At 38.6% G+C, this 115,343-nt stretch carries 110 protein-coding genes and 2 pseudogenes (1 of these 112 cut by a window edge); 45 read left to right on the top strand and 67 right to left on the bottom strand.

The genetic code is table 11. The annotated features are described in order from the left end of the window. Positions 1-167: 167 nt before the first annotated feature. From ACZ5QH_RS03840 to rluB, 3 genes and pseudogenes are all read left to right on the top strand, one after another. Positions 168-959, top strand: a complete 792-nt coding sequence (locus tag ACZ5QH_RS03840) for a segregation and condensation protein A (protein WP_004819259.1) — start codon at positions 168-170, stop codon at positions 957-959. Next, positions 956-1,546, top strand: a complete 591-nt coding sequence (gene scpB / locus ACZ5QH_RS03835; RefSeq protein ID WP_004722881.1) for an SMC-Scp complex subunit ScpB — start codon at positions 956-958, stop codon at positions 1,544-1,546. The genes ACZ5QH_RS03840 and scpB overlap by 4 nt, the downstream gene beginning before the upstream one ends. Positions 1,547-1,587: 41 nt before the next feature. Further along, positions 1,588-2,475, top strand: a pseudogene (gene rluB, locus ACZ5QH_RS03830) (23S rRNA pseudouridine(2605) synthase RluB); the annotation flags it as partial. Between the two features lie 1,155 nt (positions 2,476-3,630). Here rluB and ACZ5QH_RS03825 read toward each other — a convergent pair. The 6 genes from ACZ5QH_RS03825 to ACZ5QH_RS03800 form a co-directional block, all read right to left on the bottom strand. Next, positions 3,631-5,367 (bottom strand): ABC transporter ATP-binding protein, encoded by a 1,737-nt coding sequence (locus ACZ5QH_RS03825; protein WP_303576790.1) that lies wholly within the window; start codon positions 5,365-5,367, stop codon positions 3,631-3,633. Between the two features lie 11 nt (positions 5,368-5,378). After that, entirely contained in the window at positions 5,379-6,518 is a 1,140-nt protein-coding gene (locus ACZ5QH_RS03820) for an ABC transporter permease (protein WP_056515294.1), read from the bottom strand. Positions 6,519-6,526: 8 nt separating this feature from the next. Continuing rightward, a complete protein-coding gene (locus ACZ5QH_RS03815; RefSeq protein WP_303576789.1) occupies positions 6,527-7,465 on the bottom strand; it encodes an ABC transporter permease in 939 nt (312 codons plus the stop codon). A 14-nt stretch (positions 7,466-7,479) separates the two neighbouring features. Further along, positions 7,480-9,489, bottom strand: coding sequence for a M3 family metallopeptidase (locus tag ACZ5QH_RS03810; RefSeq protein WP_303576788.1), 2,010 nt, complete (start codon positions 9,487-9,489; stop codon positions 7,480-7,482). A 67-nt stretch (positions 9,490-9,556) separates the two neighbouring features. Continuing rightward, positions 9,557-11,365: an ABC transporter substrate-binding protein gene (locus ACZ5QH_RS03805; protein ID WP_419761921.1), complete on the bottom strand. Its 1,809-nt coding sequence runs from the start codon at positions 11,363-11,365 to the stop codon at positions 9,557-9,559. 19 nt (positions 11,366-11,384) lie between these two features. Then, a complete protein-coding gene (locus ACZ5QH_RS03800; RefSeq protein WP_419761922.1) occupies positions 11,385-13,175 on the bottom strand; it encodes an ABC transporter substrate-binding protein in 1,791 nt (596 codons plus the stop codon). A 723-nt stretch (positions 13,176-13,898) separates the two neighbouring features. Between ACZ5QH_RS03800 and ACZ5QH_RS03795 the strand changes: the two genes are divergently transcribed. The 5 genes from ACZ5QH_RS03795 (at position 13,899) to ACZ5QH_RS03775 (ending at position 19,190) form a co-directional block, all read left to right on the top strand. Next, on the top strand, positions 13,899-16,574 hold the full coding sequence (locus tag ACZ5QH_RS03795; protein WP_303576786.1) for a TonB-dependent receptor: 2,676 nt from the start codon (positions 13,899-13,901) through the stop codon (positions 16,572-16,574). Between the two features lie 151 nt (positions 16,575-16,725). After that, positions 16,726-17,421, top strand: coding sequence for a TonB family protein (locus tag ACZ5QH_RS03790; RefSeq protein ID WP_303576785.1), 696 nt, complete (start codon positions 16,726-16,728; stop codon positions 17,419-17,421). A gap of 26 nt (positions 17,422-17,447) precedes the next feature. Then, the gene (locus ACZ5QH_RS03785) at positions 17,448-18,314 is read left to right on the top strand and encodes a MotA/TolQ/ExbB proton channel family protein (RefSeq protein ID WP_303576784.1); all 867 of its coding nucleotides are present in this window, start codon (positions 17,448-17,450) and stop codon (positions 18,312-18,314) included. Positions 18,315-18,328: 14 nt separating this feature from the next. After that, positions 18,329-18,754, top strand: a complete 426-nt coding sequence (locus ACZ5QH_RS03780) for an ExbD/TolR family protein (protein WP_034610077.1) — start codon at positions 18,329-18,331, stop codon at positions 18,752-18,754. 19 nt (positions 18,755-18,773) lie between these two features. After that, a complete protein-coding gene (locus tag ACZ5QH_RS03775; RefSeq protein ID WP_034610075.1) occupies positions 18,774-19,190 on the top strand; it encodes an ExbD/TolR family protein in 417 nt (138 codons plus the stop codon). Positions 19,191-19,377: 187 nt separating this feature from the next. On the opposite strand, the gene ACZ5QH_RS03770 is transcribed toward ACZ5QH_RS03775, so the two are convergent. Next, entirely contained in the window at positions 19,378-20,880 is a 1,503-nt protein-coding gene (locus ACZ5QH_RS03770; RefSeq protein WP_464016770.1) for a CoA-acylating methylmalonate-semialdehyde dehydrogenase, read from the bottom strand. A gap of 195 nt (positions 20,881-21,075) precedes the next feature. Continuing rightward, complete coding sequence (locus ACZ5QH_RS03765; protein WP_034610073.1) at positions 21,076-22,416, bottom strand: MFS transporter; 1,341 nt, start codon at positions 22,414-22,416, stop codon at positions 21,076-21,078. 474 nt (positions 22,417-22,890) lie between these two features. Here ACZ5QH_RS03765 and ACZ5QH_RS03760 point away from each other — a divergent pair, with 474 nt between their 5' ends. Then, positions 22,891-23,442, top strand: coding sequence for a LuxR C-terminal-related transcriptional regulator (locus ACZ5QH_RS03760; protein WP_004722910.1), 552 nt, complete (start codon positions 22,891-22,893; stop codon positions 23,440-23,442). 59 nt (positions 23,443-23,501) lie between these two features. On the opposite strand, the gene ACZ5QH_RS03755 is transcribed toward ACZ5QH_RS03760, so the two are convergent. The 4 genes from ACZ5QH_RS03755 to ACZ5QH_RS03740 all read right to left on the bottom strand — a co-directional run bounded on the left by ACZ5QH_RS03755 (position 23,502) and on the right by ACZ5QH_RS03740 (position 25,524). Next, the gene (locus ACZ5QH_RS03755; protein ID WP_034610071.1) at positions 23,502-23,846 is read right to left on the bottom strand and encodes a zinc ribbon domain-containing protein YjdM; all 345 of its coding nucleotides are present in this window, start codon (positions 23,844-23,846) and stop codon (positions 23,502-23,504) included. Between the two features lie 112 nt (positions 23,847-23,958). After that, positions 23,959-24,312, bottom strand: coding sequence for a DUF488 domain-containing protein (locus tag ACZ5QH_RS03750; protein ID WP_151956818.1), 354 nt, complete (start codon positions 24,310-24,312; stop codon positions 23,959-23,961). A 248-nt stretch (positions 24,313-24,560) separates the two neighbouring features. Next, a complete protein-coding gene (locus ACZ5QH_RS03745; RefSeq protein ID WP_004722915.1) occupies positions 24,561-25,007 on the bottom strand; it encodes an SRPBCC family protein in 447 nt (148 codons plus the stop codon). A gap of 148 nt (positions 25,008-25,155) precedes the next feature. Then, complete coding sequence (locus tag ACZ5QH_RS03740; protein WP_004722917.1) at positions 25,156-25,524, bottom strand: ribonuclease E inhibitor RraB; 369 nt, start codon at positions 25,522-25,524, stop codon at positions 25,156-25,158. Between the two features lie 211 nt (positions 25,525-25,735). Here ACZ5QH_RS03740 and ACZ5QH_RS03735 point away from each other — a divergent pair, with 211 nt between their 5' ends. Together ACZ5QH_RS03735 and ACZ5QH_RS03730 are read left to right on the top strand one after the other, a co-directional pair. Then, positions 25,736-26,494 (top strand): ribosomal protein L7/L12, encoded by a 759-nt coding sequence (locus tag ACZ5QH_RS03735; RefSeq protein ID WP_464016769.1) that lies wholly within the window; start codon positions 25,736-25,738, stop codon positions 26,492-26,494. A gap of 141 nt (positions 26,495-26,635) precedes the next feature. Continuing rightward, complete coding sequence (locus tag ACZ5QH_RS03730) at positions 26,636-27,217, top strand: hypothetical protein (protein WP_303576781.1); 582 nt, start codon at positions 26,636-26,638, stop codon at positions 27,215-27,217. Between the two features lie 16 nt (positions 27,218-27,233). Here ACZ5QH_RS03730 and ACZ5QH_RS03725 read toward each other — a convergent pair whose 3' ends face one another. Next, positions 27,234-28,244: a metallophosphoesterase gene (locus tag ACZ5QH_RS03725; protein WP_096733266.1), complete on the bottom strand. Its 1,011-nt coding sequence runs from the start codon at positions 28,242-28,244 to the stop codon at positions 27,234-27,236. Between the two features lie 162 nt (positions 28,245-28,406). Between ACZ5QH_RS03725 and ACZ5QH_RS03720 the strand changes: the two genes are divergently transcribed. Then, complete coding sequence (locus ACZ5QH_RS03720; RefSeq protein ID WP_096733264.1) at positions 28,407-30,035, top strand: phospholipase D family protein; 1,629 nt, start codon at positions 28,407-28,409, stop codon at positions 30,033-30,035. 141 nt (positions 30,036-30,176) lie between these two features. Here the strand turns inward: ACZ5QH_RS03720 and ACZ5QH_RS03715 are convergent, their stop codons facing one another. Continuing rightward, positions 30,177-30,989 (bottom strand): lysophospholipid acyltransferase family protein, encoded by an 813-nt coding sequence (locus ACZ5QH_RS03715; RefSeq protein ID WP_303576780.1) that lies wholly within the window; start codon positions 30,987-30,989, stop codon positions 30,177-30,179. Positions 30,990-31,338: 349 nt separating this feature from the next. Here ACZ5QH_RS03715 and hflX point away from each other — a divergent pair, with 349 nt between their 5' ends. From hflX to ACZ5QH_RS03690, 5 genes are all read left to right on the top strand, one after another. Next, positions 31,339-32,670, top strand: coding sequence for a ribosome rescue GTPase HflX (gene hflX / locus ACZ5QH_RS03710; RefSeq protein ID WP_303576779.1), 1,332 nt, complete (start codon positions 31,339-31,341; stop codon positions 32,668-32,670). A 43-nt stretch (positions 32,671-32,713) separates the two neighbouring features. After that, positions 32,714-33,085, top strand: a complete 372-nt coding sequence (locus ACZ5QH_RS03705) for a hypothetical protein (RefSeq protein ID WP_034610058.1) — start codon at positions 32,714-32,716, stop codon at positions 33,083-33,085. Positions 33,086-33,094: 9 nt separating this feature from the next. After that, positions 33,095-33,763 carry an LrgB family protein gene (locus ACZ5QH_RS03700; RefSeq protein WP_004722933.1) on the top strand — a complete coding sequence of 223 codons (669 nt, stop codon included), beginning with the start codon at positions 33,095-33,097 and terminating at the stop codon, positions 33,761-33,763. Positions 33,764-33,857: 94 nt separating this feature from the next. After that, on the top strand, positions 33,858-34,301 hold the full coding sequence (locus ACZ5QH_RS03695; RefSeq protein ID WP_004819221.1) for a DUF2147 domain-containing protein: 444 nt from the start codon (positions 33,858-33,860) through the stop codon (positions 34,299-34,301). Positions 34,302-34,371: 70 nt separating this feature from the next. Further along, positions 34,372-34,818, top strand: coding sequence for a DUF2147 domain-containing protein (locus ACZ5QH_RS03690; protein WP_004819219.1), 447 nt, complete (start codon positions 34,372-34,374; stop codon positions 34,816-34,818). A 130-nt stretch (positions 34,819-34,948) separates the two neighbouring features. Here the strand turns inward: ACZ5QH_RS03690 and ACZ5QH_RS03685 are convergent, their stop codons facing one another. The 5 genes from ACZ5QH_RS03685 to ACZ5QH_RS03665 form a co-directional block, all read right to left on the bottom strand. Continuing rightward, the gene (locus ACZ5QH_RS03685; RefSeq protein ID WP_303576778.1) at positions 34,949-35,797 is read right to left on the bottom strand and encodes a symmetrical bis(5'-nucleosyl)-tetraphosphatase; all 849 of its coding nucleotides are present in this window, start codon (positions 35,795-35,797) and stop codon (positions 34,949-34,951) included. Then, the gene (gene rsmA, locus ACZ5QH_RS03680; protein WP_004722938.1) at positions 35,798-36,610 is read right to left on the bottom strand and encodes a 16S rRNA (adenine(1518)-N(6)/adenine(1519)-N(6))-dimethyltransferase RsmA; all 813 of its coding nucleotides are present in this window, start codon (positions 36,608-36,610) and stop codon (positions 35,798-35,800) included. Positions 36,611-36,637: 27 nt separating this feature from the next. Beyond that, positions 36,638-37,492 carry a hypothetical protein gene (locus ACZ5QH_RS03675; RefSeq protein ID WP_004819215.1) on the bottom strand — a complete coding sequence of 285 codons (855 nt, stop codon included), beginning with the start codon at positions 37,490-37,492 and terminating at the stop codon, positions 36,638-36,640. 49 nt (positions 37,493-37,541) lie between these two features. After that, the gene (gene pdxA / locus ACZ5QH_RS03670) at positions 37,542-38,513 is read right to left on the bottom strand and encodes a 4-hydroxythreonine-4-phosphate dehydrogenase PdxA (protein WP_004819213.1); all 972 of its coding nucleotides are present in this window, start codon (positions 38,511-38,513) and stop codon (positions 37,542-37,544) included. 424 nt (positions 38,514-38,937) lie between these two features. Then, complete coding sequence (locus tag ACZ5QH_RS03665) at positions 38,938-39,507, bottom strand: hypothetical protein (protein WP_303576777.1); 570 nt, start codon at positions 39,505-39,507, stop codon at positions 38,938-38,940. A 251-nt stretch (positions 39,508-39,758) separates the two neighbouring features. Here ACZ5QH_RS03665 and rplM point away from each other — a divergent pair, with 251 nt between their 5' ends. Continuing rightward, entirely contained in the window at positions 39,759-40,187 is a 429-nt protein-coding gene (gene rplM / locus ACZ5QH_RS03660; RefSeq protein ID WP_004722943.1) for a 50S ribosomal protein L13, read from the top strand. A 12-nt stretch (positions 40,188-40,199) separates the two neighbouring features. After that, entirely contained in the window at positions 40,200-40,586 is a 387-nt protein-coding gene (rpsI, locus tag ACZ5QH_RS03655; RefSeq protein ID WP_004647927.1) for a 30S ribosomal protein S9, read from the top strand. Positions 40,587-40,763: 177 nt separating this feature from the next. On the opposite strand, the pseudogene ACZ5QH_RS03650 reads toward rpsI, so the two are convergent. Then, positions 40,764-41,072: pseudogene (locus tag ACZ5QH_RS03650) on the bottom strand (hypothetical protein); the annotation flags it as partial. 170 nt (positions 41,073-41,242) lie between these two features. On the opposite strand from ACZ5QH_RS03650, the gene ACZ5QH_RS03645 reads away from it, so the two are divergent. The 5 genes from ACZ5QH_RS03645 to ACZ5QH_RS03625 all read left to right on the top strand — a co-directional run bounded on the left by ACZ5QH_RS03645 (position 41,243) and on the right by ACZ5QH_RS03625 (position 45,016). Continuing rightward, complete coding sequence (locus ACZ5QH_RS03645) at positions 41,243-41,896, top strand: glutathione S-transferase N-terminal domain-containing protein (RefSeq protein WP_004722947.1); 654 nt, start codon at positions 41,243-41,245, stop codon at positions 41,894-41,896. Between the two features lie 26 nt (positions 41,897-41,922). Further along, positions 41,923-42,363 (top strand): ClpXP protease specificity-enhancing factor, encoded by a 441-nt coding sequence (locus ACZ5QH_RS03640; protein ID WP_239046407.1) that lies wholly within the window; start codon positions 41,923-41,925, stop codon positions 42,361-42,363. A gap of 15 nt (positions 42,364-42,378) precedes the next feature. Continuing rightward, a complete protein-coding gene (locus tag ACZ5QH_RS03635; RefSeq protein ID WP_303576776.1) occupies positions 42,379-43,038 on the top strand; it encodes a hypothetical protein in 660 nt (219 codons plus the stop codon). Positions 43,039-43,496: 458 nt separating this feature from the next. Continuing rightward, positions 43,497-44,468 (top strand): hypothetical protein, encoded by a 972-nt coding sequence (locus ACZ5QH_RS03630; protein ID WP_303576775.1) that lies wholly within the window; start codon positions 43,497-43,499, stop codon positions 44,466-44,468. Positions 44,469-44,482: 14 nt separating this feature from the next. Beyond that, complete coding sequence (locus tag ACZ5QH_RS03625; protein WP_004722957.1) at positions 44,483-45,016, top strand: GTP-binding protein; 534 nt, start codon at positions 44,483-44,485, stop codon at positions 45,014-45,016. 352 nt (positions 45,017-45,368) lie between these two features. On the opposite strand, the gene ACZ5QH_RS03620 is transcribed toward ACZ5QH_RS03625, so the two are convergent. The 9 genes from ACZ5QH_RS03620 to acnD all read right to left on the bottom strand — a co-directional run bounded on the left by ACZ5QH_RS03620 (position 45,369) and on the right by acnD (position 53,545). Continuing rightward, a complete protein-coding gene (locus ACZ5QH_RS03620) occupies positions 45,369-45,494 on the bottom strand; it encodes a nucleotidyl cyclase domain-containing protein (RefSeq protein WP_004819203.1) in 126 nt (41 codons plus the stop codon). Between the two features lie 743 nt (positions 45,495-46,237). Next, entirely contained in the window at positions 46,238-46,954 is a 717-nt protein-coding gene (locus ACZ5QH_RS03615; protein WP_004819201.1) for a DUF1003 domain-containing protein, read from the bottom strand. A 602-nt stretch (positions 46,955-47,556) separates the two neighbouring features. Continuing rightward, positions 47,557-48,024, bottom strand: coding sequence for a hypothetical protein (locus ACZ5QH_RS03610; protein WP_034610031.1), 468 nt, complete (start codon positions 48,022-48,024; stop codon positions 47,557-47,559). Positions 48,025-48,272: 248 nt separating this feature from the next. Continuing rightward, entirely contained in the window at positions 48,273-48,722 is a 450-nt protein-coding gene (locus ACZ5QH_RS03605; protein ID WP_004819197.1) for a hypothetical protein, read from the bottom strand. Positions 48,723-49,111: 389 nt separating this feature from the next. Further along, complete coding sequence (locus tag ACZ5QH_RS03600; protein WP_081407350.1) at positions 49,112-49,315, bottom strand: hypothetical protein; 204 nt, start codon at positions 49,313-49,315, stop codon at positions 49,112-49,114. 291 nt (positions 49,316-49,606) lie between these two features. Beyond that, complete coding sequence (locus tag ACZ5QH_RS03595; RefSeq protein ID WP_303576774.1) at positions 49,607-50,182, bottom strand: DUF4126 domain-containing protein; 576 nt, start codon at positions 50,180-50,182, stop codon at positions 49,607-49,609. Positions 50,183-50,308: 126 nt separating this feature from the next. Continuing rightward, positions 50,309-50,443 carry a zinc ribbon-containing protein gene (locus ACZ5QH_RS03590; RefSeq protein WP_004722968.1) on the bottom strand — a complete coding sequence of 45 codons (135 nt, stop codon included), beginning with the start codon at positions 50,441-50,443 and terminating at the stop codon, positions 50,309-50,311. Positions 50,444-50,613: 170 nt separating this feature from the next. Then, positions 50,614-50,778, bottom strand: coding sequence for a hypothetical protein (locus ACZ5QH_RS03585; protein WP_303576773.1), 165 nt, complete (start codon positions 50,776-50,778; stop codon positions 50,614-50,616). Between the two features lie 160 nt (positions 50,779-50,938). Beyond that, the gene (gene acnD / locus ACZ5QH_RS03580) at positions 50,939-53,545 is read right to left on the bottom strand and encodes a Fe/S-dependent 2-methylisocitrate dehydratase AcnD (RefSeq protein WP_151956806.1); all 2,607 of its coding nucleotides are present in this window, start codon (positions 53,543-53,545) and stop codon (positions 50,939-50,941) included. A 238-nt stretch (positions 53,546-53,783) separates the two neighbouring features. On the opposite strand from acnD, the gene ygfZ reads away from it, so the two are divergent. Further along, positions 53,784-54,506 (top strand): CAF17-like 4Fe-4S cluster assembly/insertion protein YgfZ, encoded by a 723-nt coding sequence (gene ygfZ, locus ACZ5QH_RS03575; protein WP_303576772.1) that lies wholly within the window; start codon positions 53,784-53,786, stop codon positions 54,504-54,506. Between the two features lie 250 nt (positions 54,507-54,756). Here ygfZ and ACZ5QH_RS03570 read toward each other — a convergent pair whose 3' ends face one another. Then, the gene (locus tag ACZ5QH_RS03570; protein ID WP_303576771.1) at positions 54,757-55,941 is read right to left on the bottom strand and encodes a PQQ-dependent sugar dehydrogenase; all 1,185 of its coding nucleotides are present in this window, start codon (positions 55,939-55,941) and stop codon (positions 54,757-54,759) included. Positions 55,942-56,303: 362 nt separating this feature from the next. Further along, complete coding sequence (locus ACZ5QH_RS03565; protein WP_004722984.1) at positions 56,304-56,549, bottom strand: hypothetical protein; 246 nt, start codon at positions 56,547-56,549, stop codon at positions 56,304-56,306. A 175-nt stretch (positions 56,550-56,724) separates the two neighbouring features. On the opposite strand from ACZ5QH_RS03565, the gene ACZ5QH_RS03560 reads away from it, so the two are divergent. From ACZ5QH_RS03560 to ACZ5QH_RS03540, 5 genes are all read left to right on the top strand, one after another. Next, on the top strand, positions 56,725-56,982 hold the full coding sequence (locus ACZ5QH_RS03560) for a hypothetical protein (protein ID WP_303576770.1): 258 nt from the start codon (positions 56,725-56,727) through the stop codon (positions 56,980-56,982). Further along, positions 56,979-57,299: a low molecular weight protein tyrosine phosphatase family protein gene (locus tag ACZ5QH_RS03555; protein WP_004819178.1), complete on the top strand. Its 321-nt coding sequence runs from the start codon at positions 56,979-56,981 to the stop codon at positions 57,297-57,299. Before ACZ5QH_RS03560 ends, ACZ5QH_RS03555 begins: the two co-directional genes overlap by 4 nt. Before the next feature lie 110 nt (positions 57,300-57,409). Then, entirely contained in the window at positions 57,410-59,149 is a 1,740-nt protein-coding gene (locus tag ACZ5QH_RS03550) for a DKNYY domain-containing protein (protein ID WP_303576769.1), read from the top strand. A gap of 102 nt (positions 59,150-59,251) precedes the next feature. After that, on the top strand, positions 59,252-59,959 hold the full coding sequence (locus ACZ5QH_RS03545; RefSeq protein WP_004722988.1) for a DsbC family protein: 708 nt from the start codon (positions 59,252-59,254) through the stop codon (positions 59,957-59,959). Positions 59,960-60,181: 222 nt separating this feature from the next. Next, positions 60,182-60,994 carry a tetratricopeptide repeat protein gene (locus tag ACZ5QH_RS03540; RefSeq protein ID WP_303576768.1) on the top strand — a complete coding sequence of 271 codons (813 nt, stop codon included), beginning with the start codon at positions 60,182-60,184 and terminating at the stop codon, positions 60,992-60,994. Between the two features lie 37 nt (positions 60,995-61,031). Here the strand turns inward: ACZ5QH_RS03540 and ACZ5QH_RS03535 are convergent, their stop codons facing one another. The 4 genes from ACZ5QH_RS03535 to ACZ5QH_RS03520 form a co-directional block, all read right to left on the bottom strand. Then, positions 61,032-61,955 carry an AEC family transporter gene (locus ACZ5QH_RS03535; RefSeq protein WP_303576767.1) on the bottom strand — a complete coding sequence of 308 codons (924 nt, stop codon included), beginning with the start codon at positions 61,953-61,955 and terminating at the stop codon, positions 61,032-61,034. A gap of 110 nt (positions 61,956-62,065) precedes the next feature. Beyond that, on the bottom strand, positions 62,066-63,193 hold the full coding sequence (locus ACZ5QH_RS03530; protein ID WP_303576766.1) for an NADH:flavin oxidoreductase/NADH oxidase: 1,128 nt from the start codon (positions 63,191-63,193) through the stop codon (positions 62,066-62,068). Positions 63,194-63,212: 19 nt separating this feature from the next. After that, the gene (locus ACZ5QH_RS03525) at positions 63,213-65,351 is read right to left on the bottom strand and encodes a TonB-dependent receptor (RefSeq protein ID WP_303576765.1); all 2,139 of its coding nucleotides are present in this window, start codon (positions 65,349-65,351) and stop codon (positions 63,213-63,215) included. A gap of 20 nt (positions 65,352-65,371) precedes the next feature. After that, positions 65,372-66,670: a carbohydrate porin gene (locus tag ACZ5QH_RS03520; RefSeq protein WP_303576764.1), complete on the bottom strand. Its 1,299-nt coding sequence runs from the start codon at positions 66,668-66,670 to the stop codon at positions 65,372-65,374. Positions 66,671-67,059: 389 nt separating this feature from the next. Here ACZ5QH_RS03520 and mutM point away from each other — a divergent pair, with 389 nt between their 5' ends. Both mutM and ACZ5QH_RS03510 read left to right on the top strand, forming a co-directional pair. Continuing rightward, positions 67,060-67,911: a bifunctional DNA-formamidopyrimidine glycosylase/DNA-(apurinic or apyrimidinic site) lyase gene (gene mutM, locus ACZ5QH_RS03515; RefSeq protein WP_004722995.1), complete on the top strand. Its 852-nt coding sequence runs from the start codon at positions 67,060-67,062 to the stop codon at positions 67,909-67,911. Beyond that, positions 67,908-68,192, top strand: coding sequence for a peptidylprolyl isomerase (locus ACZ5QH_RS03510; protein ID WP_004819160.1), 285 nt, complete (start codon positions 67,908-67,910; stop codon positions 68,190-68,192). The genes mutM and ACZ5QH_RS03510 overlap by 4 nt, the downstream gene beginning before the upstream one ends. 256 nt (positions 68,193-68,448) lie before the next feature. Here the strand turns inward: ACZ5QH_RS03510 and ACZ5QH_RS03505 are convergent, their stop codons facing one another. The 3 genes from ACZ5QH_RS03505 to typA form a co-directional block, all read right to left on the bottom strand. Continuing rightward, entirely contained in the window at positions 68,449-69,087 is a 639-nt protein-coding gene (locus ACZ5QH_RS03505) for a hypothetical protein (protein ID WP_303576763.1), read from the bottom strand. Positions 69,088-69,228: 141 nt separating this feature from the next. Next, the gene (gene mscL / locus ACZ5QH_RS03500; protein ID WP_303576762.1) at positions 69,229-69,660 is read right to left on the bottom strand and encodes a large conductance mechanosensitive channel protein MscL; all 432 of its coding nucleotides are present in this window, start codon (positions 69,658-69,660) and stop codon (positions 69,229-69,231) included. A 192-nt stretch (positions 69,661-69,852) separates the two neighbouring features. After that, the gene (gene typA / locus ACZ5QH_RS03495; protein WP_004723004.1) at positions 69,853-71,688 is read right to left on the bottom strand and encodes a translational GTPase TypA; all 1,836 of its coding nucleotides are present in this window, start codon (positions 71,686-71,688) and stop codon (positions 69,853-69,855) included. Positions 71,689-71,862: 174 nt separating this feature from the next. Here typA and ACZ5QH_RS03490 point away from each other — a divergent pair, with 174 nt between their 5' ends. The 4 genes from ACZ5QH_RS03490 (at position 71,863) to ACZ5QH_RS03475 (ending at position 77,405) form a co-directional block, all read left to right on the top strand. Beyond that, positions 71,863-73,236, top strand: coding sequence for a uracil-xanthine permease family protein (locus ACZ5QH_RS03490; protein ID WP_004819155.1), 1,374 nt, complete (start codon positions 71,863-71,865; stop codon positions 73,234-73,236). A 69-nt stretch (positions 73,237-73,305) separates the two neighbouring features. Continuing rightward, on the top strand, positions 73,306-74,337 hold the full coding sequence (locus ACZ5QH_RS03485) for a class I SAM-dependent methyltransferase (protein ID WP_004819153.1): 1,032 nt from the start codon (positions 73,306-73,308) through the stop codon (positions 74,335-74,337). 2 nt (positions 74,338-74,339) lie between these two features. After that, on the top strand, positions 74,340-75,803 hold the full coding sequence (locus ACZ5QH_RS03480; RefSeq protein ID WP_004723010.1) for an amino acid permease: 1,464 nt from the start codon (positions 74,340-74,342) through the stop codon (positions 75,801-75,803). Between the two features lie 396 nt (positions 75,804-76,199). Further along, positions 76,200-77,405, top strand: coding sequence for an RtcB family protein (locus ACZ5QH_RS03475; RefSeq protein WP_303576761.1), 1,206 nt, complete (start codon positions 76,200-76,202; stop codon positions 77,403-77,405). Between the two features lie 75 nt (positions 77,406-77,480). Here the strand turns inward: ACZ5QH_RS03475 and ACZ5QH_RS03470 are convergent, their stop codons facing one another. The 3 genes from ACZ5QH_RS03470 to omp38 form a co-directional block, all read right to left on the bottom strand. Further along, positions 77,481-78,011: a cysteine peptidase family C39 domain-containing protein gene (locus ACZ5QH_RS03470; protein ID WP_239046423.1), complete on the bottom strand. Its 531-nt coding sequence runs from the start codon at positions 78,009-78,011 to the stop codon at positions 77,481-77,483. A gap of 75 nt (positions 78,012-78,086) precedes the next feature. Then, positions 78,087-78,542: an OmpA family protein gene (locus tag ACZ5QH_RS03465; RefSeq protein ID WP_166783166.1), complete on the bottom strand. Its 456-nt coding sequence runs from the start codon at positions 78,540-78,542 to the stop codon at positions 78,087-78,089. Between the two features lie 117 nt (positions 78,543-78,659). Continuing rightward, positions 78,660-79,691 (bottom strand): outer membrane protein Omp38, encoded by a 1,032-nt coding sequence (gene omp38 / locus ACZ5QH_RS03460; RefSeq protein ID WP_034609990.1) that lies wholly within the window; start codon positions 79,689-79,691, stop codon positions 78,660-78,662. A 484-nt stretch (positions 79,692-80,175) separates the two neighbouring features. Here omp38 and ACZ5QH_RS03455 point away from each other — a divergent pair, with 484 nt between their 5' ends. Both ACZ5QH_RS03455 and ACZ5QH_RS03450 read left to right on the top strand, forming a co-directional pair. Further along, the gene (locus tag ACZ5QH_RS03455; protein WP_244015088.1) at positions 80,176-80,598 is read left to right on the top strand and encodes a GspH/FimT family protein; all 423 of its coding nucleotides are present in this window, start codon (positions 80,176-80,178) and stop codon (positions 80,596-80,598) included. 117 nt (positions 80,599-80,715) lie between these two features. Continuing rightward, the gene (locus tag ACZ5QH_RS03450; protein WP_303576760.1) at positions 80,716-81,891 is read left to right on the top strand and encodes a thiolase family protein; all 1,176 of its coding nucleotides are present in this window, start codon (positions 80,716-80,718) and stop codon (positions 81,889-81,891) included. Between the two features lie 100 nt (positions 81,892-81,991). Here ACZ5QH_RS03450 and ACZ5QH_RS03445 read toward each other — a convergent pair whose 3' ends face one another. Continuing rightward, positions 81,992-84,709 (bottom strand): DUF2339 domain-containing protein, encoded by a 2,718-nt coding sequence (locus ACZ5QH_RS03445; RefSeq protein WP_303576759.1) that lies wholly within the window; start codon positions 84,707-84,709, stop codon positions 81,992-81,994. A 162-nt stretch (positions 84,710-84,871) separates the two neighbouring features. On the opposite strand from ACZ5QH_RS03445, the gene polA reads away from it, so the two are divergent. Further along, entirely contained in the window at positions 84,872-87,634 is a 2,763-nt protein-coding gene (polA, locus tag ACZ5QH_RS03440; RefSeq protein ID WP_303576758.1) for a DNA polymerase I, read from the top strand. A 139-nt stretch (positions 87,635-87,773) separates the two neighbouring features. On the opposite strand, the gene ACZ5QH_RS03435 is transcribed toward polA, so the two are convergent. From ACZ5QH_RS03435 to ppx, 5 genes are all read right to left on the bottom strand, one after another. Then, positions 87,774-88,343, bottom strand: a complete 570-nt coding sequence (locus ACZ5QH_RS03435) for a YggT family protein (RefSeq protein WP_004723028.1) — start codon at positions 88,341-88,343, stop codon at positions 87,774-87,776. A 26-nt stretch (positions 88,344-88,369) separates the two neighbouring features. Next, positions 88,370-89,200, bottom strand: a complete 831-nt coding sequence (gene proC / locus ACZ5QH_RS03430; protein WP_096733202.1) for a pyrroline-5-carboxylate reductase — start codon at positions 89,198-89,200, stop codon at positions 88,370-88,372. A 15-nt stretch (positions 89,201-89,215) separates the two neighbouring features. Next, complete coding sequence (gene tilS, locus ACZ5QH_RS03425; protein WP_303576757.1) at positions 89,216-90,577, bottom strand: tRNA lysidine(34) synthetase TilS; 1,362 nt, start codon at positions 90,575-90,577, stop codon at positions 89,216-89,218. Next, positions 90,514-91,338, bottom strand: coding sequence for an acetyl-CoA carboxylase carboxyltransferase subunit alpha (locus ACZ5QH_RS03420; protein WP_004819131.1), 825 nt, complete (start codon positions 91,336-91,338; stop codon positions 90,514-90,516). Before ACZ5QH_RS03420 ends, tilS begins: the two co-directional genes overlap by 64 nt. Positions 91,339-91,440: 102 nt before the next feature. Then, positions 91,441-92,961 (bottom strand): exopolyphosphatase, encoded by a 1,521-nt coding sequence (gene ppx / locus ACZ5QH_RS03415; protein ID WP_096733198.1) that lies wholly within the window; start codon positions 92,959-92,961, stop codon positions 91,441-91,443. Positions 92,962-93,253: 292 nt separating this feature from the next. On the opposite strand from ppx, the gene trxA reads away from it, so the two are divergent. The 3 genes from trxA (at position 93,254) to ACZ5QH_RS03400 (ending at position 95,834) form a co-directional block, all read left to right on the top strand. Continuing rightward, positions 93,254-93,580, top strand: coding sequence for a thioredoxin (trxA, locus tag ACZ5QH_RS03410; protein ID WP_004723035.1), 327 nt, complete (start codon positions 93,254-93,256; stop codon positions 93,578-93,580). Between the two features lie 344 nt (positions 93,581-93,924). Beyond that, a complete protein-coding gene (gene rho / locus ACZ5QH_RS03405) occupies positions 93,925-95,193 on the top strand; it encodes a transcription termination factor Rho (RefSeq protein ID WP_004723038.1) in 1,269 nt (422 codons plus the stop codon). A 380-nt stretch (positions 95,194-95,573) separates the two neighbouring features. Then, the gene (locus ACZ5QH_RS03400) at positions 95,574-95,834 is read left to right on the top strand and encodes a hypothetical protein (RefSeq protein ID WP_034609976.1); all 261 of its coding nucleotides are present in this window, start codon (positions 95,574-95,576) and stop codon (positions 95,832-95,834) included. Between the two features lie 554 nt (positions 95,835-96,388). On the opposite strand, the gene ACZ5QH_RS03395 is transcribed toward ACZ5QH_RS03400, so the two are convergent. The 3 genes from ACZ5QH_RS03395 to pheS form a co-directional block, all read right to left on the bottom strand. Next, complete coding sequence (locus tag ACZ5QH_RS03395; RefSeq protein WP_004723042.1) at positions 96,389-96,685, bottom strand: integration host factor subunit alpha; 297 nt, start codon at positions 96,683-96,685, stop codon at positions 96,389-96,391. Further along, positions 96,682-99,063, bottom strand: coding sequence for a phenylalanine--tRNA ligase subunit beta (gene pheT / locus ACZ5QH_RS03390; RefSeq protein ID WP_303576756.1), 2,382 nt, complete (start codon positions 99,061-99,063; stop codon positions 96,682-96,684). The genes ACZ5QH_RS03395 and pheT overlap by 4 nt, the downstream gene beginning before the upstream one ends. Positions 99,064-99,193: 130 nt before the next feature. Then, positions 99,194-100,174, bottom strand: a complete 981-nt coding sequence (gene pheS, locus ACZ5QH_RS03385) for a phenylalanine--tRNA ligase subunit alpha (protein ID WP_004723046.1) — start codon at positions 100,172-100,174, stop codon at positions 99,194-99,196. Positions 100,175-100,391: 217 nt separating this feature from the next. On the opposite strand from pheS, the gene ACZ5QH_RS03380 reads away from it, so the two are divergent. Continuing rightward, positions 100,392-101,420 carry a hypothetical protein gene (locus ACZ5QH_RS03380; RefSeq protein WP_303576755.1) on the top strand — a complete coding sequence of 343 codons (1,029 nt, stop codon included), beginning with the start codon at positions 100,392-100,394 and terminating at the stop codon, positions 101,418-101,420. Positions 101,421-101,464: 44 nt separating this feature from the next. Here ACZ5QH_RS03380 and ACZ5QH_RS03375 read toward each other — a convergent pair whose 3' ends face one another. The 7 genes from ACZ5QH_RS03375 to rpmI all read right to left on the bottom strand — a co-directional run bounded on the left by ACZ5QH_RS03375 (position 101,465) and on the right by rpmI (position 104,950). After that, positions 101,465-102,013, bottom strand: a complete 549-nt coding sequence (locus ACZ5QH_RS03375) for an NADAR family protein (protein WP_303576754.1) — start codon at positions 102,011-102,013, stop codon at positions 101,465-101,467. Continuing rightward, positions 102,010-102,510 carry a GNAT family N-acetyltransferase gene (locus ACZ5QH_RS03370; protein ID WP_303576753.1) on the bottom strand — a complete coding sequence of 167 codons (501 nt, stop codon included), beginning with the start codon at positions 102,508-102,510 and terminating at the stop codon, positions 102,010-102,012. Before ACZ5QH_RS03370 ends, ACZ5QH_RS03375 begins: the two co-directional genes overlap by 4 nt. Positions 102,511-102,818: 308 nt before the next feature. Continuing rightward, entirely contained in the window at positions 102,819-103,349 is a 531-nt protein-coding gene (locus tag ACZ5QH_RS03365) for a P-loop NTPase family protein (protein WP_303576752.1), read from the bottom strand. 98 nt (positions 103,350-103,447) lie between these two features. Then, the gene (locus tag ACZ5QH_RS03360; protein ID WP_004723056.1) at positions 103,448-103,645 is read right to left on the bottom strand and encodes a hypothetical protein; all 198 of its coding nucleotides are present in this window, start codon (positions 103,643-103,645) and stop codon (positions 103,448-103,450) included. 135 nt (positions 103,646-103,780) lie between these two features. Further along, complete coding sequence (locus ACZ5QH_RS03355) at positions 103,781-104,158, bottom strand: hypothetical protein (protein ID WP_303576751.1); 378 nt, start codon at positions 104,156-104,158, stop codon at positions 103,781-103,783. Positions 104,159-104,384: 226 nt separating this feature from the next. After that, the gene (rplT, locus tag ACZ5QH_RS03350) at positions 104,385-104,744 is read right to left on the bottom strand and encodes a 50S ribosomal protein L20 (RefSeq protein WP_004723060.1); all 360 of its coding nucleotides are present in this window, start codon (positions 104,742-104,744) and stop codon (positions 104,385-104,387) included. Positions 104,745-104,755: 11 nt separating this feature from the next. Continuing rightward, complete coding sequence (rpmI, locus tag ACZ5QH_RS03345) at positions 104,756-104,950, bottom strand: 50S ribosomal protein L35 (protein ID WP_002054552.1); 195 nt, start codon at positions 104,948-104,950, stop codon at positions 104,756-104,758. Positions 104,951-105,174: 224 nt separating this feature from the next. Here rpmI and ACZ5QH_RS03340 point away from each other — a divergent pair, with 224 nt between their 5' ends. Then, positions 105,175-106,425, top strand: coding sequence for an MFS transporter (locus ACZ5QH_RS03340; protein ID WP_004819112.1), 1,251 nt, complete (start codon positions 105,175-105,177; stop codon positions 106,423-106,425). Positions 106,426-106,562: 137 nt separating this feature from the next. Further along, the gene (locus ACZ5QH_RS03335) at positions 106,563-107,318 is read left to right on the top strand and encodes a TonB family protein (protein ID WP_303576750.1); all 756 of its coding nucleotides are present in this window, start codon (positions 106,563-106,565) and stop codon (positions 107,316-107,318) included. A 98-nt stretch (positions 107,319-107,416) separates the two neighbouring features. On the opposite strand, the gene ACZ5QH_RS03330 is transcribed toward ACZ5QH_RS03335, so the two are convergent. The 10 genes from ACZ5QH_RS03330 to ACZ5QH_RS03285 all read right to left on the bottom strand — a co-directional run. Then, positions 107,417-107,842 carry a YqaA family protein gene (locus tag ACZ5QH_RS03330; RefSeq protein WP_303576749.1) on the bottom strand — a complete coding sequence of 142 codons (426 nt, stop codon included), beginning with the start codon at positions 107,840-107,842 and terminating at the stop codon, positions 107,417-107,419. A 4-nt stretch (positions 107,843-107,846) separates the two neighbouring features. After that, positions 107,847-108,269 carry a hypothetical protein gene (locus ACZ5QH_RS03325; RefSeq protein WP_303576748.1) on the bottom strand — a complete coding sequence of 141 codons (423 nt, stop codon included), beginning with the start codon at positions 108,267-108,269 and terminating at the stop codon, positions 107,847-107,849. Positions 108,270-108,304: 35 nt separating this feature from the next. After that, positions 108,305-108,592: a hypothetical protein gene (locus ACZ5QH_RS03320; protein WP_004723070.1), complete on the bottom strand. Its 288-nt coding sequence runs from the start codon at positions 108,590-108,592 to the stop codon at positions 108,305-108,307. 89 nt (positions 108,593-108,681) lie between these two features. Further along, positions 108,682-109,299 (bottom strand): glutathione S-transferase N-terminal domain-containing protein, encoded by a 618-nt coding sequence (locus ACZ5QH_RS03315; RefSeq protein WP_004819104.1) that lies wholly within the window; start codon positions 109,297-109,299, stop codon positions 108,682-108,684. A 180-nt stretch (positions 109,300-109,479) separates the two neighbouring features. Next, positions 109,480-109,812 (bottom strand): DUF7709 family protein, encoded by a 333-nt coding sequence (locus ACZ5QH_RS03310; protein ID WP_303576747.1) that lies wholly within the window; start codon positions 109,810-109,812, stop codon positions 109,480-109,482. Between the two features lie 88 nt (positions 109,813-109,900). After that, on the bottom strand, positions 109,901-110,452 hold the full coding sequence (infC, locus tag ACZ5QH_RS03305) for a translation initiation factor IF-3 (protein WP_081401514.1): 552 nt from the start codon (positions 110,450-110,452) through the stop codon (positions 109,901-109,903). 5 nt (positions 110,453-110,457) lie between these two features. After that, positions 110,458-112,380 carry a threonine--tRNA ligase gene (gene thrS / locus ACZ5QH_RS03300; protein ID WP_004723075.1) on the bottom strand — a complete coding sequence of 641 codons (1,923 nt, stop codon included), beginning with the start codon at positions 112,378-112,380 and terminating at the stop codon, positions 110,458-110,460. Positions 112,381-112,599: 219 nt separating this feature from the next. Beyond that, positions 112,600-113,760 (bottom strand): alanine racemase, encoded by a 1,161-nt coding sequence (locus ACZ5QH_RS03295; protein ID WP_303576746.1) that lies wholly within the window; start codon positions 113,758-113,760, stop codon positions 112,600-112,602. A 52-nt stretch (positions 113,761-113,812) separates the two neighbouring features. Continuing rightward, positions 113,813-115,126 carry a D-arabinono-1,4-lactone oxidase gene (locus tag ACZ5QH_RS03290; RefSeq protein ID WP_303576745.1) on the bottom strand — a complete coding sequence of 438 codons (1,314 nt, stop codon included), beginning with the start codon at positions 115,124-115,126 and terminating at the stop codon, positions 113,813-113,815. Between the two features lie 12 nt (positions 115,127-115,138). Next, positions 115,139-115,343, bottom strand: the 3' portion of a protein-coding gene (locus ACZ5QH_RS03285; RefSeq protein ID WP_303576744.1) for a neutral/alkaline non-lysosomal ceramidase N-terminal domain-containing protein. The gene runs 1,550 nt beyond the window's last position; the window shows 205 of its 1,755 coding nt (coding positions 1,551-1,755); the start codon falls outside the window, past its right edge — the gene reads right to left on this strand; it ends in the stop codon at positions 115,139-115,141.

The raw sequence follows: 115,343 nt of genomic DNA, 5'->3' as shown, positions 1-115,343 counted from the left end.
GGTTTTTTTATGGTTTTTATAATTAAACAATGTATTCCTCTTAACTTTTCCATTAAAATAAGCCAAATATCTTTTTGTAATTCGTCACCACCCTCTCCTATTGTACCTATTGAGTGGTAACACGAATAAAACATGCCTTTGAAAATTCGCGTGGCTAATAAACTGTAATGACTCAAGCAACTCAGCATCCTATGGAATCCATTTCCAACATCCGTGTATTGGATGAATGGCAAGAAGAAATTCCAGAGGATTTATATATTCCTCCTGCTGCATTCGAAATTCTGCTTGAACATTTCGAAGGACCACTCGACTTTTTAATTTATCTGATTCAAAAAAATGGTTTCGATCTTTTACAGTTAGATATTGCCCCGATTGCAACACAATACTTGTCTTATATGGACGGTATGAAATCGTTAAATATCGAGTTAACCGCTGACTATATGGTAATGGCAGCATTATTGGCAGATTTAAAATCTCGCTTGTTATTGCCAAAACCAAAAACCATTCATATTGAAAAAGATCCAAAACAGGAATTAATCGATCGCTTAGAGACCTATTTACGGATTAAAAAAGCAGCTGAACGTTTAGGCCAGATGCCTGTTTTAGACCGAGATACTTTTGCGACCCATGTTGCGATTGGTCATATTCCAAAAGTGTATGAAGGTTATGACGTTGAGATGTTAAAAGATGCGTTGTATTGCATTTTTAACCGCCCTGAACCCATAACCCATAAGATTGAACAAGAACCTGTATTACTTGAAGAACGCATTGCTTATATCGAATATATGATTGAATCTGGAGAAGTTCTCAGTTTCCAAGAATTACTCAAGCCAAACCAAGGTCGAATGGGCATGGTGGTTACATTTATGGCAATCTTGGAGCTGACCCGTCAGCAAAAAGTCCAAATTATTTCTTCTGGTGTTGAGGCCCCGCTTGCAATTCAAGGAGCAACGGCATGACCATTGATCAAAATAATGCCTTTAATGTTGATGAATTACATCACGAAGTTCTGATGCAACTTGAAGCGATTATTTTTGCAAGTGATGCCCCTGTATCGCTTGCTCGCTTAAAAGAAGCATTTCAAAATCAGTATTCTAAACAACAGTTGCAACAGTATTTACAGCAACTGTCTGTGTTACAACATGGTCGTTCAATCGAACTTGTCGAAACAGCTCAAGGTTATCGTTTTCAAGTGCGGGCAAAATACCGCAACGTGATTGCGCAAGTTTGGCCAGATCGACCAACTCGATTATCGCCGTCACTGTTAGAAACAGTTGCAGTGATCGCTTATCATCAGCCAGTAACCCGTGCTGATATTGAGCAAATACGAGGGGTTACAAATAATAGTCAAATACTCAGGACTTTGTTTGATTGGAATTGGATTAAAGAATCTGGTTACCGAGAACTCCCAGGTAGACCCGCGTTGTTAGTGACAACGCCACAATTTTTAAATGCTTTTGGTCTAGTGTCTTTAGATCAATTGCCTCCCCTACAGGATGCCAAGGAAGCTTTTATGATTTTGGATGCGCAAGCTGCCAAGTCTTAAATAGGTGCACTGTTGATGATTATTTCTAAGGTTATGCTGTCATGAGTGAAAAATTGCAAAAGGTACTCGCACGAGTGGGTTTGGGCTCTCGCCGTTATATGGAAGAGGTCATTGCCGCTGGTCGTGTAAGTGTCAATGGGCAGGTTGCTCAAGTGGGCGAACGTATTGAACCAGGTGATGAGCTTCGCATCGATGGTCGTAAAGTTCAGTTCCAAATTGAAGACGAAATTCGTCGTCGTGTATTGATTTACTACAAACCTGAAGGTGAAATCTGTTCTCGTAATGATCCAGAATCTCGCCCGACTGTGTTTGATCACTTACCCCCGATTTCCAATGACCGTTGGGTAATGGTGGGTCGTCTAGATATCAACTCAACAGGTTTATTACTTTTTACAAATGATGGTGAACTTGCCAATCGTTTAATGCATCCCTCAAATGAAATCGAACGTGAATATGCAGTTCGAGTCATGGGTGAAGTAACGCCTCAACTCAAAAACAACATGACAAATGGCGTTGTTTTAGATGATGGTCCAGCAAAATTTGAATCTTTCTCTGAAATTGGTGGTGAAGGGATCAATCGCTGGTACCAAGTCGTTGTAAAAGAAGGTCGTAACCGTGAGGTTCGCCGTATTTTTGAATCACAAGGTCTAAAAGTAAGTCGCTTGCTCCGTACTCGTTACGGTACTGTGATTTTGCCTCGTGAACTTCGTACAGGTCGTTGGATGGAACTTGATAAAACTGATATCGATAATTTAACCAAAGCTGTTGAACTGAAACCACGTCAAGGCACAGGTTTATTTGGTATGGCAAAACGTCGTACTGAACGTATGCAAGACAAACCTATGGCTGCGCGTCGCGGTGGGTTCCTGCGTCAACAACGTCGTGATAGCGAAGGTGAAGAAGCTCACAACCATCAAAATGATCGTCGTGATGCTCAGCCAAGTGCAAACCAATATGGTCAAAACCGCACTGAAAATCGTACTGACAATCGCAATGAACGCTCTGAAAACCGCTTTAATAAAGCACGTTCTGGCGGCAACAGCTACAACAATGAGCGTGCTGACAACCGTGGTAATAGTTTTAATAGCAACCGTTCTGAAAACCGTTATGGCAATCAACAAAACCGTAACCGTTCAGAAGGCCGCTATAATCCAAACGAGCGTCTAGATCGTTCAGATCGCCAAGAACGTAGTGAACAACCTGAAAAGAAAAAACCGTTTGTTGTGACAAAAGGTTTTAAAAAGTTCTAAGTTTTAAATAGACTTAAAGAGCAAAAGCCACTATTTTTAAATAGTGGCTTTTTTTCGTTTAAACTATGCGCTACATCATGTATTAAGGTTTAAATATATTCCTGTAGGCTATGCCTCAGCTTATGTTGTAAACAAAACAGTGCAAAACCCTTTAAGCAATATGATCTTAATATGGTAATAACAATATGAATAAAAAATACCTGATCCTCATTCCCTTATTTCTTATCTGGTTTATTGCGTCTATATCGATAGCATATCAAGGGCTGTTTTATTCAGAGTATCTGATCAATTTTCTTAGAAAGAAACCACAGGATTATAGTTACCCACTTTTTCAGGTTGTTATTTTATGCTCAATCTATGGCCTATGGATGTGGAGCTATGCCTATTTACTTTGCTCAGAAACAGCCATTCGCAGACCATTTCTTAGCTATACAGTCTGTTCAATCTTACCGATTGTTATTCCAGTCTATGGCGTAATAATACTGATTTACTCACCACCCGATATAATCACTTTTATTCTAATCAGTTGTGCAACCAGCCTATTTCATTTTTTATTACTGCCTATTCTTATACCTATCTATCGTAAGTATATTTATCCCAAACAAAACGCATCAGTTTAATCGTTTTATATATCAATAAAATACTCCTTGCGCTACTACAACAGTAGCTCTCCCACTTTGAAAAAAGGGAGAGCTAGCTGAGACTAAATTAATTAACTTTAGTAAACCCCCTCCTTTTTCAAAGGTGAGAAGTATCAACTTCGCAAAGAGCAAGATTTGAAATCCTTAACGGACTGACAGCAACTGAATCCAGCAGCTCTCACATAGCAAAAATCTAAATCACCTGTCTGGTTCCTTGTGGAATTGAACTCAGTAAGCGTTTGGTATAGTCATGTTGTGGTGATTGATATAACTCATCCGAATTGGCGATTTCAACAATATCACCATGGTTCATCACCATAATTTGATCCGAAATATATTTCACCACAGACAAATCATGTGAGATAAAAATATAACTTAAGCCAAATTCATCTTGCAGATCTTGAAGCAAGTTTAAGACTTGTGCTTGAACCGATACATCAAGTGCCGAGACTGATTCATCACAGATTAAAATTTCAGGTTTTAAAGTTAAACAGCGTGCGATTGCAATACGTTGGCGTTGCCCCCCAGAAAACTCATGTGGATAACGATCAAAGGCTTGTTCAGGTAAGCTCACTCTTTCCAGTAATTCCAAAGCCATCTTTTTACATTCAGTATCATTTGCACCAATTTTATGAACTTGCATCGGCTCCATCAAAATTTGCCCCACGGTAAAACGTGGATTAAGTGAGGCATAAGGATTCTGAAAGATAATCTGAATCTTACGTTGATACTGGGCAAACTCTTTTTCAGACATTGCCAAAATATCTTTACCTTGAAATAAAGCTTGACCGCCAGAAGCTTGTTGCAAACGCATCAACAATAAGCCAATGGTGGTTTTACCTGAGCCAGACTCCCCAACGAGCCCCAAAGTTTTACCTTTCGCCAGTTGGAAAGATGCCCCTTTGACTGCCTGAAATTCATCTTTGCCAAACAATCCTTTACGGCTAAAAAATGATTTTTTTAAATCACGTACCTCTAAAATAATTTCTTCACCGCCAACAAGGCCGCGCTTACGCTCCGCAAAATCCACCTTAGGCAAACTCACTGCCTCAGTCACAGGTGCGTCTTGAGCTTGCATAAAATCACTAATGACCGGTAAGCGATATGGACGATACGAAAGTTGCGGACGGCATAATAATAACGCTTTGGTATAGGCATCTTGTGGCTGTTCTAAAACAGCTTTTGCTAAACCTTGTTCACGAATTTCACCATGACGCATCACAATCACTTCATCGGCAATTTCACTCACCAATGCCAAGTCATGGGTAATAAACAACATCGACATTTGACGGCGCTTACGTAAAGTCTCCAACAAATCTAATATTTGTTTTTGGATGGTGACATCTAATGCAGTAGTCGGTTCATCGGCAATCAGTAATTTCGGTTCACAGGCGATTGCCATGGCAATCATGACCCGTTGCTGTTGACCACCAGACAGTTGACTGGGGTAAGCATCAATCTTGCTTTCAGGGGATGGAATCCCAACTTCAGTGAGCAATTCTAAAGTACGTTGTCGTGCTTGTTTACGCCCCATATTTAAATGAATACGCATAATTTCAGCAATTTGATCACCCACTGTAAACACAGGATTAAGTGATGACATCGGTTCCTGAAAAATCATAGCAATGTCTTTACCACACATTGCACGCATTTGTTTACTGCTTAAACTGAGTAAGTCTTTGCCTTCAAAAATAATTTTACTGTTTTCAGCAATACGAGATTGACCTTTGGGTAATAAACCCATGGTTGCCAATGAAGTTACTGATTTGCCACTGCCAGATTCCCCAACCAAGGCCACGGTGGTATTGGCAGGAATCTGAAATGAAATACCTTTTACGGTTTCAATAAATTGCTTATTTTCACCCTTAAAACTCACACTCAGATTTTCAACACTGAGTAGCACAGGAGGTGTCGCTTGTTGTTCTGACATCTTTAAGCTCCTTATTTTAGTTTAGGGTCTAATGCATCACGCAATGCATCTGTAAACATTGAAAATGCGGTCACAAGTACGGCCATGGCTACTGAGGCTGCCACCAATTGCCACCATTTACCTAAAATCAGCTCACTTTGCGCTTCATTCAACATACTGCCCCATGACACCACCCCCACAGGTACACCAAAGCCCAAGAAGCTTAAAATCACTTCAGACTTAATAAATGCAACCACCAAGATCGACATCTGAACCAAAGCAATATGACTTACATTAGGAAAAATATGCACAAACATCCGTCGGGTATTACTGACACCAATTGCTTTGGCTGCCAGTACATACTCGCGTGAATTATGTTTCATATATTCAGCACGAATTAAACGAAATACCCCAGTCCAACCTGTTAATCCAAGAATTAAAACAATGGAAAGAATGCCTTTTTGTTGCAATACAGCGGCAATCGCCAATACCAACAATAGATAAGGTATCGAGGTAAAAATGTTATAAAACCAGTTTAGAACATCATCGACCCAACCACCAAAGTAACCAGCAATTGCCCCTAAGAATGTGCCGATTACCACGGCCAGCAATGCCGAGATTAAGCCCACAATAATTGAGGTTTCTGCGCCTTTAATGGTTTTGAGTACGACATCCTGTCCCCATTTATCTGCACCGAAAGGCAAGGTTTGTTTGAGTTCACTTTGCTGATCAAGTAAGTGCCCACCCAATTGCTGATCAATGGCTTTCATATCTTCTGCAAGCGGATCTTGAATACCGTAGTAGTCAATCGCGCCACCTGAAGCTTGTTCTGTTGCAATTTCAGTATTTAACTCCTTGATCACATCTTTTAAAGGATCAACAGGATTTTCAGGTAAGGCCTCTACAGTTGCGGCTTTCTTTGCAGAATCTTGCGTGTTTTGATCTGCCCCGATAAATGTAGGTGGTGCATAACTCACGGCTACTTCTTTATTCCAATTTGATGCAATCACACCCGTCATGGAGAGTACCAATATGATGAAATAACACAGCAACACCAATAGCGACAGCATAGCGATACGATCTGCTTTTAAACGTCGCATCGCCAATCGCCATAAACCGGGAGAAGTCTGTTGTTCTTGGGCGTCTACTTTTTTCGATAAAATTCCGAGCATCATCCCACCTACTTCAACTGTACGCGTGGATCAACCACTTTATAAATCAAATCGGCGATCAGGTTAAAAATCATGGTCGCAGCGGCAACATAGACCGTGATAGCTTTAATCACTGGAAAGTCGCTTCGTTCTACTGCAATAATGACTTCTCGCCCAATCCCCGGAATACCAAAAAATCGCTCAATTAAAAATGCCCCAATCAACAACGCTGGCAGGCTCGACATCACGTCAGTAATAATCGGAATAGATGCATTACGCAGTACATGTACACCTAAGATACGTCCCTCACCGACCCCTTTTGCCCGTGCAGTACGGACATAGTCCTGATTGACTTCATCCAAGACAAAGCTACGGTATAGACGTAAAGTCGGTGCAATACTCACCACCAACATGATTAAGATTGGCAATAGTGCGTATTGCAATAGATTTTCACTGAGACTATCGCTCCAACCTTGTACCGGAAACCATCCCTGCTTATAGGCAAGACCGTACTGAAATACGATGATATACACCAAAATACTGATCGACATCCCAATGGTACATAACAACATCACCATACGATCCGTCAACGAACCACGTACCGATGCAACAGCCAAAGCCAGAATTATTGAAATTACAGTTTGTAAAATTGTCAGAGGAATAATGATGGTCAGTGATGGACCTAAACGAGTCAGGATAATGTTTGAAACTGATTCCCCCGTACTCCAGCTATTGCCATAATCAAAAGTCAGGATTTGCTTAATAAAAATCCACAATTGAACGTAATATGGTTGATCTACCCCAAGTTGCTGACGAATATTTTCAATCTGTTCAGGGTTTGCCATTTTTCCAGCAAGGATATAAGCAGGATCTCCGCCAACCCAGTTAAATAGAAAGAAAATCAGCAACACGACTCCCAACATGGTCGGAATCATTTGCCATATACGGCGCGTGATATATGCCAGCATAGTTCTAATTCCTTTTAATCACGTTGACCGGTAATTTCTTGAAAGAATGCCTTGTTATCCGGTTCTCTGCCCAAGAAATCAACCACCAGCTGCTCTGCTTTCTTTTGGCCACCTTGTGACAAAATCGCTTTACGATAACGTGCTCCAACCTCTGGATTATTTAAGTTATCGCCAAAAGCAGAAAGCATGTCTAAGGCCATCACTTCAGACCACATATAGCCATAATAGCCGACTTGATATCCACCCATAATATGACCAAATTGCCCTGGGAATTCTGTGGTTGGTACATACCCTAAGGCGGTTTGGTTTTCGAGTTTTTTCCATACGTCTAAAGGCTGAGTTTTTAAAGCATCTGCGGTATGCAGTGCCATATCGTATTGTGCGTATAAGGTTTGACGAGAATAGAACAAGCCACGACCATAGTTTTTAACGGCTTTTAATTTACCAATCAATTCATCATCGACACGTGGACAGGCTGGTTTGCAATAATCGGCTAAGGTCGACAGCGTTTCTTTACGGCGTGCCCATTCTTCATACATTTGTGACGGTGCTTCAACAAAATCTCGCTCGACAGAGGTACCAGATTGCGAGGCATAACGGGTGTTTGACAAAATTCCATGTAAGGCATGTCCAAACTCATGCACAAAAGTTTCCAGTTCATCACTGTTTAAACCTTTACGGTTAAAGTTGGTGACTAAGGCTGAGATCGGTTTACGCTGGGTCAGGGTACTGCCACCCTTAACCCCCCACACCGCTGCATGACCATACTTTCCTTCACGTGGAAATTTATCGATATATAAACCACCTAAAAGCTGACCTGTTTTCCGATCTGTGACATCGTAATATTCAACTTCATCTTGCCAGACATCAACCTTGGCAGGCTTAAATTCAATCCCGTATAGATTTGATGAAATTGCAAACAACCAATCTTGTGATGCTTGAGTCGGGAAATATTCACGCATTTTTTCTTGGTCAATTTTGTACTTTTCTTGACGTAATTTTTCGCTCCAATAGCCCTCACTCCAACGGTTAATTTCCGCTTTTTCCACTGGGATATTTAAGGTCTTGGCTTTAAATTCTCGCAGTGTTTGCACTTCTTTTTTCTCTAATGGCGCAACCGTACTATGTACCTCATTGAGGAATTTATTGACCGTTTCAGGATTCTTGGCCATACGATTTTTCAATGCCCAATCGGCATAACTGGCTTTACCAAATAATTGTGCAAGTTCATGCCGTAAATCAATCGCTTGTTTAAGCAACACTAAATTCTTTTCAGTACCACGGCGGGTATAAGCAATTTGATAACGTTTACGCGCATCATCATTGTCTGCCAATTCCATAAAAGGACGGTATTCTGGGTAGTCAAAACCCAACAGGTAATTGCCTTTTTCATTTTTCTTTAGATTGGCAATATAGCTTTCTGGTAAGCCTTTTAATTCGGCTGGGGTAAATTCTAATTTTTCAGGATTGTCTCGAATGTTGCGGGCATATTCTTGTTGAATCTTGGTCAATTCATCTAAAATCACTTTTAAACGTGCTTGTTTTTCTGCGGGCAGTTGTACCCCTGTATCTTCAAAACCATCTAAAATATCTTGGCGATATTTACGGTCAATCTCATCACTGGCTTTGGTTTTTTTAATTTGCTGATAAAGCTTTCCATCTTGATACACTTCAGTTTGAAACTGACTGATTTTAACTTCACAATCTTCTGCGGCTTTACGTAAATCTGCGCTTGGGTCAACATTACTGGCTAAATTAATTGGCCCATAAAAATCTTCAAACTCTGCAAAAATTTGATCCCACTTTGCCAATACTGCTCCAGCAGGTGCATTATTTTTGAGTTTAACTTTGGCAAATTCAGCCAACTTGGTTTTAACGTCTGCAATTTTTGCATCACATTGGGCAGGGATATCTTTGGCCTGAAACTTGGGTAAAGTACTGCGTTCGGTTTCTGCAAAGGCCCATTGCCCCATACCCATGGACAACATACAGAGTGTGGTTAATTTAAATCGCTTCATTTTCATTTTCTCCAATCTTTCATTTATTCATTTTCAAATTTCAATCTGTTTATTTTTAAGCTTTTGATAGAGATTATTTTTTCATATCAAAATACATCCATTCCGATGGAATAATCGGATGCTTTTTAAAGCCGATGACACGCGGTTGCGCCAAAGCATTGCGATAACGCGTCGATGCCATTTGTACCGGCATATACACTTCTAATATTCGCGCCATCTTATGATATAAAGCATCACGCTCAGGACCCGGTTTCAATTTTTGGGTTTGTTCATATAAGCGATCATATTCAGGAATTTTCATACATGCACTATTGGTTGCATGGATATTCTTTCCATAAAACAGCTGCATAAAGTTATCTGCATCGGGATAATCTGCAATCCAAGCTGATCCCTTAAACATGGTTTTACATTGTTTTTCAGCTTTTAAACCTTCCGCAAAAGGCAAGGATTTGGTGGTCATTTTGACCTTGATATTGTCTAAAGTCTTTTTCCAAAATTCAGCACTTTGCTGACTACGTGTACTATTTCCATAAACAGTTAATTCGATCAGCAAGGGTTTGCCATTCGGCAAGGTACGCCAGCCATCGGCAGCAACCTTATAGTGATAACGATCTAACAGTAAATTGGCCGCTTTGACGGAATAAGGAATACTGGTTTTATAATTTGGATCATGCCCAATCACCCCATAAGGAATGGGGTATTGTAAGCGCTGTGCATCACCCTTCATCAAAATCTTAATTTGATTATCGGGTGAAAAGGCCATGGCCATGGCACGTCGTAAAGCAATTTTTTCTTTACTTAAGCCACCAACAACAGGGTTTTGCATATTCCAGTAATAATAATCAATTGAAGGATCGGCAATACGGGAAAGTTGAATACCTTTTTTGGCAAGTTCGGGTTTAAGCTGACCGTCTTGGATGGCTTGAACACTGAGATCACCATCTAACACAAATAAATCAGTTTCATCTTTACTAAATGATAACCAGCGTGATTGTGATTCTTCCATCACTTGAATATCGACCATACCGATTTGCGGCATTTTTTTGCCTTTCATCGCATCGACAATTTTTTGATCTTCTGGCGTGGATGCTTTGAAATCCCAAACATAACCACGATAATCTGGATTGGCTTTCAGGATAATCCGTGAGCCAGGTGTCCATTTTGCCAAGACATAGGGACCTGTTCCGACAGGATGGGCCATGGCAAAACCAGACCGATCTCGATAGTGTTCAATCACTTCTCGTGCAACTGCGCCAGCTGGTTGATGTGCCAACAGCATTGGGAAGTTTTGATCAACTTGTTTCAGTTTAATCACCAAGGTATAACGATCTGTGGCCTGAAGCCCTGCAACAGGTAGATCGTAATTAAACTTGCCTGTTTTTTTAGCTTGCTCGAGCACTTTGTCCATGCCTAGAATTTTGTCATCAAACAACCAACTATTGGGCGAATGCAAACTTGGGTCTAACAACCGTTTATAAGAATAAACATAGTCTTGCGCGGTTAATTCACGGGCTTTGCCTTTAAATACAGGATCTTTGGCAAAATAAATTCCTTTTTGAATTTTAAAAGTATAGGTTAAACCATCAGCACTGACTTCAGGCAAGCTCACCGCGGTACGGGGTACTAATTTGGCCGGTGTTGCTAAATAATCGTAGGTATATAAGCCTTCAAATATTGAATTATGCACATGTGCAGAATAAAGATCTTGGGTGCCTGCTGGATCAAAACCCGTTTCTGCAACGGGGAAAACATAACGTAAAACTTTATTTGGATCCGCTGGGCTTTTGGCAAATACACTCATCGTGCCTGTCATGAGCATGCCGCCCAAGAATGCACTGACCCCAATCTGCTTTAACTTTTGCTTTAAATCATCCTTCATCATTTTATTCAACTTCATCTGGTTATTTTTTAACTGGCTGAACATCAAGGTATTGCCAAACGGTATTGATCATTGGATGTGCTTTATAGCCTTGAACTTGTGGTTGCAACAGCCAATTGCGAATACGGGTACTATGAATAATCCAAGGGTTATCTGCCTCTATCTGCCGACTGATTTTTTCATAAAATGGCGTTCGTTGTTGTGGCGGTAAAGTTAACGCTTGCTGATACAGTGCATCATAAGCTTTGGATTGATAGCAACTTAAATTTCCTTTGCCTGAGTTTGGACCATAAAGCAACTGAGCAAAATTTTCTCCTTCAGGAAAATCAGCAATCCATGCCCCACCCCAAATCATGTGTTTACACTGCATGGCTTCTTTTAAATTATCGGCAAAATTACTGACCTTAAATTCAACACGCACCCCAATAGCATCTAAGTTTTTCTTCCATAACTCAGAATGAATGACTGAGCTTGAGCTATTTTCAGTATTATATTTCAGGGTAAATGGCTGCCCGTTGGGTAAAGTTCGATAACCATCTTTACCTTTCTTATAACCAAATCGATCCAGTAATTTATTGGCCAATAACGGGTTATAGGCAACACTACTTCGATATTGAGCATTGTGCCCTTGCACCCCATCTGGTACCAACATTTCAGCTCTAACCGCTTGACCTTTATAAAGTTGCTTAATCGCTTCTTGTTGGTTATATGCCAAGGTAATGGCACGGCGTAGCGCTATTTTATCTAGACTATACCCCCCCACAATCGGATCTTTCATATTGAACATGGTATAGGTGATTTCAGGGTCTTTATTGGGAAAATGCTGAATGCCCTGCTGTTTAAGTTCTGGTTTTAATTGTGTGCCGTTTAAAGCCTGTGGAACCGCATTTGAAGTTAATTTGTCAAAATCCAATTGACCTGACTTAAATGCCAACCACCTTGACTGTTCTTCCTCAATAATACTCACGACAACCTTACCGACTTGGGGCATTTTTTTACCCGACATCTCTTTGACAAGTTGGTTATCCCATGCCGTACCTGTCGATTTATAATTCCAAATAAAGCCACGATAGTCAGGGTTTGCCACCAGCTCAATTTTACTGCGTGGTACGTATTTACTCAGTTGATAAGCGCCTGTACCTACAGGATGCTGCCCGATACGATCACCATAAAACTCAACAACTTCACGCGCTGTTCCGCTAAAAGTGACATAGGCCAAAATATAAGGAAAATTATAATCTGCACGGGTTAAGGTAAATTGTAGGGTGTATTTGTCTAAAGCTTTAAGCCCTGAAATGGGCGCATCATAATTAAACTTGCCTGTCTTTTTCGCATTGACAACCACTTGCTCTAAGCCTTGGATTTTGCCATCAATAAAAGAATAGGTAGGCGAATGGTTTTTCGGATCACTCACACGTTGAATCGAATAAATATAATCTTGGGCAGTCAGCTCACGTCGTTTGCCTTTGAACGCCGGATCATCGGTAAAATAAATACCGGGTTGTATTTTAAAAGTATAGACCTTGCCCTCTTGTTCTATTTTTGGCAATGCTTGTGCCGTATTGGGCACCAATACCACGGGACGAGCCAGATAATCATATTTGAGTAAGGGTTCAAATATCGCCTCTGCAATATTTCCACTGTAGAAATTATAGGTTTTCACCATATCAAAACCATCATCTGGTGCTTCAAAAGCCAAATTCAGGATTTTATTCGGTTGTGCCGGCGTTTTCGCAATCGCCATTTCCCCACAACCCATTGCACCGACCAACAATGCAAATTGTAAAAGCTTGGATTCCAAATTCACACCTATGTATTTTTATTCATCAAATTATTTAAACAGAATACTGGCAGCACCATCATCCTGTCGATTGCTGCTTTGGTGCCGAACCAGAACGTTAAATTAACAATAGTGAAAAATTGAACGATATAACAGTATTAAATACAAAGCGAATATCATGCCATTACGCTTACCCCTTCTAAATTTTGTTTATTTTTACCGTAATAAAATCACATTTATTCAATGATTATCTGTGACTGACATCCTATCGTCATCTTCAGCACCAATCTAAATATTAAATTCAGATATCATTTATCAGAACTACTCATAATGCACAATTTAAGTACACACACGTTCCAAAATTGATCACTTATTATATCAAACACTATAAATATTCATTTAATCTTTTGATTTAAAATAATTAATAGCAAAAATAAAGCCATAATTAATAGTTATACCACTCATTAAATATAGTTAAACACTTTAATTAACAACCAAATATAAAGAAAAACTAAAGTCTTTTGAGTATTTTTTAATCACACCTTCATATTGTATTAACATTAATCAGAGCGACTTCCAAACTTATTTTTCTACTATCAAGTCACGGATGAATAAGGAGATTAAACACTAGTCACGTAAATTCTTATCATTTTTTTGTATATTTTTAAAACATATAATTAGATAGTTGGCACTTGAATTGCTAGAAAGCAATGCAGCAATATCGCTAAGTACAAAAAAAAATGGATGTCTGAAAATATGAAAGTAAACAAAAATGTTTGCACTTTGGGATCGCCAACGATGGGGAAAACGTTACTAAAATTAAGTACGCTTAGTCTAAGTATGATGTGCCTATCGCTAGCGCATGCAGCAGAAACTGAAGAAACAACACAGCCAATAAAAGTAGCCAAAGTCACCGTTACAGGGTCTTCAATTAAAGGGGTTGCAGCTCAAAGTGCTTCCCCCATTACGATTATTAAAGGTGAAGATCTAGCCAAACAAGGGGTAACCACTGTCGAAGAAGCACTGACCAAAGTCAGTTCCAACCAAGCTGGTTTTTCTACCTCTCAAAATGTGGGTGCAAGTAATACCGAGGGTTCATCAGCCAATTTACGTGGATTAGGCACAGATAAAACTTTGGTCTTATTGAATGGTCGTCGTCTGGCTTATAGCCCGTTTAGTACATCAACCACCAACCTTAATATTATTCCAATGGCAATGGTTGAACGTATCGAAGTTCTCCGTGACGGTGCATCTGCGGTTTATGGCGCCGATGCAATTGGTGGTGTGGTCAATTTTATAACCAAAAAATCTTTTGAAGGTCTCAACATCAGTGTGGGGGCAACTCAGCCCGAAGCCAGTGGTGGTGATAAACAAGATATTTCCATCTTTGGGGGCTATGGCAATCTGGATGAACAAGGCTTTAATGTTTATGGTGTAGTCGATTATCGTAGAACCAACAATATCATGGCAAAAGACCGCAAGATCAGTCGCCGTGGTGGTGTAATTCCTGAACTCGGTTTAGATGCCAGCTCAGCAAATGCCTTCCCAGCAAATATTTTTGATCCCAAAAACAATATTTTGGCAAATCCATACGGCAATACAAATTGTAATAACACACCAAATGTCGCTGCCGATGGTGGGTTATGTTATCTCAATACCCAAGCACTGATTGGGATTACCCCAGAAGTTGAAACAATTTCAGCACTTGGCCGCGGAACCTTTAAACTTTCAGATAAATTTAATCTGATTGGAGAATATATCTTCTCACGTAACGAAGTTACCACTTCGATTGCGCCTGATGTATATAGCCGTTCAGTCACTTTACCCTCGACAAGTCAATACTATCCTGGCAAAGGCATTGTTCCTGCAGTGACTGGACTCAGCGATGGAGATTTACAACTCTATCTGCGTTCACAAGGTGGTAACCGTTCAGGCAAAACAACCAATGACTCACATCGTGCATTTGCAGGAATTGAGGGTGAAGCTTATGGTTGGGATATCAATGCAGGTTTAACCTATGCAAAAAGTGAAGCAACCGATAGCTTTAATGCGGGTTACCTCAATCAAAGTAAAGTTCAAGCTGCTTTAAATGACGGTTCACTCAATCCATTTGGCCCTTCCGCTGATGCTAATATTTGGAAATCTTTTGAAGTCAATGGGGATACCAATAAAGCCAGCTTAGACTCAACCTCTTTTGATGTCACTGTATCTCGACCAATCTATACACTACCCGCGGGTGATGTTGGATTTGCCTTAGGTGGTAGTTTTACCAAACAAAATTGGGATCAAAAAATTAATGCTGAGATCGTCAGACAAGTGCCTGGTAGTGGTATAGATCCAGATAAACCTGTGAGTAAGGGTGATCGAGATATCTCTGCGGTATTCACTGAATTACATATCCCGATTTTAGCCAATTTAGAAGCGCAGCTTGCAGCACGTTATGATGACTATAGTGATTTTGGCGATACCTTCAATCCAAAAGTTGCTTTACGTTGGGAACCGTTAAAGCAATTAATGTTCCGTACCTCATACAGCACAGGTTTCCGTGCACCTAGCTTATATGACATCAACTCACCTCAAAGCCAGACCTTTACAGGTTCAAAATACAATGACCCTGTGCTCTGCCCCGGTGGTGCTGCAACTTCACCTCAATACCAAACTGAATGTAATGTTCAATTTAAACGTATGCAAGGTGGAAATCCCGACTTAAAAGCTGAAGAGTCAACGTCTTATACTGCTGGACTTGTGTTTGAGCCAATCAAAAATCTGGTATTTACAGCAGATTATTACAACATCAAAGTAGACAATCTGATTGATACGATTACCGATTCAATTATTTTTGCTGACCCAAGTAAATATTCAAGCTTATTTGTCCGAGATGCAGATGGACGAATCAAATATGTGAGTACCACTTTGATCAATATGGGTGGGATTAAAACTCAAGGGGTTGATTTAAGTTTGAACTATCTTACGCCTGTGACTAAAACAGGGCGTTTTGGTTTTGGTATTGATGGGACCTATGTCATTAAATATGACAAACAAGAAGAGAAAGGCGGTGAATGGATCAGTCGTGCAGGTAGCTATTATAACCAACAAGTCTATTCCCGCTGGAAACATGTTGCCAATGTCAATTGGAGTTACGACAACTGGAAAATGATCTTTGAACAACAGTTTAGCCGTGGTTATAAAGACTCAAATTCTATTGGTGAAGCCAAATATGATAACCATCGAGTTAGCGACTACATCCTGTATAACCTTGCGGGCACTTATAGTGGATTCAAGAACTTAGAACTCACTGGTGGGATCAAAAATATCTTTGACCAAGATCCGCCTGCGTCCAACGTGACTGATAACTTCCAATACGGTTATGACTCTAGTTATGCAGACCCAACTGGTCGCGCATATTACGTCAGAGCAACTTATAAATTCTAATTGGGCATTTCGCAAACATTGTCTAGGCCTAATCAAGTCATGGTGTTTGCGAAATTGATTCATTCACTTAGCCAAACAAAAGAATTGAACAGAATTTTTTTATCGTCTCTCTTTTACTATTTATTGTTTGTCTCTCATTTCAGGAGTAGCAATGGGCAAGAATTTTTCAGAATTAGAAAATAATTCTTCCAAACGCCTGATCGGGATTGGAGCAGTCATCTTACTGCATCTAATCATTCTCTATGGCTTGATTACGGGCTTATCCAAGACAGTTGAAAAACCAGCGGATGAACCTGTTGAATTACTGATTATTCAGGACAAAAAACCTGAACCAGAAAAACCAAAACCCATTGAAAAGCCACCAGAACTGCCAAAGTTGGTGGAGAAAGTGTTGAAAACACCAGAGCCAAAGCCGACTGAAAAACCAATGGAAAAACCGACAGCAACACCAAAGCAGACGGCTAAACCTACACCAACGCCAAAAACCTCAGAAAGTCCTGAGCCGACACCGACGCCAAAGCCAGAAACGACAGCAAAAACTGAACCGGCAAAACCCAAACCAGCAGGTGAAACTCGCGGTGTATCGAGTGGAGAAGCGGGTTGTAAAGAACCCGGGTACACGCGTGAAGCCTTACAAAATGAAGAGCAAGGTGAAGTTCTTATTTCGGTATTTGTGGGTAGTGATGGAAAAGTTAAAGAGGCCAAAGTTAAAAAATCGAGTGGGAGTAAAAGCTTAGATAAAGCGGCTGCGAAAGCTTATAGCTTATGTACGTTTAAACCTGCGTTAAAGAATGGTGAACCTCAAGATTCTTGGTACGACATACCTTATGAATTTGTATTGCAGTAATCAATTAAATAAAAATTTGGAGATAAATGATGAATAAAACGCTGAAATCTGTACGACTATTTGCTTCTGTTGGGATTTTGACTGCAAGCACCCTACTGCCTGTATCTAGTGTATTTGCAGAAGAAACCACTGCAACGCCTGCGACTGTAACGGCAACCAATACAACAACCAGTGAAACACATACACCACCACCTAAACCAGCAACAACACAAGCTGTTCACAACCCTTACGGTTTAGAAGCACTATGGCGCGAAGGTGATATTGTTGCTAAATCAACCTTATTTATCTTGGTCCTGATGTCGATTGGAACGTGGTACATCATGGTGACCAAGTTTATTCAGCAGGCAAAAATTAAGCGTCAAGGTAAAGAAGTTGAAGCCAAATTTTGGGATGCTGCATCAATTGACGGCGCTGCGGGAACACTAGGCGAAGCAAGTGCCTACCGATTTATTGCTGAAAAAGGCATAAACTCAACCAAAAAACATGGCGGAAACCTACTTGAGCGTATCGACTTTAACACTTGGGTCACAATGTCGATTCAACGTGCAATTGATAAAATTCAAAGTCATTTAAGTGGTGGTTTAGCATTTCTTGCAACCGTCGGTTCTACCGCACCATTCGTTGGTTTGTTCGGTACAGTTTGGGGAATCTATCATGCACTTACTGCAATTGGCATTTCCGGTCAGGCCTCTATTGATAAAGTTGCTGGACCAGTCGGTGAAGCACTGATCATGACCGCAATCGGTCTTGCTGTAGCCGTGCCTGCGGTACTTGGTTATAACTGGCTCACCCGCCGTAATAAAGCAGTATTGGATAATGTACGTACTTTTGGTTCTGACTTACATACTGTTCTACTCAGTGGCGAGATCAAAAACAGTAGTGATGCGAAATAAATGAGGTATCTATTATGAGCATGACAGTCAATTCAGGCAGTGACGAAGATGATGTAATTTCTGCGATTAACACCACACCTTTGGTGGATATTATGCTAGTTCTGCTGATTATATTTTTGATCACTGTCCCCGTTGCCATTCACACGGTTCCAGTCAAGTTGCCTGAGGAAAAAAATACACCGTATGTCACCAAGCCGATTAATGTACAAATCGCGGTCAATAAAGCGGGGGATATTTTTTGGAACGAAAAGTATATCGCAGATAAAAATACACTGATCAATCGTTTACAGGCTGAGGCAGCAAAACGCCCACAGCCAGAGGTACATATTCGTGGTGATCAAGTGACAAAATTTGAAGCGATTGATGAAGTCATTAGTGCTACTAAGCAAGCAGGTATCGGCAAAATCGCGTTTGTCACGACACCTGTTGCCGCACCATAATCGAAAAAAGGAACAGTTTATGGGTATGAATGTAGGTGCCAATAAAGACGATGATGATGTAATGTTAGATGTCAATATGACACCACTTATTGATGTGATGTTGGTGTTGTTGATTATGTTTATTATCACCATTCCAATTCCAAATAATGCGATCAATATTGACTTGCCCAATGGCGCACCACCACCGACCGATGAGAAGCCACCTGAGCCAGTCACCTTACGTATTGACCCTCAAGGTAAAATCTTTTGGAATGATCAAGCTGTTGAAAATAAACAAGCGCTAGAAGTTTTATTTGCGGGTGTTGCACAGAAATCAGATCAAGATCCGATTAAAGTGCAACCCGATAAACTGACTGAATATAAGGATGTGGCAATGGTGATGGCAGCCGCACAACGATTAAATGTTAAAAAAATCGGAATTGCAGCAAGCCAATAATATTTAAGGGATGAACAAAGCTGCACAGTGCAATCGACTTGCAGCTTTGAGGCCTTGATCTATGCAATGTTTCTAAATTGTTTATTCATAGCGCAACATTATAAAGAACACAACACTCAATATATCTGACTTTCACTCACAGCTAAAAAAGCCAGCATCTGCTGGCTAATCATCGATATGGAATCAATTAGGTGATTTTAAATGCCAAAGAAATGGCTTGATCTTGTTGTTCAGGATCAGGCCATTTTTGTGAAACAGATTTTAACTTGGTATAGAAACGAGCGGCATCTGGACCATATAAATGCGACTCACCAAATTTTGAACGTCGCAAACCACCAAAGTTAAAATAACTCACTGGGAGTGGTACTGGCACATTAACACCAATCATGCCCGACTCAACCTCCATAAAGAAGCGGTGTGCTGACTTTCCATCACGGGTAAAAATCACCGAACCATTGCCATATTCATGGCTATTGGTCACAGCAATTGCCTCATCTAAACTATTGACGCGTAAAATTCCTCGCGCTGGACCAAAAACTTCTTGTTGATAAAAATCCATATCCATAGAGAGATAATCAAATAAAGTCGGACCAATATAATAGCCGTTGGCATACTCTGGATGTTTAAAATCACGACCATCCACCACCAACTCAGCACCATCTGCGATACATTGATCAATTGCCTTTAAAACAGATTGTTGCGATTGCGCGCTAACCACCGCACCAAAATCTGCAGTCGGATCATTGTATGCGCCAACTTTCAGTGCTTTGATTTTTTCTACGATACGTTGGCGTAAGTGATCTGCCGTTTCAGCACCTACGGGAATCAGCAGTGATACCGCCATACAACGCTGACTGGCTGAACCAAACCCTGCTGAAACAAAGGCATTTGCAGCCGCTTCAAGATCGGCATCAGGCATCACCACCATGTGATTTTTCCCGCCAGTAAATGCTGCAACACGTTTGTTATGTGAGGTGCCTTTTTGGTAAACATATTCACCAATCTGTGTAGAACCCACAAAGCTCACAGCCGCGATTTCAGGATGTTCAAGTAATGCATCGACTGCTGTTTTATCCCCCTGTACAACATTAAATACATCGTCTGGGAGACCCGCTTCTTTCCATAACTCTGCAAAAAATAATGCAGCCGAAGGCACTTTTTCAGACGGTTTCCAAACTATTGAATTCCCCACAGAAACAGCCATGGCCATCATGACAGCAGGAATCATGATGGGAAAATTAAACGGGGTAATACAACCTACCACACCCACAGGAACCCGTACAGAAAACACATCGATGTCGCCTGCAACATTACGTGCATATTCACCCTTAGTAATCTGTGGGGCATTACAAGCAAATTCAATTCCTTCAATCGCACGTCCAATTTCACCGATTGCATCGGCAATGGTTTTGCCATGTTCACGACCAATGATTTCTGCCAATTCAGCCGTTTTGGCAATCATTAATTCACGTAATTTAAATAGAACTTGCAAGCGTGTAGCATGTGAAGCTTTTGCCCATTTTTTTGCATTTGCTGATGTGGCGGCTTTCACCGCAGTATCAATCACTGTTGCATCACCATAAGCACAACGCGCAATTTCTTCACCCGTAGAGGGATTAAATACTGGGCCTGAATGTTGAGTTTCTGTGATATGACGGCCTGAAATATAATGTCCGATCAAAGTATTCATCCTGATTTTTCCTTCACGCTGATACTGAAACTAAATTTAAAATGCTACTGAAGTCGGTCTTTCCATGACCGTTTTGGCGAGAAAGCCCCATATTCCCAAGACTGATAAAGGAAATATTCATATTCATTCCTGAAAATTAAGCGTGGTAAATTGAATGATTGATTGCAATGCTGTGCTTTGAATCACTGCTTTGCATTAAACAGACAATTTGCTTTTCACTGATTTACGTTGTCTCGCGGGGCTAAGATCATCACGCTTCATAAAGAAGCTACAGAAGATTGCGAAAATCGCCATGCTCATGATGTAGGTAATAATCAAATGCGGGCTACCATTACCAATACTCAGTAGTTTGGTGGCGATCAATGGTGCGAGTCCACCGCCTAATACACCTGCGAATTGAACTGAAATCGAGATACCACTGTAGCGAATTTCGGCAGGAAACTGTCGAGCAAATAACTGAGACTGTGGCGCATACATGATCGGAAACACCACGCCGATTGCTAAAACAATTGCAGTCCATACCAAGACTGGGTCCTTGGTATCCAACATGCTAAAGAACGGATAGCAATACAATGCAAGGACCACTAGACCAAACATAAACATATTACGCTGCCCAACTTTGTCGGATAGATGTCCACACAATGGCGTCATCACCATGATTAAGCCTGCACCACAAATCGTTGCAAACAAAATGTCTTGGCGAGGAATACCCAACTTGGTTGTGGTGTAGGCTAAGGCAAAAGTAGAAGCAATATAGAACCATGCATTTTCAGCAGCACGGGCAAAGATAATCGTGAGTAATTCGCGCGGATGATTTTTAAAGACCTGCATTGCTGGAACTTTAACTTCTTGTGCTTGTTGTTTTACTTTTTCAAAATCTGGTGACTCAGGCACTTTGACACGGATATACCAACCCACACCTAATAATAAAATGCTGGCAAGGAAAGGCAGACGCCAGCCCCAACTAAATAGACTTGCTTCGGGTAAAAGTGAAACCAAACCCAATGCAATCGAGGCCAACATTAAACCACCACCAGCACTTGCTTGCGGCAAACTTCCCCAAAAGCCTTTACCGCCTTCAGGAGCATGCTCCACAGCCATCAACACGGCACCACCCCACTCGCCGCCCATTGCCATACCTTGAACAAAACGCAAAATTACCAGAAAAAATGTCGCCCAATATCCAATACTTTCATAGGTTGGCAATAGACCAATTAAAACGGTAGGAATCCCCATCATAATCAATGTGGTTAGCAGCATGGTTTTTCGACCAATTTTGTCCCCAAAATGACCAAAGATAATGCCTCCCAACGGACGTCCAATAAAGCCAACGGCGTATGTGGCAAATGCAGCCAAGACACCTGTTAATGGATCAAGATTGGGGAAAAACAGTTTATTGAAAATTAATGCTGCGGCTGCACCGTAAATAAAAAAGTCGTACCACTCGATTGTCGTTCCAACCATGCTGGAAATACCCGCCAGACGGTGTGAAGACTTTTTCGGTTGTTGAGGACCTGATCCTTGTATATGCTCCATCGCTACCTCGCCCAATTCTTAGTATTGTCATCCATTCATCACCTTAGAGATAATCCATCCTGATTATATTTATTAAGGTGATCTAATTCTTTTTACATAAACAACTTAAAATAAGAAGCCAAGATTAATATTGATTTATCCTGATAAAAAATTCTAAATAACCTGAGTGCTTCTCATCATCAATGTGAATCAATTGCTTTTTTCAGTCAACACCCTTAATTACTTAAGTAGTTTTTAAAATTTAACAAATAAATTAAATACAATCACTTATACAAAAACCTACCAATATAGACTAAAGTTAAATATAAAAAATGTGATCCATTACAAACTATTCAAAATACTAAATTTATATGTATAACAACACAAAAATAATCTATTTAGTTTTCATCATATTATAAAAAATCAACGATCGAATACTTGTTATTTCTCGCTATCACGTTATATTCATTATTATACTAAGTAAGGATGCTTATTATGAACTATAATAAAATCGCATTTGATTTTAGCCCTGCACCGATTGTTGTATTAAGTTATCGACACATGATGGAAATGAATGCTGCATTTGCCAATCTATTTGGCTATGAGCGTGGTGAATTAATTGAGCAATCCATAGTCAAAATTTTTCCTAGCCTTGAGGATTATGAAAAGGTCGGGAATGATGCATTGCAAAGCTTATTGTTAAAAAAAAGCCATTACTATTCTGATCAGCGCTTTATGCAGCATAAAAATGGCGAAATCTTTTGGACACATACCCATGGGCAAACCTTAACACCTGAAGATCCCTTTAAATTGATGGTCTGGCATTTTGAACGTAAAGATCAGGTGCTGTCTTCTAAGCAAAAATTGACCAAACGTGAATCAGAAATTACCCAATTGATTGTCAATGGATTTACCTGTAAAGAAATTGCACGAAAATTAGAGCTGTCGCATCGGACCATAGAAGTGCATAAAGCAAATTTAATGAAAAAGTTGGGCGTTCGCTCCAAAGCAGAACTGACCTCAAAAATTATTATTCGAGAAAAATGATATAGACAAAAAAATGATCACAGTTGAATTGCTGTGATCATTGATGAACCTCAAAAAAATTAAGCTTTTTTCACAAATTCTGACTTTAACTTCATGGGACCAATACCATCAATTTTACAATCAATATCATGCCCATCATTACTGTCTACCAGTAAACGAATACTTTTGACTTTGGTTCCTACCTTAACCACTGCAGAAGAACCTTTAATTTTTAAGTCTTTAATCACTGTCACTGAATCGCCATCTGCCAAGATATTGCCAACAGCATCTTTAATCGTCACGCTGTCATCTGCTGTTACTTGCTCGCCATCTTTCCATTCATAACTACATTCTGGGCAAATCAATAAATCGCTATCTTGATAGGTATATTCTGAATTACATTTTGGACAATGTGGCAAAGACATAATAAGCTCAACTTCGGTTCAAATCACAATCATAGCATTTTAAGATTTTTCATCAACTTAAAAACCATAGTAAATATAAGGAATAATTTAAAATCAACCGTGATCATTAAAACTAGGCTTTATGATTTAACACATCCAGCAAAACACTGACATGATTTCGCCCTTGATTTTTGGCCGCCGTTAATAAGGTTATAGGACCTTGTGCTATAAGTTTCCGCAGTTCTTCTAACGGTACTGTAACCTGTGATAATTCAACGCGATAACGTTGTTGAAACTCATCCCAACGGTTTTCGCTATCCTCGTGATACCATTTTCTGAGTTCATTTGACGGGGTAATTTCTTTCGGCCATAAGTCAATTTTGGCATCGTCTTTTTTAATACCACGTGGCCACAAGCGATCAACCAAAATTCGTTGACCATCTGTTTCTGAAACCGCATCATAAATTCGTTTGCTATAAATCGTCATTGTTATTCCGAACTGAAGTTATTCTAAAATTATTCCAAATGATGAGAAATATGGTTGTATAAAGTGATAACGGGGGAATAAAAACACCTTGTCCCCCATCACAGCTTAGCCTGAAAACAAAGGCGAGGCTTGGTGCTTACTCAGGCAATTAATGATTGAATTGTATTGCCCGTTTAATGGATGATAGATGAATGATATAAATACCAAAGCAGATCTATAGCGATAGTTTATAGGTCACTTACGCGAGTTTATTGATCTGGAATTGTTGGATTGACCAAGAGACCAAGTAATTGCAAAGACTCTTGCCATCCCAAATAACAAGCCTCGACAGGAATCACTTTCGGGATACCTGATTGGGTAATATTGACTTCCGTTCCGACAAGCACACCTTTTATTTCAATGATTACTTCAATTTCACCAGCGAGTTCAGGATTATCAAATCGATCAAAATATCGTATGCGTTGGTTGGGAATCAGCTCTGCATAAGTTCCACCAAATGAATGGATTGTACCTGTAGAGAAATTGGTAAATGACATTCGATAAGAACCACCAACCGTTGCATCCATTTGATGAAGTTTTGCTGTAAAACCATGTGGAGGCATCCACTTTACAATTGCATCTGGGTCTAAGAAAGCTTTATAGACTCGCTCTGGTGGTGCACTAAAAACGCGATGTAACTTTACCGTATTACTCATACTCATTTCCTTGACTATTATTGTTGTTGAAAATCAAGTTTAGCGCTGTACAAAGCTTTCATTTGTATGGTTTGAGTAGTCTGAAACTTAAAAAAAAGCATATCAACAAGGATATGCTTTTAAAACAATATGCGTCATCTAAAGACCATTATTCTTCATCGTCTTCATCATCAAATATATAGGTTGTACATCCCCAACCATCATATTCACCTTCAAACTGCTCAGCAATTTTACTAAACCATTGCTCTAAATCAACAACATCTTCGTAGTCTGGAATCAGATGAACATAAACTGTAATCACCCATTCATTGGGTTGCACTTCTTCATCCAAATACAGTGAAATTTTTTGCTCTTCGTGTAAAAGATAGATTGCACATTTTTCAGCGAGTTCTTGTGTTTTAAAATACACAGAAAACTCGATTTCATGTACCTCTTCTAAATCATCACCATCTTCGTGCATTTGCCAAAGTAGATTACCGTTATCATCTTCTGGGAATTTTTCAAAATCACGAGTCATGGCCAAGCCCTCTTTTAAGGTTATAAATATTATGACTTTTACAATAGCAAAGTTTTATGACAGTTTTAAAATATTGCCTATTCGCACACAAATTACTACTTTTATTTGGCATCAATTTGTAATAAAAATTGAATTAATTCTATGATTAATAAAAACTCATATCTATTGTTGATCTATATTCATTGATGATTAAACCAATAATGAAAGGTGCATGATGCCAAACTTTAACCCACAACAACGACAAAAAATTCTGTTACTGATTCAACAAGGTCGTAAAGTTGAAGCAGTTAAATGGGTCAAAGACCATTCAGATTTAGGCTTGAAAGAAGCCAAGGATTATGTAGAAAATCTGACAGAAAACGCATACAACTTCGCATTTGCAGATACAGCTCAAAGTGATAGTTCCCGTGATATACACTTGCAAATTCCTCAACAAGACATTCTTGCCCTGATCCAACAAAATCGTAAAATTGAAGCGATTAAACTGGTCATGGAAAATTCAAACCTTGGGCTAAAAGATGCTAAAGACTTTGTAGAACAGCTCACTGAAAATCCCAATTTAGCAATCAATCAGTTTCAGTTCGATGATGATTTTTATGACAGTCAGCATCCTCGCTATAAAGCAATTCAGTCGAATTTTGAAACTGGTGAAATCTATGTGTTAGATCAAGATCATCAAAAAGTGTTGATTGATGAACATCATCCTGACTGGGATGAAATTATGCGTCATTTTTCGCAAGGTGAAACATATGATTCGGCTGCTGCCTACATTGCTGCAATGAAAGCCAAAGCACCTGATAGCGCTGTCAATTCGACACATAATGTTCAGTCAATTCCCCGCCCATCCAGCGTGACAACGCAACCTGTCGGTATTGAAGATCAAACCAAGAAAAAAGGCTTACCTATTGTTATGCTTGTTGTGATTGCGATTGTTGCTGTGATTGCCTATCAATTTTTTATCAAGCAATAAGATGCAACACCGCGATAAAATTTAACATGGCAATAAGATTGAATATGCAATGCAAGATGACGAATAAAGTTTAAAACAGTCAAAAGAAAGCCATTCAACTAAACGCTATTGTTCTCATCATTTAAATTATTCGAGGTGCATATGTACCAATTGAATCAAACACAATTACAAGCATTGCTTGATCTGCTTGAACACCATCAAACAGAACAAGCAGAACAATTCCTTATTGCACAACTTCAACTAGATCCAACCGCAGCAAAAAATTTAGTCCGCATCCTATACGAATCATCAGATGCGCTTCAGGCTTTTAAAGCAAACCCTCAAATTTTATCGGGCGAAATGCCGAATATAAAAAATGAAAGCAAATCTTTTGCATTCAACTTTTCATCAAGTACGGTGAAAATGACCAATCAGGATGGTAAGACCATTGAAATCAATGATCAACATCCCGACTGGCAAGAGATCAAAAAACAATTCCAAATCGATTTGACTCAACCAGATGCTTTATCCAAATTTGCCGAAAACTTTATGCAAGGAGAGACGCAAAATACCTCATCACAAGCAAAGTCTTCATCTTATGATTCAACAAGCCCTACTCACGCTTCGGTTCAAACCTCAGGGGTGGAAGACTTGAGTCATCAGAATAAGTCCAGCAGCATGCTGTTATTGATTGGGTTTCTTGTTTTGATTGGGATTGCAGCCTTTTACTATTTTAAAACATGATTGATCAGTATGAAATTTAACTCAGCTCAATAATATCAATGGTTGGTGGTACTCTAAACCGAAAAGGCACACCCACCATACCAGTACCGACACTGACAAATACATCGGCATTTTCATGCTGATACAAGCCTCGTTTATGACCGAGAATAGAAACTTTTTTCATTACATAACTGGTCAACCACGGCAATTCAACTTGCCCACCATGAGTATGTCCAGACAGCATCAACGGACGTGTAGGCAACTGTGGCACCATATCTACCGTATCGGGGTTATGTGACAAAATTAACCACGGTTTGTCTTGAGGTAAATCGGGCATATAACGCATATCCGCCTTGCCTGCCCATAAGTCCCCGACACCGATTAAGCGAAAATCATCAAATTCAACAATTTTACCTTCAATATCCATCACGTTATTGGCCTCTAAGGCACTGGCCAATAAGGCTTGAATCGGTGGTCCTGGATACTGCTCATCATGATTACCATTTACTGAATAAACTGGAGCTTCGATCTGTTTTAAAATCGCCAGTTCTTCAACCAATTTATTTTCAGGTTCATAGGTCCAATCCCCTGCAACCACGACAAAATCGGGTTGAGCCAAATTAATTTTTTTGACAATTGTTTTAAGCTGACGCTCATGTCCAGAAAACAGACCAATGTGTAAATCTGCAAGCAACGCAACTTTAATCGGTTGAGTAAAGCTTTTCTCCTGCCCCAACGAATATTGTATATGCTGAACATGAACCCGATGTGGTTCAATAAAGCGTGCATAAATCAACAACGCACTGAGTAAGAAAATAAAAATACTTTCATGTAATGAGAATTTTCCGATATATCCTGCATAAATGCTAAAAAATAACAACGGAATTAATAAATAAGACAGGTAGAATGCCAGTAAATGGACGAAAGACTTAAAAGGATGGATCGTTTCAGTTCTAGATTGACTTAACCAGGCTTGGCTTACTCCCCATACCGCAAGCACAATGAAGCAGAGATAAAAAATTGATGTAACAGTTAGGGTTGGAAACATATTCAATCTCGCAAGTCGCGTGTACTTGTCATCTCTTTATTTATCTTTTGAAAAGGCTACATTGGCATTTCATAAATGGATTGCATTTCGGCAAACATCGACGAATTGTCAATATATCCTCAGGCAATTATACTCTAGCTCTGAGAAATCTTAGAAAATATTATGCAAAGAACGATCAATCGTAATACCCAATTACAGCAAAAAGCTCACAATCACCATGCTTCAAAATTTTGGGTGATGATCGGTTCTTGCCTATTACTCAGCCTTTCTGCCTGTTCAACTCTGCCTCGACAAGAAAATATTAAACCCGAATATGCCTACGATATAGAAACCAAAGACACCCCTTTGGCACAAATTATTTCTCCATTAAAAGCGCAAAACCCAGAGTTAACCGGTTATCACGTGCTTTATGATCCGCTAGAAGCGATCGCAGCACGCATCAATTTGATTGAAAAAGCACAAAAAACGTTAGATTTGCAATATTACATTTGGGACAATGACAAAATTGGCTCATTGGCTTTATACAAAATTATTGAAGCCGCAGATCGCGGTGTTAAAGTTCGTTTACTGATTGATGATAATAATGCTAAACAAATGGAAGGGGTTTATCTCGCCTTAGATCAACACCCAAACATTGAAGTAAAACTATTTAACCCTTACCGTTTTAGAAGTATTCGCCCCATAGACATGGTGCTGGATTTAAAACGTATCAATCGTCGCATGCATAACAAGACCTTTACTGCTGACAATCAAATTTCATTAATTGGCGGACGTAATATGAGTAATCAATATTATAACGTCAGTGACAATTACCAATTTTCAGATGTAGATGTGATGTTGGTGGGGCAAGCGGTAGATGATATTACCCACTCCTTTGATGAATACTGGAATCATAGCTACGCTTATCCGGTGAGAAATATTGTCAATCACAGTACCTACACCTTACGTTATGACAGTCTAAAAGAACAATTGACCCACCACTACCAAGAAATTACCGTTCAAAATTATTTAAATTTAAGTAATCGCACCCATGCTTTTGATCAATGGCTCAATCATAATATTCAACTGGATTGGGTCAAAGCAGAAGTGGTCAAAGATGCTCCCGATAAAATTCAGGCCAAGGCCAAAAAAGAACAACATCTTAACTTTCAAATGGTGAAACGCTTAGATATCCCGACTCAAAATGTCGACCTGATTTCTGCTTATTTTGTTCCGCAAAAAAAAGGCGCAAAGAAACTGGTTGAGTTGGCAGATGAGGGCGTTAAAGTACGTGTCCTGACCAACTCATTTAAAGCCAATGATGTCGCGTTGGTACATGCATTTTATGCAAAATATCGAGATAATTTATTAAAAAATGGTGTCGAGCTTTATGAGTTTCTGCCTGCCGTTTCTGAAGAGAATCTCTATGCCAATTCAGAAGAAATCTCAAAGAAAGCCAAAGTTAGCTTAAAAGGCTTAAGCCGTTCTAGCTTGCATGCCAAACTGATGGCTGTAGATAATAAACAAGTATTTATTGGCTCATTTAATTTCGATCCACGTTCAGCCAACTTAAATACTGAGATTGGGGTCATTATCAATAGTCCACCGTTGGCGATTGCCGTACATAAAACTATGGACGATAATTTAAAAAAATATGCTTATAAGCTGGTTTTAGATTCACAGAATAAAATCAACTGGCTCAAAGAAACGCCTCAAGGCATTGTCACTTTAAGAAAAGAGCCAAAAATGAAGTGGTGGCAAAAAGCAGGAATTAAGGTGATTTCTTGGTTGCCGATTGAGGGCTTTATGTAAGCTGATCATTTTGCCTTAAATGATCATCATCTCATGTGGTAAATGATGCACGCTTAAAAGATCATATTCATTTACCACAGAGACATAGCTAGGTTCGCTTCTACTTAAAACAATCTAAAAGCTTTTAATCCTTAGCAAAGCTTAACCCTGCAAGACTTCTTTCTGTAGATCCTCCAAACCTTTTTGCATCATCAATTGAACTTGTTGCGTCAGACTTTCAACCGTATGCCCTTCTGTTGCAATCGCAGGAAAGGTTTTGAGATGCGCCACAACCTTTGGCATTTCCAGCACAGCTTGGACATGTTCGACAAATGTGGTTTCGCCAATAAAAGGCACTACGGTATCTAATTGCCCATGTTGATTTACATAGCAAATCACACATACTTGTACGGGTTTCTTGGCTTCGATTGCCGCACCTAAGATCCGACCATGTACTTTTTTGACTTTTGAACCATCAGTGGTGGTTGCTTCAGGGAAAAACAACACTGGAATATCTTTAGTTAAGAACTCAGCGATTTGCTCTCGAATACGTACCGAATCCCCTGAACCACGTTTAATAAATAAAGTTCCACCACCTTTAGCCAAATTGCCAAAAACTGGCCATTTTTCAATTTCAGCCTTCGCTAAAAAGAATACCCGTGCCCCTGAACCTAAAACAGCAATATCCAACCATGAAATATGATTACTCACCCACAATGCTGGTTCACGCGGAATATCGCCATGTACACGCACGTCGACATTAAATACTTCACTTAAACGGCGACAAAAATACTGAACATAACGGGTATTTTTAGGATTATTCGGATCTTTATAGAGTTGATGGCGGTAAACCAGATAAAAGCCTTCTGCAACAGCAGATGTTCCTGATACCAGTTTTTTACTGTACAAAAAGACTTTAGATAAAGCACTTAATTTCGATGATTTTGACTTTTTGATTGCTTGTTGTTGAGTCATAGATATTCACTAAACAAAATGTATGTCATATTAAACTGACACTATTGTATACATATCTAAATCAACTTGCATTCATCATTAAAGACAACAACATTGATTTACTGTGCGAAATGAATAGCCAAATCAGCTCAACGCTAAATTGTGGCAAAAATTACGCGCCATCAAGCAGCTATGGATTTTTACTAAATTTTAACTCCCCCGTTAACATAACAGGAAAATCCAAATTAAGATTTCACAATAAATTCATATATTTATAATTTTATTGCAATACTTTGCATACAGCTTAGGATTTAACACAGAATATCCTTTAGAATGATTTTTCTAATCTAATGTCTGAGTTTTACAATCTGTGGAATACTTTGATCAAAATCAAGGTGGTGAAAAAACCATTTTAGTCAGTGTGAATGTTCAAATCTTAGAAGATCTTGATGCAGAAGAATTTCGATTACTGGCTAAATCTGCGGGCGCGGATATATTAGAGCATTTAAGCGTACAACGGATTAAACCCGATCCTAAATTCTTTATTGGTTCAGGTAAAGCAGAAGAAATTGCTGCACAAGTTGAGGCAGATGAAGTGGAGTTGGTTATTTTCGACCAAGCACTGTCACCCGCTCAGGAACGTAATTTAGAACGTATTTTAAAATGTCGTGTGATTGACCGTACGGGTTTGATTCTGGATATTTTTGCGCAGCGTGCCCGTACCCATGAAGGTAAGCTGCAAGTTGAATTGGCTCAGTTAGATCATCTTTCTTCACGTTTAGTCCGCAGCCGTAGCAATTTGGACAGTCAAAAAGGCGGTATTGGTCTACGTGGACCTGGTGAAACCTTACTTGAAACAGATCGACGTCTATTACGCATCCGTATGGAACAGCTCAAAGATCGTCTAGAAAAAGTCCGAAAAACACGTATTCAAGGCCGTGCTGCGCGCCAAAAAGCCAATATTCCAACTGTATCTTTGGTCGGTTATACCAACGCAGGCAAATCAACACTTTTTAATATTTTGGCAAATAGTGATGTTTATGCAGCTGATCAATTATTTGCCACACTCGATCCAACCTTACGCCGTTTAGATTGGGATGGTATTGGCACGCTTGTTCTTGCAGACACTGTTGGTTTTGTGCGCAATCTCGCTCATTCTTTAGTCGAATCCTTTAAGGCAACTTTGGAAGAAACTTTAGAAGCCACTTTACTGCTACATATCATCGATTCGAGTAGTCCAGATGTTATGGAACAGATTGATGCCGTAGAAACGGTGTTAAATGAAATTGGCGCAGATGTTCCAATATTAAGAGTTTATAACAAGATCGATCAAAGCGGAGAAGAAGCCAAAATCGTTTATGCCAAACCGCACCAACCTGAACGTGTTTATGTTTCAGCCCATACACAACAAGGTTTAGACTTGTTACGTAAAGCGGTCCATGAATGTTTGATGGGGCAAATTCAACGTTTTGAACTGCAATTAAAACCCGCTTATGGCAAGTTAAAAAATCAACTTTACGATCTTAATGTCATCGAATCTGAGCATTATGATGATCAAGGCAACTTACAATTGGTGGTTGCCATGGCACCACAAAAACTGGAACAGCTCATCAATCAGGCACATTTACCCCTCGTTGAAATCCTTGGCAATAAGGCAGAGCAATTTAAAAGGCCGTTAGAAGAGTTTGAAATAAAGCGCTAAATCGGTTAAAACGTGAAAGATCAATTTTTATAAATAAACACACATGGATCAGTTAAAAGGTATCGATTGGCAAGCATGGATCTTCACAATAGGACTTATCATCTTCTTTCGTGAAGCTTCTGTGTTGGTGATGTCACAATTTAATCATCCTGAATTGGGCAATTTAACAGGTCTACTCAGCTTACTGTTTGTGTTGGTTTTATGGCGTAGATTCAAAAAAATCCCTGCCCGTCTGGTCGATACCAATAATAAATTAATGAGAGAAAGTGGCTTTGCTTTCCTACCGATATGTGCGGGTTCATTAATCATGCTGGTCAGTATGGGAAAAGAGATCCCCTTATTTCTGGTTGTGATGTTTGTCAGCACACTAATTCCACTCTGGATTTATGCAAAAATGGCGAAGAAGTGGCTATAGGAGGCTGATATGTTAAGTGTACTCACTGGGTTTTTAATCACTCTAATTGCCTATTTGGCAGCGAAACCAATTAATAAACGCTTTCCTCAAATTCCGCTTCTGGTCATTGGCATGTTTTTTGTGATTGGAATTTTAATGATTTTTAAAATTCCTTATGAAAAATACAATACCGATATGAATGGTCTATTTAGCCACCTACTCGGTTATGTCACTGTGGCATTGGCTATTCCATTAGCCGCAATGCGTTATGATGATTTACCACTGAAATCTGTTGTCGGGATCTTGGTGTTTGCCAGTATCAGCGCTGTTGCATTACCCATGAGTTTGGCTTATTTACTGCATATGTCAGAACCGACCATCATGGCCTTTGCCACACGTGCTGTGACTACGCCAATTGCAATCAATATTGCAACTTTATTGCACTCACCAGTCACATTGGTGATTTTGATCGTCATTTTATCAGGCGTGATTGGGGCCGCATTTTCATCGATTATTTTACGCAATATTAATGATGAACGCGCGTCTGGCTTGGCTTTAGGACTGGCTGCACATGCCATCGGAACGGCCCAAGCTTGGCAACGTGGCGCGGTTGCAGGTCGTTATGCAGCCTTTGGAATGGCAGTAAATGCGGTGTTCACAGCTATCTGGTTGCCAACATTTATACTTTTTATAAAATAAATGTGATTTAGTTTACTTTTCACATGATTGCCTAGAGTAATTATTCAGCTTAAGATGAACTATTCTTTCCCCCATTTTGATAAGGAATCAATAAATGAGGTTTAATAAGTTCATCTTAGGGACATTATTTTCTGTTTTAAGCTGTAGCAGTATGGCAAAAGATATCACTGGTACTTGGAAAAATATCGATGATAAAACTGGCTCATCTAAAGCTGTGCTTGAAATACGCAAAGAAGCCAATGGCACATATACCGGTAAAATCATCAAAATTACCCCACGTCCTGGTTATACTCCAAAAGAAACCTGTATAGACTGTCCAGCACCTTATACCAATAAGCCCATTTTAGGTATGGATGTTCTTAAAAATCTCAAACAAACCAGTGAAGAAGATTATGTTGGTGGAAAAATTATTGACCCACTTACAGGTAAAATTTATTCCATGAAAGCCAAACTCAACTCAAACGGTAATCGCTTAATGTTAAGAGGTTATGTGGGAGTGTCTGCACTTGGTCGTAGTCAAACTTGGATTCGTGAATAAGGTCTTATTCACTGATCACAACATTTAAACTTATCACAACATTTAAACTTAAAAGAAAATAGGTATGCTTATGAAAAAAGGAATTTTCAGTTGTATGCTACTGGGAATGATCAGTTGGACACATGCAGCTGACATCACTGGCACATGGCGCACTGTTGATGATAAAACAGGTTATGTTCGTGCACATATTCAAATCGAGAAACTAAAAGATGATACTTATGTCGGCAAAATCATTAAAGATTTTCCTGCACCCGGCGAAGCTGCTTTAACACAATGTCGCAATTGCCCCGCACCCTTTACCAATAAACCCATTATTGGCTTAACCATCTTACAAAAGTTAAAAGCTGATCCAAACAACCCAAACAGCTATATTGGTGGTGAAGTTCTGGATCCTCGCGGAGGAAAAATTTATCATGGCAAAGCCCGCTTAAATGCAAGTGGAAACCGCCTGACCTTACGTGGCTATCTTGGTATTTCACTGATTGGTCGAAGTCAGACATGGATTCGACAAGAATAATTTACTTTTTAATTGATAGATAAATTCGCCATTTAAAAGATTAAAATCATTGAAAATGGCGCATTGACACTATGCTTGAATCTCGTGACATTACCCAAAATAAAAGCCACATGTTGTGGCTTTATTCATATCAAAAAACAGGATTATCGACACTAAAAAGTTTTTGATCTTCTAGTCGATAAGCCAGCAGTTGATGCCCCCAAACACAGCCACCATCGACATTTTGGATTTGCGCATTGATGCGCTCACCTTGCAACGCTGCCCAATGTCCAAAAACGATCTGATGAGTTTTTGCTGTCTGTGATTCAAACTTAAACCATGGCTGAAAACCTGCTGGCATCGGCTCATCTAAAGCATCTTTAAAACTAAACTCTAAACGACCTTGTGCATCAGTCAGGCGCATACGGGTTAAATAATTGGTAATACAGCGTAAGCGAGCATGACCTTGTAAATCATCTGCCCATAAATCTGGCTCAGTGCCATACATCTCTTTTAGAAATGAATCCAGCACAGCAAAGTCATCATGCGCTAAGACTGCTTCTACTTCTTTGGCCAACGCGGCAGTCTTTTCCGCATCCCAAATATTCGGGATACCCGCATGGGTCAAAATCGTCTTTTCATTGGGAAATAAACACAAAGGCTGTTTACGCAACCAATCAACCAATTCATCACTTTCTAAAGCATGAATAACATCATCAATCTGGTCTTTTTCTTTGAGTTTTTTGATCCCACGTGCAACCGCCAGTAGATTTAAATCATGATTGCCAAGGACTGTCGCAGCATTGCCTTGTTCGCATAATTTTTTGATAAAGCGTAATGCACCCACTGAATTTTCACCACGCGCGATTAAATCGCCCGCAAACCAAATAAAATCTTGATCAGCATCGAACTGGATTTCTTTGAGTAGTGCTTTCAGTGCTTCAAAACACCCTTGTACATCACCAATCACATAATTATATCTGACTTTTTCCAGCGCCATTTAAGCCACCATTTGGTCAGATAATGCAACAAACTGAGCCAATGTTAAGGTTTCTGGGCGTGCCATTGGATCTACACCAGCATTTTCAAAACCATCTTCAACCAACATACCTTTTAAGCTATTACGTAATGTTTTTCGGCGTTGGGTAAACACATGCGATACCAAACGAGCCAAGGCTTTTTCACTTTTAGCAACAATTGGTTTAGTCGCATAAGGTTCTAAACGGAATACCGCAGATGTTACTTTTGGTGGTGGATTGAATGATCCCGGTGGTACTTCAAACAAAAAAGTAGGTTTACAAAAGTATTGAATCATCACCGACAAACGCCCATATTCTTTGGTGTTTGGAGATGCGGTAATACGATCAACCACTTCTTTTTGCAGCATAAAATGCATGTCTTTGACTTTGTCACCAAATTCCAAGAGATGGAAAAGCAAAGGCGTTGAAATATTATAAGGTAGGTTTCCGACCACACGTAAAGGACGACCTTCCTGAAATAATTCAGTAAAATCATATTTTAACGCATCAGTTTCAATGATGGTGAGGCGTTCAGGATGTGGTACTCGACCTGGCAAGCCTGCTGCCAAGTCACGATCCAGTTCTAGCACAGTCAAAGCGTCACATTCACCATTTAAAGGTGAAGTTAAAGCGGCTAAACCCGGTCCAATTTCAACAATATTTTCCCCTGATCGTGGGGCAACAGAACGAACAATTTTGGCAATCACACGTTGGTCATGTAAGAAGTTTTGTCCAAAACGCTTACGCGTATGATGCCCTTCATCTTTAGGGTTTAGGGCATTAATTTGATACATAAAATTCTCCACATTGATTGATGACCACTATTGCGTATTCGACTCTAACTTGCTTAGGCTATTAAAGATTTCATCAGATTTAGTTAAATTTTCCCTTGTTGCTTGATATATAGCAACTAAGGTATCTCGTTTTTTAAGCAGGTCGAGTGCCTCATGATGATCTAAGATCTTCGCATAATCTTCTTGAATTGATTGTAAGCTCTGACGCATCTCTGCATCTTTAACACGTTCAATACCTAATTCGGCATTACCTTTAAGCTGTGCTTGAAGATAAGTATCAAATGTATCAAGGTCAGACCAAAAATCTTCGATATTATAGACAACGTTTTCATCACCTTCAGATATTTTCTTCATTGAACGTGCAAAACGATCAGCAATAGAAGCTTGATTTTTCGAGATGATGACTTGAGCTGAGGGATAATTTGCTCGAATCATTTGATCCGTTAACAGATTGTATTCAGCTTGAATATCAAGAATAGTGTCTTGAATGATGATATTGAGGTCTTGTATGGCAATTATACTACTTTTATGCTTTACCAAAAGATCAATATTAGCATTGATTGCTTCTCCGTCTTTAAGCATTTTATCCATGCCACTATGATTCGCATATTTTTTATGCACCATTGCCAATGCTTGATTAAATTTTTCTTGGCTGTTCTTTAAATTATCTACAGTGAGTGAACCAGCATATTGCACAACATCTTGTGACTGTCTTGGAATTTGCAGTGACAAAACCCGTAAATCACATACACTGTGATCCATTGCAAGGTTCGAGCAAGCAGATAGCATAGAGGCGATCAATACAGCCGCTATGCTATTTTTTATGCAACGCTTCATGGATTGTGGTTTTATATGGTTGTTCTTATGCTTAATGATTGACATTACTCATTTTCCATTTGTTTGAAATTTAAATAATTATTATTCAATAAAGTTAATTCGAGCGAGCGAGATCAAGCGCTAAATCGACAGCGACATGCAAACTTGAACTTTTTGCAAGGCCTGTACCGGCAAGGGAGAGCGCAGTGCCATGATCTACTGAAGTACGAATAAAAGGTAAACCCAAAGTAATATTAATGGCTTCGCCAAATCCCTGCGATTTTAACACAGGTAAACCCTGATCGTGATACATCGCCAAAACAGCATCAGTACCTTTTAAATGATCCACAGTAAATAAAGTATCAGCAGGCATACTTAAACTCATGTCTATACCTTGCGCTCGATAACTTTCAAGCACTGGATTGATCGTATCAATTTCTTCATGACCTAAGTAGCCACCCTCTCCAGCATGCGGGTTTAAGCCACACACCAAAATACGCGGATGATTAATTTTAAATTTTGTTTTTAAATCATGAATAAGAATATCAATCACCTGATGGAGACGCTGTTTGGTAATGGCATCTGCAACGTCACGCAGCGGTAAATGCGTGGTCACTAAAGCGACTCTTAAGGTTTTTGTTGCAAGCATCATGACCACACGTTCCACACCAGCAAACTCTTGGTAATATTCCGTATGACCGCTGAAGTGGATCCCTGCGTCATTGATAATTGACTTTTGTACTGGCGCTGTAGCAACACCAACACTGAGTCCTTGCATGGCATAGTATGCAGTTCGGCGTAATTGTTCGATCACATATGCAGAGTTTTGCGAGTTTAACGTCCCTAAAACAACATCCACGGCTAAAGGAACATGTTCCACATAGAGCTGACCTTGAGCCAAACACTCCCTCTGCCCTTGATACTCAATAAGCTGAACGCTTTTGTTTAAAATTTTGGCACGATCCCTCAACATATTGATATCAGCCAATACAACAACTGGACGATCATCAATACGATCTGCCAAATCTAAACAAATATCTGGGCCAATGCCAGCAGGCTCACCACTGGTTATATATAAAGGAAGCATCTAGAACTCTTTTAACAGACCTTGCATAGATAGTATACATCGGTTCTAAATTATCATTTCCAATTCAAGTTCATTTTTATATCGAATATAACGGAAACATGTAAAAAATAAACCAAAAACAATTTCTCAAGAAAACTATGCGACTCAATTATAAACATTTTTTGTATTTCAGTTTTAGAAAGCTGAAATTTATAATGAAAAATATATATAAAAATACATTACTTATGCTGTAAATCAGCAATAAAATTAGCACGATTACAACTTAAGCTTAAAGTCTAAAAGAAATATCCTTTCCAAGACTATACCGCCCTACATATTTTCATCATTCTCATCTAAGTCAAAAGTTATCTATTCGATGACGATTCTTTTAGCAATTCATTCTATAAAAATTAACGGATTGAATATCACATCTTAAATAGAATGCTTAAAGCTGACTTTTAGTCGCTGGACGAGTTTCTGGTTGAGCTTGCTCTTGATCAATCTCAGAGAAATCAAACATCGATTCAACCTCTTTCCCACACTTGGCTGGGTCAATATGTTGATCAAAGATTATTCTGACTCGATGGTCAGGTTCAACTTTTCCATAGACTGTATATTCGCTACTTCGGCTTTTATCGTCATCATCCTTCCATTGCACAACCGCATCGACTTCTTCACCAATCGGGATGTGTTGCGTTTGAATAAGCAGTCCAACCGCTTGGCAAGGATATGCGGATTGAATTTCCTCACTAAAATCGACCGTCATCCATTTGGCATCCAGGATCGTCTCCAGTTCTTCTCGCTGTTGTTTTCTTGCTGCTTTTTCTTCCTTGGTTTTTCCTGCTTGTTTTATTTTTTCATTTTCCCATGCTTTTTCATTTTCTAGTATGTTCTTTGGATTCATTTGATTGAACTGGACTTGCTGATCCAGCAAATCCGCTTGAGCAAAACAGAGGTTTAAGTTGCCTACGCCGAATAGCAGTAGAACGAATTTTATTGAATTTATTATTTTCATTTTTGCCTGACTTATTTTCTTTATATCACTTTAATTATTCATGAATCCCGTCACAATTCCAATATAAATCAGAAAACCTTACAACATTTTATCCAAACTAAGCTTTGCTTTTGGGTCCGTTTATCCATATAATGATGCGCTTGAAATTCAATATTTCAATTGCGACTCTAACTCTTTTCAGATAGAATTCGCACTCCTTTTTGTTTGGACAGATTCCATAGTCCAAACCAACTATAATAGGTAGTGGTTTAATGAAAACTCTCAGCGCTAAGCCAGCTGAAGTTCAACACGACTGGTATGTTGTTGATGCTTCTGGCAAAACTTTAGGTCGCCTTGCGACTGAAATCGCTCGTCGTTTACGCGGTAAACACAAAACTTCTTATACGCCTCACGTTGACACTGGTGACTACATCGTTGTGATCAATGCTGAACAAGTACAAGTGACTGGTAAAAAATCACTTGATAAGAAATACTATCGCCACACTGGTTTCCCTGGTGGTATTCGTGAAACTAATTTCGAAAAATTAGTTGCTCACAAACCAGAAGAAATCTTCGAACGTGCTGTAAAAGGCATGTTGCCAAAAGGTCCTCTTGGTTACGCGATGATCAAGAAAATGAAAGTGTACGCTGGTACTGAGCATCCTCATACTGCTCAACAGCCACAAGTTTTGGACATCTAAGGGATACAGCACATGGCTACTAACTATGGTACAGGTCGCCGTAAGACCGCAACTGCACGTGTTTTCCTATCAGCTGGTACTGGTAAACTCGTAATCAACAACCGCACTCTTGAACAGTATTTCGGTCGTGAAACTGCTCGTATGGTTGTTCGTCAACCACTTGAGCTTTTAGAAGTTACTGAAAAATTTGACCTTTACATCACTGTTGCTGGTGGTGGTATTGGTGGTCAAGCAGGCGCTATCCGTCACGGTATTACTCGTGCATTGATCGCTTCTGACGAGACTTTAAAACCTGCTCTTCGTCAAGCTGGTTTCGTTACTCGTGATGCTCGTGAAGTTGAACGTAAGAAACTTGGTTTACGTAAAGCTCGTAAACGTCCTCAATTCTCTAAACGTTAATTCGTTTACCGAATCGGACAAAAAACCTCGGCATTTGCCGAGGTTTTTTTATGGGGTAACTATTCGAAGTTATTTTGTTTTATCTCGTTTAGAACAGTCCATGACAGCGTCAGAAATCCCATCGGCAGCTTTTGATTCTGTAATCGTACAGCCATTTTCCTGATAAGTTCGAGTTTCCTTAGAAAACTTATGATCTTTCGGAATCGGTGCATTACACGGCTTATTGGTCTTTACATTGACCATTTTCACGGGTCCATCGTTATAGATCGTCACCTTACAACCCTTTACAACGTATTCTTGCTCGATCCCTCCATACATTTCATCTTCAGAAGCGTCAGATGCAACATCACAAGCCTCATCTGCGCGACATAAGGCCCCTGCTCCAGCCACTTCCGCACCAGCAGCTTCGATTGCTTCAGCGGCAGCCTCTTGTACTTGCGCATCTACAGATTGCTTCTTTGCATATGTATTTGAAATGCCCATCATCAATAGCAATGCCAACGCCAATTTACTGTGCTTATTTATTAAATTCATAGGTTTATCCTTGTTTTCTATCTATTTGATAGCAATACCCACCATAAGCTTATTAAAGTTAAGATGATTTTATTGTCTATTTTTAGTATTCTACTCTATTCACTTCACTTAGTTTTTGGAATATGCCTGTCGAAAATGCACCTCAACAAGGGATTACGTTGTATAGCCACGAGGATGACTTTCGTTCACATTGGATTAGATTTCTTCTTGCAGAAAAACAAATTAAACACACCTTAATCATTGTCGAAGAAGATGACGAAGATTTAGCCAGTTTAAATCCATATAATCAACTGCCTATGCTGATTGAAAATGATTTAAAGCTGTTTAATACCAGTATTATTTCTGAATACTTAGATGACCGTTATCGACAAAACAAACTCTATGCGGATGCCCCAGCACCACGCGCAGAACAAAGACAGTATATTTGGCGCTTTGAACAAGATTGGCTGAAACTTGCAGATATTATGCTACGCCACCCAGATACACTTAATGAAGCTGCAAAAAAGAATGCACAAAAACAATTAAAAGATACTTTGGTATCCCTTACCCCACTTTTTCAACATTATCCTTATTTTATGTCTGAAAACTTTACAATTTTAGATTGCATGTTAGCGCCAATTTTCATACGGTTAAAACATATGGGAATTGAATTACCGAAACAGCAATCTCGTCCAATTTTATTATATTGCCAACGGATTTTTAGCCGCCCAGCTTTTTTAAAGTCGATGACTTTTAAAGAGAAAAACAGATATAGTGAATTTCTGGCAAAATTCTAGATCGCAAATCAATAGAGTACTTTTTAATGTCTGAACAAGAATTGAACTTAACCCCAACTCGACCATACCTTGCACGCGCAATATATGAATGGATTTGCGACAACAATTTAACGCCATACTTACTTGTTGACGCAACCAAACCCTATACCGATGTACCACAACAATTTGTACAAGATGGGCAAATTGTATTGAACATCGCACCACATTCTGTGCATATGTTAAATATGACCAATGAGGCAATTACCTTCTCTGCTCGTTTTAGTGGTGCATCTAAAGATATCTATGTACCTATAAATGCGGTATTAGGCTTGTATGCACGCGAAAATGGACAAGGATTATTCTTTGATCCAGATGAATATGCCAATGTGCAAATAGATGAAGATGTTTTAGAATCAAATACTAGTGAAGAAGTAGAAACTAAAACTGAGACACCAAAGAAAAAACCAAGTTTAAGAATTTTAGAATAGAACAAGGAGAACTGAATGGCTTTTGATCTCGTACAATACTTTGCTGAGCAGATAAAGATTCAAAAGCCTCAGCTATTATCTCAATTAGAGCCTGCTCAACGTATAGCACATATTGAAGAACTCAATGCTTTAACGTTGGGTAAACTCATTACGCTATGGCGTAAAGATGATGATGCGTTGTATCAAGAAATTCTTTCGCAAGATCAGTTATACAGCCAAGAAATTTCTCGACATCTCACCACCTCTACTCAGAATAAATCCAGTTTAGATAAATCTATACTTGAACCAGCAACAACGGAAATTCTTGAACTACAGCTTGCTGAATTAAAGCAACTTGAAACAGCGGGAAGTTTAGGTAAGCGAGGTCTTCGAGAATTGGTGATTGGGCAAATTGAGCACCTATCAGGTCAGGCGAAAGATTGGGTTTGGTCAACAAACGAACTAACTGAACTGATTGGCTTTCAACCTGTACCCGAAGAAGAGATATCATTAGATGAAACGATGAAGGAGTTTAATCAAATGGTCAATGTTCAAAAAGCAGATCTTCATACAGATCATCAAGACGTCGTAGTAACCGAAACGGCAAACCCAACTTGGGCTAAAATTGCAGAACCTGTGGTGGCACTTGTGGTTTTGTATATTCTTTTTGAAGCAGCAACGAAGCTTTTTGCTTAATTTAGTTTGATAATTAAAATTTATAAAAAGCGATCAAAATGATCGCTTTTTTTTCATGTAAAAAATACTTAAGTAATTTTAATCATTTCACGTGATTAAAATCACAGTAATAATATTATAAATGATAAAATATGCACAATCATAATAAATATTCAAATCACTATTAAGTTAAGCTTTTATTGATAAAAATAACTAAGCAATTTATTTAACTTTGAGATAGATTTTTTATAATAACTAATGTTAATTTAAAGCTATGAAACTCTCTAAACTTTAAGAAAAATTAACAGTTTACACAGGAGGATAATAATGTAAGAAATATACTGATTAAATGCCAAGCAATTAAACATTAAAAAAATGATTTTACTGGAAAAAGAACAAATCTAGCGTTAACTTAAACTAACTACGACCGTTAAAAAACAGTTTACACTTTAATTTTTTAATATTAGATAAGTGATATTATGAACAATCAATGTATCAATATCGCAATTTCAGGCTTAGGTTTAACCACCTCTGACGATCTTAAAATAAGACTTAGAAAAATTTTACCAACCAATATTGGTATAAATTGGACAAGTGTTTCAGATCAAAATATAAATTGTATTTTGATCAATGAGCAGTTTTTTGAAAATAATAATATCCAGAATATTATCCAAAATAAAAATATTCCTTATTTAAAAATTTCAAAACATAGTGAGCATAAAGAAAGTGCAGAAGACAATTTACTCTGCATCCCGATTTATGACGAATTCACATTGAAAAACTGGGTCAATATCAAATTACTGCATAAGACCGAAACAGAACAGTTGGAACTTAGCCAAGTTCCCGATGATGAAGCTGAGGATCAGCTTGAAATCAAAGAAATTGATTTTTTTGCAGCGCTTTTCTATCACGACAGTCGCAAAGTCATTTTAAATGATCATCTCGGCACGATTGCGATTATCGACCATCATGCGCATTTGGCATGGCTAGAAGCCACCCGTGAAGAATACCAAACAGATCGCTCGATACACTACACTGCGGCAGTCACTGCGGACTTTATAAAAGTTTCTCGTAAACGACAATTCAACTTAGAAAATTGGTTATTTAACCTAATTTGGAAAAATCCCAATTTAATCACCGTACCTGCGGCTGATAAATATTATCGTCTCAAATTTTGGGTTCAACCCAATGAGTTGGATAAGAAATTACTGTTACAACTAAGTGCATGCTTTATTTCTGGAGCTGAGATCCAACATGTCTCAGACAAACTCAACATTCCAGTCGCAACCGTGCAGCACTTTGTTGCTGCGAATCTAGCCATCCATAATGCTGAACTGATTTCAGCAAAAGAAAGTCTATTTGATAAAACACCAAGTAATACTGAGCAAACGGAAGAAAAAGGGATTTTAAAAAGCTTTTTTAACAAATTAAAAAGTCGATTTAAATTTTAAGGGATAAATACACGATGATTATTCAGAAATATAAAATTGTTTTTGCAGGTTCAATGGGGGCAGGTAAAACTGAAGCAATTAAATCATTATCAGAAGTACCTGTATTAGCAACAGAAGCATTTAACACCGATGATCGTAGCCATAAAAAACTAAACACAACCGTGGGAATCGATTATGGCGAAGTAACGCTAGATGATGGCAGTAAAGTTGGGCTGTATGGCACACCAGGACAAGGTCGCTTTGACTTTATGTGGGGTGTGATATGCAAAGGCGCGATTGGTACGATTCTGTTGATTGATCATAGCTTAGCAACCCCCTTAGATGAACTCGAATATTACCTCAATATTTTTAAACAATATGGTGAAAACATTGTGATTGGAGTCACCCATATTGATGATGATATGAATAAGCCAACGCACCAATACCGTCAATGGTTGATGGAACGTAATTTAAATTTACCTGTGTTTTTTATTGATGCACGCAAGAAAGCCGATGTGTTATTGCTCTTAGAAACCTTGATCACCACATTAGAAGTAAAATATTTATAGACTATTGATATGTATTCGCTTACTGGAAGCGTATTCGGATACTCAAAAGTCACTATATTTAAACCAGTTAATTATTCATATAAGTGATATCTATCAAGTCATTGATCAGAAATTAAGCTTATGTTTTGTATGAACTTTTAGGAAATTTTGGTTAACAATTGATTTTTTTATATAATTTATTTAATTAATTAAAAATATTAATTAATTAAAATTATATTCTTGTGTATGCGTTTTTTGACAGGTTAACTATATTTAAAGCCGTTATTTAAGCAATGGGGAAATAAAACCGAATCCACTTGATAGCATAAAGGAATAAAATCTTTAGCCTTATTACTGCTTGTAAGGCTACTGTTTATAAGATTGCATGAATTGTTGTTTGTGACTTACCTTGTGCTTTAGACTGATACATCAATAAATCTGCCTGATGTGTTGCATCATCGACATTGTCAGGTAATTCATTGTAAATACGGATTCCCATATTAAAATCGATACCGAATTTTTGCTTTAAGCCACTAAATAAGAAACTATTTCTAAGTCGTTTTGCGTAGCCCTCAGCTTGAATTGCAGAACCTAAAACAACAACACTTCAAAAATCCAATTAAATCGATGTTTTAATTAATTTTAATAATCGAATTCAGACGTCATTGAGTCACTTATAGTTAAAATATTCAATAAAGTAAAGTTTTGAATATGATGATTTTTAGCTTCTTATAGGTAATTTGTTAATTGCTTTGTCGGTAAGTTAATCAGATCAAATAAATGGAATTGTACAGTATAGTTTTTATGGAATTTTTCAGGATGAGCGGGAAAACAACTCTGGTTTACTTCAACTATTAAAACTTTGTAAGTTTTAATCCTATTGCCTATAAACTTTTGATTTATAGCGTCCTAAGCCGAATCGAGACCTTGTGGGTAAGTACTACACTCACGTTGTACGTAACTGGTAGCAATCTACTCTTTTCGATCCCTTACATCCTTGAGATAAATATTAACGAAATCGGCTCGGGATTATTTTCCTAAGATTAAGATTTTCTCGTGAAATTTAGAATTATTTCCCGCAATCAAACACAATCTCAGGATTTTTTATCTTTTATATTTCTAAAATGAGTTTTTATTGCAAACTAATTTAAAAAATCGAGAATATATTTCTGTTCTTATCAACAAAGATGCAACCCCCAAAGAGCCGTAACGCTCAAAAGCTTTTTCTGTATTTTTAATCTTTCACTCGTCTTTTTTTATTTCTCTTTTATTCATTTCCGATAATAAATCCAATTGAATTTCCTGAATTTTTGCCAGTTTATCCCACTGATGAATGAGTAAATGATCTATTTTTTCATGCAAATGACGGATTTCTAATTCAGCTTTCAAATTGACTTGATAATCATTTTGGGAGCGTAAGCGATCTTTGGCTTCTTGACGGTTTTGGCTCATCATAATAATTGGTGCTTGTACTGCAGCAAGACAAGATAAAATAAGATTTAATAGAATAAAAGGATAAGGATCAGCAGGTTGTTTTACGATCACAACTGTGTTTAATAAAATCCAAACAACTAAAAAAAGCATAAAACAAATTAAAAACGTCCAACTTCCGCCAAAAGTCGCAATTTTATCTGCGAGCCTTTCCCCAATGGTCCATTTTTTTTCGAGTTGTGTTTCAGTATTTTTTGTTATTAATTCATGCTGTTGCATACTATTAAGCACTTCATACTCTAGGTTTGACACCTCCCCCTGCTCCGATTGAAGCAAAGATTGTACATACTGCATACGATATTTGGTTAAATCTGCTTTACAAATATAATCCTGCGCAGACCAATTGGGAAAATCTCGTGCAATTTCTTCAGTAATAACCTTACGTATAGCCCCGAGCGGAACAACATTCGCATGTGAAAAAGTTTGATTACATATCAAGCAAATATGATTTTCATTTTTATCATTCATTGCACTACTCTTTATCATTGTTTGGTTTCAATATCTGTCATTATTTGAATAAAGTATAGAACTTATTTTAATGTGATGCTGTGATGAAATCATTTTGCTTTGATGTATTTTTCTGATGTTTTGAATACTTTTGAATAGGCTTAATTGATGAGTCTTATTTGAGATTTTCACATTATTTTTATCGAATTTTTCAGGATGAGTGGGAAAACAATTCTGGTTTACTTCAACTATTAAAACTTGGTAAGTTTTAATCCTATTGCCTACAAACTTATGGTTTATAGCGTCCTAAGCCGAATCGAGACCTTGTGGGTAAGTACTGCACTCACGTTGTACGCAACTGGCAGCAATCTACTCTTTTCGATCCCTTACATCCTTGAGATAAATATTAGCCAAATCGACTCGGGATTATTTTCCTAAGATAGATTAATTTTTTTATTTTTTAGGAAAATTTTCCTTTAAAAGTTACTTAATAAAGAAAATTTTTCAACAAAGCTTATTCAATGATTTTTTATTGCATAAATTCTAAAAAAAATGCAAATTTAATTTATAAATTTGCATTTTAGTCATTCTATTTAAATGATCACACGCTTTAATCTACTAACTTAAGACGCATCTTTTAGCGAGGTTGTTTTACTATCACGCAAAATATCTTCCAAGCCTTGGGTATCCTGATTTAAAAATGCGGTTAAACTCGCTTTTACCTGTTCAAGCGTACTGTGTTTGATTGCAAATACTTCTTTATTTTTCCGTGTCATCAAGCCAAATAATTCACGTTGTTGAAAAATCAATTTGATATTGCTTTCTATCTTAAATTCAAAATCCTCACTTTTTGCATAAGCATTTAATGTAATTTTTAAAAATGCTTCTGACACTGAGTTCAACACTGTAAAAATAGTGTTTCGACCATCCAATTGTAATTGCAAAACGCGTTGACGGCGCCAACTGATACTTTCAAATTTCGCCAATATCTCAGCAACGTCTAAATCGCTCTCTTGCTCCATCTCACGCTCATCGGTGTGATTAGGATACTGAATTTGAATTTCAAACTTGTTCATTATTTTATAACGCATACCCTTAAAATCTATTTGTAGTGTAACAACACTCTTTAAAATTAATAGCGACCCCAATCAAAAAATTATAAATTAATCCTTGATTTTAAATTAAAAATTGTAAAATTTATCACTATATTTAATTTTTATATGCACTAGGTGTATTTTATCTTTTGGTCAAACAATCAAACCCGTTTATTCTTTTTTTACAGATCAATAAGGAAGCTCAAGCTTCCTTACTTTTTATAAAAGATGTCGATCTCTAGTCATTATGCCAAACGATGCTCTTGCAGCATTTTTTTATGCATCAATTGTCGATATTGTTCTGTCATCTCTTCGATTTGCCCATTTAGGAATAAGCTGAGCTGATCTGAAACTTGCGCTTGGTTTAAGTTTTTATACACCACATCATATTTCTTTTTGCGCGTTAAAAATCCCAAAAATTCTTTACTTTCAACAACCAGTTGGATATTGCTATCGATCTGAAAAACAGGGTCTGCTTTACTCGAGTGTGTATTTAACTGGATATGTAAATAAAGTTCTGTCTCCGTGTCCTGTACAGCAAAGGAAATATCAGAATTTTCAACTTGTCCCTGTGTCAGGAATAAACGGCGCCAATTGATCGCATAAAATTTTGCACGAATTTGCTCAATGTCCTCTGCCTCAAATGATACGATATCTTGTGCAGGCAAATTGATCTCGACCTCGAACTTTCTCATTGTTCTCACCTATCCATGTGATGTTTATATTATGAGCTATTAATAGCATTTATATCTTTGTTTTAAAACAAATATTTATGTTAAATCATTAAAATTTATTACTTTTTATCAAACACTCATCACAAAAATCAGATTATTTATTGATGAAGTTTTTATTAATTTTTCTATTTTTATATCAACCAGTAAAAAGTATCAGCATCTTTCAATTCTCAAGTTATTTAAAAAAATGAGTCAGCATAAGCTTTCGTCGTGACTTCAAACAATTGACGTTTAAAATATACATTTCAATTGAATAGATATACGTTCTATCCCTTTTAATGTTATGCAGTTCCACCACATAAAGATGGAACAGCAGGTAAAATTGGTGCTGGTTAAAGGCTATCAGCTGCTTAACAACAGCAAACACATCCCTTAATTTTTTCACGAGGCCAATTCATCTTTGCTCGTTTAATTGCCAACTCACTTGTCGCAAAAAAACCCAGTAGATTTTGATTTTCCGCCTTAGGTAAATGCTCACAAGCTTTGCTTGCATTGTGTACTTCATATACACCATTGGCTTGCGCATTTACATTGATAATAAATTTGTCCATCATAAAAGTTTCCCCCAATACTCTTAAAAAGACCTTGAGATTAAATCCATAAAAACGATGTTTTTATTAATCCCATAATAAAAGTATGCCTTTATGGTGCAAAAATCAATCTCTCTTTTATTGATTTATTGTTGGGGAAATTTGTCTTTGTATTCGATTTAAAGTGAATCAACTTCCTATGTCAAAAACCAGAAAACACTTAATCCAATTTAATGACTCAACCCAATTGAATTGAGTCATAATCCTCTTTGAATCTTGATAAACAGTTGCTTCAAAAGTGCTTTAACACACTAACTACAATGGATGAACAACGCTTTCTTGTTTTTTCTTTCTTAACCAGCGAACCGCTACCACCATCAAGATAATGCCAACAATCACCACCAATACAGGAACGATAAGTGATAATACCGATACCACGATTGCCCCAATCCACTCACCTGTAGACACCAAAGGATTGGCTATTCCGCCTGTCGTTGCAGTAGATACACCACGAACCGCAACCGTTCCCATTTGTACAGCTGTTGCTGTACCACCACCAACGATAATCGCAGCCGCCCAGCTTGCAAACTGTGACATTTCACCTGTACTGACCGCCATGGTGGTCAATGTTCCAGCTACCATGGCTGCTGGCGTGGCAATAGTATCTAAAGCATTGTCGACCCAAGGAATATAGTACGCACCAATTTCACAAATGGTTGCGACAGCTAAGCCAATACATACCGATGGTATCGCTAACCACTCAAAACCTTTCATTGGCTCAAACCAGCCCATCAGTGATGCAACACTCATCACCAATAACGGTACAAATACACGAAAACCGCAGGCGGCACTTAAACCAATGCCAATACATAGACTCAGGATTGTTTCCATAATGATTTATCTGCCTTTTTCTCGTTATCTTTTCAACTATTATTAAATTAACAAAAAGCCCTATCACTGGATAGGGCTTTTGCTTAAAACAGGGAGTATCTGTTTTATCTGTGCGGCTTAGCAATCTTATTTTTTAAATTGATTGCCAAGGCATTTGGTACACTGGGGTAAACGATCTGTACCAATTTCTAAGTAAGTGCGATGTCCGCATTGGACACAAAAATAGAAGCCTGTTCCGGGTTTTTCGCCAGCAGTAACCATTTTTGTTCTCCATAGGTTTTAGAAATGGTGAATAAAGTATAGCCATATTTTGATGTATGTCTACTGTCTATTTCTAAAAATGATGGTGTCATTTTTGCAAGAAATGATTTCAAGAAAGAAATTTATGGTTTTTGAGAGCTACTGCTTAATCATTAAATAGCGCAAACCATTTAAAGCTCTTCTTTTTCTTGAGGTGGTTCATCTGTTCTTTCTTCCTCATAAAAATCATCAGGCATCTGTGACAATACATTTAAAAGGCGCTCAGCTGTGATTGATTCATCAGAATTTACCGTATCACTTTGAGTTTTTCGTAACAAAGATATTTTATTCCCCAAATAAAAACCCCACTTAACAGTAGGGCTTTTTACAACACTATCAATTACTTTTTTCTTTAATCTCCCCCTCTTACAAGGTAATTCTTCTCACATTTAAAAAGAGAAGAACTCCCTCCTTTTTCAAAGGAGGGTTGGGGAGGATTTAAAGAATAAAATTCAATTAAGCCACTTGCCCTTCCAAGAAATCCTGTGCAAAACGTTGTAATACCCCACCCGCTTCATACACATGCACTTCTTCTTCAGTATCCAAACGACAAGTTACAGGAACTTCAATCACTTCACTCTTACCATCAACCGTGGCACGCTCAATCACCAAAGTTAAGTCTGTACGTGGTGCAATATTACCAATCACACTATACAGCTCAGTACCATCAAGCTTTAAGGTTTTACGGTCGGTGCCCGCTTTAAACTCAAGTGGTAACACGCCCATACCAACAAGGTTAGTACGGTGGATACGTTCAAAGCCTTCAGCCACAATCGCTTCAACCCCTGCAAGACGAACACCTTTCGCAGCCCAGTCACGGCTAGAGCCTTGACCATAATCCTTACCAGCAATGATGATCAATGGTTGCTTACGATTCATATAAATCTCAATCGCTTCCCACATACGCATCACTTCGCCTTCTGGCTCAACACGCGCTTTAGAACCTTGTTTGATGGTGCCGTCTGAACGAACCACCATTTCATTAAACAGTTTTGGGTTGGCAAAAGTTGCACGTTGCGCAGTTAAATGGTCACCACGATGCGTTGCATACGAGTTAAAGTCTTCTTCAGGAACACCCATTTTATGCAGATATTCACCTGCTGCCGAATCCATCATAATTGCATTCGATGGTGACAAATGATCCGTGGTAATGTTGTCAGGTAAGATCGCAAGTGGACGCATATTTGACAATGTACGTGGTGCAGCCAAAGCCCCTTCCCAATACGGTGGACGGCGGATATAAGTACTTTGCGGACGCCAATCATATAACGGGCTTTCTGATTTTTCTGTCACACCCAAATCAAACATCGGGATATACACTTTACGGAACTGTTCAGGTTTTACAGATTGTTTAACCAACGCATCAATTTCAGCATCCGATGGCCAAACATCTTTTAGGTAAATTGGATTACCGTCTTTGTCATTGCCCAATGAATCCGTTTCAATATCAAAACGAATTGTGCCTGCAATTGCATAAGCCACCACTAAAGGCGGTGAAGCCAAGAATGCTTGTTTTGCATAAGGATGGATACGACCATCAAAGTTACGGTTACCTGAAAGTACCGCAGTGGCATACAAATCACGGTCAATAATTTCTTGCTGAATCTTTGGATCTAAAGCACCAGACATACCGTTACACGTCGTACATGCATAAGCCACGATACCAAAACCAAGCTTTTCTAAATCTTCGAGTACGCCAGCTTCTTCAAGGTAAAGTGCAGCAGCTTTAGAACCTGGTGCAAATGATGATTTCACCCAAGGTTTACGTACTAAGCCCAATTCATTTGCTTTACGTGCCAACAAACCCGCAGCAACGGTATTACGAGGGTTTGAGGTATTGGTACAAGAGGTAATCGCGGCAATAATGATTGCACCATCAGGCATTAAACCATCAGTACGGTTTTCAACTACGCCTGCAATACCTTTCTCTTTTAAATCTGCTGTTGATACACGTGCATGTGGGTTTGATGGACCGGCAATATTACGTGTTACCGTTGAAAGATCGAAACGAAGTACCCGAGGATATTCTGCTTGTTGCATATCCGATGCCCAAAGACCAATTTCTTTGGCATAACTTTCCACCAATTTGATTTGGTCTGATTCACGACCAGTCAAGGTTAAATAATCAATGGTGTTCTGGTCGATATAGAACATTGCCGCAGTTGCGCCATATTCTGGAGTCATATTGGAAATCGTTGCACGATCTCCTACAGACATACTGTCCGCACCTTCACCAAAAAATTCTAAATATGCACCCACTACACGTTCTTTACGCAAGAATTCTGTAAGTGCTAAAACGATATCTGTTGCCGTGATACCAGCTTTACGCTGTCCCACCAATTCCACACCGATTATGTCTGGAAGACGCATCCAAGATGCACGACCCAGCATGACATTTTCAGCTTCCAAACCACCAACACCAATAGAAATTACACCCAACGCATCTGTATGTGGTGTATGTGAATCTGTACCGACACAAGTATCTGGAAATGCGATACCTTCACGGTTTTGAATCACTGGAGACATTTTCTCCAAGTTAATTTGGTGCATGATGCCGTTGCCTGCTGGGATCACATCGACATTTTCAAATGCTGTTTTGGTCCATTCAATAAAGTGAAAACGATCTTCATTACGACGGTCTTCTACAGCACGGTTTTTTTCAAATGCATCTGGGTCAAAGCCACCGTATTCCACTGCTAGAGAGTGGTCAACGATCAACTGCGTTGGTACAACAGGATTAACTTTAGCGGGGTCACCGCCTTGGTCTGCAATCGCATCACGCAAACCTGCAAGGTCGACTAATGCTGTCTGCCCAAGGATGTCGTGACATACCACACGTGCTGGATACCAAGGGAAATCATGGTCTTGTTTACGGTTAATCAGTTCTTTTAAAGACTGTTCGAGAATGGCAGGATCACAACGACGTACCAGCTGTTCAGCCAATACTTTTGAAGTGTATGGAAGTTTTGCATATGCGCCTTGCTGGATATCTTCTACGGCTTGACGCACATCGAAGTATTCGAGCTGGGTACCTTGCAGTGGTTTACGATAGTTGTTATTCATTAGTTTTGTGCCTCTTGCATCATTTTGTACTGCGTGTCTAATGATTGGCATAGTACACTGTCGAAAACCCATTTCCCAAATCGTTTATATTTCATAAGCTTAGATATAAAAACAGGGGTTTTGGAAATATTTAGTAACAACTTCATTAAAATATTTGCACTAAAACTGCTTTTTTTTGAAAAATAGCGGAAAATAAGATTAATTCTTTAGTATTAGATTTAAGATAAGCGAGCAATTCATGAGCGATCTAGCTTTCTCCTCATTTACCTTGATTGGTGTTGATGCAATCAAATTTCTACAAGGTCAAGTGACTGTAAACGTTGAAGCTTTGGCTGAAAATATCACCCAATACACTGCGATTTGTGATCTTAAAGGTCGTATTCATTTTGGCTTATGGCTTAAAAAAATTAATCCTGAACATTTAGAGATTGTTACGACTCAAGATCAAGCCGAAGAATTTGCCAAACATATTAAAAAATACGGCGCTTTTTCTAAAATGAAGCTTGAAGAAACTGGACGAGTTTTTCCAACATTGAATGGCTCAACGACTGATTTTTCTTCTACAGAAACCGATATTTCAGTATGGGAAATTGCTGCAATTCAAACTGGTCAGGCTTATATAAATCAAGCAATTGAACATGTATTTCAACCACAAGAATTACGCTTACACCAACGTGAAGGAATCAATTATGACAAAGGCTGTTACCTTGGTCAGGAAGTGATTGCACGCCTCTGGTTTAAGGCAAAACCAAAAGCATGGTTACATGTCATTCAAGGTACAGGTCCTGCCCCTGCTCAAGCTGAACAATTGAATAAAGGTGTTCAAGTAGTAAACAGTGCAGCATTTGAAAATGGTTATATTGCGCTTGTAGTTGCCCGTCCTGATGCCTTAGAAGAGTTAGATGTGACTGTTTTAGCATTACCTGAAAGCTTAAGTGGTGATGTGGCGAGACCGCAGTAATTTCTCAAAATTTTCTACAATAATAAACCTACAACCTTGTAGGTTTATTTAGAGAATTAAACGATTAAGTCAATCACAATAATTTCAATAATAATAACTATTTAGATTCACTTCCATAGATAAATACTTTACTAATCTAGTACTGCTTCCAAAAATTTATCGACAATTTATATTTTTACTTTCACCTGAATTGTGTATTCTTAGCCATGCTTTTTTTACTAACTCCTAAATTTTTAGAAAAGTTCAAAATTTAGGAAGATGCTTTTTGCCTCACATAATAAATCACACCACTCTTATCATCAGAAAAATAAAATGAATTTTCATCTACTCGATAAATATCACAAGGCCGACCATAGACATTTTTGCCCACTAAAAAACCATCCATAAACGTCTGTAGTTTTTGCCCTTTACGCATAATCACAATTTTATAGCCATGACCAATTGTGGCATCGGTAGAACCATGTAAAGCAACTAAAAAAGAATTTTTGATGGTGTCATCTGTATTGGGATGATCAAAATAGTCAAAACCAAGTGCAGATGAATGCGCAGGGAAATAGGCATAAGGAGGCAATACATTTTTGCAACCTAACGGACGTTTAAATTTTGGATCTGCCAAAATTTTACCATTCGACGAATAACATGAAGCCCAACCATAATCCGCATCACGTTTGAGTGCATAAAAAGTTTCATCAGGCTTATTTTTACCCAAATGATCCACACCTTGATTGGTGGCAAATAAAAAATTACCAACCCATTTCAAACCGACTGCGTTGCGTAAACCTGTAGCAAAAATCTTTTGTTGCGAACCATCGGGATTCATTTCTAATACTGTTGCCCGAACTTTTTCTTTCTCGGTACAAGCATTGCAACTTGAGCCGACAGAAACGTAAATTTTCCCGTTCCCACCCACAGCAATTGTTCGCGTTAGATGCCAACCACCATATTTATAACTTAAACCGTAGTCAGGAAAAGTCACTAAAACTTCGGCTTTATCGGTTGGTTTAATTTCACCTTTGGTAAATTTTCGTCGGGTCAGTTGATTAGTTTCCGCTAAATACAACCAATCTTGTCCTGAAGAGTCTGTATAAAATTGAACTGAATTAGGATTCTTCAACCCCGTCATATAAGGAATAATTTTGCCGAATTTTCCCGTTTCAGGGTTCCATTCATCCAAAATATAAACGATGCCTTTTTTATTATCAGTCAAATCGTGCATATCTGTTACAAACATTCTGCCATCGGGAGCTTTACTAAAAAAACGAACTCGCTTTAAGCCCTCAGCCGCTGGAATAATTTCGTAATTTGCTGGAAGATTTAAAGAAAAGCGCTTCCCATTTTTTAAGTTTACCTGATGAGGCACAAGATTTGGCTGTTGGGCTAAAATCCCCATTGAACAAACTAAACTTATGAATAAGATTGACAGTACTTTCATCATAGATACGTCTCGATTAATCTTAGCAAAAACAGCCTTCTTTTTTATATTATATAACTTGAAGCACGAGTATATAGTCAAATAATTTTGCTAGAAAAATACAAAGACCATCCAGATACAAGCCATTATCTTATATTGTTTTTAGCCAAGCGCCGAAAGTATTGTTGTAGTGGATTAATGCATTCACTCTCGTTTTATGGCACACAGCGCATCAAAAAACAGAACTAAGAAAATAAACAATGACAACATCAAAAGTTATTACTTTAGAAAGCCCTAACCACCATTAATACATCGATAGAGGGCTCATCCAAGCGCTTAAAGCATTTTATAGCCCAATTGAACAGTTCACTAATTTTTAATAGATATCAAAACCCATGAAATAATTTATTCATGTCTTTACACAAATAATCTTTAAAGTGAAATGCCCGTGCATGTTTTGCATCAAACTTGGCCGTTTGACCATCTTTTTCAAAAATATAAACACGGTCATCCTTACTGACAAGAAACTCACCACCCAGTTTGATCAACAAGGCATCTATCTTATCTTCATCTGCAATACTGTCATCTTGGCTGACTTTGTCATAATTACGTCTAATGCCTTTAATAAACATCGTCTACTCACACGTTCTATTTAGCCAGAATTATACCCTTTTCATTGCCTTTAAAATGGCCCTAAATAAACATTATCAAAATGATTCGGCTTGTTTACCCCGATAAATACTTATAAAATAGCCCAATCATGTGTTATCGCGGCTGCTGAACCCGATCAACTCATGAGTTTTATCTATGGACATTACACAACAATATTTTGAAAATGAAATAAACCGCAATCGCGCTTGGAGACGTAAGGTAAATTATTTACACCGTGGTCGAGATTGCAGACATACTTCAGGCCTTTGGAAACCAGAAAAAGACTGGAAATTACTTTGGAACAGATCGTTAAAAAGATCTCGCTCGAAACAATTAAGAATTGAATATCCACGTATTTCTTCTGCCAAAAGACGAAAACAAGCACAATATGATTTTTGGAAGACTGCTGATTGAACAGCCTTTTTATTTGTAGTCGTAACCAATGGCGTAGCCCGACTGCCGAGCGTGTCTTTGCAGTGGGTTATGGCATTTCCACACGTTCCGCTGGCACAAGTAAACACGCCAAACATCGTATTTCTGCCAAAGATATTGCATGGGCAGATATGATTTTTGTCATGGAGCAAAAACATAAACAAAATATCAAAGAGAAATTCCCCAACCAGTTACAACATAAAAAAGTCATGGTATTGGATATTCCAGACGATTATCACTATATGGATGAAGAGTTAATCGAAATTTTAACAGAGGCTATGCAACCCTATTTGCCTTAAATGATAAAGACCTTACCATCAATCAGCATGACCAATTCATCACTAAAATGATGACAAAACAACCTTAAATTGCCATAACTCAACCCGATCAATATTTAACAATAAAATAAATGATGCAGAATCCACTAAAAGTATTTTCTATCCTTAAAACCTTTACGCTTATCTTGGTGATATGCGCGCTTCTATTCAGTTTTAGTTTTATATTTAGATTTTCTGACTCAAATTCAGATGAGATTCCTTTTACTGCGACTACAGAAAAACTTGGGATATTTCAAAAATATAACAACCAAATCTATGCCGCTGTACCCAGCAATGGTGATTATTTGATCCCAGAAGCAGATGTTCAAAGTTTTTATTTACCCAATGATGATTACCAATACCGACAACTAGGTGCAGATAAACTGCATGTCTATTGTGGCAATATCATTCTAAAAGGTGTGCAACCTCAACAGGTGAAAACTATTGGGGATGGTTATTTTACTGCTGGAAAAGACACTTGGTATTGCTCCCCCTCCACCGAACGAAATAAGGATTTAAGTGCGCTTCGAGAAGTGTGGCAAATCATGCAACAAAATTTTGCCCTAGGCTCAAAACCACAAAGCTATCTCTACCCCTATTTTAAACTTGAACGAGGCAACTGGCCTTATCGTGTTAATTCCGAAAATAATACGGCAAGTAATGGGACATTCACCTATTTTCAAGGGAAATTACTTTCTGGAGCCAATCCAGACCAACTCAAACTTGTCTTAGGTGAACGTAACTATGCCTATCGAGCGGATGGAAAAAACGTCTATTACAACAACACCCTGCTCGATTTAAAAGACAATGGAAAGCTTTATAGTATTGAAATAGACGGTTTAAATAACCAATATTATTTGCTCAATCCTGTCGATGGTATGGTCTATGTCAACGAATTTGCCTTTGATCCGCAATACGCGCCTTATCATCTCTTAAGCGAACATGGCGCTCACATTAACCATGCTTTGTTTTATAACGACACGGGGATTTACTATTTTGATCTGAATAAGAAAAAAATGCATCGCGCAGGTGATAATCCGTTTTTAGGCAACGCGTTTAAAGAAATCGCACCGCTGATTTTTTCTGATGGCACACAAATACTCTATCTACAAGCCAGTGAATATCGCAGTAATAAAGGATCGGCCTCTTCCAAATCCACCCATATTCTAAAATTAGCTGAACCACTTCATTCCACATGGCAAAAACTTGGAGATGTAAATTACAACGATGGCAGTGTATGGAAAAATGGCAATGCGTTTTACTATTTTGATCAGTTAGGAAATAGCCAACTGGTTAAGGCCACGATTTATCATATTCGCGACCCACAAACGATTCAAAATTTACTGAGAACTCAACCACGCACTGACGATATTCGACAATGGATTGATGAGCAAAAAATGGTTGAAGCCAAACATGTAGAATTACTCGAAGTAGAGACAACTAACCGCTCAGACAAATATTGGGGCTTGTTTATTCCAATCATGTTTGTAGCATTTTTGAGTATGCTGATGTGGATATTTAAACGGTTTAATTTAAATTTTGCCCCATTTTATATACGCAATCATAAACTGATCGTCAGTAATTTGATGATGACCTCTTATCCTTTAGATCAGATCACATGTGTTGAATTTAGTACCCGTATGACAACAGCAAATGGAGCTTATATTGGGCACTTTCAAATTTTACAGCGCAATGGAAAACGCAGTAGAATCTTTAATTTTAGTACGCAATTACGTTTACGGAGTGACTCACAAGTAGAATTAAATCAATATATCCAACAACTCAGAAATGAGTTAACACGCCATGGTATCCAGAATACAATACGAAATTAAACGTGGTATCAACTGAATATCGCATTGGCAATTACATGATCTCAATATATTTTTGATCATTATTGAGTGCACAATATCCACATTATTATTTTGAGCTTTAACATGAAAATCTGGTTATCTCTTCTGACTTTGGGTCTTTTTACCTTTTCTTCTGCACATGCAGATATTCAAACTTTGCAGCAAAACTTAAAAACCAAATATCCTGAGATTCAGGTGAAATCGGTACAAAACTCACCAATTAAAGATGTTTATGAAGTCTATATGGGTGGACGTATTGTTTATACCAATGAAGAAGCAAAATATTTCTTTGTCGGCAATTTAATTGATCTTAAAGAACAAAAAAACCTGACCGAAGAACGTATGCAAGCCCTAAAAAGTATTGATGTAAAATCATTACCTTTGAAACAAGCCATTAAGCATGTCAAAGGTAAAGGTGAACGTGTAATCTACGTATTTAGTGATCCTGACTGTCCATATTGCCAACATCTTGAAAAAGAATTAAAAAATATCGACAACTTAACCGTTTACTTATTTTTATACCCAATTACCCGTTTACATCCAAATGCTGAAAGTATTTCACAGCAAATCTGGTGCTCTAAAAACCAGTATCAAGCGTGGGAAGACTATTTAATTGACAAGAAACAACCGACTTCAAACAAGTCATGTACGACCCCAATTGAGAAAAACATCGCTTTAGCAAAATCACTTGAAGTCGATGGTACACCGACATTCTTCTTACAAGATGGCACCCGTATTTCAGGCGCACGTGAAGCAGGCGAAATTGAATTACTCCTCAAAGCAGTAAAATAACAGCCCACAGCCTAGAGAATAAAAAATTTCTCTAGGCTTTAATGTTGTTAAAATATCCTTAATTCTTTCTTATTTATAAATAAATTAAAATTTAAATACACTAACTTATACAATAGGCATGTTTACATTTATAATTTTCAAATTATGATAAAAACGTCCTCAACAATGTTCTCACACCATAAATGGAATTATGTTGAAATTAAAACAAGGTATATCGTCAAAATGAAAAAAATTCTATTCGCTACACTACTCAGCTTTTCATGTATTTCTGCATTTGCAGCAGATACAGCTAAAAGTAACGTTGACCCTGCATTTGTCAAAGCACAAGAGCTGATTCAAGCAAAAAACTATCCTGCGGCCTATCAAGAACTTGAGCGTCTTGCAAAAGCTGGCAATGCACAAGCCTTATATAACTTAGGCTATTTAACCCAAACAGGAAAAGGCACAACCAAAGACGATAAGAAAGCTTTGAAATATTATCAAGATGCTTCAGCAAAAGGCTATCCTGTTGCAAGTTATGTCTTGGCGCAAAGCTATGCGGTAGGTCAATTGGGCTTAGCCAAAGACGAAAAGAAAGTTCGTGAATACTTAGAAAAGTCCTCTGCTCAAGGATTTGATGATGCTACAGTGGAACTTGCGGTTTTACTATTTGCTGAAGGCACACCCGCATCTGACAAGCTTGGCTTACAAAAACTTGATCCTTTAGTGAAAAAAGATTTTGCACCTGCAATTCATGCGAAAGCGCTGTATGACATCACCGATGGTTTAAAGAAGAAGAATGCAGCAGCAGTTAATCAAGGTTTAAAATCAATCCAAGATTTAGCTAAAAAGGGATATATCCCAGCATTAATGGCTGTCGGAAATATGCTGACCAATGGCAATATCATTGATCAAAATCTACCAGAAGCACAAAAGATTTTCTCAGAACTTGCTAAAAATAATGTGCCTAAGGCAAAAGAGTCTTTGGATGTTGTAAACAAACTGATTGCTGAAAAAGGCAAAACACCTGCTCCAGCAGCACCAGCAAAAAAATAAGCAGCTCTTAAAAAATACTCTCGCATGAGAGTATTTTTTACCACCAAACACCAATCAAAACACTCACTACAATAAAACTCAGTAAAGTACTTATCATCAAAGGTGTCAGTGCTTTTTCATTTAAACCATAGACTTGCCCAAAAATTCCAAATATAGAAGGCATAGGCAAAGCGGCAATCAAGGTACCTGCATAAATCATCTTTTGATCCAAATCGGTTAAATGAGTCAAGCCTAAATAAACCAATATCGGCATACAGATATTTTTAGAAACCACCAAATAAATAGTTTGTAGATTAAGTGATTGAATCGTAATCCCAACCATCCCACCACCAATAATAAATAACGCTAAAGGTGAGGCAGTCTGACCTAACAAGGCAAATACTTGGTCTAATACATGTGGAATTTGAATTTCGAAGATCGCACAGCTCATGCCAATCATCACTGACAAGAACAATGGATTTTTAAATAAAGTCAGAAATGTTGTTTTTAAAATGGCGGCTAAATTGGCTTGTCTTTGTCGCCCTATTTCTGCCAAGGTTAACATCAGCGGTACAAGAAATACGCTTTCAATGATCACAATCAGTGAAATATAAATCATGGCTTCACTACCCATCAGCAAAGTCAAAATTGCTGCGCCCAGTAACCCGGTATTGGACATTGATGCGCCAAGTGAAAATACAGAAGCATGGGTAAAATGGTTGTTAAAAAGCTTTTGCCCTAAAATAAAGGCCAAAATAAATAGAGTAAAAGTGACGCCTGCATAAACAAAGAAATAAGCAGGATACCAAATCTCATGTAAATCTTTTGCAGCCAGTGCGTGAAGTAATAAAGCCGGTAATGCAATTTTGATTACAAAAGCACCAATTGCAGTAATTTGCTCTTTAGAGATCAATTGGATTTTGACAGATATAAAACCCAAAAATAACAGGAAAAATACTGGAAAAATTACCGAAAAAATCATTCAAGCCGTTCCTTTTCCAGATCATACAAATAAAGATATATCCTAGAATATATCTTTATTCAGTTTAAATACGTTTAAAGAATAATGAGTGAATCAAAACTGTTATGCCATCAATATGCTGAGAACAAATCTTTAATTCCATGCGGCTGACAACGTAAATATTGTGGTGCAATCGAGATTTTTGCACCCAATTTTGCTGCGGCATGCCAAGGCCAGCGTGGGTCATATAAAATCGCTCTTGCCAATGCAATTGCATCTGCTTCGCCTTGTTGAAGGATCTGTTCAGCTTGTTCAGCTTCGGTAATTAAGCCCACCGTAATGACAGGAATATTCACCTGTTTTTTAATCGCATTTGCAAAAGGCACTTGGTAATTTGCACCCACTTTAATATCTTGTTGAATATGTAATCCCGCAGAGGATACATGGATATAAGCAGCACCAAGTTGCGCTAAAGCTTTTGATAAGCCAATGCTTGATTCAACATTCCAGCTATTTTCTGCATCCATCCAGTCGGTTGCAGAAATACGTACACCTACTGGGTAGTCAGTTGGTACAACTGCTCGAATGGCTTGAAAAACTTCTAATGTAAAACGAATACGATTTTCAAAACTTCCACCATATTCATCAGTTCGGTGGTTAGACAATGGCGACATAAATTGATGCAGTAAATACCCATGCGCTGCATGAATTTCAATCAGTGAAAAACCAGCATCTACTGCACGAATTGCCGCTTGCGCAAAGTCCTGAATAATTGTTTTAATTTCGTCAATGGTTAATTCATGCGGGGCAATATCATTCGGGCTGAAAGCAATATCACTGGCTGATACAGTTTGCCATCCGTGTGCATGATCTGGCGCAATCTGACCTTTCCCCTGCTTCACCAACCAAGGCTTTTCAGTCGAAGCTTTACGACCTGCATGCGCAAGCTGAATAGCAAAAGGTGTTGGAGCAATGCTTTTTACCTTATTGAGTAAAGCTTTGATTTGATCTCGTTGTGTATCATTCCAAAGTCCCACATCGGCATAACTAATCCGCCCTTCGGCTTGAACCGCTGTTGCTTCAATAATACATAAGCTCGCGCCTGACAAAGCGTAACTTGCCCATTGCTGTTCATGCCAATAGGTCACTTCACCCTGATCTGTTGCCGAATATTGACACATTGGCGCAATAATAATTTTATTGCTGAGGGAGAGTGAACCAAATTGAATAGATTCAAATAACTTTGGTTGAGCAGACATAAATTATTTTCCCAATGAATTAGAACTGTTTGGTGACACTGAGTCCTGCACTCCAGTTAATACCATCAGCAGGTTCAAAGAATCGACTATTACCATCATTCACAATGACTGAACCGACATAATTTTTATCGAATAAATTATCGACTCGAGCAAAACTACGCACTTTCCAATCGTTGTTTTTCCAGATATAACCGACATTCATACTGGTTACTGTATAACTTGGTGCAGTATCTGTATTGAGATCGTCTACATAGATTTTATCCATATATCGAACATCGACACCTGCATTAAAGCCCTGCTCAGGCAACCAGCCGAAAGATACAAAGGCTTGGTTTTTTGCAATTCCGGGAATGTAATTGCCACTTTGGATAACTTTTTTAGGATCTGTGTTGGGAATGTCTGCATCAAATGTTGCATCAAGGAAACTATAACTGGCTTGAGCCGTTAAATTTTTCCACAACTTTTTATTCCAAGACAGCTCTACCCCTTGGCGTAGTGTTTTATCTGCATTTTGATAGGTTGCACGTCCATTGAGTGTTCCCGCAGAAACGATGTCATCTTGAGTATTACTTTGGAAAACTGCGGCGGTAAAATTACCTAGACGATTTTGTGCTTTTAAACCAAGTTCATAATTATCACTGGTTGAAGGTTTAAGCGCAAAGTTAATCCCTGCCGTTCCTTCTGTTGGATAGGCCATTTCGGTAAAGGTTGGTGTTTCAAAGCCTTTGGCATAACTGATATAAGTACTAAGGTCTGGAGTAACTTCCCAAGTAAAGGCAGCTGATGGGAGCAGTTTTTGATAATCGGTTTGACCGCTGTCATCGCCATTCAAACCAATGATGTAGTGATCTTTCGACTCATAATGGACATTGCTATAGCGTAATCCTGTATCTAGACGTACAGTCGGCAAAAATTGCCAAGCTGCCTGTAAATATGGATCTAAATTCCATAAAGTATTTCGTTCATCACGGCGTAAGTTGCCTTTTACCCCATATTCGCCCTTGGCATTAAAATTCTCATACCCTTGACGATCTTCATTCATCGCATCATAAGCCAAGCCTGCACTGATCCGTGTATTCGGTAACAAGTCTTTGCCAGTCCAACGTAAATCAGCACCATAAAAATCTCGTTCGAAATCAATCACTCCACCTGCATGACGTGGATTCTTTTGAGCAGAACTTGGAATAGACTGGTATTGAGTCACTTCACGATGACCAATATAAGCCATACTATAAAGCTCTTGTTGCTCATTCAGGGGCTTAGTCCAATTGATACCTGTCTGTGTTTGGTTAATATCTTTACGAACGTCATAGATGTTTTTACTGTCATTGACCTGTTTAGGATTTTGCTTCCATTGCTCACGAGTCAAACCTTGTGGATCATCAGCGGAAATATCTACATGATTGATCAGCCAATTGATCTTAGAACCATCATCTAAGTCCCACGTGAGTTTGGCATTGCTCAACACTTTTCTTGCGGCACTATGATCCCGATAACCATCGGTATCAAAATAAGAAGAACTGATCACATAGCTCGGTTCATTGGTTTTATCTGCACCACCTTGTAAGGTAATGTCAGCGCGGCCTTTATTATTACTGCCACCTGAATATCCTAACTCGACCGAATCACGCCCTGTTCCTTCTTTGGTTGTGGTGAGAATAGTCCCCCCAGAGGAGTTTCCATACAGTGATGAAAAGGGCCCACCAAGCACTTCAATATGATCTAAGCTCGTTAAATCAATATTTGAAGTTTGGCCTTGTCCGTCTGGCATCGTCGCAGGAATCCCATCGACATAAAGACGAATCCCACGGACCCCAAAAGTTGAACGTGCGCCAAATCCGCGCATAGACAGTTGTAAGTCTTGGGCATAATTTTCACGATTATTGAGCTGTAAACCCGGAATTCCTTTGAGTGTTTCAGTGAGGTTTACCCCAATATTATTTTGATTCTGTTGCTGATCAACTCTATATACCGATGCTGGGGTGTTTAATATGCTGGTATCAGAACGTGTTGCTTCAATTTTAATGGTTGGAAGTTGCTGGGTAGAATTTTGCTGAATGGAATCTTGAGATTCCACTTCAGCATATAAGCTCTGTGTGATACATACCGTTAAGCAAAGTAGTGTTGTATTAATTTTTAGATGTTTCACTCTTTGCATAAAGGTGTCCTCGGGTGGTATTAAAAAATAATTTTAGACCCCAAGCCAACGACAAATGCATTGTCCACCTGATTGGTTGCACCAGGATGTACCACATACTGCACTAAAGGACGAAGCATGAACCATTTGGCAGGGTAATATGAGTAATTCAACTCAACATTATACTCTGCATCTTCATTCAACTGTCTTAAATTTGTTCCTAAACGAGCACCATTCACATAATTAGTATATCGATCGTTCAAATGTACCCAATTGACCGCCAAACCAAGAATATCGTTTGGTTGAGCATCAAACAGACCATAGTATTTTAGGCCAAGTTGCTGTGAATCATTTACGGCTGTCGTCGTACGATCATGAATAGTGAAGTTACCAAAACTGTGTAAACCGCGTTTTCCCTCCCCAGCTGAAGTCAACTGCTGTTCAAACGTAATCCAACCGCCATATGTGCGATCTTCAGCTTTGCTTCCAGCTTTATAGCCCACATCATATTGGTTTTTTGCTTCATCTGCGGTGTTATACAAGGTACCAATACGATAACTGCCTGGTAAATCATTCACACCCTGCTTAGGTGACCACACCACTTCAGAAAGAATATTTACACCATCGGCATGCTTTGTATCCAAATTCCAGCCCTGTCGCTCTAAAGCATTATCAGGGTTGTATTCAAACACCCCCACTTGTGCAAATAGTTCAGGATTGATGTGATATTTTAAGCGTGCGCCCCATTGTGAGACTGGTGTGTTATACCAAAGCTTGCCTTGCCATTTCCCCATCTGTGCTGCACAAAATGCATTGCCTTGGAAATCACAAGCCATGGTATTGAATTCAGTACCTAAACCCATACGACCTAAACGCAAGCTTAGTCCTTGATCCTTAAAATTCTTTTCTATATATAATTCGCTGAGACGGCTCCCCGAATTACCACGTCCCCAATTGGCTTGCGAGTTTGCCCATTGTGGTGCATCTGGTGCTTGAATACCTCTGAGTGAAGTACTTTCACCTTGACGTGCTGTAACTAAAGCACGAATAGTCACATCATTCCAACCCGCCAGTTTCCCCATATCTAAGGTTGTACCCAGTCCGAATTGTGTCGCAAATGTTGGCGCTTGGTGCGCATCATAACCACCATCAGCGAGATATGAACTGTCCATGGCAATGGTGCCATCAAATTTGATTCCCTTTTCTGCAAGTTCAGTCCGACTCCCATTCCAATCACCCGTCATGGTTGAGCCGTGTAAATTAAACGCATCTTCAGCTGATGCAAAAGACATCATGCTACATGCAGAGATTGCCAATAAAGGATAAGCAATTTTTTTCATGGGAAAGCCTAATCAGGAACAAAACGAATAAAGATAAACCAGTCAACTCTCAATCACTTTAACCGTCTAAATTTAATAGAAAGTTCCAGCTTTAAAATGACTATTTTTCCTGAAATATCGAGACAAAAAGAATTATTTCAGTAAACAATTCACTAGAAATTTACACATTTTTTTACATATAACTATCAGATATTTTTTATCAATTGGAAAACTTTATTTTATTAATAAACTTTATTTTAAATAACAATCACTTAACAATAATAATTCTATCTTATTCAACGATCATATCCATAATTTTAACCTAAAGTCGTAGGCTCAACACAACCGCCCTTTAACGCAATGCAATTCTTGCATACAATATTCAGTCCTCACACCAATGTGACAAGTGCATGCCTGAATTACCTGAAGTTGAAACAACAAAAACCAGTTTACTCCCCCTGATCGACCAGAAAGTTCTTCATGTTCAAGTGCGTGAGTCACGGTTACGCTGGCCTATTCCCGAAGATATTCAACAACTTCAAGGTCAAAAACTCGTTCGCTTAACGCGTCGTTCAAAATACATTTTGGCAGAGTTTGAAACCCATAGCATGTTATGGCATTTGGGTATGTCAGGTAGTTTTAGAATCTGTGATGAACATGAAGCACTTAGAAAGCATGACCATCTGATCATTCAGTTTGAAGACACACAGCTGCGCTATCATGATCCTCGACGTTTTGGTTGTATCATTTGGCTGAATGAGGAAAGCCAAACAAAATTGATTGATACTTTAGGGCCTGAACCATTGAGTGATGAATTTCATGCAGAATATTTAGCAGAAAAGTTTAAAAATAAAAATGTCGGCACAAAAGTTGCAATCATGGATAATCATATTGTTGTGGGTGTAGGCAATATTTATGCAACCGAAAGCTTATTTAATTTAGGGATTCATCCGGCACAGCCTGCTTCGAGTTTGACGAAAGCACAAATTCAAAAATTGGTCATCGAAATTAAACGAATTTTAAAGCAAGCGATTGATTTGGGTGGTTCAACCTTAAGAGACTATAGCAATGCCATGGGTGAGAATGGCTACTTTCAGCAGACCTTATTGGCTTATGGTCGTGCGGGTGAGATGTGTATTAACTGTGAAACCACTTTAGAAAATTTAAAGTTAGGACAAAGAGCCAGTGTGTTTTGCCCACAATGCCAGCCATTAAAGATCGCGAAGAGCATCCCGCAAAAACCACGAGGAAAAAGTAAATGAAAACTGCAATCGTTCGACATATTCTCGTCAAAGATAAGGACTTGGCTGAACAACTTAAGAAGAAAATCCATGATGGCGCTGATTTTGCCAAAGTGGCCAAACAGCATTCCACATGTAATTCGGCAAAACGTGGTGGTGAACTGGGTGAAGTAAAGAAAGGACAACTTGTTCCTGTGATTGATAAACTGGTATTTACCGCAGCTGAACGTGTACTTCATGGTCCGGTAAAAAGCCAATTCGGCTTTCACTTGGTTGAGATTAAATTTCGCATGGATTTTTAGTTTAAAGATTTACATTCTTTTGGAGACATTGAGAGAATGTTCTACTATTTATCAGCAATGTTCATATTAGAGTCACAACAACCACCATCACTGAAGCTAAATTAAAATACTTTTGCTTTTAGATCATTCAGGCATACAAGGTGTATCTATCACGTAGCACAATGACAAGGATGTTAATGTTTGCTTTAAAACTTATTGCTTATTAAAGACAACAAAACAATAAAAATCTGAGCTGTTCTCGTTAATTCAAACCCTTCTATATTTTTGAATCAATTTGCTCAGATTTAAATTCATGGATAAACTTCGCATAATCATCAATATATGATCTAAATGCTTCTTCCCGAGTGGTAAAGTAAAATATTTCATTGCCATTTCTGACGATTGTTTCAGGAGATTTACCATTACAGTATCCTCCTGCTGAATAGACAGCAGACTTAAGCATTTGAAAACTTTGCTCAGCAAGCTGTTCATCCTTAAACGCAAAAACCAGCAAAACAAAATCTGGACGATATTGTTTTTCATCACCTAACTTAACTTTACTGATTGCCTTATAAGAGCGGATGCCCTCACCTTTTACTTGAATCACTTTATTCAGAGAACAATCATTTTCAGACCAAGAGCTGCCACTGTCTTTTTCTATAAACTCAAAATTGGCTTTTAATAAACGTGTTTGTAGTGCCAACAGTAATGTTTCATTTTCATCTACCGAGTCGGTTTCTATAGTGACGTAGCGGGTATCTTCATTTGGCATTTCATTAAAAGTTAAACCACTAGCAGGTCGGCTTTGGTCCACTTGCGTAGATGTTTGAGTATCAGCGGATTGCTGCTCTTTTGGATGCTCTGAACATGCATACAAACTGATAAGTATTGCCATAATCCCTATGTTTTTTTTCATCAGCCCCATCTCTATTTTCTTGCTTACATAAAAAACGGTACTTGATCGTACCGTTTCATTCAACTCTTTTACAATGATTTAATCGCTTTATCAGGCTTTAGACATATTAAAATACTGTAATTTGAATCAATTTGATGAAGATTAAGCTTTAGGGCGTTTCTTTAATTCATCACGAATTTCACGCAGTAATGCAATATCTTCTGGTGTAGCAGCTGGAGCTTCTTCAGCAGGTTTACGGATTTTATTGAGGAATTTAACCAACAAGAAGACCACCCACATTAAGATCAGGAAGTTCAATACAATTGTGATGAAATTACCATAAGTTAGTACGTTAATCCCAGCTTTGGTCAATTCATCCAATGATGAAAGGTTATTTGGGTTATCGCCAAGTACGACAAATTTTTGAGTAAAATCAACACCACCACCCGTAATCACTGTGATTAAAGGCATAATCACGTCTTTAACTAATGAGTCGATAATTTTATTGAAAGCACCACCAATGATGACACCAATTGCCAAATCCATCATATTGCCTTTAATGGCAAATTCTCTGAACTCTGAAAGAATACTCATACTTTAACTCCACGCCGATTTTGCGTATTTTTTATGTGACGAAGTATACATTATGTTTCAACATATATTTCCGCCTAATTTACTCGCTTTTTATTAAAAACCAATATCCTTTTACATTTATATAAAAAAACCGCAATTTATTAAAAAATTGCGGTTTTTTTCTAGAAATTAAATTATTTCCAGTTTGAACGCTTAGCCACGTGAAGCACGTTTACGTTCATTTTCAGTTAAGAATTTTTTACGAATACGAACTGATTTAGGTGTTACTTCAACTAATTCGTCATCTTCAATAAATTCTAATGCTTGTTCAAGCGTGAATTTGATTGCAGGTGTTAACGTTAACGCTTCATCTGTACCAGATGCACGCATGTTAGTTAACTGTTTCGCTTTGGTTGGGTTCACAGTCATGTCGTCTGAACGAGAGTTCATACCTACGATCATACCTTCATAAACTTCTAACTGTGGTTCAGCAAATAGACGACCACGGTCTTGTAAAGTGAACAATGCAAACGCTAAGCAAGTACCATTAACCATAGAGATCAACACACCGTTTTGACGTTTCGCAACTGCACCTTGTTTAGCTGTACCGTAATGCGAGAAGCTTGAAGTCATGATACCAGTACCAGAGGTAATGGTTAAGAATTCAGAACGGAAGCCAATCAAACCACGTGATGGAACAGTTGCTTCAATACGGATACGGCCTTTACCGTCAACTTCCATATTGGTCAACTCACCTTTACGGTTACCCATTTGTTCCATAACAGAACCCTGATGTTGTTCTTCAACATCAAAAGTAACGTTTTCGTATGGTTCTTGAGTTTCGCCATCAACTTCTTTCATGATCACTTGCGGACGAGAAACACCCATCTCGAAGCCTTCACGACGCATTGTTTCAATCAATACTGAAAGGTGAAGTTCACCACGACCAGAAACTTTGAAACGGTCTGGACTGTCAGTATCTTCAACACGTAAAGCAACGTTATGGATCAATTCGCGATCTAAACGCTCACGGATATTACGAGAAGTTACAAACTTACCTTCTTTACCAGCAAACGGTGAGTTGTTTACTTGGAATGTCATCGAAACTGTAGGTTCATCTACAGACAATGCAGGTAATGCTTCAACATTTTTAGGATCACAGATTGTGTCAGAAATGTTCAATGCATCTAAACCAGTGATACATACGATATCACCCGCTTGAGCAGAATCTACATCTACACGCTCTAAACCATGGTAACCCATAATTTTTAAGATACGACCGTTACGTGTCTTGCCATCTTTATCGATCACAGTCACTGGTGTATTGGTTTTTACTGAACCACGTTGAATACGGCCAACACCAATTACACCCACGAAACTATTATAGTCAAGTGATGAAATTTGCATTTGGAATGGACCATCAATATCAACTGCTGGTGGTTCAACGATATCTACGATTGTTTCGAACAACGGCGTCATATCTTCTGCTAATTCTTCAGGAGAAGGACCAGCAACACCACGTAAGCCAGAAGCATATACGATTGGGAAGTCTAACTGTTCATCACTACCGCCTAAGTTATCGAACAAATCAAATACTTGATCGATTACCCAGTCTGGACGAGCACTTGGCTTATCTACTTTGTTGATGATAACAATTGGCTTCAAACCACGAGCAAACGCTTTTTGTGTTACAAAGCGAGTTTGTGGCATTGGGCCTTCTTGTGAATCGACAAGAAGAAGTACGCAGTCAACCATAGACATTACACGTTCAACTTCACCACCAAAGTCAGCATGTCCTGGGGTGTCGACGATGTTGATGCGGTATTCAGTATTTGTACGCTTGTCTAACCATTTGATTGCAGTGTTTTTTGCAAGAATGGTAATACCGCGTTCAGACTCAAGCGCATTCGAATCCATAACACGCTCAATCTCACCCGCGCGGTCACCGAGTGCACCTGATTGTTGTAAAAGTTTGTCGACAAGAGTCGTTTTACCATGGTCGACGTGCGCGATGATGGCAATATTACGGAGAGTTTTAATATCAGACATGTAAATTCGATACGCTTTAAATTTGAGGGCAAATTATACAGAAAAATCTTAACTTTTAGTAGTGACAGTTTATTGACAGTTACAAGTTTTTTTCACAACAGCAGGCTTTTTATTTTGTAATAGTGTGTAAAGCGATTAGAATAGCGCCATCTTGCCACTTCCAATTGCTGTGCCATGTCCAATTCTAACCCCTCTCCCAATCAGAAACAGGCTCAAATTGATCTTGTTTATGGTCTAGATGATCGCCCAAAACCACTCATCGCTTTTTTTGCGGCTTTGCAACATTTACTTGCGATTATTGTTCCAATTGTAACACCCGGTTTACTAATTTGTTTAGCTTTAGGTGTTTCTCCTCAAGATACCAATATGATTCTTTCCATGTCATTGGTGATTTCTGGGGTGGCAACATTCTTACAATGTAAAAAAATTGGACCCTTTGGTGCAGGCCTCCTGATTGTCCAAGGCACAAGCTTTAACTTTATAGGTCCAATGATTGGGATTGGTTCTGCCATGGTTGCTGCGGGCACACCAGTAGAAGCGGTTATGGCATCTATTTTTGGTGTGGTCATTGCTGGCTCATTTATTGAAATGGGTGTTTCGCGTATTTTACCTTGGGTAAAAAAACTGATCACGCCCTTGGTTACAGGGATTGTGGTGCTGTTGATTGGTTTAACCTTAATTAAAGAAGGTTTAATCAGCATGGGCGGCGGCTACCAAGCTATGGAAAGTCATACATTTGCCAGTGCCGACAATCTCATCATGTCATGTACAGTGTTGGCAATTATCGTCCTTCTCAATCGCTTCAAAGTGGTTTGGGTGAAAAGTTCTGCAATTCTGATTGCTTTAGTGATTGGCTATATTCTTGCGGGTTTTATGGGCTATTTGGATTTTTCTGGTTTAAAAGATGCTCCATTGATTCAAATTCCGACACCAATGCATTTTGGAATTAGCTTCTCATGGAGCTTATTTATTCCTATGGCGTTTATTTATCTTGTCACATCTTTAGAAGCAATCGGCGATGTTACTGCAACCTCTAAAATTTCAAATCAGCCTGTAGATGGCCCAGTGTGGATGGAACGAATTAAAGGTGGTGTATTGGTCAATGGTGCCAACTCTTTCCTTGCAGGGATCTTCAACACATTCCCAAGTTCTGTCTTTGCACAAAATAACGGTGTAATTCAGTTGACGGGTGTTGCAAGTCGTTTTGTTGGGATTTGGATTGCAATCCTGCTCATCATTCTGGGATTATTCCCTGCTGTTGCGGGTATCATTCAGGCGGTACCGCAAGCGGTACTGGGTGGTGCGGTTATGGTAATGTTTGGTGCAGTTGCTGCTTCAGGCATTAACATTTTATCGGGAATTCAACTAGACCGTCGTGCGTTATTGATTATTGCCATCTCTTTAGGTCTCGGCCTAGGGGTTGCACAAGTTCCTCAAATTTTGGAACATTTGCCAGAATTACCGCGTAATATTTTTAGTTCTGGTGTCGCAACTGGCGGGCTGGCTGCATTAATTTTGAATTTAGTTTTACCCGAAACTAAAAAATAATAAATCTATTCTTTATAATGCCCAGCTTAGACTGGGCATTGCGCTAATTTTTATTGATGGATGGTGAATATGGAGCCAAAAAGCGAAGTTGTCATTCGACAGCATGACTACCTTTCTGGACGCGTGCTATTTGTAAATGCAGCAACGGATGATCTACTTTCAAATTTAGCTCATAACATCGAAGCAAGCATTTGGACTTGGAATTACAATGAGTTTCAATATTTTCAGAATCAGCAGGCAAAGGTACATTTTGGTACTGACCTGCCAGAAGCTGAATTTGATCAAGCTGTTGTTTTTGTTCCAAAATCAAAAGAGCTACTCAACTATATCTTGCACAATTTAGTCAGTCGTTTAGCTGTTGGCGCTTCGATTTTCTTGGTTGGAGAGAAAAAAGGTGGTGTAGAACGTGCTGCAAAACAACTCCAGCCTTATGGTCAAGCCATCAAGCTTGATAGCGCACGTCATTGTCAAATGTGGCAACTCACCACAGGTAAAACCGTGACAGCAAAGCCATTAGCAGAATGGGCGCAAGTCTATAATGTTCCAACACCTGCCGGAGAACTTAGCATTTGTGCACTTCCTGGTGTGTTTAGCCAAAATCGTCTAGATATTGGAACTGCAGTGCTTTTACCTTATCTCAAACAAGTGACGTCTGGAAAGATTGCGGACTTTGGTTGTGGTGCAGGTGTCATCAGTGCTTATCTGAGTAAACTTAATCCGAAAAATCGTATTTTTGCTTTAGATGTCGATGCTTTTGCTTTAGCATCAACGCAAATGACTTTTGAAAAAAATAATTTACCTTTAGAACAACTTGAAATAAAAGCAGTCACAGGGATTGAAGATGCGCCATTGTTCTTACACGCCATTGTGAGTAACCCTCCATTTCACCAAGGTATTCAAACAGATTACAATGCCAGTGAAACGTTATGTAAAACTGCGAGACGACATTTAAAATCAGGTGGTGAATTATGGATTGTGGCAAACCGCTTCCTAAATTACCCATTACTCATTGAGCAGAGTTTTAGTCAATGTACGACTAAAGCAGATCAACAAGGCTTTAAAGTGCTGTTCGCCAACACTCAAAAAAGTAGTAAGGAATAACGATGAGCGAAACAGATCATCCTCAACTCCAGCGTAAGCTTGGAGCACGACATTTAAACATGATCGCCATTGGCGGTTCTATTGGTACAGGGTTATTCCTTGCTTCGGGTCAAACGATTGCCACTGCTGGACCTGGTGGTGCATTACTTGCTTATGTCCTGATTGGTATCATGATTTATTTCTTGATGACCAGTTTAGGTGAACTTGCAACCCACAATCCAACATCAGGCGCATTCTTTACCTATGGTAATAAGTATGTAGAAGAAGGTTTTGGTTTCGCACTCGGTTGGAACTACTGGTATAACTGGGCCATTACCGTTGCATTTGAATTGGTTGCCGTTCAATTCATCATGAAGTTTTGGTTTCCAGACATCCCCGGCTTTTGGTGGAGTGCGCTATTCCTTGCGATTATCTTCTGTATCAATGCCTTAACTGTAAAAGGCTTTGGTGAAAGTGAATTTTTATTTTCACTGGTTAAAGTCATTGCCATCATCTTCTTTATTGTCATTGGCTTATTCATGATTGGTAAAATCATGTTAGATCCAACAGATTCAATTACCAAGAATTGGACCGTTGGTGAAGCGCCATTTGTAGGCGGTTTTCAAGCCTTAGTCGGTGTGGCCATGATCGCTGGATTCTCGTTCCAAGGGACAGAGATGGTCGGTGTTGCAGCAGGTGAATCTAAAGATCCGAAAAAAACCATTCCAATCGCTATTAAACAAATCTTTTGGCGTATTCTTTTATTTTATATCTTGTGTATCTTTATCATTGGTACATTGGTTGCGTATACAGATCCAAACCTTGCACTTGCTGCGGAAGGTGATGGAAACATTACCCTGTCACCATTTACCCTGTTATATGAAAAAGCAGGTTTAGCATTTGCAGCAGGCTTAATGAATGCCGTGATTTTGACTGCAATTATGTCTGCAGGTAACTCAGGCATGTATTCATCAACACGTATGTTGTTTGATATGGCACGTGAAGGTAAAGCACCACGAGTTTTCTCTAAACTCGATCTTCGCGGTGTACCCATGAATGCACTGTATGCAACAACGGCAATTGCGGCACTGTGTTTCTTAACCACCTTTATTGGTGAAAGTGTCGTGTTTACGTGGCTGTTAAACATGTCAGGTATGTGCGGTTTTATTGTCTGGTTAGGTATCGCAATCTCACATTATCGCTTCCGTAAAGGTTATTTGGCTCAAGGCTATAAACTTGAAGATCTCGCTTATCGTGCAAAATTCTTCCCTTTTGGTCCATGGTTTGCCTTTATTCTTTGTGCCATCATTATACTTGGCCAAAATGCAGAAGCTGTGCTTGATGGAAAATGGATGAGTGTGTTGTCTACCTATATCAGCATTCCACTGTTCCTTGTTATCTGGCTTGGCTATAAGTGGAAACACAAATCTAAATTGATCGCTTATGATCAGATGGATGTACAACCCATTCAAGTCGAAAAAGAGTAAATCACTTGATGTAAATAAAGCAGCTTTTTAGCTGCTTTATTGTTTTTTATAACGGCAATTCAACGTGAATTAAAAATTAATTTGCTATGTTTCATTGACAAAGTTTTTTTTCTTTATAGAATAACGCCCATTGGATCATTTCCAACCAGAATTTTCACCTTTGATTTTAAATCAAAAAGTAAGAGGAGTACGACATGCATCAACTTGAGAAAACTTTAAATTAAGATTAAGCAGTCGTCTACTCACGGGCACTGAATTAATCAAAGTGTCCGAATGTCAGTCAAACCTAGCATTCGCTAGGTTTTTTATTGTCTTTAAAATTGGAATCGATCATTACTTTGACAATAGTGTTGTAACCGCCTTCGGACAATAAAAAAATTTGCTTCGAGAAAAAAAATGAGCATACAAATGATTTTAAACGCCAAAGCAGAATATGGCGTTCCTGTAAAAATTTATACAAAAGATGTGGATGAAGAAAGCCTAACCCAACTGCGAAAAATGGCACAATTGCAATTTATTCACTCACATATCGCAGTCATGCCAGATGTACATTTGGGTAAAGGCGCAACCGTGGGAAGTGTTATTCCCACCAAGAATGCCATCATTCCTGCTGCGGTTGGCGTGGATATTGGTTGTGGTATGAATGCATTAAGACTCAGTCTAAAAGCATCTCAGCTGCCCGATAATTTAAGTACTTTACGCAATGCTATTGAAAGAAAAGTACCTGTCGGTTTTGAAATGCACAAACAAATCAAAGCAAAGGCTTCAACGCTTTCGCCCTTAGAAAAAAAGCTCCAGCGTATTACAGACAAACACCCTGCTTTAAAACGCATGTTACGCAGTTTTGATGTTACATGGCAAAAGCAACTCGGAACTTTAGGCGGTGGTAATCACTTTATTGAACTGTGTATTGATGAAAATGATGATATCTGGGTCATGCTACATTCAGGTAGTCGTGGCTTAGGTAATGTGATTGGCACTTACTTTATCGAACGTGCCAAGAAAGAAGCGCAACATCGTTTTGGTCACGTGCCTGATAAAGACTTGAGCTACTTTGCAGAAGGTTCGACGAATTTTGATGATTATGTAGAAGCTGTAGAATGGGCACAAGAATATGCTTTTGAAAACCGACGTGAAATGATGCGTTTAATTTTAGAAGCGATTCGCCCTTTATTACCAAGTTTTCAAATGACCAAAGAAGCGATTAATTGTCATCATAATTATGTACAGAAAGAACTTCACTTTGGTGAAGACGTCTTTGTTACACGTAAAGGTGCAATTCGTGCAGGGCTCGATGAATACGGGATTATCCCCGGTTCAATGGGCGCGCAATCTTTTATCGTTAAAGGCAAAGGTAATCCAGATTCGTTTTGTTCATGCTCACATGGCGCAGGACGTAAAATGAGTCGCTCTAAAGCCAAACACTTGTTTAATCAGCAAGATTTGATTGCACAAACAGTAGGCGTTGAGTGCCGTAAAGATAAAGGTGTGGTTGATGAGATTCCAAGTGCCTACAAGGATATTCATCAAGTTATGGCCAATCAAAATGATTTGATTGATGTGGTCCACACACTGAAACAAGTATTGTGTATTAAAGGTTAAAGCTAAAATAACCCTCAATTTTGATCATGAATCTCAGTAAATTTCGATTTACTGAGATTCACATTTTTAATTGGATTAACAATAACGTACAGATTGAATATAAGGATCAATCACAATTGCTTGCTGACAAATTCCTTCAGCTAACCGTTGTTGCTCAAAGACAGCTTTCGGCATGGCATCAAAATTATCATAGAAACAAATTTCCTGATCATTTATCGAATAAACCAACGAATGATTTCCAACGCCTTCTAAAGTGTCATAAAAAACAATGATATTACACCCTTGTTCAATATAGACTTGAATTTCTTGATAGCTTAGCGCTGGACTAATCTGCAACCCTAACTTCTTCGCGTCTTGATAACGGACGATTTCTTTTTCATGAATATTTAAGTCTTCATCTGTATAAAAAGACAGATCAAAACCTATTTTTTTTAACCCAATCGCTAGGCCAATCGTAAAAGTGCCATCCTCTGCATCGTGATGACAAAGTTTAACCAGCTGTTGAATATCTAACTGAATTGAGTAATTTTGCAATAACATCCAAACAGCAAAAATACCGCAATTTGATTCGAGGTCTAATAAAGCTTTAGGCAGTTGCACACTCATTCAATTTTCAAACTTGTAGAAATCACAATCAACAATTATAACGCTGTATGATCAAATTGAGAGGCTTTATCGAAATTACTTAATTTTTAAAGTCACCGTTACTCGTCTATTTTTCACTCTACCTTCAGCTGTTTTATTATCAGCAATTGGCTTGGTTGGTCCTAAACCGAGCGTAATCAATTGCTCTGGATTGACCTGATATTCGTTTAAGAGAAAATCTTTGACAATATTCGCGCGTGTTAAAGAAACTTTATTATTTGCAGCCAAAGAACCAGTACTGTCTGTATGACCTTCAATGTAAAGAACAAAATTTTTATTGTCTTTCAATAATTGTGAGGCAACAGATAAAGCAGGTTTATACTCAGCTTCAATGTCTGTCGATTTCGGTTGAAAATATATGGACAGCCCATTTTTCACTGACTTCACTTCATTTGGATATTGTTTTTGGATTGAAACACGATTTGAATTTATTGGTGTCGACGTACAGGCATTTAATGCCATGAGTACCAGTCCTAAAATGATATATTTCATCGTTAACCTGTAATTATTAATTTCTGATTCAATTTTATTTAGATATTCTAGAATTATAAGGACTTTAAATAAAAAAGCGACTCAATTGAGTCGCTTTTTTATTCACTAAATAAAGGATTATTTAGTTACAGTACGGCTACCAGTGATTGTCGCGAATACACGACGGTTCATAGCACGACCTTCTTTAGTTTTGTTGTCAGCAATCGGTTGATCCCAAGCGAAACCTTGAGTAGACAAACGAGATGCATCGATGTTGTACTCGCTTACAAGCGCTGATTTAACAGAGTTAGCACGAGCTAAAGATAAACGTTCGTTTAACTTACGTGGACCAGTGTTATCTGTATGACCTTCAATACGAGCAGTCGCATTCGGGAATGTAGTTAACGCATCAGCAACTTTAGCAACTTCTGGCTTGTATTGATCTTTGATGTTTGATTTGTTTGTATCAAAGAACACACGAAGTTCCATGTTCAAATCTTCAGTAAGAACTTGTGGAGCTGGTTCAACTGGAGTTGGAGCAACTGGAACCACTGGAGCAACTTCTACTACAGGAGCAGCAGGCTTCAAGTGACCACCAAGAACTACGTTAAGACCTGCAAGAGCAGTATAGTTCCAGAATTTTTCGTCAAAGTTATAAGTACCACGAGCTTCAGTACGAAGAGATAAAGCATCGTTTAAGCGCCAGAAAGCACCAACACCAGCATTACCTAAAGTACCTTCTTCGTTGTTATGGTAAGACATGTCATCAAGTTTATACTTGTAATGACCAGCACCTAACAATACATACGGTTTGATTTTGCTGTCATAGTTTTTAGTGATCAAATCAGAAGTAGCATAAAAGTTACCGTTGATTTGAGTTTGCTTGTATTCAGAACCAGCTACGCCAGTACCGTCAAGATCACCTTTAACTTGGTTATATTCAGCTTCAAAACCTAACCATGGAGTAAGTTCTACACCAAGTGCAGCACCAACGAATAAATCGTCTTGTAATTCAGGGCCGTTAGTTAACTCGCCTTTATTACCACCATTGTTGTGTTGAGTGTCTTGGAAAGTGTAACCAAGTAGTAAAGGTGTAACAGTTACACCAGCATTAGCAGCAGCGAATGGAGCGGCAACAAGCATAGCAAGTGCGATACGACTCAATTTCATGGATATCCTCCAGAGATAACAATTGTTGTTCAAGCTTAGCCTAAAATTTATTGGCTATCCTGAGATAAATTTTAATACCCCAGTATTATTTTTAAGCTACTCACGTTGAATCATACAAACACTTGAGGCTTTTTCCAAGTGCTTGATAACTTTAATCAAGTAAATTATTGACAAAATTACTTACAATTTCCGTTGTAATTCGGTAACTTTTTACTCAATTTTTTTGCGTGGATCGCTTATCTTTTTGCTACGTGCATTTTAGCAGTAAAAGAAACTGATAGTAATAAATATTTTACTACGTTAACATTTCAATTAAATTTAATAGAAAAATCATTATTTTTCAAATAAAAAACAAGACTTAACAGAAGATCCAAAGATGTATTTTTATTGTAAAGCGCGAGGTCTTACCTTGTTCGAGCTGATCACCACTATTTGTATCCTTACAATTATCTGCTTAATCTGTTTGCCCCATTATCATAATTGGATGCAAAAACAAGAGATTAGAATCATTTCCACACATATTCAACAGCATGTTTCTTATGCAAGAAGTCAAGCTTTAGTTCGACATACCACTGTGGTGATTTGCTCATCTGAAGATTTAATTCGATGTGAAAAAGATAAATGGAACAAAGGATTACTTATTTTTACAGACAAAAATAAAAACAAGCAGATTGATGAGGATGACCACATACTCCTCAAAACTGAAAATAAAATTAAATATGGCAAGCTGACTTGGGTGGGAAGTGCCAGTAGTAGAGATGTATTGACTTTACAAGGTGATACAGGTTTACCCAGAGGTTCACCTGGAAGTTTCTATTATTGTAGCCAATATGATGCAGAAAATAATAAGCGCTACAAAATCGGACGAATGGGCGCGATAAATTTAGGACCACCACCTGAATGTTAAAAACTGTTCTCTACGGTCAGCATATATTCAATCGCGAGACTTTATTCTTATACTATTTTTTATATACTGCTTAGGTTTTGGATATATTCACAGAATAATCATTTGGAGATTAAAACAATGACTGACATCGTAATTGTGAATGGTGCGCGTACAGCTATGGGTGGTTTTCAAGGAAGCCTGACCAGTTTGACTGCGCCAGAACTAGGTGCTGCGACGATTAAAGAAGCCATTGCCCGTGCTGGCTTACAACCAAATGATGTACAAGAAGTCATTATGGGATGTGTTTTACCTGCGGGTTTAAAACAAGGCCCGGCCCGCCAAGCGATGCGCAAAGCTGGTTTACCTGATTCAACTGGTGCTGTAACCATTAACAAATTGTGTGGTTCAGGCATGAAAGCAGTTATGCAGGCTGCGGATGCAATCAAAGCAGGTTCAGCAGAAGTGATTGTTGCTGGTGGTATGGAATCGATGACCAACGCACCTTATCTTTTGCCAAAAGCACGTAGCGGCTATCGTATGGGCCATGGCGAAGTAAAAGACCATATGTTCTTTGATGGCCTAGAAGATGCTGAAACAGGTCGTTTAATGGGTTCTTTTGCCCAAGATATGGCAAATAGCAAAGGCTATACACGCCAACAGATGGATGATTTTGCGATTCGTTCTTTACAACGTGCACAAAAAGCCATTACTGAAGGTTGGTTTAAAGACGAAATCGTTTCTGTCACAGTTTCAAGCCGTAAAGGCGATGTTGTTATCGATCAAGATGAACAACCATTTAATGCCAATATCGACAAAATCCCTAGCTTACGCCCTGCGTTTGCCAAAGATGGAACGATCACTGCAGCCAATGCCAGTTCAATTTCAGATGGCGCATCTGCGCTGGTTTTAACCTCTGCGGATCATGCTAATGCAAAAGGTCTTCAACCTTTAGCAAAAATTGTTGCCTATGCTTCAAACTCACAACACCCCTCTGAATTTACCATTGCCCCTGTAGGTGCAATCCAAAAGGTATTGGATAAAACCGGTTGGGATGTTCAAGATGTTGACTTATGGGAAATCAATGAAGCATTTGCTATGGTTACCATGTGCCCTATCGATGAATTTAAATTGGACGCTGAAAAAGTCAATATTCATGGTGGTGCATGTGCCCTCGGACATCCTGTTGGTTCTACAGGTTCACGCATCATCCTGACCTTGATTCATGCTTTAAAACGTACGGGTGGTAAAAAAGGTATTGCTGCGCTTTGTATTGGTGGTGGTGAGGCGACTGCTGTAGCGATTGAAATTCTTTAAGCACCTCAATCCTTGAATTAAAAAGAGGCGTCTACGAGTTGGTAGACGCCTCTTTTATTTTGCTTTCACTTTAACAACTTAAATATCGCTCAATTCATAATTAAGGATTTAAATTTTTCTGCGCTGGAATCGGGGCAATATAAGCAATAATCAGCATCACAAAACCCGCGCCCAAGAAAGAAATCACGCGTGTTAACGTTCCAATATGAGATAAATCAAACAGTACCAATTTTAAGGTGACAATCACCAAAATGCTTCCCCCTAAAATCCATAAAGGACGTAATAACTTACGGCTAGCAAAGCTCATCGCAATAAAGGCTAAGCTCACCCAAAGTAAGGTTAGGCTCAGTTGCGCAGTGGCATCTTGCCAAAGACTCAGTTGGTTATAAGGTGTAGCAAAATACACATGTAAGGCTCTTAGAATGATATAACTACTCAGCCATAACAAACTTAAAACACACAGTACAGCAAGTATTCCATGGTCAATACCCTGCTTTAAACCGTGTTTAAATTGAAGATTTAGCATCCAGAAAAAACCAATTAACATGGCGATACTGACCAAATCAAATGGGTTTAAGACTGGCAATAAATATCCTTGAAATGCTTGTTGTGAAAATAGCTGAGAACAAATCATCCAAATCAACATCAGCAACAAACTGCTTCGCGTTTGCCAAAACATCGTCCATTCTGAGTTTTTCTGAAAGAAGCACCATCCACAAAACACTAAAGGTAAAATTACCACGCTGATATAAGGCATCGTTGCAATTAAACTAAGACTGCTTAGACTTAAACTGATTAAAACACCTAAACTGAGCCATTCACTTTCAAACTGTAGCCCTTTTGAAGGTCTTAACCAGATTGCCGCTAGCACTAAACCTGAAACTGCGATACCCCATCGTTCAATATCACTGGTCCATAGCAACATGCCATTTTTACTGATATCCAGCAATAAAATGAGTGTAAATACATAGACGGGAATTACCCCAATCCATTTTGGAATCAACCATGTTGATCTGGCCTTTAGCCATAACATCAACTCATTCATCAACAGATAAGCAATAACCACAATCAATACAGTGTATATATATCGATTTTCTCCCTCTAAGTGATCAAGCAATAATGCAAGAATCATCGTGGTTGCAGAAATCATCAGCAGGCTTAAAAACAAGGTCGTTACTGAACTGATCTGTTTGCGAAAATCATCACGGCTATTTGCCAATAACACCATGGCGATATAACTTAAACTTAAGCACCAATACATCGTGGTTGGAAAATCAGGCAATTCAAACAAGTAATAAAGGCTTGAACAGCCTGCAACAATCAACAAGGCAATCGCCATATAACGACTGATCATCGATTGTCGATATAAAGCAAAGCCAAAAATACAGAGGCCTTCAACAGCCCACCCCACCACACTCCACTGACCATGCAGAAGAATCGGTGGAATTAAAGCAATAAAAATCAATGCCAAACTAAAATAACTTTGAGAAATCAGTTGAATAGATTGGTTACGTTTTGAGAGCTGATAAATCCCTGCAAACACCACAGCAAAACCCAAGCTAAAACCAGCAAGAATCAGTTCTTGGTGAAAATACATTAAATATAAGAATAAATAGCCAATAATCGGTGCACCAAAAATCAACGCAACATCTAAACTGGGTTTCAGTTTAAATTGCTCAAGATCCTGTTTGGCGATCAATTGACTGAATCGAAAACCAAGCCAAATGAATACTGCAAGATGTGCAAGAATAAGTATCGTGAGTGATTGTTTTTCTTGACTATAGCCATGATAGAACGCATAACCACCACCAATGATTACAGTCACTAAAAAACCGATCTGATTTAAATATTTCCAAGGTCTTAAGGTACTGAGTATAGCAATCGCAATGTTAATCACTAAATAATAAGCCATCAGTTCTGCTACCGTTGCATTTCGCACAGGCAACGTAAATGGCGCAATATAAGCAATAAGCACGGCCATCAATGCCAATTCCACGCTTTGCTGCTTTAAACTTAAACTCAGTGTCAGTGCCATAATTACAGCAAAACACAAACTTGCTAGATAAAGACTCGGAATCACCTGGTTGTAGTAGGCAAAGAATAAAGTTAAAAATAATCCCGCCAGCCCCAAGCCCTCTATTGCCAAGGCAAAACTGCGATTTTTATTTTGTAGCAACACACCCAACGCGGTGATTGCACCACTGGACAAGGCAACGATTGAAAGTTTGACGGCTAAACTTAATTGCCAATGCTCTGTCGCAAAACGCAGCAATAACACAATACCAATCACCAAAACCAAGATTGCAACTTTCAAAACAGGATTGCCTTGAAAAATCCATTGGCGAATTTGCCCCATTAAGTTCAGCGATGAATCTTGTGACGTGCCGATGTTTTGTTGAATAGATGATGGATTGTTTAAATCTGGAGATCGCTGTTCTGACAAATTCAAGTGTTGAATTTGCAATTGAACTTGGCTCAAATAGCGCTCTAAACGGCGTAACCAGCGTAAGAAAAAGAAAATCCAAGCAGTTAGACCTAAACCCACCATCCAGCTCAAATGCAGTGTTAAACCTACAACAGCAATAATCGAAGAGACATATAATGGCACTTTCGAGGTGCTTTGCAGTGGAACCCGTGTCTGTTGCGCGATCTGTTGCAATGGATCTTGAATCGCATCCACATACTGCATCACACTCATGACAAATGCCAAACCACAGATGTAGGTCAATATCCGTGCATCCAAAAACCATGCACTGACTGCGATAATGATCAGCATCATTAACCAAATGATGCGAATTTCACTCTGCCCTTTGAGCATATTTCATCTTTCTCGATCCTGAGTAACTCGATGATACAACAGCCTTGCCTGATGATTATGTGAATTCATCAGATATTCAGTAACACAAGGATGACTGTTGCATCTTCGCAAGCGCAAAAAATCACGTACAATAAAGCGGTTATTTGAATTAGGAAAATATCAATGCCACCATTTGTATTGGTCGATGGGTCATACTTTTTATTTCGTGCTTTTCATGCACTCCCACCTTTAACCACATCAACTGGATTACAGACCAATGCGATTCGCGGGGCAATTTCTGCAATTCAAAAACTGATGCGTCGTGTGCAACCAACACATATGGCGGTTATTTTTGACACACCTGAACCCACTTTCCGCCATGTACTGTCACCGATATATAAAGGTGACCGCCCAAGCATGCCAGAAGAATTATCTCAACAAATCCCTTATTTGCATGCCTTGATTCGTGCTTTAGGTATTCCTTTACATACGCTTCCGGGTGCTGAAGCGGATGACATCATTGGAACCTTGGCAAAACGTGCTGAAAAAGCCGGTCATCAAGTTTTGATTTCTACGGGTGATAAAGACATGGCTCAGTTGGTCACGGATAAAGTGACCCTCGAAGACAGTTTTAAAGACAAACCGATGGATGTCGATGGTGTAATCGAAAAATTTGGCGTTCGTCCAGATCAAATTATTGATTATTTAACCTTGATGGGTGATGCCTCTGATGGTATTCGTGGTGTACCTGGTGTTGGTGCAAAAACGGCCGCTAAGCTGTTAAATGAATATGGTACGATTGCTGGCATTTTAGAAAATGTTGACAATATCAAAGGTAAAGTTGGACAAAGTTTAAAAGACAATGTTGAAGGGATTGCACTTGATCATCAATTGGCAAGTATAGTTATCGATCTCGATTTAAGCTTGAGCTATGATGATTTAAAGCTGTGTGAACCTGATGTTGAAGCATTACGCAACTTGTATACTGAACTTGAATTCCGTAATCAATTACAATCGCTAGATCATCCAAATAATCCAAATAGCTCTACATATAAACAAACAACACAAAGTATTAGCAAAACTGAGCAGCCTGTTGAAAGTGAAATTACAGATCAAGCAACAAGTTCGAGTGTTGATGACCGTCTTGGTGAAGCCACTTATCATACTGTTTTAAGTCAAGAAGCATGGGATAAGCTCTTCCAGCGCTTAAGCACAGAAAAACGTTTTGCAATTGACACTGAAACCACAAGTTTAGATTACCGTATCGCTGAAATGGTCGGTTTTTCAGTGGCTTTTGATGCCAATGATGCTTATTACATCCCTTTGGCACATGATTATGAAGGTGCACCTGAGCAACTCAATCGCGATGCGATTATTCAGCAAATCAAACCGATTCTTGAAGATCCAAGTGTTGAAAAAATTGGACATCATTTAAAATATGATGCACATATTTTTGAAAATCACGGTATCCATTTACAAGGCTGGTACTTTGACACCATGCTGGCCTCTTATGTCTTGAATGCAGTAACAACACGCCATGGTATGGATGATGTTGCGCGCGTTTACCTGAGCCATTTGACCACGACTTTTGAACAAGTTGCTGGTAAAGGTGCAAAACAAAAGACCTTTAATCAAATCGAGATTGAAACCGCTGGACATTATGCCGCAGAAGATGCGCATGTCACCTACCGTCTCTATGAAGTTTTAGAACGTAAGCTAAAAGAAATTCCTGAACTGATCAATATTTTACATCACATTGAAATGCCAGTAGCCAGTGTTTTGGCCACCATGGAAGAAAATGGGATTGAACTTAATCTAAGCTTCTTGGATCAGCTCAGTGTGGACTTTGCCAATACCATTCAAAATCTTGAAAATCAAATTATCGAAATCGCTGGCGAATCTTTTAATGTCGGTTCACCCAAACAAGTCGGTGAAGTTTTATTTGAAAAATTAGGTTTAAAAGGTGGCAAAAAAACTGCAACGGGACAATACAGTACCTCTGAAGCGGTTTTAGAAAAAATCGATCATCCAATTACTGAACTGATCATTGAGTATCGTGGTTTAACCAAGCTTAGAAGTACCTATACCGAAGCCTTAGTCAAACAAGCCAATCCCGATACCCACCGCGTACATACCAGTTACCATCAAGCCTTAACAGCAACAGGTCGTTTGTCTTCAACCGATCCAAACCTACAGAACATTCCGATACGTGAAGAAATTGGTCGTCAGATTCGTAAAGCCTTTATTGCACCTCAAGGGCGTGTACTTTTGGCAGCCGATTATTCACAAATTGAATTACGTTTAATGGCGCATTTCTCACAAGATGATGCTTTGGTTGATGCCTTTCAAAATGGGCAAGATGTACACCGTCGTACAGCATCCGAGGTCTTGGGTGTCGCGCTGGAAAATGTAACCTCTGATCAACGCCGCCAAGCCAAAGCCGTTAACTTTGGTTTATTGTACGGCATGTCTGAGTTTGGTTTGATTCGTCAACTGGGCTTTACTCGTGAAGAATCGCAAAACTATATTAAGCAATACTTCCACCGTTATCCGGGTATTTATGAGTATATGCAACGTACCCGCCAAGTGGCATTGGAACAAGGTTTTGTAGAAACCATTACAGGTCGTCGTTTATATACACCAGATATTGACGCTCGAAATATGATGGTGCGCAAAGGTGCGGAACGTGCTGCGATTAATGCCCCACTCCAAGGCTCTGCGGCTGAAATCATTAAAATGGCGATGATTGAAGTCAATAAAATCTTACCCCAAGATCAGGCCAAACTTTTACTTCAAGTACACGATGAATTGGTGTTTGAAGTTGATGAAGCTATTGCAGATCAATTGGCTGCACAGATTAAAGATGTAATGCAAAAAGTCGTCACCTTATCAGTACCTTTAGTTGTTGAAGTCGGTCAAGGTAAGAATTGGGGTGAAGCACATTAAGCCTTTGAAACATTCCCTAACTTTCTAGAACAGGGTTAGGGAGATGTCATCTTTTGTTGAAAATATACTCAATGTTATATTTTTTAACATGCATAAAAAAAGGACTCTATTGAGTCCTTTTACTATTTTAACTGGTGAATTAAAGACCTGTTAGCAATGCAATCGCAGCATAATCCATAACTTTTTCAGCAATGATCAATGCCAAAATCGCTAAAATTGGAGAAAGATCAATCATTCCCATATTTGGCATGATACGACGGAACGGCGCCAATAATGGTTCAGCAAGCTCTTGAATGACTTCAATATAAGGTGATCTCGACTGAGTAAACATCACCACCCAACTGAGAATAATAGTCGCAAAAATTAAATAGCGACAAAAACGAATCAGGTCTTGGATCATGGTCACAAAAGTTAGAATGATCAAATGTACAGGACTATTGGGTATTGCACCTTGCAAGTACATCATTCCAAAAATTTTAAGCAGATATAATACCACCAGCAAAACTAATGCAGCTGTATTTACTCGCCCTTTGGCCAAAGGCGGAAAAATTCGCCCAAACATATCCACAATTTTTGTCGCTTTAACTGTCGACATCACCACTGGATTGTATGGACTCACCATGGCCAATTGCATTAAAAAACGAAAGAATACGAGCAAAATCGCTACGTTAATAATAATGCCAAAAATTTGCGCAGAATTTGCACCCATACTGGAACGTTCCTAAAAATCAATAATTATTTAATGCTGTCACTTAATTCTTGAGCCAGTTCCTGACTACGCTTCTGCGCAGCAGCTAAAGCTGTCTGAATATTTTGAGAAATTTGAGCACGATCAAATACTTCTAAAGCAGCTTGTGTAGTGCCGTTTGGAGAAGTCACATTTTTACGCAATTCTGATGGCGCATTTGAGCTGGTAATTGCCATTTGTGCTGCACCAAGTGCTGTCTGTAAAGTTAAAGCGGTCGCAACCTTTTCATCTAAACCCATATTTTTTCCAGCACGAATCATGCTTTCCATCATATAGAAGAAATATGCAGGACCAGAACCAGAAACAGCGGTCACAGCATCAATCTGTGCTTCAGAACTCACCCAAAGCGTTAAACCTGTCGCAGCAAGTACTTGTGTTGCCAATTCGCGGTCTTTAGCACTGACCTCTGGTTTCGCAAACATACCATGTGCACCAGTTTGAACCAAAGCAGGAGTATTCGGCATAACACGAACAACACGCTCACTGCTAGTTAAGTCTGAAATCGTTTTAATTTCAGCACCAGCAACGATCGAGATTAATAATTTATCTTCGAGTAAACCTTTTAAAGGTTTAAGCACCCCACCCAAAACTTGAGGTTTTACAGCAAAAACAACAATATCGGCATTTTTAATTGCTGCGATATTATCATCAGTCACATGAACATCTTTTTCTTGTAGCAATTGTCGAATATTTTCAAAGGGGTCAGAAACTGTAATACGTGTTGCAGGTAATCCACGACTCAACAAGCCACCGATTAGGGCTTGTGCCATATTCCCACCACCAATGAAAGTAATATTACAATTTAACGCTGCACTCATGAATCACGCTCGACCTTAGTTTTTTAACTCAGAGATTAAATTTGGTTGCCAGCCACCCACTTCACAATATTCAGATTGCGCCAACCAAAAACCATTTGGTGTAAACACCCCAAGCATAACATTATCTACACTTAATATTTGAATTGTATGACGCATCCACGGAAAAATATGTGCTTCTTGAATGGCTTTTTTCAAAGGCCAAGCACCGACTCTGCCATAAAGATGAATTTTTTCACCACCCAAACGCGGCTTTAATGTTAGCTTATGATTGAATAATGCAAAAGCCAGGCCCATTTTAGAGCTTTCGATCTGAAACACACCAGATGTGAATTGTAGTTGTTGATGAAGCTGAAATTGAACTTCCTGTTCTTGAGGCAATTGTTTAGATTTTGATGCTAAATATTGGTTTTGTTCAATTCGATACAACTGATTTTGATAACGTAAATAATAAAAATGATTCCAATGTAAAGCAGCTTGCGCATCTGTTTTAGACTCAATTACTTCATCTTGTAGCCTTTGCACCATGTCCAAGGCTGGGCGATATGTCCCCTCACCTTTCATCCATACCGATAAAAGTTGCCGCTGTCTAGCAGGGGAAAGAGAGGCCAATTTGGCTAAATCCAATTGTGCAGGATGACCACAAAAGCTTAAATCCTGCTGTACCACTTCATTGAGAATTTCATCAGCATCTTGCATTAAATAGCTGGTACGTGCCAATGCTTGCTGCATTTTAGGATAACGACTTTGCAAAATATGCCAAAGTTCATGTCTACACCATGCACGGTCATAATGTGTATCTAAATTGGAAGGATCGTCCACATAATCGATTTGCAGTTGCTTAACCCATTGGCAAATCTGCTCACGGGAAGTATCGAGTAAAGGTCGCCAAATCAGCAATTGATCGCGCTGATCGATGGATTGCATCGCAGATAGACCTTTAACCCCAGCACCTGACAACAAACGCAACATTAACGTTTCAGCCTGATCTTGCTGATGATGTGCAAGAACCAATACCTCATTTTCATCGATATGCTGTAAATAGGCTTGATAACGTGCTTGACGTGCTTGATTCTCAAGATTGCCTTGAGTGACTTGAACCGACTGAAGAATATAAGGAATATTCAGCGCTGTACATTGTTGAGCCACAAAATCAGCCCATACATCACTGACTTTTTGCAGGTGATGATTGACATAAATTGCACGAATTTGCTTGGGGAAAAGTTGTGCCATCAGATGTAGCAACAGCATGGAATCCATGCCACCACTACATCCGATTAAGAAACGAGTATTTTCAGGAAATTGAGAATACTGTTTTAAGAAGCAAGACCTAAATTGTCGCTGCCAAACTTCATTAAACGTTGATAACGTGCTTCGCATCGTTCTTCCGCAGTCATTGGCTGTAATTCATCAAGCGCTTGTTTTAACACATCCTTGAGTTTTTCCATAACCTCAAAAGGATGTAAATGAGCACCCTCGCCTTCATCAACCACATATTCAACAATACCAATTTCTTTGAGCTTGTCAGCAGTTAATGCAAGTGCTTCACTGGCTTGCTCTGCTTTATCTGCAGTTTTCCAGAGAATAGAAGCACAACCTTCAGGTGAAATCACAGAGTAAATACTGTGTGAAAGCATAATAACGCGATCAGCAACACCGATGCCCAAAGCACCACCAGAACCACCTTCACCTAAAACTGTTGCAATGACTGGCACTTTAAGGCTTGAAAGTTGCGCCAAGCTGGTTGCAATTGCTTCTGCTTGACCACGCTCTTCAGCACCAATACCCGGGTATGCTCCCATGGTGTCAACAAAGGTAAACACAGGAAGATTAAAGCGTTCCGCCATATCGAGTAAGCGTTGCGACTTTCTGTATCCTTCAGGATTACACATCCCAAAGTTATGCTGTAATTTTTCACGCGTGCTACGACCACGGTGTTGGCCCACAACCATTACGGGTTGGCCGTTAAAACGGGCCAATCCCCCCACCATTGCACCATCATCACCGTATAAACGATCACCATGCAAGGTATCAAATTCAGTAAAGATTTCGCCTACGTAATCCAAAAATTGCGGACGCTCAGGGTGACGTGCAATTTGAACCGTTTTCCAAGCTTGAGATTGAGCAGCTTTATTTTTCATAAGTCGAGTATTATCCCTAATTCACCGATGGATTACGCATCGGAAGTTTAGGTTTAAATGATATAAAATGATTGATCATTTCATCATCATAAAACCTTTAAGTTAATCGATAAACTGTTCCGACTGAATATTCAATTCAATGTCCCAATGCTTAAATTGCACTTGCTCATCATGCAAATCTGCAACCAGCAATGGCCATTGTTTGGCATCACCAGAAACGCTGAGTTGCCATTGTTGCTCATTCTCTACCGTCAATTCAATGGCAGGAAGCATCTCATCGCTACGACTATGATTCAGTAAAACTGCAAGACGAAGCAACAAACACAAGTACACAAGCTTGTTGCCGCCCACTTTTAACACGTCTAGTTTGGCATCTACGCGTAATTTACGACGGTGATGAGCGACCAAATGTGACAAATGGTTTTGATCAATTTGCGAAAAACCGGGGATGTCTGAATGTTGTAATAAATAAGCACTGTGCTTTTGATAACCACTATGGCTAATGGCTAAACCGATCTCATGTAAATAAGCAGCTCGACGCAATAGATCACTATCATCACTGTTTAAGTTAAGTGTACTGGCAACAGCATTAAACAAATGTTGTGCAGTTTCAACCACACGCTCAGCTTGTTTTGCATCTGCGCCATAGCGTCCCATCATCGCCTGTACACTGCGATCGCGAATATCTTCATGTTGGAAACGGCCGAGTAAGTCATACATTACACCTTCACGTAATGCCCCATCTGAATACACCAATTTATCAATATTCAAGACTTCAAACACAGCATAAAGGATCGCTAAACCCGCAGGTAATACTGCTCGGCGATCTTCTTTTAAACCATCAAATTCCATATCTGAAATATTTTTAAATTTCAGTAATTTGTCTTTTAATTTTTCTAAACCTTCACGAGTCAGATTCTCTTGCTCATCACTCCAGCCCATATTGACCGCAATTTGGCGACATGCTTTGATGGTTCCACTAGAACCGACCACAGTATCCCAGCCCGCAGCTTTATAGGTATTTGCAATCGAAGATAATTCTTTACGCGCAGCAACCACAGCTTTATCAAAAGCTTTGTTGTTAATATCACCATCAGCAAAATAGGCTTTAGTAAAGGCCACACAGCCCATTTGTAAAGATTCGGTATGAATCGGCTCGAACTCTTCACCAATAATCAGTTCAGTAGATCCACCACCAATATCAATCACCAGACGACGACCACTATTGGCCATGGTATGGGAAACACCCAAGTAAATGAGTCGGGCTTCTTCTCGTCCCGCAATAATTTCAATCGGCTTTGGCAAGATCTCCGCTGCTTTTTGAATAAATTCATGTCCATTTTTCGCTTGACGCAGCGCATTTGTCGCGACAATTCTGAGTCGAGTCGGCTGTACTGAACTTAAACGCCCAACAAATCGCGCTAAGCAAGCCAAGCCCCGTTGCTGTGCAGCTTCAGTTAAGTTTTTATTTTCATCTAATCCAGCCGCAAGCTGAACCTTTTCTGACATAGAAGCAACTTTCTTAACTTCACCATGATCCACACGAGCAATTGCCAAATGGAAACTATTTGACCCCATATCAATCGCAGCAAGTAATTCTTCATCAATCAAAAAATCAGACATTATTTATACAAACTCATACTGAATTGCTGCTTAGATTAATTCACATACACGCTTTTTAAAAGCCATTTATTTAGACAATTTGATGAGTCATTATTTTTTCAGCATATATGACAATTATGTGACAGTTTCACTGCTTTTTCTAAAGATCCGATTGTAAATATCGTGAGCATCAATTGGACAAACTCACAAATTAGAATGAAAATTTAAGTATCCCCCTACATTGTTAAAGATGACTATGTAATACTTATATCCATAGATAGATTCATCTTTAAAATATTTTGGAGCAAAATCCATGTCTGGCAATATCGTAAATACCACTGATGACAACTTTGATGCAGATGTACTTCAATCCGATATCCCTGTAATCGTAGATTTCTGGGCAGGCTGGTGTGCACCGTGTAAAGCGATTGCACCAGTACTTGAAGTACTTTCAACTGAATTTGAAGGTAAAGTTAAAATCGTTAAAGTGGATGTAACTGCATGTGAAGCAACTGCGGTCAACTACAACATTCGTAACATTCCAGCATTATTGATGTTTAAAAATGGTGAAGTTGTTGCTCAACAAATTGGTGCAGTGCCAAAATCTAAATTAACTGCATTCATTGAAGAAAATATTTAATTTGCTGAATTTATACATTATTTGTATAAATCTAGGAAAATGAGAAATACGCTTGATTTTCTAGCGTATTTTTTTTCGACTATAATTTGACAAACTTGTTGATCTAACTTATATTCCATGCTCAAGGAACATTAGGATTCTCTTCCTGTTTCTTAAAGGACAACACATAAGATCGCCGTTCGGCAACAGAAATTGTTTTACATATTTCTCCTCGAAAGAACTACATAGATTCTGAGTTTGTTTTTGTGTCTATACAATTTCAACTCACCTATTACACTGCTGGCGACTTTTGCTTCTTTTCTCTTTATCTGTGTTCCACACATCCTTATTCAATCTGACCATTTATGAATTTAACTGAACTCAAGAAAAAACCGATCGGCGAACTCATTAAAATTGCTGAGTTTATGGGCCTTGAAGGAATGGCTCGTAACCGTAAGCAAGACATCATTTTTGCCATCCTCAAACGCCATGCAATGAATGGCGAAGAAATTTTTGGTGATGGTGTTCTTGAAATTTTGTCTGATGGTTTCGGCTTTTTACGCTCCGCTGCAGGTTCTTATCTTGCAGGTCCGGATGATATCTATGTTAGTCCTTCACAAATTCGTCGTTTTAATCTACGAACTGGTGATACGATTACAGGTACGATTCGCCCACCTAAAGAAGGTGAACGTTACTTTGCATTATTAAAAGTTAATCAAATTAACTATGACACCCCTGAAAACTCACGCAATAAAATTTTATTTGAAAACCTCACACCACTTTTCCCAACTGAGCAATTGGTTATGGAGCTGGGTAATGGTTCTTCTGAAGATTTGACAGCGCGTGTCGTTGACTTGGTTGCACCCATCGGTAAAGGTCAACGTTCAATTATCGTGGCACCGCCAAAAGCGGGTAAAACGATGTTATTACAGAACATTGCCCAATCTATTGTGCGTAACAATCCTGAATGTTTCTTGATTGTTCTTCTGATCGACGAGCGTCCTGAAGAAGTGACAGAAATGGAACGTACTGTGCGTGGTGAAGTTGTTGCATCAACCTTTGATGAATCTCCAGCTCGCCATGTCCAAGTTGCTGAAATGGTGATTGAAAAAGCCAAACGTCTGGTAGAGCACAAAAAAGATGTTGTGATCTTACTTGACTCAATCACGCGTTTAGCCCGTGCTTATAACACTGTTGTTCCTTCATCTGGCAAGGTACTTACTGGTGGTGTTGATGCACATGCCTTAGAACGCCCTAAACGTTTCTTTGGTGCTGCACGTAATATTGAAGAAGGCGGTTCTCTCACCATTATTTCTACTGCATTGATTGAAACAGGCAGTAAAATGGATGAAGTGATCTACGAAGAATTCAAAGGTACAGGTAACCAAGAAATCATCCTTGATCGCCGTATTGCTGAAAAACGCGTCTTCCCAGCAATGAATATCAAAAAATCAGGCACGCGTCGTGAAGAGCGTCTCATGAGCGAAGAAAACCTACGTAAAGTATGGATTCTTCGTAAACTTCTTCATCCTATGGATGAATTAGTGGCGATGGAATTCTTGTTGGATCGCATGAAAGAAACCAAAACCAATGATGATTTCTTTGATCAAATGAAGCGCAAAGCTGCCAACTAATTCGACAAATACTTAAAAAGGCTACTCTAAGAGTAGCCTTTTTATTTGGTTGACATTATTTACATAAATATACAATCATCGAGTTTCAACGTTACACGATATTGCAAATATTTGAATATAAAAATTATTCATCAAGATTTTTTATATTTATTAATAACTTATTTATCAATAAACCAATCTAAAAACGCAACTTGATTGTAAAATACTGTTAAAAAAACATCATTTTTTCATCAATTTGGTCAGTTTTTTTAAGATAAACAGTAGCAATTCAAAATGCGCAGTGATAGCATATTCGCATACCAGTTAGACTGCTCATGCAAAAAGCAAAAAACAGGCTAACTTGGGTTTTTTGTCTCTATTAAATTTATGAGAGTGATGCCATGTTATTCAAAAAAATCGCTATTGCTGCTGCAGTTGCTACTACTTTAGCTTTCGTTGGTTGTGCTAAAAAAACTGAAGAAGCTGCTGCTGATGCAAACGCTGCTGCTTCTCAAGCTGTAGAAGCTGCTTCTGAAGCTACTGCTGCTGTTGACGCTGCTGCTGCATCTGCTACTGATGCTGCTGCTGACGCTACTGCTGCTGCATCTGATGCTACTGCTGCTGCTGCAGACGCTTCTGCTGCTGCTTCAGCTGCTCAATAATAATCGCTTAGATTATTATCAAGAAAAGAGAACCTTTTAGGTTCTCTTTTTTTTGCTTTGTTTTTTACTTTAAAGTTTAAATAATCATAAACAAGCCGCATTACCCTTCACTACAGAACCCTTAGATCCAATAAGTACAAAATCACACCACTCTATTTTACTTTGGTTATTGCCCTTTAAAATTGCAAGCGTATTCAGATCAACTTAACCAATACTAGAATAGCTTTACTTATTTGTATTTTTATAAAGATGCTAAGAATTTTCTTAAAATAAATTTATCCCACATAAGGGCCTCACTTTTAACCAACAATTACAAAATCTCTCCCTACCCTGTTGTTAATTAAAACCGCATCTAGATAAACCATTTGATCTTTGGGTATAGAGATAAAAAAAGATATTCCAGTCTTATCACTGTGATTACAGCAAACTGGTTAATCGAATTCAAATGATGTTTATTTCTGGCAATAAAAAACCCCAAGCAGATTACTCAGGGTTTTTATCTTACAAAACTTTTAGATTACAGAGCTTTCATCTTACGACACACAAATTGCCGATTAATCTTCTTGTTCTGTACCCACACGTTGTCTAAATTTTTGACCTGCACGGAATGTTACAACTCGACGTGCTGAGATTGGAATCTCTTCTCCAGTTTTAGGATTTCGACCTGGACGTTGACGTTTGTCACGTAGTTCAAAATTTCCGAAACCTGAAAGTTTGACTTGTTCGCCTGCAATTAATGCTTGGCTAATCTCGTCAAAGAACAACTCGACCATTTGTTTTGCTTCACGACGGTTTAAACTCGTAAGCTCACTTAAATGATCAGCCATTTCTGCTTTTGTTAATGCTGTCATGAGGCCCTCAATGTCGCTTGATAAGTGTCTTCTAACACTTGAATAATATGATCCATACCGGATTTAATCTCAGCATCTTCGAGTGTACGTGATGGATGTTGCCATAACAATGCAAATGCTAAAGAGCGCTTACCTTGTTCAACACCTTGCCCTGTATACACATCAAATAACCAAGTAGAGTCTAAAAGCTCTCCACCCGTTTTTTCGATAAGTTGCTGAATTTCACTAACATTAATCTTATCACTAATTACAAGCGCAATATCACGTCTAACCGATGGAAATCGTGATAATTCTGTAAAATTAGATACATAAGTTTGCAAAACAGCCGATTGGTCGAGCTCTGCGATCCAAGTTGTGCTCAAATCCAGTGCATTTTCCAAAGATGGATGTAGACGACCTAAATAACCTACTGATTTCCCATCCACGAGAATTTCCGCAGATTGACCTGGATGTAACCATTCACGATCAGAACGAACATATTCAACTTGAACACGTCCAGCTGCTAAAATTTCTTCGACCTCGCCTTTGAGATCAAAGAAATCCATAACTTGAGCTTTTCCATGCCAAGATTCAATTTGTTTTGATCCTACAGCAATCATAGCCAAAGTTGGAATCTGTTTCAAATCTTCTATACTTTTCGCGTTTTGATAATCAAAACGTAGCCCTAGCTCAAAGAAACGCACACGACTTTGTTGACGATTGATATTGTACTGAACACACGGAATTAAGCTTGAAAGTAAAGTTGAGCGCATGACCGCCAAATCACTTGAAATCGGATTTGCAAGCGCCAATGGATTTACTTGTGAATTCAATTGTTTTTCAAGTTTTAAATCTGCAAAACTAAAACTAATCGCCTCTTGATAACCCAGTGTTACTAAAGTTTGACGTAACTGAGTCAGTTCAAATTGATCCTGATGCTTAGCAAGTTTTACATCAATCACTGGCAGACTAATTTGAATATTGTCATAACCATGTATACGCGCAACTTCTTCAATTAAATCTTGATAAATTGCCATATCGTAACGATGTGATGGTGGTACAACAGTCCATTCACCTTCAGCTGTTACAGTCACATCACAACCTAAACGTTGCAGCGCATCTGTAATAAATGCAGTAGGAACTTGATAACCTAGCAATTGATCCACTTGCGCTTGATTCAACTCAATTGCTTCGCGTTTAGGCAACAATTCAGTTTTTTCAGATACGGTAATTGGACCGAAATCACCACCTGCAAGAGTTTGAATCAATTGTGAAGCGCGTTGCATTGCGATCATAGGCAATTCAAAGTCCACACCACGTTCATAACGTTGTGACGCATCTGTATGCAAACCATAACGACGTGCGCGCCCTGCGATATGTAATGGTGCAAAGAATGCAGATTCAAGGAAAATCTCAGTGGTTTCATCTGTTACAGATGAGGACAAACCACCCATGATGCCTGCGATCGCCAATGCTTTTACATCATCTGCAATCACCATAACATCTTCAGTCAATTCAATTTCTTGTTCATTTAACAAAACAAGCTTTTCATTTGCACTTGCCTGACGCACATGCACTGAACCTTGAACCTGACCACCATCAAACGCATGTAACGGCTGACCAAGTTCCATAAGCACATAATTGGTAATATCAACAAGAATACTGTGTTGACGAATACCTGAACGTGCTAGAGCTTGCTCCATCCATGCAGGCGTAGCTGCTTTGGTATTTACATTTTTAATTACACGACCTAAGTAACGAGGGCAACCACCCGTTGTCACAACAACTTGCTTCTGATCAGCAATCGTAGCCGCAACCTCTTGAATTTCAGGTGCTGTTACAGGCAATTGGTTAATTACCCCAATTTCACGTGCCACTCCACGAATACTAAAACAGTCACCACGGTTTGGCGTGATGCTGATATCAATCACATGATCATCAAGATTTAAATATTCTCGAATATTTGTGCCTACAGGCGCATCAGTAGGAAGTTCTAACAGACCGTCAATTTTATCTTCAAGGTCAATTTCTGAAGCGCCGCAGAGCATCCCTTGTGATTCAACACCACGAAGTTTGCCTTTTTTAATTTTAAAATCGCCTGGAAGCACTGCACCAATGGTTGCAACTGGCACTTTCATTCCAGCACGTACATTTGGTGCACCACATACGATTTGCAAAGGTTCACCCGAACCAATATTCACTGTGGTGACACGTAAACGATCTGCATCAGGATGCTGTACAACAGTTAAAACTTCACCAATCACCACACCTGTAAATGGTTTAGCTGCGGGAACCAGTTCATCAACCTCAAGTCCCAACATGGTCAGTTGATCAGACAAAGTATCGCTATCAATTGCAGGGTTGACCCATGTGCGAAGCCAATTTTCGCTAATTTTCATTTCTAAAACCTATATTCAATATCTATGAATTCCTCTCTGACTCTCTTTTAAAAAGAGGCAGAACCCTTCGTCTCATTATCTTGGACATCCCCTCTCCTTTTAGGAGAGGTCAGGGAGAGGTATAAATTTGTTAAGCAAATTGGCGTAAAAAACGCACATCGTTTTGGTAGAACATACGCAAATCATTGATGCCATAACGTAACATTGCGAAACGCTCTACACCAAGACCAAATGCAAAGCCTTTATATTTTTCAGGATCAATACCCGCAGCTTGTAAAACATTTGGATGCACCATACCGCAACCCAAAACTTCTAACCAACGACCACGCTCATCCATAATATCCACCTCAGCACTTGGCTCTGTGAATGGGAAATAAGACGGACGGAAGCGTACTTTTAAATCTTTCTCAAAAAATTCATTCAGCAGATTAATCAACAAACCTTTTAATTCTGCGAAGCTGGTATTTTCAGCAACGTATAAACCTTCGATTTGATGGAACATTGGAGAATGGGTTTGATCTGAGTCACAACGATAGACACGCCCCGGACAAACGATACGAATCGGTGGTTGCGAGTTTTCCATTGTGCGTACTTGTACACCTGAAGTATGGGTACGTAGCAAATGGTTTGCATCAAAATAAAACGTATCATGCATCGCACGTGCTGGATGATGTCCTGGAATATTCAATGCTTCAAAGTTGTGATAATCATCTTCAACTTCTGGCCCTGTCGCAACAGTAAAACCCGCTTTGGTAAAGAATTGGCAAATACGTTCTTGAACCTGAGTAACGGGATGAATACTTCCTACAGCTTGCCCACGTCCTGGCAAAGTAATATCAATTGTTTCACTTGCTAGCTTTAATTCTAATTCAGCTTTCTGTAATTCAGTTTGGCGTTCAGTCAATGCTGCACTGATCGCTTCACGTACTGCATGAATTGCAGCGCCCTGAACTTTACGCTCTTCAGGGTCCATTTTGCCAAGTGCCTTAGATTGTTCCGCAAGCTGGCTTTTTTTCCCTGTAAATTGCACTCGTACTTGGTCGAGTGTAGTCAGGTCTTGAGCTGCTGCAATCGCAGCGAGCGCTTCAGTGGTCAGGGCTTCCAGTGACATAGTAACTCTCAAAGCAATATTTTAGAAAAATAATATAACTCTATATTCTAACAGTTTTTATGCAGTTGAATGAAGTTTCCGCTTTACAAAAAATACGATTAGTCACAACTTATTCTAAATAATTTGTATATTTCCCTGTTTGATTCCTGTTGAAATGCTAGAACTTTGATTTATAAAAAGTATAAAATGGATTTAATGTCGCTGAGATCTATAAAAAATGGCACTCGATCAAATCTGGAAACGTCAACTTACACTCGTCACTTATGGCAATGAGTATCTCACTCAAGGGATCAGTTTTTCTCGTTGGGTCAATCATGCCATTTTTAATCAGCATGCTTTTAGCTTCCGTGATTTAACCAAACAGCACCTATTGGCACAGCATTTTCAGATTTGGCTTGAAGGGCTAAAAAAACAAGGCGTGTATCGCCTCAGCTTACATAGCGCGAGCATTTTAAATGATGAACAAAATCCAAATGCCAATGTTGAACTGTTAGCCATCCCACACTTTATTGTTAGCCATGATCAACAAAAGAAAACTGCATGGATTTTTGGTAAAGAATTGGCAGAATGGTATAGCGCAGACAATGATTATGAAGCGCCTGAGCAACAACGCCCCAATTTACGTACCGAGATTTTTTGGCGCTATGATCTCAATGCAAAACTGATTAAACGGATTGAACAAGATTTAGTTCAACCGAATTGGGATGATATTCAAGTTTATACAGACAATGAATTGTTCGATACTCAATATGCCAAAAGTTTTCCAGAACCTGTAAATAAAGATTTACCTTATTATGGATTAGATGAAACGCTATACACGACCGAGGATTCAAGCCTTAAACTTGCGCTGTTACCCACTGACTATCAAGCTGATTACGCACATGAAACCTTCTGTCGTATCGATGCATTAGAAAGCTTTATTTCTACAAAATTAAAGCATCCCTATGATGAAAATGAGCAAATCATGAGCCCTGAAGAACAAATGAATTTGCGCCATTTCCTGCAAAAAGTTGAAGATTTAAAATCAAAATTTATTGTTAAAGTTGCAAATCATTATAAATCTGCACGCTTAACACCAAAACAAATTGCTTCACCCTTTGACGCGCATGACAATATCAAAACCGAGCAGCGTCAAGCGTTTAACAGCAAGGCAAATCCTGAGCATAAACCCGGTAAAACAGGTGTTTTTGCATTAATTATTGTGACCATTTTAATCTGCCTTGCGGCTTATTATTTTGGACTATAATGTCTTATCTATTTGATAAAATGAATCTTAAAAAGAAAGCAACATTAAAGTTGCTTTCTTACTTCCATTAAGGCAAAACCCAAAAGATTTAAACCTTGCCATGCGTTTGGATTTGTCGCATTAACATGATCTGCTGCAAGTCCAATCCCCCAAATTTGATCTACAGGCGAGGCTTCAACGATGATCTGATCTGAGGTACTCAGTAGAAACGTTTTAAGATCATTGTCTTGAGAAAACTTAGCCAAATTACCTTGAACCACAATTTCATAACGATGAGCAATCCAAATCTCATCTTGATAATTTTTGACCAAACGACCTAATGCTTTTATTTTCTTAGGATCATCTGTTTGTAAAATTTTCTGAAAAATATCCTCGTCATTAAATAGTTTGGCTTTCTGCACCATCATATACTGTTCTGTACTTTGATAATTGACACCATCAATTTCAAATTTTGCAGGAAACCATTGACTTAAACAGCTCTTGTCTATTTTTCCAGAAGTCTTTTGACTATGCCCCCAAAAACACAAATAACTATACTTTTGCCCGTTCTTTACTTGTTCTTGTAAAGTTGTTAAAAATTGAGAATCACTCATTTTATTGTCCTATGATTAATATCCCACTGATACGATACTTCTGTTATGCCATCACCATAATCAGAAAGAATCTCTTCTCCAAGTACATTTCCCCCTAATTTCTCATAGAAATGACGGCTTGGATTTTTATTGATCACGCCCAAGCGAATAAATTGATAATGCTTAGCATGAGCATATTGATAAAAGCGCTCAAACATCTCACGACCAACACCTTGTTTTTGAATTTTCTTTAATAAATAAAAAGCATCAATTTCTGCGATATTATGCGTTGTATTAAAATAACCACTTAAAAAACCAACAATTTGGCCATCTTGCTCATATACCAGTACATGGTGATCTTGATGCGAAAAAATCTGTTGCCAAAGCTGTACTCGCTTTTCGATATCTGCGCGATCTATAATTTCTTGCTTAATCATACCAGTATAGGTTTCATTCCAGCTTTGCACATGTACTTCAGCAATCTGCTGAGCATCACCTATAACAGCTAATCGAATCATATCATCCTCATTTAATTGGGACTTACCTCGAAAGCAAACTTTATACCCTTCAAAAAATTAGGTAAAAAACTTTTTTATATTGTTTAATCTTACATGTTTGTATCTGTCGCGCGATGTCATGGATATCAGCAACGGGGAAAGTACTGCACATACCCCATCCAATCCAAGATTTTTATCACGTTGTATGCCAAGTAAAAACATAGCTGTCTGTAGCGCGGCTTAAGATATCATCTACACAAATATATTCAATCAATACATGGTATAGCAGGATAAGTTAACTTTTAGAGGCACTGGTGAGTTATGACGCGTCAAATAGACGCTAAAAATTGATCAATATCTTTTCGCGATTTTAAATGGATAAATCGAATATGTGAATATTGAGGATCATTCATCATCGTTATATATTGCTGACGATTTTTTTGATGCGTTTTAATCATCCACCAAATAATCGAATCACGACTAAACATCTTACTAAAACTTTCACGATTATTTGAACTCTCCCAAAGTCTGTGTCTAAAAATAGCACGACGAACAGCTCTCTGTATGGATTGGTAAAGATTGATATAAAAAGGAATATCCAACCAAATTACAGTATCGATATCTCGCCATTTGATCTGCGTGGTTCGCGTATAATTACCATCTATGACGAAACCAGATTTAGCTTGATCTAATTTGGCCTGAATTTTCTGAAAAAATGCAGTATCGGTAGACTCTTGCCAATCATCCAGCCAAAATAAATCATCCAATTCAATGTAGGTGAGTTTTAATTTTTGAGCCAGTCTTATTGAAAATGTTGTTTTTCCTGACGCAGAAGTCCCCACGACATTGATGCGTTTCATAGATTTAAGAACTCTCTAAAAATAAAAAAGTAGCCAAATAAGCTACTTTAGATCACATAACAACCCAATCATGATTCAATCATTTTAGCTGATCTATATCAAAATACGGGCCGTATGCTGAGTATCACTTTATGTTCATTTGCATGCTGATTAATATAGTGCTCAACTGCTGTTACTTCACCTTTAACTTCTGCATCTGCACCATACATCACTTTTAAAACTTCCCCAACTCTGGGTAGTAGTTGCAACTCAACTTCAATTGCACCTTGTTGTAAACCTTCAATCTCAACACGCATACCTACTCCATCATTTTCTATTATTCGTTGTTCTACTCTATGCGAGCTATTTCTAAAACAATAATGTTTTCACGTTGATATTGTGTAATGTGTATGCAAGGTTATTTGAATGTTTAAATCATTCGGATGACCTGCTCAATCAGCATAATCCAAATCATCCTCATCAATATTGATAAAATTTGCTGGTGGTGTAATTTCAAACCTGAAGGCTTTAATCGTGAGATGATCGAGTAATTTTGCTTTTGCCACACGATGCATACCATCCATCACTCTGCCATCAGCAGATAGAATAATTGGATAACTTAGATCTGCCTGTTGTATCAGTTGAAAATGTTCAATCATTTGCTGTGTTGTTGGATGTGTATCTGGAAACCAATACGCTTCATTGAGTTCTTGTATATCTGATAATAGAACTTCATCGATTGGGAACTCTTGGCTCAACTCAACCAGATAATGCACATCCCAAATATAAGTGTCTTCACCAACTTGGCGAAAGTGATATTGTTTACGCATAAGACTAGATTCTATAGTTTGGTCAATTCAATGTCATAACAAAATAGTTAGAGCATCCATAATGACAGATTTTACATCAACACAAATTTTACTGATTAGTACTGTATTCGAACAATCAAACTCAAAAAAAACTTATCTCGAAAAGTTCCCGCAAGAGTTTGAAAATAAATTTTTAGGCATAAAAAAGACCGCTATAAAAGCGGTCTTTTTTAATCATCGAAGATGATTAAGCAGCTAATGCGCCTTTAGCTTTTTCAGCTAAAGCAGCAAATGCAACTGAGTCATGCATAGCGATGTCAGCAAGTACGCGACGGTCGATGATCACTTGAGCTTTTTTCAAGCCATCGATCATACGGCTGTACGACAAACCATTTTGACGAGCACCAGCATTGATACGCGCAATCCATAAAGCACGGAATTGACGTTTCTTTTGACGACGGTCACGGTAAGCGTATTGACCTGCTTTAATTACTGCTTGGAACGCTACACGATAAACACGTGAACGCGCGCCATAGTAACCTTTAGCACGAGCAAGAATTTTTTTATGACGGCGATGAGCCTGTACACCACGTTTTACACGAGCCATTTATAATCTCCTTAGATGTATGGGCACATACGACGAACTGAATTCATGTCACTTACGTGAACCATGACACAACCGCGCAATTGACGAATACGTTTAGCAGATTTTTTGGTCAAAATGTGGCGTTTGAACGCTTGTTTACGCTTGAAACCGTTAGCAGTCGCTTTGAAACGCTTAGCTGCACCACGGCGAGTTTTTAACTTAGCCATAACAACCTCTTTAAACACCTGTTCGGTACGTTCGCACCATTGCGACAACGACCTGCAGGTAAGGGAGGCAGTATTCTAAATCATCTCTGTACAAAACAAAAGCAAAACATCCAACAATTTCATAATTCCCCAATGTAATTTTCGATGTAATTTTCACCTAGTTTTATAAGAAAAATCAGGATGAAATCTTTATAATCATCACATCATGATAAAACTGGACAGTTATGACCCCTGCACAGGATGCTTTTGCTGCGCTTCGCTATCGAGATTTCTCAATTGTTACCATCAATCAATTTTGTTTAACACTCGCAATTTTAATTCAAGAAATTATTGTTGCCTATTCACTCTATCAAATTACCAAAGACCCGCTCACCTTGGGTCTGATTGGACTAGCAGAAGCAATCCCGTTTATTGCACTGTCGCTTTGGGGTGGTTATTTTGCAGACAAGTTAAATAAACAAACTATTATGAAAGTTTGCTTATTTTTCTCCTTCCCTTTGCCATTGGTGCTTTGGTGGTTATTTCACAGTTATGATCATGGCCAAATTGGTGTGACTACACTGTCTTGGGGGATTTATGCGGTTATTTTTGGATTGGGTACCATCCGTGGTTTCTATAATCCATCAGCAACCTCATTAAAACCATTTTTAATTCCTCGTGAACTGTATGCCAATGGTGCAACATGGACCACGATTGGATGGCAAAGTGGCGTCATTATTGGCCCAATGCTGGGTGGTTTTATGCTGGCAGGAATCGGTCGTGAAAACAGCTTACTCTCGGTAGCGGTACTTTTATTTATTTGCTTCTGTCTGATTAACTTATTAAAGAAGCGTACTTTTCCTACCATGGAACAAGACAATCTTTGGGACAGTTTAAGTGAAGGCTTTCGCTTTATTTGGAAAACCAAAATTGTACTGTGGGCCATATCTTTAGATTTGGTTTCAGTGCTGTTTGGTGGTGTAATTGCTCTACTGCCAATTTTTGCAGAAGATATTTTAAAAGTTGGACCTGAAGGTTTAGGTTATTTACGTGCGGCCCCCTCTATTGGCGCGTTAATAACCATGATCGCTTTAACCAAATTTCCACCTACACATCATGCTTGGCGAAATATGCTGATTGCTGTTGCTGGTTTTGGGGTGTTTACCATTATCTTTGCATTCTCAAGCAACGTCTGGCTCTCTTTGTTTGCTTTGGCTATGACTGGTGCTTGTGACAGTATCTCAGTGGTTGTACGCCAAACCATTTTACAAGTTTACCCACCTGAAAATATGCGTGGCCGTGTCGCTGCGGTGAATGGGATGTTTGTTTCATCGAGTAATGAATTGGGCGCATTTGAATCTGGGCTGGCTGCAAAATATCTAGGAACGATCACAGCCACTGTATTTGGTGGATGTATGACCTTGGCCGTTGTCGCAATAAGTTGGGTAAAAACCTCTGATTTATTCAAAGTAGACATCACCAAAGGTCAAGAATAATGCCTTTTACAGAATAAAAAACAGTAAAAAAATGCACCTTCGGGTGCATTTTCTATTGCGAGAATACAAAATTCGATAAATACTTTGCGCAATTAAACTACTCTCATGCGTATTAAACTGCATGAATTGCCAAACCTATGAATAAAGCTCTTTTTACCACTTGTTTATTGTGCCTTTCAACCTATAGCTATAGTGCGGATAAACTTCCTACAATAATGGTCAAAGGGGAGCAATCTGAACAAAATGATCCTCAGCATTTGACCACACGTATACAATGGGTCAAATTTCCTCAAATTCACTATCAAATCGCTGAATTAAAAGATCAAGATCGTTCAGCGATCATTCGAGTAAAAGCCAATAATGCTGGTGAAGTCACAGAGGCCGATATCCAAGAGAGTACAGGCATCCGTGCATTGGATCAGAAACTTGTAGATGCTGTGGAAAATGCAAAAGTAAAACCCTATTCAAAAAATGGAAAAGCCATTGCTTTAGTCGGTTATCAAACATTTACCTTAACACTAGAGAATGCAACGGATCATGTTCAGCGCGCTAAGCAATGTACATATAGCTTTAATTCAAAAAATTGGAACAAACAACAACTCGATAAGTCGGTTGCTTTTGTTTATTTAAAACAACCACAACTTGCACTGGATCAATCGCTATTAAAAAATAAAGATCGCACAGTAAAGTTTAAATTTAAAGCCAATAAGCAAGGTGAAATTACCCAAGTTAAGCTAACTCAACGTTCTGGTATTAATGCACTTGATCAACAAGTACTTGCAGCCGTAGAGCATGCATCAATCAATGTAAAACGTTCTTATCGTACTTTATGGATCTATAAACAATCCAGCTTCAATGACGCGATTCAATTTAAAATCAATGAATGTAAATAAATTCATCAAGATGCGTCTTTTAAGGTTAAAGATAGTTTTGTGTCTTTAGGGTCTGTTGACATTTCATAAATGGCTTACCAACAGCCCCTAACTTTTTATTAAAATAATCCGATATACACCAAATAGATAAAAGCATACCGACCACCTTTTGCAATGGTTACGATCAAAAGAAAACGCCAAAAGTTCTCTTTCATTAGCCCTGCAATAAGTGTGATTGGATCTCCAATAATTGGGGTCCAGCTTAATAACAAAGACCAAAAGCCATACTTTTGATATATTTTTTCCGCTTTAAGCATATTCTTTTCAGAGACAGGAAACCATTTCTTGTCTTTAAACTGCTCGATTTTGAGTCCCAAATACCAATTCACGCATGAACCTAAAACATTGCCAATCGTTGCAACAGCAAGCAGTAAATATGCAGAATATTGTGTTTGTACCAGTAGCCCAACCAATACAGCTTCAGACTGTAAAGGTAATAGCGTCGCTGCACCAAATGCGGAAAGAAATAAGAGGAGATAAGCCATAAAGTTAGCTAAAGTTGGGTTTAGGTTTTAAGGTATAAGTCAAGAATGACATTATAAAGGGAGCAAGAAAAGCCAAGCAAAATGAAAGATCTGATTTAAAAAATTTCTGCAACAATGTGAGTTGAGCTTTACCCTCTGAAATCGCTTGCCAATCGATTTTGATATGAATAAAGCCGTAGAATAAAACAATAAAATAAAGCGAAAGCAAAACGAGTAAGATGGTGGTATTCAAAAGACTTTGCTGTAATTTACTTTGAAAAATGCCAAAGACCATAGCAAAAACCAAGCCTGAAACACTCACGATGCTAAAAATAATAAACCAGAAGTAATCATATGCGGAGTGATACTGCAAGATGCTACAAAGCATTGCTGTGATTAGCATCACGGCAAAAGAGATAAGGAAGTGCCAAACAAAATTTTGCTTCATACTCCCCCCTGTTGAATGTACTACTAACAGTTCAATCACCCTAAATTTAGCATTTTTTTGGTTTTACGATACTGAAAATGCGCCCAAATGATCGCCAATAACATAAAGATAATCCGAGACCATTGATAACGTTGCGCAATCGGGTCGATCACACTTCTAATCAGTGCTGACGCTTGGCCATTTAATTGCTCTAAAATATTTTGAATATGCACAATTTCCGCAATATAGAGCATTAAACAACCTGCAATACCGACAATAATACTCCAGTAGATTTTTGGATTCGTTTCTAATATTTTCGTAAAGTTCAAAAAGAAATCTTTCATGACTAAAGCCTACCAACCATCCAAAAATCGATTATTTAAAAAATAAAAAACCACGTAACGTGGTTTCTCATCTTAACATAAAATACATTTTACACTTTGATTGATAGCGCTCTTTGTATCGCTGGGCGCGCAGTTAAACGCTCAATATATTCTTTAACATAAGGATAATCATCTAGCGCTATTTGCTGCCACTCATAGCGTAATACCCACGGTAAAATGGCCATATCTGCAATCGAATATTCACCAGCCACATATTTTTGTCCAATGAGCTGCTTATTTAAAACACCATACAAACGTTGAGTTTCAGTAACATAACGATCAATTGCATAAGGAATTTTTTCTTTAGCAAATTTACCAAAATGATGGTTTTGCCCTAACATCGGCCCTAGCCCACCCATTTGCCACATTAACCATTGTTCGACTTCAACACGATCTTGCTCATCGCTTGGATAATACAGTCCTGTTTTACGGCCAAGATATTGCAAGATTGCGCCTGATTCAAACACTGAAATCGGCTCACCATTTGGGCCATCTTGATCGACAATCGCGGGGATTTTATTGTTCGGTGAGATACGAAGAAAATCGGGCTGGAACTGGTCATTCTCTAAGATATTGATAGGAAAAATCTGATAATCCAAACCCATTTCTTCAAGTGCAATGGTAATTTTATGACCATTGGGAGTACCCCAATAATAGAGATCAATCATATTTCATCCTTCTTCGTTTTCACGTATTTTCTGAATTTTATTGCGTTAATCGTTTACTTTTATAACATGAATTGGCTTGATTCAGTATGTTATAAAAAGAGATTATTCTAATAATCTATTCTAAAATTATGTTATTGCATTTTATTAAATACAGTACGTTCTCATATTATGATATTAATTTCAAATATCTACTTCAGCAATTGCATCTATATATGCTTTAGCCTTCTCCCCCACAAATTTACGACCAGCATTGTTTCCCAATATCCATTCATCTGGATTAAATAAGTCAAATAAACCAACTTTCACTAAGGTGGGAATCGCGAGGAGCAGTTCTTGCTCAATCTCTCCACGTACACCTGAGTTATACAGATTGATATTATGCAACATGGTTGCCACTGTACCCGTTTGTACAGCGCTACCATCCTTTAACTTAACCACAGGCAACACCTCACCTGCTTGAATAATTTTTTGGTTAATACTCGATAGCGCATTTGAATTTTGAATAGATGACATATCAACTCCACTCGATTCAGATTAATTTACCCGCATTTTAACGTAAAAAAGCACTGCTTAATGCAGTGCTTTTTTAACAGATGAGTAATTACTTTTTCTTTTTAGGTCCAAGTAACATACCCATTTGACGGCCTTCCATTTTTGGTGCTTGTTCAACAATACCAAACTCTGCTACGTCTGCTTCAATTTTTTGCAATTGTGCAAGACCCAACTGTTGGTGAGCCATTTCACGACCACGGAAACGTAGAGTAATTTTGACTTTGTTGCCTTCTTCAAGAAACTTCAGAATAGCACGCAACTTAACATTGTAATCACCAACGTCTGTACCAGGGCGCAACTTAATTTCTTTCACTTGAACTTGATGCTGTTTCTTTTTCGCATCTTTTTGCTTTTGCTTCAAGTCAAATAAATGTTTGTTGAAATCCATGATTTTACAAACAGGTGGCTCTGCATTCGCCACGATCTCAACAAGATCAAGATCAACTTCTTCAGCAGCACGCAAAGCTTCAGCAAGTGAAACGATGCCCTTTTGCTCTCCATCTGCAGCAACGAGACGCACATCTTTCGCTTTGATCTCATCATTTAATGCAGGACGATTACTTTTAGCACCTTGTTGTTGGTTACGGTCAGGCTGTTTAATCTTTCTTACTCCACAATATACCGGCCGCGTTCGGCTACGGCTGCTTTCACTAGGTCAATAAATGCGTCTATTGACATAGTACCTAAATTTTTTCCAGAGCGAGTACGAACATTCACAGTCCCTTCCTCTACTTCTCGATCTCCAAGTACCAATAGGTATGGAATACGCTCTAGTGTACGCTCACGAATCTTAAAGCCGATTTTCTCATTTCTCAAGTCTGAAATTGCTCGAATTCCATTTTCTTTGAGTTTTGCGACGACTTGCTCACAAGCTTCTGCTTGAGAATCCGTAATATTCATGACACATGTTTGGATTGGAGCCAACCATGGTGGCATAAAGCCTGCGTAGTGTTCAATTAGTATACCAATAAAACGCTCAAAACTGCCAAGAATTGCACGATGTAACATCACAGGATGGTCACGATCGTTATCTTCTGTTACATATGAAGCGTCTAAACGTAACGGTAAGTTAAAATCACACTGGATTGTACCGCACTGCCAGATACGTCCTAAACAGTCTTTTAATGAAAATTCAATCTTCGGACCGTAGAAAGCACCTTCACCAGGTTGTTCTTCCCATTTAAGATTTGCAGCATCTAAAGCATCGGCTAAAGATTTCTCTGCAACATCCCAAAGTTCATCAGCACCCACACGTTTTTCAGGACGTGTAGACAATTTCATTTGAACTTCTTCAAAGCCAAAATCTTTATAAACATCTAAAGTCAGTTTAATAAAGTCTGCAACTTCTTTACCAATTTGTTCAGTTGTACAGAAAATATGTGCATCATCTTGAGTAAAGCCACGTACACGCATAATCCCGTGTAACGAACCTGATGGCTCATTACGATGGCATGAACCAAACTCTGCCAAACGAATTGGAAGATCACGGTAAGACTTTAAACCCTGGTTAAACACTTGAACGTGACATGGGCAGTTCATTGGTTTTACCGCATAGTTACGACTTTCTGAATGTGTCGTAAACATATTTTCTGCATAGTTGGCAGCATGACCCGATTTTTCCCACAAAGTGAAATCTACAATTTGTGGTGTTTTAATCTCTTGGTAGCCGTTATCCTGTTGAACTTTACGCATGTATTGTTCAAGCACTTGGTAGATCGTCCAACCATTGGCATGCCAAAACACCATACCTGGTGCTTCTTCTTGCATATGGAACAAATCTAAAGCTTTACCAATTTTACGATGGTCACGCTTTTCAGCTTCTTCAATACGCTTGATATACGCTGCTAATTCTTTTTTGTCTGCCCAAGCAGTACCATAAATACGCTGTAATTGTTCATTCTTGGCATCACCGCGCCAGTAAGCGCCAGAGATTTTAGTCAATTTGAATGACTTTAAAAATTTAGTATTTGGTACGTGTGGACCACGACACATATCTAAATAATCTTGATGATAGTACAAGCCCATTTGAGTTTCTTCAGGCATGTCAGCAATCAAACGTAACTTATAATCTTCACCACGTGCAGTGAACTCAGCAATCACATCATCACGAGGTGTCATTTTTTTAATGACATCATAATCTTGATCGATGAGCTTTTTCATGCGCGCTTCGATTGCAGCCATATCATCTAAAGTAAATGGACGAGGCATCCAGATGTCATAGTAGAAACCTTCTTCAATGACAGGGCCAATCACCATTTTTGCTTCAGGGAAGAGTTGTTTTACCGCATGACCCACCAAGTGTGCACAAGAGTGACGAATAATTTCTACACCGTCTTGATCTTTTGGAGTGATGATTTGTAAGGTTGAGTCTTCGGTAATTAAATCACTTGCATCGACTAAGCGACCATTTACTTTCCCAGCAACTGTATTTTTAGCCAGTCCAGGTCCAATACTTTGAGCAACTTCCATAACGGAAACGGCTTGATCAAAACTTTTTTGATCGCCATTTGGCAATGTGATAATAGGCATATTTAAAAATCCTTAAGGAGTGATGCCCCGTACAATGGAGCATGTCACCGCGAGATTATGATCGAGGAAGATCCTCAAGATAAAATCGGTGGAACAAAATAAAAGTGTGTCGAATTTTACACCTTTACAGCATATTTATAAACCTTTGTCTTAAAATTATTCTTTATTCTGATTTAAATTGTACTTTTGATTATCCATCAACTTCCTCTTTTTGGCGCATTACTCTCTAAAGGTTTCCCACGCTTCAAAATCTCGATTTTTATAACAATATAATTTATGAAATTGAGGAATAATCGCTTCGCTTTGTGTGGGTCTTAAAAATACAAAATCATCAACAGCTATTTCAGTATTTTTAGGCACATTAACCATTTCTTGATTGGTACTCCGCCCATAAAGTGCATGCGGATGAATCCCTCGCGGATAAACATAATGGGCCATCCAATATCCACCATAAACAAATAAGGCTTTAGAGCTATGTGGTAATTTATCTAAAACTTCTAATCCAGGTAACTGGGTAAATGGCAGTACTTTTAAAACAGGGGTTGAAATCCATAATGCAGCTTGTAAAACACTTAAACCATCACTGTCAAAGTCGCTTGGTTTAAGTAACATAGAGCCAAAAGAAAGATCATTGCACACACTTTGCTCCACATGGAGATAAAATGTAGGACTACCACCACCATTAAAACAAAGATCAGCTCGCCATAAATGCGGAAATTGCTGTTGAATAATATTTTTATAATTTTGATAAATGTCTTGTGACTCTCGATACGCGACATCAATCTTTTTAATCACTGAAGGTAGCTTCGTCACATGGGCATCATAGCCCATCAAGCCAGCAAGTACTAAATGCTCAGGATTTTGTTCAATCAATCTTAATATTTCGATGAGTGCAAAATCGGAACGAACACCACCGCGATGCAAACCCACATCAATTTCAATATTGATTTTAAGCGTTAAGCTAAACTGTTTTGCAACCTCAAGATACTGTAATAAACGTGCTTTGGAATCAATTAACCATTGTATATCGGCTTGTCTGCAATTTTGATTCATCGCATAAAAATGCTGAACAGTGCTTACAGGCATCGGTTTCCCAAACAACACATCTACATCCGAAAAGTTCTCAAGGATTGGTAAAAGCTGTGGCATATGAAACACCATAAACCGTTGAGTCGAAAGCTTTAGACTAATGGTTTTTAATAATGTTAAGCATGCCAAAGACTTTACCACGATACGTGGTTGCAAATGGCTTCCGTATTGAAGCTTTTTGGCAATGTATTGTAGATTTTGTTCAAGCGCCTGATCATCAACAATTAACCGAGGTAATGCACCATTTGACTGTTTTAAATCACGATTTAATTGCTCAAAAAAGTTGTTCATAGTCTACCTTTATGGTCTATTTTAGTTTTACCCATTCACTTAATTTTATTCATTATTCAGATAAGAATAGCTTTTCTAAATAAGGATTTAAAAACTTTCTGCTTGGATCAAGTCGTTCTCGCAACTGCATAAACGCATCCCACTTAGGGTATAAAGTTTTAAGTTGTGTTGCTGTCATACTATGCATTTTCCCCCAATGTGGTCGCCCTTGATAATGTTGCAAAATCGACTCAACTTCATTAAATAATTGTCTAGGTGCTTGCTTATGATATTGGTGTACTGAGATGGAAATAGAGTCCCGCTGATAAAACGGACTCAACCAAATATCATCACCTTTGACAAATCGAAACTCCACAGGGAAAAAGGTTTGTGCTTTTGAGTTTTTTAGCGCTGCTAGAACAGCTTGCAAACATTCCACCCCCAATTCAACTGGAACCTGATATTCCATTTCATTAAATTTCGTTTCACGCGGTGTCGGGAAAATCTTGCCTGACCAATCAACAAATGTGCTTGGCTTAATAAAAACGCCTAAGAGCTTTTGTAGTTTTGGATTCAATGCCGGAAAAGATTTGGTTAACTCGCAACATAAGGTTAATAACGTATCCTCAGATGGCCATGATTCAGTGCGTGGTTGAACCTCATCTTCAGTAATATCTAAAGTTTTTAAAATCAATTTATCTGCATGAGAAAATGCAAAACACTCGATATGCCGATGTTGTGCTTTCCATTGGTCAATATTTTGAATAAAGTCTTTGACCGCACACAGTCTAACTTGCTCTTTAAGTTTATAGCGTGGTTTATTCTGCATGGTGATTTTAGTCAAAATCCCTAAACTCCCTAAAGACACTCGTCCTGCTGCAAAAATATCTGGATTTTCATGGCGATTACAATGAAGAATTTCTCCTGATGCTGTGAGTAATTCAAATGCTTGCACATAACCTGAAATACAATGTAGGCCTACACCTGTACCATGTGTTCCCGTTGAAACAGCACCAGCTAAACTTTGCTGGTCAATATCGCCCTGCTGCATTAAAGACTGCTGCATCGGTTCTAAATATTGCCCTAAATTAAATAATCGTGTTCCTGCCCAAATACTGGCTTGGGCAAATTCAGTATTGACTTGATCCACACCAGAAAGACCATCCAAAGACAGCAATGTTGCATCGGTACTCACCAAAGGTGTAAATGAATGCCCTGCTCCCACCACTCGAATCTTTGCTTGGGTTTGGACAATGTGTTTTAACTCATCAAGACTGTCAGGCTTTAAAATCTGCTCAGGGTGAGACTGTTGATAGCCCGACCAATTGTTCCATTTTTGCTGATTTGATTTGTGTTTGTTCGGTGCTTGATTAATCAATTGATTCATAATGCTCATCCTTTAGCGTACAGCAGTTTTTAAATTGCCGTGATTTGTTCTTTTTTCTATTTCGTGTGGTGGAATCGCTGCGGGGCGTGTGATTTGGTCATATTCTCGTTGAGATTTATCTAGACTCAACTGCGTTGCCAACTGCTGAAATTTGTACTGAATTGCCGCATGTGTCCATTGACCATATAAGGTATGTGCACCCTCATAAGCTTGTTGC

This window comes from Acinetobacter sp. Ac8, assembly GCF_055392545.1.
The sequence above is the reverse complement of the archived record's forward strand: the minus strand, read 5'-3'. Positions and strand labels throughout refer to the sequence as shown.

Bases quoted from the DNA above. Each gene is read 5' to 3' on its own strand.
- ACZ5QH_RS03480 (WP_004723010.1), top strand. From the start codon at position 74,340: ATGAGCGAAACAGATCATCCTCAACTCCAGCGTAAGCTTGGAGCACGA.
- ACZ5QH_RS03760 (WP_004722910.1), top strand. From the start codon at position 22,891: ATGAACTATAATAAAATCGCATTTGATTTTAGCCCTGCACCGATTGTT.
- ACZ5QH_RS03535 (WP_303576767.1), bottom strand. From the start codon at position 61,955: ATGATTTTTTCGGTAATTTTTCCAGTATTTTTCCTGTTATTTTTGGGT.
- ACZ5QH_RS03490 (WP_004819155.1), top strand. From the start codon at position 71,863: ATGTCCAATTCTAACCCCTCTCCCAATCAGAAACAGGCTCAAATTGAT.
- ACZ5QH_RS03335 (WP_303576750.1), top strand. From the start codon at position 106,563: ATGAATAAAGCTCTTTTTACCACTTGTTTATTGTGCCTTTCAACCTAT.
- ACZ5QH_RS03820 (WP_056515294.1), bottom strand. From the start codon at position 6,518: ATGCTCGGAATTTTATCGAAAAAAGTAGACGCCCAAGAACAACAGACT.
- ACZ5QH_RS03780 (WP_034610077.1), top strand. From the start codon at position 18,329: ATGAGCATGACAGTCAATTCAGGCAGTGACGAAGATGATGTAATTTCT.
- ACZ5QH_RS03790 (WP_303576785.1), top strand. From the start codon at position 16,726: ATGGGCAAGAATTTTTCAGAATTAGAAAATAATTCTTCCAAACGCCTG.
- polA (WP_303576758.1), top strand. From the start codon at position 84,872: ATGCCACCATTTGTATTGGTCGATGGGTCATACTTTTTATTTCGTGCT.
- ACZ5QH_RS03685 (WP_303576778.1), bottom strand. From the start codon at position 35,797: ATGGCGCTGGAAAAAGTCAGATATAATTATGTGATTGGTGATGTACAA.
- ACZ5QH_RS03325 (WP_303576748.1), bottom strand. From the start codon at position 108,269: ATGAAGCAAAATTTTGTTTGGCACTTCCTTATCTCTTTTGCCGTGATG.
- ACZ5QH_RS03560 (WP_303576770.1), top strand. From the start codon at position 56,725: ATGGACATTACACAACAATATTTTGAAAATGAAATAAACCGCAATCGC.
- ACZ5QH_RS03595 (WP_303576774.1), bottom strand. From the start codon at position 50,182: ATGGAAACAATCCTGAGTCTATGTATTGGCATTGGTTTAAGTGCCGCC.
- rsmA (WP_004722938.1), bottom strand. From the start codon at position 36,610: ATGTATCAAATTAATGCCCTAAACCCTAAAGATGAAGGGCATCATACG.
- ACZ5QH_RS03810 (WP_303576788.1), bottom strand. From the start codon at position 9,489: ATGAAAATGAAGCGATTTAAATTAACCACACTCTGTATGTTGTCCATG.
- ACZ5QH_RS03395 (WP_004723042.1), bottom strand. From the start codon at position 96,685: ATGACAGCATTAACAAAAGCAGAAATGGCTGATCATTTAAGTGAGCTT.
- ACZ5QH_RS03785 (WP_303576784.1), top strand. From the start codon at position 17,448: ATGATGAATAAAACGCTGAAATCTGTACGACTATTTGCTTCTGTTGGG.
- ACZ5QH_RS03380 (WP_303576755.1), top strand. From the start codon at position 100,392: ATGGCACTCGATCAAATCTGGAAACGTCAACTTACACTCGTCACTTAT.
- ACZ5QH_RS03700 (WP_004722933.1), top strand. From the start codon at position 33,095: ATGTTAAGTGTACTCACTGGGTTTTTAATCACTCTAATTGCCTATTTG.
- rplT (WP_004723060.1), bottom strand. From the start codon at position 104,744: ATGGCTCGTGTAAAACGTGGTGTACAGGCTCATCGCCGTCATAAAAAA.
- ACZ5QH_RS03640 (WP_239046407.1), top strand. From the start codon at position 41,923: ATGTCTGAACAAGAATTGAACTTAACCCCAACTCGACCATACCTTGCA.
- ACZ5QH_RS03840 (WP_004819259.1), top strand. From the start codon at position 168: ATGACTCAAGCAACTCAGCATCCTATGGAATCCATTTCCAACATCCGT.
- thrS (WP_004723075.1), bottom strand. From the start codon at position 112,380: ATGCCTATTATCACATTGCCAAATGGCGATCAAAAAAGTTTTGATCAA.
- ACZ5QH_RS03450 (WP_303576760.1), top strand. From the start codon at position 80,716: ATGACTGACATCGTAATTGTGAATGGTGCGCGTACAGCTATGGGTGGT.
- mscL (WP_303576762.1), bottom strand. From the start codon at position 69,660: ATGAGTATTCTTTCAGAGTTCAGAGAATTTGCCATTAAAGGCAATATG.
- ACZ5QH_RS03620 (WP_004819203.1), bottom strand. From the start codon at position 45,494: ATGGGAATCCGTATTTACAATGAATTACCTGACAATGTCGATGATGCA.
- pheS (WP_004723046.1), bottom strand. From the start codon at position 100,174: ATGTCACTGGAAGCCCTGACCACTGAAGCGCTCGCTGCGATTGCAGCA.
- ACZ5QH_RS03360 (WP_004723056.1), bottom strand. From the start codon at position 103,645: ATGCGTGTTGAGATTGAAGGTTTACAACAAGGTGCAATTGAAGTTGAG.
- ACZ5QH_RS03315 (WP_004819104.1), bottom strand. From the start codon at position 109,299: ATGATTGATCTCTATTATTGGGGTACTCCCAATGGTCATAAAATTACC.
- ACZ5QH_RS03530 (WP_303576766.1), bottom strand. From the start codon at position 63,193: ATGTCTGCTCAACCAAAGTTATTTGAATCTATTCAATTTGGTTCACTC.
- proC (WP_096733202.1), bottom strand. From the start codon at position 89,200: ATGAGTGCAGCGTTAAATTGTAATATTACTTTCATTGGTGGTGGGAAT.
- ACZ5QH_RS03735 (WP_464016769.1), top strand. From the start codon at position 25,736: ATGATGCCAAACTTTAACCCACAACAACGACAAAAAATTCTGTTACTG.
- ACZ5QH_RS03750 (WP_151956818.1), bottom strand. From the start codon at position 24,312: ATGACGATTTATAGCAAACGAATTTATGATGCGGTTTCAGAAACAGAT.
- ACZ5QH_RS03475 (WP_303576761.1), top strand. From the start codon at position 76,200: ATGAGCATACAAATGATTTTAAACGCCAAAGCAGAATATGGCGTTCCT.
- ACZ5QH_RS03565 (WP_004722984.1), bottom strand. From the start codon at position 56,549: ATGTTTATTAAAGGCATTAGACGTAATTATGACAAAGTCAGCCAAGAT.
- ACZ5QH_RS03805 (WP_419761921.1), bottom strand. From the start codon at position 11,365: ATGATGAAGGATGATTTAAAGCAAAAGTTAAAGCAGATTGGGGTCAGT.
- ppx (WP_096733198.1), bottom strand. From the start codon at position 92,961: ATGTCTGATTTTTTGATTGATGAAGAATTACTTGCTGCGATTGATATG.
- ACZ5QH_RS03815 (WP_303576789.1), bottom strand. From the start codon at position 7,465: ATGCTGGCATATATCACGCGCCGTATATGGCAAATGATTCCGACCATG.
- scpB (WP_004722881.1), top strand. From the start codon at position 956: ATGACCATTGATCAAAATAATGCCTTTAATGTTGATGAATTACATCAC.
- ACZ5QH_RS03610 (WP_034610031.1), bottom strand. From the start codon at position 48,024: ATGCGTTATAAAATAATGAACAAGTTTGAAATTCAAATTCAGTATCCT.
- ACZ5QH_RS03550 (WP_303576769.1), top strand. From the start codon at position 57,410: ATGATGCAGAATCCACTAAAAGTATTTTCTATCCTTAAAACCTTTACG.
- rho (WP_004723038.1), top strand. From the start codon at position 93,925: ATGAATTTAACTGAACTCAAGAAAAAACCGATCGGCGAACTCATTAAA.
- ACZ5QH_RS03435 (WP_004723028.1), bottom strand. From the start codon at position 88,343: ATGGGTGCAAATTCTGCGCAAATTTTTGGCATTATTATTAACGTAGCG.
- ACZ5QH_RS03340 (WP_004819112.1), top strand. From the start codon at position 105,175: ATGACCCCTGCACAGGATGCTTTTGCTGCGCTTCGCTATCGAGATTTC.
- ACZ5QH_RS03470 (WP_239046423.1), bottom strand. From the start codon at position 78,011: ATGAGTGTGCAACTGCCTAAAGCTTTATTAGACCTCGAATCAAATTGC.
- ACZ5QH_RS03795 (WP_303576786.1), top strand. From the start codon at position 13,899: ATGAAAGTAAACAAAAATGTTTGCACTTTGGGATCGCCAACGATGGGG.
- ACZ5QH_RS03520 (WP_303576764.1), bottom strand. From the start codon at position 66,670: ATGAAAAAAATTGCTTATCCTTTATTGGCAATCTCTGCATGTAGCATG.
- ACZ5QH_RS03755 (WP_034610071.1), bottom strand. From the start codon at position 23,846: ATGTCTTTGCCACATTGTCCAAAATGTAATTCAGAATATACCTATCAA.
- omp38 (WP_034609990.1), bottom strand. From the start codon at position 79,691: ATGAAATTGAGTCGTATCGCACTTGCTATGCTTGTTGCCGCTCCATTC.
- typA (WP_004723004.1), bottom strand. From the start codon at position 71,688: ATGTCTGATATTAAAACTCTCCGTAATATTGCCATCATCGCGCACGTC.
- ACZ5QH_RS03295 (WP_303576746.1), bottom strand. From the start codon at position 113,760: ATGAACAACTTTTTTGAGCAATTAAATCGTGATTTAAAACAGTCAAAT.
- ACZ5QH_RS03310 (WP_303576747.1), bottom strand. From the start codon at position 109,812: ATGTCATCTATTCAAAATTCAAATGCGCTATCGAGTATTAACCAAAAA.
- ACZ5QH_RS03320 (WP_004723070.1), bottom strand. From the start codon at position 108,592: ATGAAAGATTTCTTTTTGAACTTTACGAAAATATTAGAAACGAATCCA.
- mutM (WP_004722995.1), top strand. From the start codon at position 67,060: ATGCCTGAATTACCTGAAGTTGAAACAACAAAAACCAGTTTACTCCCC.
- ACZ5QH_RS03290 (WP_303576745.1), bottom strand. From the start codon at position 115,126: ATGAATCAATTGATTAATCAAGCACCGAACAAACACAAATCAAATCAG.
- ACZ5QH_RS03740 (WP_004722917.1), bottom strand. From the start codon at position 25,524: ATGACTCGTGATTTTGAAAAATTCCCAGAAGATGATAACGGTAATCTA.
- ACZ5QH_RS03770 (WP_464016770.1), bottom strand. From the start codon at position 20,880: ATGAATACTTTGATCGGACATTATATTTCAGGCCGTCATATCACAGAA.
- ACZ5QH_RS03775 (WP_034610075.1), top strand. From the start codon at position 18,774: ATGGGTATGAATGTAGGTGCCAATAAAGACGATGATGATGTAATGTTA.
- ACZ5QH_RS03540 (WP_303576768.1), top strand. From the start codon at position 60,182: ATGAAAAAAATTCTATTCGCTACACTACTCAGCTTTTCATGTATTTCT.
- ACZ5QH_RS03365 (WP_303576752.1), bottom strand. From the start codon at position 103,349: ATGAAACGCATCAATGTCGTGGGGACTTCTGCGTCAGGAAAAACAACA.
- ACZ5QH_RS03630 (WP_303576775.1), top strand. From the start codon at position 43,497: ATGAACAATCAATGTATCAATATCGCAATTTCAGGCTTAGGTTTAACC.
- ACZ5QH_RS03600 (WP_081407350.1), bottom strand. From the start codon at position 49,315: ATGATGGACAAATTTATTATCAATGTAAATGCGCAAGCCAATGGTGTA.
- rplM (WP_004722943.1), top strand. From the start codon at position 39,759: ATGAAAACTCTCAGCGCTAAGCCAGCTGAAGTTCAACACGACTGGTAT.
- ACZ5QH_RS03400 (WP_034609976.1), top strand. From the start codon at position 95,574: ATGTTATTCAAAAAAATCGCTATTGCTGCTGCAGTTGCTACTACTTTA.
- tilS (WP_303576757.1), bottom strand. From the start codon at position 90,577: ATGCGAAGCACGTTATCAACGTTTAATGAAGTTTGGCAGCGACAATTT.
- ACZ5QH_RS03545 (WP_004722988.1), top strand. From the start codon at position 59,252: ATGAAAATCTGGTTATCTCTTCTGACTTTGGGTCTTTTTACCTTTTCT.
- ACZ5QH_RS03505 (WP_303576763.1), bottom strand. From the start codon at position 69,087: ATGAAAAAAAACATAGGGATTATGGCAATACTTATCAGTTTGTATGCA.
- ACZ5QH_RS03705 (WP_034610058.1), top strand. From the start codon at position 32,714: ATGGATCAGTTAAAAGGTATCGATTGGCAAGCATGGATCTTCACAATA.
- ACZ5QH_RS03825 (WP_303576790.1), bottom strand. From the start codon at position 5,367: ATGTCAGAACAACAAGCGACACCTCCTGTGCTACTCAGTGTTGAAAAT.
- ACZ5QH_RS03525 (WP_303576765.1), bottom strand. From the start codon at position 65,351: ATGCAAAGAGTGAAACATCTAAAAATTAATACAACACTACTTTGCTTA.
- ACZ5QH_RS03370 (WP_303576753.1), bottom strand. From the start codon at position 102,510: ATGATTCGATTAGCTGTTATAGGTGATGCTCAGCAGATTGCTGAAGTA.
- ygfZ (WP_303576772.1), top strand. From the start codon at position 53,784: ATGAGCGATCTAGCTTTCTCCTCATTTACCTTGATTGGTGTTGATGCA.
- rpmI (WP_002054552.1), bottom strand. From the start codon at position 104,950: ATGGCTAAGTTAAAAACTCGCCGTGGTGCAGCTAAGCGTTTCAAAGCG.
- pheT (WP_303576756.1), bottom strand. From the start codon at position 99,063: ATGAAAATTAGCGAAAATTGGCTTCGCACATGGGTCAACCCTGCAATT.
- ACZ5QH_RS03625 (WP_004722957.1), top strand. From the start codon at position 44,483: ATGATTATTCAGAAATATAAAATTGTTTTTGCAGGTTCAATGGGGGCA.
- ACZ5QH_RS03570 (WP_303576771.1), bottom strand. From the start codon at position 55,941: ATGATGAAAGTACTGTCAATCTTATTCATAAGTTTAGTTTGTTCAATG.
- rpsI (WP_004647927.1), top strand. From the start codon at position 40,200: ATGGCTACTAACTATGGTACAGGTCGCCGTAAGACCGCAACTGCACGT.
- ACZ5QH_RS03455 (WP_244015088.1), top strand. From the start codon at position 80,176: ATGCAAAAACAAGAGATTAGAATCATTTCCACACATATTCAACAGCAT.
- ACZ5QH_RS03420 (WP_004819131.1), bottom strand. From the start codon at position 91,338: ATGAAAAATAAAGCTGCTCAATCTCAAGCTTGGAAAACGGTTCAAATT.
- ACZ5QH_RS03645 (WP_004722947.1), top strand. From the start codon at position 41,243: ATGCCTGTCGAAAATGCACCTCAACAAGGGATTACGTTGTATAGCCAC.
- ACZ5QH_RS03330 (WP_303576749.1), bottom strand. From the start codon at position 107,842: ATGGCTTATCTCCTCTTATTTCTTTCCGCATTTGGTGCAGCGACGCTA.
- ACZ5QH_RS03605 (WP_004819197.1), bottom strand. From the start codon at position 48,722: ATGAGAAAGTTCGAGGTCGAGATCAATTTGCCTGCACAAGATATCGTA.
- ACZ5QH_RS03445 (WP_303576759.1), bottom strand. From the start codon at position 84,709: ATGCTCAAAGGGCAGAGTGAAATTCGCATCATTTGGTTAATGATGCTG.
- ACZ5QH_RS03690 (WP_004819219.1), top strand. From the start codon at position 34,372: ATGAAAAAAGGAATTTTCAGTTGTATGCTACTGGGAATGATCAGTTGG.
- acnD (WP_151956806.1), bottom strand. From the start codon at position 53,545: ATGAATAACAACTATCGTAAACCACTGCAAGGTACCCAGCTCGAATAC.
- ACZ5QH_RS03375 (WP_303576754.1), bottom strand. From the start codon at position 102,013: ATGAGTGATTCTCAATTTTTAACAACTTTACAAGAACAAGTAAAGAAC.
- trxA (WP_004723035.1), top strand. From the start codon at position 93,254: ATGTCTGGCAATATCGTAAATACCACTGATGACAACTTTGATGCAGAT.
- pdxA (WP_004819213.1), bottom strand. From the start codon at position 38,513: ATGCTTCCTTTATATATAACCAGTGGTGAGCCTGCTGGCATTGGCCCA.
- ACZ5QH_RS03720 (WP_096733264.1), top strand. From the start codon at position 28,407: ATGCAAAGAACGATCAATCGTAATACCCAATTACAGCAAAAAGCTCAC.
- ACZ5QH_RS03725 (WP_096733266.1), bottom strand. From the start codon at position 28,244: ATGTTTCCAACCCTAACTGTTACATCAATTTTTTATCTCTGCTTCATT.
- ACZ5QH_RS03355 (WP_303576751.1), bottom strand. From the start codon at position 104,158: ATGCGTAAACAATATCACTTTCGCCAAGTTGGTGAAGACACTTATATT.
- ACZ5QH_RS03675 (WP_004819215.1), bottom strand. From the start codon at position 37,492: ATGTCAATCATTAAGCATAAGAACAACCATATAAAACCACAATCCATG.
- ACZ5QH_RS03745 (WP_004722915.1), bottom strand. From the start codon at position 25,007: ATGAGTAATACGGTAAAGTTACATCGCGTTTTTAGTGCACCACCAGAG.
- ACZ5QH_RS03695 (WP_004819221.1), top strand. From the start codon at position 33,858: ATGAGGTTTAATAAGTTCATCTTAGGGACATTATTTTCTGTTTTAAGC.
- ACZ5QH_RS03615 (WP_004819201.1), bottom strand. From the start codon at position 46,954: ATGAATGATAAAAATGAAAATCATATTTGCTTGATATGTAATCAAACT.
- ACZ5QH_RS03465 (WP_166783166.1), bottom strand. From the start codon at position 78,542: ATGAAATATATCATTTTAGGACTGGTACTCATGGCATTAAATGCCTGT.
- ACZ5QH_RS03765 (WP_034610073.1), bottom strand. From the start codon at position 22,416: ATGGAGCATATACAAGGATCAGGTCCTCAACAACCGAAAAAGTCTTCA.
- ACZ5QH_RS03715 (WP_303576780.1), bottom strand. From the start codon at position 30,989: ATGACTCAACAACAAGCAATCAAAAAGTCAAAATCATCGAAATTAAGT.
- ACZ5QH_RS03635 (WP_303576776.1), top strand. From the start codon at position 42,379: ATGGCTTTTGATCTCGTACAATACTTTGCTGAGCAGATAAAGATTCAA.
- ACZ5QH_RS03590 (WP_004722968.1), bottom strand. From the start codon at position 50,443: ATGGTTACTGCTGGCGAAAAACCCGGAACAGGCTTCTATTTTTGTGTC.
- ACZ5QH_RS03510 (WP_004819160.1), top strand. From the start codon at position 67,908: ATGAAAACTGCAATCGTTCGACATATTCTCGTCAAAGATAAGGACTTG.
- ACZ5QH_RS03665 (WP_303576777.1), bottom strand. From the start codon at position 39,507: ATGAAAATAATAAATTCAATAAAATTCGTTCTACTGCTATTCGGCGTA.
- ACZ5QH_RS03485 (WP_004819153.1), top strand. From the start codon at position 73,306: ATGGAGCCAAAAAGCGAAGTTGTCATTCGACAGCATGACTACCTTTCT.
- ACZ5QH_RS03730 (WP_303576781.1), top strand. From the start codon at position 26,636: ATGTACCAATTGAATCAAACACAATTACAAGCATTGCTTGATCTGCTT.